This window comes from Vibrio hepatarius, from assembly GCF_011806575.1.
GTDB lineage: Bacteria > Pseudomonadota > Gammaproteobacteria > Enterobacterales > Vibrionaceae > Vibrio > Vibrio hepatarius_A.
This window is the reverse complement of the sequence record NZ_JAATOO010000020.1, coordinates 1-88,150: the sequence shown is the minus strand read 5'-3', so window position 1 is coordinate 88,150 and position 88,150 is coordinate 1. Positions and strand designations below refer to the sequence as shown.

Sequence of the window (88,150 nt, the reverse complement as noted above, 5' to 3'; positions counted from 1 at the left end):
CGCTTGTTCCGTATTGGGCTGCTTGGCCGTTTGAAACCATGTTGCTACCTAAAACACATATTCGTCGCATGAGTGAGCTCAACAATGAACAACGTGATGACCTTGCGTTAGCGATTAAAAAACTCACTAGCCGTTATGACAATTTATTCCAATGTTCCTTCCCGTATTCAATGGGCTGGCACTATGCCCCCTTTTTTGAAGAAAATACAGATATTGACCATTGGCAACTACATGCATTGTTCTACCCGCCGCTACTGCGCAGTGCCACGGTACGTAAGTTCATGGTGGGCTATGAAATGCTAGCAGAGAACCAGAGGGATTTAACGGCTGAACAAGCGGCACAGCGTCTTCGTGTTCTAAGTGATGTTCACTTTAAAGAGCGTTGAGCACTATTCGTCAGCCTGACTTGATGGTTGACAGCAAAACGCTATGCATAGCGAGTCCCATGTGGAATTTGATACATTACAGCCCCAACTATCGGGGCTGAATGGTTTAAGGTTGATGTTCGTTTTGCGGCTGCATGCCAGCGAATTCACCGGCGTTTTCTACATCAAGTTTGATCGTTTGAGTAGGGAAGGCGATTTGAGCTTCACGGCTTTCGATGATCTGCATAATTTTTAGCAGCACGTCTTGCTTCACTTTGTGGTAGCGCACCCAGTTCACCGTTTTGGTAAAGGTGTAGACCATGATATTGAGTGATGAAGGGCCAAAGCCATTGAAGTTAACGATCAGAGTTTGCTTTGCATCGATGTCTGGATGGGATTCTAGCATCGACCTAATATCTTCAACGATCAACGATACTTGTTGCGAATCGTCGTAACGTACTCCAATGGTTTCGTAGATACGGCGGTTAAGCATTCGAGATGGGTTTTCCACCACAATGCTGCTAAATACCGAGTTTGGCACGTACAAAGGTCGTTTATCAAAGGTGCGGATGATCGTCATTCGCCAGCCGATTCTCTCTACTGTGCCTTCGATTTCTCTGTCAGGTGAGCGTACCCAATCACCGACTTTAAAAGGTCGGTCAAAGTAAATCATCAAGCCGCCAAAGAAGTTGGAAAGTAAATCTTTGGCTGCTAAACCGACAATCAAACCACCGACACCACCAAAGGTCAGTAAGCCTGACAGGCTTAAGCCAAACGCCTGCATAATCGTCAGCGCACCGATAACGATAAAGAACAAGCGAGCAACTTTGGCGATCGCTTGCACCGTGGTTTCGTCGCGATTCTTCTGCGTCAGTGCATACTCTTCGATATTGGTGACCAAACGCATGGTGATCCAGACGAAGATACCAATCACCAGCATCAGCTTCAGTGTACTCAGCCAATCCAGTGTCGACTGGGTGTAATCTTCTAGGATAAAGCCTAGTGAGATAGTCGCTGGCCAACACCAGATCAGCGCGCTGATGGGGGCACTCACAGAAGCAAGGATCAAATCATCCCAATGAAAGCGGGTTTTCTCGGTAAGGATTTCCAGACGGTTGTAGATGACTTTCCAGACTAACCAAGCGAAGAAGCTGGCAATAGTGATAAGGAGAACATTGCTGTCCCACTTATCGAGCAGTGCGACAACAGACGGAGGCAATTGTGCGAGTAACTGGTCCATATTTTTGCTTTACGTTGCGAGAATTTGGAACCAGTATAAAGTGTTGATCTTTATCAAACTAGCTTGTTTGTGACACAAAGTGAAAGTTGCTGCGATTACTCTTCGTCGAAGTGATTGCTCAATGCCGCGCGACGGTTGGCCGCACCGCCGCCTTCAAGGTTGATTGTGCTTTCAAAGCCTTCTTTAACAAACTGTTGGCTTGGGCTGTTTGGTTGAATACGTCTTAGTTGTGGAGAATCGAAAGTACCAGTTACCTGATAAATCGACGTGCCATCACCGGTTGTGATGTAAATCTTCTCACCATCGTACTCAAAACTGGTGGCGATCAAACGGCCGTTACGAAATACGCCTTTATCATTCAAAGTCAGTACTTCGGTGTTGTACTTTGGTGAGCCAATTTCAATCCAACGTGAATACACTTGCTCTGGGTTAACGTAGTCTTGATAGCTGAAGTACAGAAGTGACGAGAATCCAATGGCTAGGGCACAAATTAAAGAGATGAACAAGGTTTTGATGAGTTGGGCTCGTGCCATGAGTAAAGCTTAATCCATTAGCTGAGTTCGTATACAGAACGTATTATCGTTTAATCAATAAAGCTTGTTAGATATTGAGTACTGACGCAATTATTACAAACCAAAAATGGAACCTTAGTCCAAAAGTTTGCGGTAATTTTCATTTGTTGTATTTACCCGCTCGAGAAAACGACAGAAGCTTCTGACAGAGCCAAGTCATTCAGAGATTAATCGCAATCAGCTCCAACGTTCAAGCATGATCGCTTGATTTAAGTGATAAGTATCAGTGGGGTAGCAGTAACTAAATCGTTGCAGAACCCGTTTGTTCTATTGCTCGTCACTCTGAATTGAGATAAAAGATTACTCACTTATTCGAGTTGACCCCAGTTGGGGTATTCATGGAGGAATCAATGATTAAAGTAAATAGCTACTTTGAAGATAACGTTAAGTCCCTTGGTTTTACGCAAGGTGAAGAAAACTCAAGTGTGGGCGTAATGCTTGAGGGTGAGTACACGTTTGGCACTGCTGCGCCAGAACGTATGACAGTGGTTAAAGGAGAAATGACCATTAAACGTGTTGGCGATAGCGAGTGGACAACCTATAAAGACGGTGACTCTTTTGAAGTTGCGGGTGATTCATCATTCGACTTGCGTCTGCCTGTGACAACAGCTTATTTGTGCGAATACTTGTAAGCCATTTCAGCGCTGCATCTTCTAGCGGCGCTGTTCTAACCCCTTTATCTCTGCTCACACTGGTAAAAAAATTCGGAAATGCCGAAGATTTAGCCAACAAATATCAAGTTTATCAAAATAAACCTTGGCTATAATTAACATTAAGGAAGCCATATGGTGAGGAGGTGAGTATGGCAGTGTTACCAAAACATCCTGGCCACAACTCCGGCTATGATCCAAGCCAAGATATGACGCCAGAACAATTGCACCGGTTTGGTAAAGTGGCGCGCCAGGCGCAAAAAAGGCGTGATGAAATTGCTCGTAAGGAATCTTTGTTGCGCAGCGCTAGAGAAGCCGCATTAAAACCAATTATTGTGCCGAGAAAGGAAAAACCACATACCGTTCGCTACGTCGTGTGGTTGATCGTGATTATGCTCTGTTCACTTTGGCTGATGTATATGTCAGGCTGATACGAATTGATTTATCTAAACTCAACACCTCTCAAAGTGAGAGGTGTTTTTGCATGTTGAAGCACTAGCCTTACTTGGCTACTAAGCCGTAAGGGATACTGGAAAACACTTTCGGTTGACTGGTGACAGTTGGTGCTGGGTTTACTTTCTGCCAGTCTAATAGCATGATGGCCAATACATTGCGGTGTTCACCGTAAGCCAAATCAAAATCCCCACGCACAGAAGGAATAATACCTTTATCTTTATGCAGCGCTTTTTGGATCGCGGCTCTTGTCTTCTCGACGACCGGGTCATCGTCTAATCCCGCCAATAGGAAGCTAATACCCACTTCTGCGATGATGTCTTCTTTAGCACGCAGCAAAATAGTATCGATGTTTTCGCGGAAGTAATCGTAAATCCATTGGTATTGCTTCTCGTCTACACGATATTGGTAGTAAGCGGAGTCTGCAAAAATGATATGGGTTAAGCCGTACAGTTTGTTGCCGTATTGCTGAGTATTGAGTGTTTTGTCTCTCTCGTCAGGGTACGTTTCTCTGAACGCTTTAATAAAAGGTTCAACCACGTCTTGCTCACCGAGTTGACGCAGCCAGAAGACCTGATTAGCCAATTGTGCGGCCCAAGCTTCAATCATTTCTGGGTTGGTGGCGTATTTGTTGAAATCGTAACGGCGGATCACCTGACGCAGTTTCGCATCGTCTTTGTGTTTTAAGCCGTATTCATTCGCGCGCGCCATTGAACCCAATAAATCGACACCTAAGTATAGGTATTCCGGCATATGTCGAGTGATGTTGTAACGTCGAACACTGCGCTCGTCGGTTTCATCTAAGTAGCCAGCAATGCGTTTTTCAGAATGAAGCAAGATTTGCTCGGGAGTATGAACTTCCGCCGCGAAGCGATTAAGTCGACTCGCGACTCGTGCCATGTCACTCCACACCGCAGCCGCATATTTGTTGTCGAGAGTTTGTCGGTACATTCTTAGCCCGTAATGCCCTGCTTTGAATGCCGAGAGCGTGTATAACTGGGTCTCGTAAGTTTCTTTAATAATGTCAGCAGACTCTTGGTAACTGGTGTCTGCAAAGGCACTTGGCAGTAGCGCAAGACCGAGTAAAAAAGCAAGGATTTGTTGGCGCATATTCAGCTCCATAACGTTTAGCAAACTTGATGTTATCCCTAATAAAAATATCAAGCCGCTGGCTTTAGTGAGTGTAGCAAACAGTGAGATTCGTTCGCTTCGACATTAGCACTCATTATTAGCGTTGATGTAAACTTGCTGTCAGATAGACGCAATAAATCACCACAAGGTTAAGTTAATCAAATCCGAACTCGGTGGCGACTATAATTAGGAACAATCGCTAGACGTTGCTCTGTAAAAACAAGGAGATAGTTGCAGTACAGCATTTATTGAGATGTTTTGTCGTCAAATGGATGTGTTTTCGCCGGTTATTGCGGCATTTAACGTGCCACGACAACGATTTTTAGCCAATTTACGGTGAAAGTTTATTCAGAGTCATGTATTTTACATAAATAATAAAAATATAAATACAATGATCTTGTTCAGTATCTAAAGCAACTCAGTTGGCTTTCGGCATTTGCACCGCATTAGTGGTAGTGGATTTTATTGGGGGAGTGATGCGGGATCGCCTGAGCAGACACTGGTCTGTTACTTTATTTATTTTGCTGCTGACTGTTCTCGCTGTGACATTGGTTGAGTCTTTAGACGCCAGCCAGAAAACATTTTTGCGTGAGAGTATTCGCGCACGCGCTAAAGAAGAGTTATCTATTGTTCGTTCTGAACTGGAGTCGGCGATTGTGTCAGACATCTATGTGGCGAACGGTCTTTCTACGTTAATTGCAGCTAATCCAGACTTTGAATTTTCTGGATGGGATCTTATGGCTTCTAGCATTATGCGCAAGAGTCGCCATATTCGCGTTGTTGGGTTAGCGCCGAACGATGTTATTAAGTATATCTATCCGTTTGAAGGTAATGAGCGTGCGATTGGTCTAGATTACCAACAAATGCCAGAACAATGGCACAGCGTACAAAAAGCGCGAGAAGTGCAAGAGATCTTTATCGCGGGGCCAGTCGACCTAGTGCAGGGTGGCAAAGGCTTGATTGCGCGTGTGCCTATCTTTGAAGATCCACCCTACAATATACGTTACTGGGGTGTATGTAGTGCGGTTATCGACCTAGAATCTTTGTTCCAGGAAGCCAGCGTAGAAGCGTTTGAACATAAGTACACACTGGCCATGCGCGGTACCGATAGTTCTGGTGTGGAAGGTGAGTTATTTTATGGCACACAATCTACATTTGATAACGCTTTCGCCATTGAACACGTTTACTTTCCTTACGGCAGCTGGGTGATTGCGGCGGCAGAGAAAGGTGATTTATTAAGTTACGCCGATTGGTACAGCGTGCACGCGGTGCGATTGATTGGTTACCCGATGATCCTAGCGCTGCTACTTTCGTTTGGGCAGATTTTCCGTTTGTATTCAGTTGCGAACAGACGCTCATTGCAAGACGAATTGACGCTATTGCCAAACCGACGTTATTTTATGTACACCTTACAAAATCATTTTGAATCGGCGAAGAAAAACACCGTTAAAGACTGTTTTGCTATTCTGTCCATTGATTTAGATAAGTTTAAAAGCATTAACGATACACATGGCCATGGTGCTGGTGATAAAGTACTGATCGCGACCTCTGAACGAATCAAGGGCGTGCTGCGTAGCTCTGACGTCGTCGCGCGAATTGGCGGTGATGAGTTCCTAATCCTACTACCACGCATGGCGAATAAGCTTGATGTAGACTCCATCAAAGCGAAACTTGAAAAGGCAATCAGTCACAGTCCGGTAATTTATGACCAGCATTTGATTGACTTACACGTCAGCGTCGGTTGCGCCTTGTATGCTCCAGAATATGAAAGTGTCGAAGAGATGTTACGAGAAGCCGATACGAGTATGTATTTAGTCAAACGTCGCCACGCTCGCAGTATTAATTAAACCGCTTGGGTGTGAGCGGAACCTGAAAAACCATGCTATAGAAAATAAGAAGTAGCCAGTTTTTGAGGTACGCATGCGAAATTTAACACAATGGCTCCACGATTATGGTGAGAGCCATCAGAATCCAATCAATAAAAAGATCCACACCATTGCGGTGCCGGGCATATTCTTATCGGTCGTCGGATTGATTTGGTCGATCCCGCCTCTCAATCTGTACGGCATCTCGCTCAACTGGGTGTGGGTTGCCTTTCTACCTGTGATGTTTTTCTACCTCAAACTGTCTATTAGCGTTTTTCTGATGATGCTCGGCTTTACTTTAGCGTGCATTTCGTTGGTCTGGTCATTGGAACTTCTAGGCGTACCGGTATTTATGTTTTCTCTCATTACTTTTGCTGCTCTTTGGATGCTGCAGTTTATCGGTCACAAAATAGAAGGGAAGAAGCCATCCTTTTTTGATGATTTGATTTATTTGTTAATCGGACCCGTGTGGGTGTTTCGTAAGCACTAACACTTGGTGTCCGCCTTTCTTATTGATGTGATGTCAGTTTCTTAAGGTATTCCGTGCGCACAGTCACAACTTAACTACTACTGCGTTCCTATTTATTAACAAAATTAAAACTTGTGATAAGTGTCATGGAAAACGTTTTCTTGTTACCGGTAACATGTGCCTCAACGTTACCGGTAACATATAACAATTAACCGGATCACCAATCAGCTGGTTTAAGCTAGATTGAAGACATGAAACAAAACAAGGATACCCCCTACTATGAAAGCGTTGACAAAAACTTTGCTTGCAGCCTCTATCACCGGACTGTTTTCAGTGTCTGCACTTGCGGCTGACTTTAAATTAAAGATTCAGTCTTCTGACCCTTCAGGCGACCTAAATTTCCAAGTTCAGCAAAACTGGGCTGATCGCGTGGAGAAAATGTCTAACGGTCGTATCGATATCGACTTACTACCAGTCGGCGCAGTGGTGAAGCACACTGAAACGTTGGGTGCGATCAAAATGGGTATTCTTGATGGTCAAGTCACCGCGACGGGTTACTTTTCTGGTAAAGATCCGGCATTTGGTTTGATTGGTAACATGGTTGGTGCGTGGTCTGATACAACGCAGCTACTGCAATACATGAACTACGGCGGTGGTAACGAGCTGATGACTGAGCTTTATGCTCCTTACGGTGTGAAGTTCGTTGGTGCGTCAACGACAGGCGTAGAATCTTTCATTTCTAAAAAGCCAATTGATGGCGTAGCTGACCTGAAAGGCCTCAAACTGCGTGCACCTGAAGGTCTGGTTCAACAAGTGTTTGCAGCGGCTGGTGCAACACCAGTTAACTTGCCAGGTTCAGAAGTATTTACCGGTTTGAGTAAAGGCGTTATCGATGCAGCGGACTACACTGTATTCTCAACAAACCAAAAAGCAGGCATGAATGACATCGCGACACACCCAGTTCAGCCGGGCTTCCATTCACTACCGCTTATTGACATCTCTATCTCGCAAAAGAAATGGGACAAGATGCCAGCAGACCTGCAGACAATTTTACAAACGTCGGTACGTGATTTCTCGTACGACATGACAACCCAACTAAAAATGGCTGACCAATCGGCGGTAAAAGAAGCACAAGCAAACCCAGATATTACGATCCACAACTGGTCTGACGAAGAACGCAAGAAGTTCCGTGAAATTGCTAAGTCACAATGGAAAGTGTTCGCTGAGCGTTCTCCAAATGCACAGAAAGTGTATGACTCAGTAACAACATTCCTAGAAGAAAACGGCCTTCTATAAGCGAGCTGACTCAGTAAGCTTCTCTCAGGAGGGCCACGGCCCTCCCTATTTTTGGGAAAAGATGGTAATGACTGATAAAACCCCACATGCTCCCCATGAGCAAGAAGAACAGCCAAGAAACGTTCTTGATAAAACGATTATTAAAATCAGTAATGTACTGAGCTGGTTCTTCATTTTTACGGTACTGATTTCTTTTTACGAAGTGCTGATGCGATATGTGTTTGATGCGCCGACAACTTGGGTGCATGAAACGGCTTCATTTATTGGTGGCTCACTATTTATCGTCGGCGGTATCTACGCTTTTGCGGCGAACAAACATGTACGAGTCGTGCTGATTTACGATTCGGTCTCCAACCAGACGCGCAAGTACCTTAACTTGGTCCACCATATTGTCGGTTTAGCGTTTGCAGGCATGTTGGCGTACGCCGCTTACGCGATGGCGATGGAGTCATGGTTTACTCCTTGGGGTGAGTTACGCCTCGAAACGTCAGGCTCGGTGCTGAATGCGCCTTATCCTGCGCTACTTAAAGGTCTGATTTTTGTCGTCCTTTGTATTCTTGTTGTTCAGTACGTATTGCACCTAATCCAAGAGATCATGGGGCTAAGGAAGAAAGACGATGTTTGATTTATCTTCTATTGGCATCGCATGGGGTAGTTTACTCATGCTGGTCATGATGATTGGCCTATTACTTACGGGTATGCAGTTGGCGTTCGTGACAGGTTTTGTCGCGATTTTCTTCACCCTTTGCTGGTTTGGTCCAGACGCACTGCCACTTATCGCGAGCCGTACCTACAGCTTTGCTTCGGGTTACGTATTCTTAGCCGTACCTATGTTCGTTTTGATGGCGGCGCTTTTAGACCGTTCGGGGATTGCAAAAGACCTGTTTGACGCGATGAAGTCAGTCGGACGAAAAGTGCGCGGTGGCGTTGCAGTGCAAACTCTATTGGTTGCGGTACTGTTGGCATCGATGTCGGGCGTAATCGGTGGTGAAACGGTATTGCTGGGTATTCTGGCACTGCCACAAATGCTGCGTTTAGGCTACGACCGCAAACTGGCGATCGGTACGACCTGTGCGGGTGGCGCGTTGGGTACTATGCTGCCACCAAGTATCGTTCTTATCATCTATGGTATGACGGCGAGTGTCTCTATCGGTGACCTGTTTAAAGCGTCATTCTTGCCGGCGTTCATTCTGGCGGGTTGTTACATCGCCTATGTACTAATTCGTTGTAAATTGAACCCTGCTCTTGCGCCAATCCCAAGTGACTCTGGCGAAGAAGAAGAGCCTCAGGTTAGCTACTTTAAAGCGCTGTTTTTCCCGCTGCTTTCTGTCGCTGTAGTACTTGGCAGTATCTACACGGGTGTGGCGTCAGTGACCGAAGCATCGGCGCTAGGCGTAGTCGGTATTATGATCTCTGCCGTTATTCGTGGCGAGATGAATTTCAAAATGCTCAAAGAGAGTGCCATCGCAACCATGCGTACCTGTGGCATGATCATGTGGATTGGTATCGGCGCGAGTGCGTTGGTGGGTATTTACAACCTAATGGGCGGTATCGACTTTGTTGAAGAAGTCATTCTTGGCTTAAGTGGCGGAAGCGCGTTGCTGACTCTACTTATCATGATGGCGATTCTACTGGTGCTTGGTATGTTCCTTGATTGGGTAGGCGTTGCACTACTGACGATGCCAATCTTCGTACCAATCGTGATTAGCTTGGGCTATGACCCAATCTGGTTTGGCGTTGTGTTCTGTCTCAACATGCAGGTGTCTTTCTTGTCGCCACCGTTTGGTCCGGCTGCATTCTACCTGAAATCTGTTGCGCCGAAAGACATCAGCCTTGGCGAAATCTTCCAGTCGCTGCTGCCATTTATCGGCCTACAAATCTTTGTGTTAAGCCTAGTGATCATGTTCCCTGAACTGGCCATGTGGTGGAAATAACCACAACCGAATTTTGAATTAGCAACACACCCATTTGGGTCACTCAGCCTTCAGTGACAGCTGAAGGCTAAGGATAGTATTGTCCAATGAAAGCGAAAAAAATCTTAGTTATGGGCGTATCAGGCTGTGGTAAAAGCCTGATTGGCAGCGAGATTGCCAAAGCGCTGGGCTTACCTTTTCACGATGGTGATGACTACCATCCAAAAGCGAACGTGGAAAAGATGGCGCAAGGCATCCCGCTCAATGATGATGACCGCATTGGCTGGTTGGAAACGCTCAACCGCATTTATGTCGAGAACGAGGCAGCGGTGATCGCGTGCTCGGCGCTTAAGCCTGCATACCGCGATATTTTACGCCGCAACAATGACGAGTTAGTGATCGTCTATCTGCAAGGTGATTTCGAGACGATTTGGTCGCGGCATCAACAGCGCGCTAACCATTACTTCAACGGAGAGGTGATGCTTAAAAGCCAGTTTGAAGCGCTGATCGAACCAGAGCAAGACGAAGCACTGTTTATTGATATTTCGGCCGATGTACCACAAGTACTTGCTGCCGCATTAAAAGCGATAGAGGAGTCAAACAATGGCGCTATCTAATATCGCGATGATTGGCTTAGGTGTGATGGGGAAAAGCCTCGCGTTAAACCTAGTTGATCATGGTTTTTCTGTCACTGGGTTTGATATCAGCGACAAGCACAGACAAGCCGCCCTTAATGATGCCAAGGCGCTGATACAGCAAAGCGACAAAGGGCAGTTAATCACCGTTGACAGTTTGGCAGCGTTATTAGAATCGCTGACTAAACCGCGAGTGATTGCACTGTCTGTTCCGGCGGGTGAGGTTGTCGATAATGTCGTACAAGACTTACTTAACGCAGGCTTAAGCAGCGAAGATATTGTTATCGATACTGGTAATAGCCTATGGACTGACACCGAAGCACGTGAGCTGCACTACCAAGGACAACTGCGCTTTTTCAGTACCGCAGTGTCTGGCGGTGAAGTGGGGGCGCGATTTGGCCCAGCCCTGATGGCAAGCGGAAATCGAGATGCATGGAACTACATTGAACCGATGTGGCATGCAATCGCAGCGAAAGTGGACACGCAAGGTTTACCAGTCGGTCCGTTTGATCAAGGCGAGCCATGCGCCGCCTACTTGGGCCCAGCCGGAGCAGGGCATTATGTGAAGATGGTGCACAACGGAATCGAATACGCTGACATGCAATTGATCTGCGAAGCGTACCATTTTATGTCTGACGTATTGGGCATGAGCGCACATGAAATTGGTGATACATTTGCCAAGTGGAATCAAGGCGTGCTCAATAGTTATTTGATGGAAATCAGCGCGGATATTTTGCAAACGCCAGACCCAATAACAGGAAAGCCTTTTGTTGAGGTAGTACTGGACAAAGCGGGTCAAAAAGGCACTGGTCTTTGGACTGCGGTGAACAGCTTGCAAGAGGGCACGCCCGCACCAACTATCGCTCAAGCGGTGTTTGCGCGTGCGCAAAGTGGACAAAAAGCAGTGCGTGTAAAAGCGAGCGCTGTGTTGAAGACCCAAGTGGTAAAAGACCACAATCTAGATAAGCAGCAAACTCTGGATGATCTGCGAGATGCACTCTACTGCGCCAAGCTCGCGGTGTACGCGCAAGGGTTTGACTTGATGAAGAGCACCTCTGAAAAAGAAGCGTGGCAGTTAGATTTTGCGCAGATCGCTAAGATCTGGCGTGCAGGTTGTATTATCCGTGCGGCATTTTTGCAAGAAATCACCAGCGCATATCAAGCACAGAGTGAATTGGACAATCTGCTGTTCTCGAGCCATTTCGTGCAAGAGGTTGAGCAGCGCTCATTAGGCTGGCGTAGAACCGTCGCGAATTCGGCACTGAGTGGTGTGCCGATGCCGGGCACTAGCTCTGCATTGAGTTACTTCGATGGACTAAGAAGCGAGGTACTACCTGCGAACTTACTGCAAGCTCAACGGGATTTCTTTGGATCCCACACTTATTCAAGAGTTGATGAAACCGAGGAGCATAAGTTCCACATCTCCTGGAGCGAGGAAAAAAGAGCTCAAATCAGCCTATAAATTCAAGCGTTCACCCAAGGTGAGCGCTTTTTTGTTATCCATGCCAACGAAAATGTTTGTCGTGATGGGTACAATGTTACCAGTAACACAACACATAGAATAAAAATTAGACAATGGCAATTAAGAAGAAACGTCCAACGTTGCAAGATATCGCAGACAGGGTAGGAGTGACTAAAATGACAGTCAGCCGTTGCCTGCGCGACCCTGCTCAAGTTTCCGAAGCGATCCGAGAAAAAGTAGAACAAGCCGTCGAAGACCTCGGCTACATCCCTAATCGAGCTCCTGACATTCTCTCCAACGCGAAATCCAACGCGATTGGTGTGTTAGTTCCGTCTTTAACCAACCAAGTATTTGCAGAAGTAATACGTGGTATTGAGTCGGTGACAACCCCAGCAGGCTATCAAACCATGATCGCTCACTATAGCTATAGTGAAGAGCTAGAAGAGCAGAGCATTGCATCACTACTTTCTTACAACGTGGATGCGATCATCCTCTCGGAGAACGTACACACAGAAAAAGCACGTAAGATGCTGCAGACCGCTTCCATCCCAGTGGTTGAAATCATGGATTCTTACTCGCCGCGTATCGAGCAAGCGGTTGGGTTTGACAATACACAAGCCGCCAAAGAGATGACCAAGGCGATGTTAGCGCAAGGGCGTAAACATATCGCGTACTTTGCGGCGCGAATGGATGAACGAACTCGCTTGAAAATGGAAGGTTACCGACAAGCTCTAGCGGAAGTGGGTAAAACTGAGATTACCCTGCAAACTGAAGATGCCTCATCATTTACGCTCGGCTCTAAACTGTTAGGCGAAGTGCTAGATAAGTATCCGTATGTTGATGGGATCTTCTGTACCAACGATGACTTAGCAATCGGTGCGTTGTACGAGTGTCAGCGCCGCGGTATTTCTATTCCTGAGCGAATGGCGATTGCAGGGTTTCACGGTCACGACATCAGCCAAGTGATGATTCCGAAACTGGCAACGGTACTTACGCCTAGAGAAGAAATAGGTAAAGTTGCAGCTCAGCAGTTGATTGAGCGTTTAAAGGGCAGTCAAGATTGGCCTGCCTGTATTGATCTCGGCTATCGAATTGAGCTTGGAGAGAGTGTTTGATATTGCAAAGTGCGAAGTTTTAATTTTGCAAAATGCGACGATTCGCAAAATTGATTTATGCTATGCACCATGTTTTCATGAAACAGGCGATAAATTAGGCTAAAAATAACTCTTTAGAGGTAGATTTAAAGTTGGCACGCTAACTGCATTATCTAGTTTGACCCTTATTAAGCCGAGGGTCACCTAGCCAACTGACGTTGTTAGTGAACTTTTTTGTTCACAATCAAATATAGCCAACCACGCAAATTGTGATTGGCTTTTTTTTTGCCTGCTAATCCTCACCGTCCTGTACATCCTGACACCCGTTATAACAACTCGGCTTTCTTGGACACACAGCACCGCGTGAACAGATCACTCGAGCATCCGACTGAATTCCACGTTCAATCCAATTGATATTGAGAATTTTTGCAATCGTCGTGAACTCTCTTTGGATGTGTCTTGGAATCGCGGCCGTACCGCCGTTACCCACACAGAGCGATTTTAACTCTTCTGCAATCATACGCGAGTCGCCACCTTGCGCATCGATAGCGGGGTTTAAGTCGATACCCGCACATAACACTCGGTTGTTACCCGCAGGGTCGGTCATGTTGACGGATTCACAACAGTAGATTCTTGGTTCGTCGCCAACGTTAAGAATCGAAATCTGGGCAGAGCTGCCGTTTTGCGGCTCTGACAGCCTTCTGAACACTGCCCAGTGTTGGCAAGGGTCGTTCACTTTACGCATGTTACCCCAAGGCAGTGGGATACCATTACCGCGATAAACCGCTTTAAGCTTATTCTGCCCGTAAGCATCAAAGTAGTGCCAATGTGGGTAAGGGGACACAACCGTCATCCTCCGCATCGCCACTGACGGTGACACGCCCGCTTTCTTGTGTACGTCGATCTCGTAACCGCTTCGGTCTAACAGCTGACGAAATGGCACTTTCGGGCAAAGTAGCGCACCGGCGAAAAAGCTCGATTCGAAATCGCGCCACGCTTGCAGTATGTCTTGCGAATTCAGCTCAGAAGTCGGGTTGGCTTGAGAGTTTTCCTCCCAGCTGTTTGCATGACCGACAGAGAGCACGCTCTTTAGCCCTTCTTTGTTGTGCAGCACACAATGCCCTAGGTAGACCGCTAAATCGTATTTTAAGCGCGTAGGGTACTGTTTAAGGATTTCATTTAGGTAGATAAAACCCGGAGGCTCAAAGAAAGACGTGACGACCTGTTTCGCGCTGACACCGAGTTCATCAACGATGTCTTGTGGTGGGCGAGAAATCCAACGAATGGTCAAACCCATGCTGCGGGCGATATCCATCAGATCTTCTGCCGATAGATTGAGGCGCTTTAAACCAACTTCTTCTGCGGCGCGTTCCAAATCAGGGAAGTGGTTTTGGTTGCTTTCTTGGTGGGCGCGAATCAACAAGTGAGCAAATTGACGTCCCGTAATCCCGGTTTGTGACAACATCTCTGGAATCGCGATTTGCAGGATATCGTTAGAGAACAAGAAGCTTGGTTCTAACGCCATACCGCTTATACCACCACGATTGCCTTTATCAGGCGTGATGTCCGCTTGCTCCGGTTCATCATCTAAAAACCACGCAGGATCTTTTTGAAAAACTTCGGCGATCACTTCCAACATATCGATGCTTGGAACGCGTTTTCCGCGCTCGATCATCGATAAGTAAGAAACCGACGGTGCGTACTCAGGGTTGACTCTTATACACCTAGCCGACAGGTCTTCCATCGTTAAGTGATTGCGTTTCCTGAGGTTTCTTATCTTGGTCCCTAAAAAATGGGACTGACGTATGAGACTTTTTGACAGCATAATTTTGTAAAATTCACAGTGTAAAATTTTTGTTGTGAAATTGTAGTAAAAAATTCACTAGTATAGAAAGTAAGCAAGGTCACAAAACGAACATGAATAAAACGTTAAGTGTGAAAAACTTGCTCCAGGACATAAAGTTGTGAAATATCCGCGAGGGAAACGCCATGAACATGCTGACATTCGATAAAACAGAAATCCAAAATAATGACATGCCATTTATCGCTGAAGCAGTCTTCGCGGTAGAGAAAATGGACTCGAAACAAACTTCAGAGAAACAAGTAAAAGCAAAACAGCTGCTAGACCGCTTGTTCCCACTGGAAGAAGGTTCTCACCAAGACGTTACCGCTTACGTAATTGATTACCGCCACGTTATGGCTTACTTCAAAGATGGCCGTCACAGCGGTCTAAAACACCCGAAGCACTTTGTTGCTTTCAGCGGTGAGAAGGAATCACCAGCGTCGATTCTGTTCCGTGACGGTACTGGTAGCCACGTAGAGCTAACGTTTGGCAAACAGAAAGGCACAGGCTGCGTACAACTGGTACAGATTGCCGACATCCAACTAGAAACATGCACTATGTTCCCACAAGGCACGTCAGAAGTTGCTGCAATGCGCCACTGGATTAGCCTAGTACAAGGTGATGAGAAAGGTAAACCAAGAGCGTGTACCGAAGAAAAAGAATACACCGCGAAAAATGGTGATGATTACCAGCTAGAATGCTGCTACACCATGGGTCAGTAATAAGGACCAAAACGAAAAAAGGATACACACTGCGTATCCTTTTTTGTTTACGAATCTGAAATTAGAAGTGCAATTGAATCACTGATGTCACTACCGCACCTGGACGACGAACGCCTTCGATCTCAACTTTAATTTCACGCTCAATCTCTAACCCTTTACGAATAGGAGTTACTTTCGATAGCGTGCTGACGGCGCGAACACGGTTACCTGCTTTTACTGGGTAAGGGAAACGCACCTGATTCAGACCAATATTCACCACCATTTTTGCCGTCGGGAATAGGTTCTGGTCTGGGTCTACGCTGTCTGTCAGCTTAGGTAACAAAGCAAGCGTTAAGAAACCGTGCGCGATTGTCGTCTTAAATGGTGATTCCGTCGATGCGCGCTCTGGATCGGTATGGATCCATTGCATATCTTCGGTCACTTGGCCGAATTGGTTGATACGCTCTTGAGACACGTCCAGCCAATCGCCAACATGGATCACTTCACCTAGCTTAAGTTGCAGTTCATCATAAAGCGCTTGAGCTTCTGGTTTTAACTCAATTGGCTTTGGTTGAACTTGAAGCTCATCATTAACCGCTGGTTGCTGAAGATCACGTAGACGAGTAAACAAATGGCGGTTATTGGTTTTGTTCAGGAACTCTCCCCAATACTCACGCATAGTAGGAGAAACCCATTGCATAAACTCTGAGTGTTGCTTTGAATCTGATTCACCACGATGTTTAAACAAGTCAGCGACTTTCATAAAAACCTCTGAAATTTACCATTTGTGCCGGTTAATTACGTAATTTTGAAACACTTCACAATCTTGTGCAACGATTTTCGGGCGTACAAGTGTTGCATGAAACTGGTATTTTTTATTGTTTTCAGTAGCTTAGCAATAAAACACTATTTTATTGCAATATAAACTTTAGAGTAATTTACCTATAAAATCGTACTTTAACCTTTGATACGAGTATAGAAGCAATTGAATCAAGTGCTTAGTTTATCGCCATTTAAACAACGCAAAGCAAATTAGTGCTTTACAAGGGGTATGGCAAAAACTACTATACCTCCCGCAACGGAGAGATGGCTGAGTGGTTGAAAGCACCGGTCTTGAAAACCGGCATACGTTAATAGCGTATCTAGGGTTCAAATCCCTATCTCTCCGCCACATTCGAAAAGCCCGCTGAGTAATCAGCGGGCTTTTTTCGTTTATCCACCTTAACTTGCTTCATCGTTAATCAGATTGGTTTTGATCCTACCGAGAGCTTTCCGATTAGGTTCTTACTGTTGATTCGAGAGAGCTTGCACTTATCACCCCAAGAAAGAGTATCTTTACTGGAGTAGGTGATTGAGGGCTGAAAAATAAAAAGTGAATGACGATAGATCACTCACTTTTTAATCACTAGCAATGGACGAGTATGGTTATTTGCGAATGGCTTTCTTCAATGTAGGGCCTACAGCGACTGCTATGGTCAAACAGACAAGGACCAAGCTGGTTGTATTCTCGAATAAGATACGCCAATCACCACCACCGATAAGCAACGCGAGTCTCAAGTTCTCTTCTGCAAACGCTCCAAGGATAAGGCCTAGAACTACTGGAGGTAAGGGGAACTTAAACTTATCCATCACATAGCCTATTAAGCCGAAGCCCAACATTAGATATACATCAAACATACGTTCATTTATCGAATATACACCGATAAACATCAATACCATGATGATAGAACCTAGCACTGGTCTCGGTAACTTGAGCAGCTTTGCGAAGCTATTTGTCGCCAAAGTTCCACCCAAGAAAATTAACAATATCGCACCAAAAAGAAACTGCCACATGAAACCGAACACGATATCGGGGTTATCTCTAAATAGCATCGGTCCTGGCTGTAACCCGTGAACCAATAAACCACCTAGCATAACTGCTGCGACTGCTGTACCTGGTATGCCTAATGTTAGCGCAGGAATTAAAGCTGAGGCAGTATCGGCGTTATTGGCCGTTTCAGATGCTGCGATTCCTTCAGGTTCTCCGTGCCCCCAAGTCTCTGGGGTTTTACTGGCGCGCTTCGCTTCATTGTAAGACATGAAAGCCGCCATGGAGCCACCAGCGCCCGGTAAAATGCCGATACAAATACCAATGAATGATGAACGTAACCAAGTAGCCCAAAACCTAAACATTTTTGGTAAAGAACGTAGTAAAGATTCCGTCTGGAGTGATTTGTTTAAGCCTTTTGTTTCAAGAGGTGTTTCCAACAAGTCAATCACTGGTGGCAGTGCATATAGGCCAACCAATAAGATAACAATATTAATTCCATCAACCAGTTCGAGGTAACCAAAGGTGAATCTATCTTCACCAGAGATTGGGTCAACACCAACCATCGAAACTAGAACACCAAAGCAGGCAGCAATTAATCCTTTAAGTGGATCTTCTCCTAATAGAAAGATGATGCTACACAAACCGAACACAGCGACCCAGAATACCTCTGAAGGACCAAATAGGAGCGTTACTTTGGCCAACGGTGGTGCCAAAAGCATTAGAGCTAACGCACTTGCAATCCCCCCTAGCGAAGAAGAAATGACCGCCACTTGCAATGCAAAGCCGCCTTCCCCTTTTTGCGCCATCGGATACCCGTCAAAACTCGTTGCTACGGCTGCAGGTGTACCCGGAATTCTCAAAAGAACCGCTGGAATCGCACCGCCATACATTGCGCCGTTATAAATACCAGCCATTAATCCCAAAGCCACTAAAGGGTCTAAGCCGAAAGTAAATGGGACTAATACGGAGATAGCCATCGTTGCACTTAACCCAGGCATCGCGCCAACCGCGATACCCGCAAGTACACCAATCGTGATGGCTAAAAAGTTACTCATCGATGCAACATTGGATAAGGCAGAGAGTAAATCAAGATACATAGTTAATCATCCTTAAATTATCCAACCGGTCGGAAATTCCTTCGACATAGCGAAACTAAACACTAAATAAATTAACGATACGAAAATAGCTGTTGATATAGCTAAAACTTTTAGGTTTTTACAGCCAAAGAAATAGGATATTAAAGGTACGAACACTATTATTGTTGGATAAAACCCAATAGTATCGATGCATGCTACTAGCATTACCATTGCTAATAATGAAGAAAAAACACGTATCGGTGACTTTAATACTGCTTTTTGATTAAACTCCCCATAATATGCTTGCTTTGTTATCTTGAATAAAGAAAACAATGATAAACATACCAAAAGTACCAACATCAGTTTGGACAACATGCCCGATTCATCACTAATATCAACTGCTGGGATAAGTAAAAATAATGCTGAGAAAACAATCAAAAAATATACTAGTGATATTGGTTTAAGTAATACTTCCCTTACGCTACTCATATATACCTCAGTTCTAAAATTAAGTAATGTGGGTTTAAAAACCCACATGTTGTTTTATTTCCAAGGTGTTTTTTCCCAAACATCTTTTGCTAGTTTGTAAGTTTCATTGTTTAGAGACTTAAAATCTTCGCCTATAGACACTGAGACAGGGTTTGCTGTTGATTTCATTTTTGCAAGGAATTCAGGATCCTTAGCGATTTTTTCAAAAGCATCGAGTAGCTTATTTTTAACCTCTTCAGGCAATCCCTCTGGTGCAACAAATCCACGCATTGAACCATTAACCATATCAACGCCTTGTTCTTTGAACGTCGCTACAGAAGAATCAAATTCGGATCTTTCCTGATCAGAAATACCAATAATATTAAGCTCATCTTTAAACTCTGTAACTTCAGAGATGTTAAGCACCGCTGCTTTCACGTGTCCACCTAATACAGCGGTACGCGCAGCTGAAGAGCCTTTGAATGGAATAATATTAAATTTAGTGTCGGTTAAGCCTTCGAACTTAATTAGCCCCAAGTGGTCATCTCCACCTAGGCTTGACATACCAATAGCCAAAGGACGTGAAGACTCTTTTACTTCGCCAATGAATTGTTGAAGGTTATCGATACCACTTCTTTTTGAGGTAACAATGACGTTAGGGTCATTGACGATATTAGCGAGATACGTGAAACTCTCTGCATTGTATTTTGCCTCGCGATCTAATGTACGCGCCATCATACCAGGCAAATTATATGTCCCTATTGTATAGCCATCTGGGTCTGAGTGTGCGACTTCGGTAATACCGATCTGACCACTTGCTCCTGGCATGTTTTTTACTACGATTGTTGCATCATCACCAAGATATTTTTCTAGATATGGGACAACATTACGAGCCATAACATCAGTGCCCCCACCAGCAGAAAACCCTACAATTAAAGTAATTGGCTTTTCTGGATAATTTGCCATTGCAAATGTCGATGTAAGGCAGCAGGTAACTGTTAATGCAGATTTAAGTATTGAGTTAAACATCCATTTTCTCCGTCTTGTTATATTTGGATAGTTTCTTATTCAATTGATTGATGATACGACTTTAGCTCATGCTCTATAAATGTAGGAAGAGCACGGTATATGCTAAGTGTATCCAAGGCATATGGGGTATATTACCCATGTTGCATAAAATCAATAATTAGAATAGGAAACATTTTCCTTCTTCATATATTCACGCTAGATATCTTTAACAGTGAATTCACGTTATTTTTAAATTAAATTTATAGTTTATTATTAATAATTGTATTTATTTGAAAGTTGTTGCTTATACCTCAAGACAACCTTTCTCTTTTAATGTTCTATCAACCCAAGTTCGATCGTTCAAACCTTCGCTGATCGCCCTCATCTGATTAACCTCTTTGTCTTGCTTGATGAGAGTGCTTTCGAGTATCCATTCTGCGTCATCTAGTGGTACGGCTAACACACCATCTGAGTCACCAATAATGATATCTCCTGGATTAATGAGCATGCCATCAATACTAATTGGAACGTTAATTTCTCCAGGACCGTCTTTAAATGGTCCTCTATGAGTCACACCTGCAGCAAAAGTTGGCAAGTTTACTTCTCGGAATGCATCCAAATCTCGAATTGCACCGTTAATAACAAACCCAACCACACCTTTTTTAATCGCATAAGCAAGCATCAACTCACCCATTAACGCATTCGCGACTTCTCCACCACCATCAACAACAATGACGTCACCTGGTACCGCCATATCAATTGCTTTGTGAAGCATTAAGTTGTCACCAGGGCGGCTTCTTACCGTTATTGCCGATCCTATCAATTGGCCTGAAGTGTGCATAGGGCGAAGCGTGGGACCTGCCGCAAATAAACGATTCATAGAATCTGATACGTTCGCTACAGGTAGTTCTTTATATGCATTCAATAACTCATCAGATGCTTTACGAGTCCTAGTATTTATCTTAAATCCTATTGTCATTCTCTATTCTCCAATCTTTACGAATTTGTCTGCACTCGTCATTAACTTGTGATTGACTACGCGATAGGTAGGTAGTTTTTCATCGGCAATGATCGAAATAATGTCTTGCGCAGCACTTTCGCTCACACGAGTACTTCCTTCATTAGTAACTCCAGCAATGTGTGGCGTTACAACAATATTTCTTTCTTGGAAAAAAGGGTGATCAGGGGAAGGTGGCTCTACTGAGAAAGTATCGAGCCCAGCTCCAGCGAGATAGCCAGATTGAATCGCCTCTAATAATGCCTCTTCATCGATCAATCCTCCTCGTGCGGTATTCACGATGAAGCTGCCTGATGGCATTTTATGAATGGTATCTTTATTGATGATGTGACGAGTTTCTGGAGTCAAAGGAGAGTGCAGACTCAAAATGTTACTTTTAGAGAGCAATTCATCCAAAGTTGCACAGCGCTCAACGCCAAACTTCTCAAATACAGATTCGTCTGCATAGGGATCATAGCCGAATAGGCTTAAGCCTAAACCTTTCGCTATTCTCGCGGTTTCTTGGGCAATAGAGCCCATACCGAGTAAACTTAAACATTTCGTTGCAACTTCGTACCCAGAAAATCCAGGCTTTTCCCAAAGCCCACTGCGTAACCCTTTGTCCAACGGTTGAATTTGCTTAATTACCGTTAACATTAGAGCAATAGTATGCTCTGCAACTGAAACCGAATTAGCACCAGATGCAACAACCACCGGGATGCTACGTTCAGCTGCCGCTTGGATGTCGATGTTATCAACGCCAACACCATGTTTAGCAATCACTTTAAGGTGGGGAAGGCCTGCATCAATGATAGCTGGTGTGATCTTTCCCATACGAGAAATAATCCCTACCGCTTGAGTGTTCTTGACTAAGTCTATCAGCTCTTTCTCTTCGCTATATGGCGCGGTATGCACCAACTTAAACCCCTTTTTATTTAACATCTCGACAGCTGAGCTTGCTAAATCAGGACCTGTAACAATTATTGTTTTTTCCATATTTTATTGTCTTTGTTGTAGTGGTATCAGCAGTACATGAAGGTTTAAGAAACAAAATTGGTGATACGTGAATCATTTCTCTATCTTCTCAACCTTGAAACGTAGACTACAAAACAAAAAAATCTTATGGTAGCTAAAGAAATTTAACATTTAATAAAAGAAAGGTTTACATAATGGACACGAGACAGCTCAAAACCTTAGTATCCATTTGGAAACATGGTACTTTCGCAAAGGCTGCCGATGATGTCTGTTTAACCCCTGCCGCCGTAGGTCAGCAAATCGCTGCTCTGGAACAAGAGCTCGATATCATATTATTTGACCGAACCAGTCGACCTCCCAAACTCACTCCTCAGGGCATGCAGACGGTAGAAATGGCAAGCCAAATACTAAGGTTGGAAGAAGATACAAAACTATCGTTAAAGGGAGATTTAGTTTCGGGGACATTTGTGATTGGGGCTGTGCGCTCAAGTGCTCTAAATTTGCTGCCTTCAGCGATGGTCGAAATGAATAAGGGGTATCCAAACCTTAAAACCAGCTTGAAAGTGGGCCTTTCCAAAGATTTGGTCTCTGACGTAGCTTCAGGGCAATTAGATGCTGCTATTGTTGCTGAACATATCAAAATACCGCCAAACTTAAAGTGGAGTCCCTTTATCAATGAGCCTCTTTGGTTAATCTCCTCGTATGAGGTGAGTGGTATGACATTACGAGAAATCCTCTCGCGATTTCCATTCATCCGCTTTAATAGCAATGTACCTCTTGCAAACCTCATTAATACAGAATTATCCAGAATGGAAATCTCGACCAGCGATGTCGCCGAAGTAGATAACATTGAGTCGATCATCACTTGTGTACATCATGGCCTTGGTGTTTCAGTCGTTCCTCAAATGTCTATCAGACCTGAAATGTCTAACATTTACAGAGTCCCTTTTGGCTCCCCTCAAATTAAAAGGCAAATAGGTATAGTGGAACGTCAATCAAGTCCAAGAAAAGCAGTGATAAAAACTTTACACGATGTGTTAACAGCGAAAATCCGTTGACCTAAGAAGGTTTGAACGTTGCCGATAACATTAAGTGCTAGGTTCTATTCGCAGCAGGTAGGGACGTTCTAGTCGAGTAGCAGCAAAGAGCCATACGCGAATAAACGGCGTATGACTCTTCAAATGTCTCTGAATGAAAAGCAGCGAGCTACCTACGAGAGTTGCGGTTACGTGATGAGCGCTCTTTATGGGCCGATGCCGCTTTCGCTTGCGATTTTAAGATTGAGTCAACGGTCAGTGCCATCGGTTCTTTCGGTTTCAAACCGTGTGGGAAAGTGCGAGCTCGAGGTGGTAAATCATACTCGTCGCTAGATGCGCGTGGCATGCGTTTAAAGCGGTATAGATAGAAGTTCTCTAACTTTTCTCTTGCCCAATCGGTTTTCTTTAAATACTTAACGCTACTCGCAATCGAGGGATTGGTGTGGAAACAGTTAAAACGCATCGCAGTATCTAGGATGTCCCAACCATAAAAATCCACCAGCTCTTGCAGTAAAGTTTCTAACTTAAGACCGTGTAGCGGGTTATTTTTCTGTAATTCAATTCTTTCTTCATCCGTCATCATAACGAGTTCCTAAGTATCTATTTAATCGAGGAGGTGGGTAGTGTGTTTTCCGCTCTATACAAGACAGTGGCGCAAGTGTCATCGAGGTCGGAGGGGAGGCGATTCTAGCAGAGTCGGTCTCTATTCCCTAACCCGAAATTCCTGTGCGTTTGGAAATGGAGTTATAGCCAGTCGAGTATAGCTTCATGCTGAGCAGAAAACAGGTTATCAACTGTGCTAGGCATTAAAAAAGTCCACTGAGTTTGGAGGTAGGGCATTGGCACAAAGAAATGCCGGGGCTGACTCCTGACGCACGAATTATCGCAAGCGGTGACGGTTGCCCACGACAAATCGTCGCTTATAGTGAGCTGGTATTTGGCTTTCAATGCCATATGGAGTTAACCAAAGAGGTTGTTTCGTTACTGATCGAAAATGACGATCTCAGTGATGCAGGACAATGCCGCTTTGCTGAGTCTGCGGAGGTGTTATTGACCCATGACTACGATGAAATGAATCAAACGCTATACGAGTTTCTTGATAAATTGGTTGGCTTCTATCGCTCTAGGACGCCTCAAATGGGTGGTGTTTTTGAGAACGGATGAGTTTTTAGTTCGCATTATATAACTGCATGGTTATCGCATCGGTGTAGCAACTGGTGCGACATTGCCCGCAGCCATTGCAGAGTTCGTTGTTTAGGTGTGGTAGTTCATCATCTTGAACCGAGATAGCGTGCTGCGGACAAGCAAAGGCGCATTGCTGGCATTCCATCTGAAGATAATTGTTGCAGCTTTGCGAGAAGTGCGGGCGCAAGTTGATGTCCAGTGGCACAGATGCATGCAGAGCATCGCTAGGGCAGGCTTTGACGCACTCGCCACATAAACTGCATTGGTTGTAATCGAGATTGAGCTGCGCCAGTTGAGCATCCAGTTCAATGACACTATTTGGGCAAACTTTTAGGCATTCACCGCAGCCGTCACAAAGACGAGCAAACAATGCTTCATCCACCGCGTGAGGCGGACGTGCGACGGGGCGCGGTGTTATCTCTGCTTGCTGAGCCCGTTTTACTGGTTGGCTAAAACGGCTCAGAAAGCCTCGTCGATTATTATCGATGGATTCACTCATCTAAATAGATCTTCTTTTTCACTACTTCAATGTGTTGTTGTCGAATCAACGCGTTTAGCCATTTCGAGACGTCTGCTGCCAATCGCTGATAAAACGGGCTTGGTGCTTTGTCTTTGAGTTGCTCAAGATAGGTTGAGCCCCAAGGCATCAAATGCTCTCCGAATAGCTCACATGCTGCTTGTGTTTGATCTTGTTCAAGAAAGTGTGCGCACGCCAGCAACATTAATCCGAACTGATCTTCTGGCTCACGTTGACCTGAATCTAATTCGATACCGTGCTGTTGTAAGAATAGTCGATATTGTGTGTTCGATTCGCCGAACAATACCTGCTCTTTGTCTAAATACACCGATCCCCAAGGTGGGACTGGCATAGTACCCATTCCTTCAAATAGCATGCTGAAATCATGTTCGAGTTGTTCGTCCGTCAAAGAAGTGAGTGCATTCAATGTTTCTGTTTGAAGAACATTTTCTGTCACTAAAGAGCGTACCAGTTCAACCGATTCTGCTTTACCGCGTTTGTGATAGAACAATGTTCCTAATATTTTAAGCGTATGGATAATCATTTTCATTTCAATAAATTAGCTTAATTAAGGTGTGTTTCTATTCTTTCATATCCACGTCAAATTTAATCACAGAATTGACAATTTAAAATTAAATTAATATTCACTTTGATTTATATCAATAGTGGCTGCTCTCGTCATTTTAATAGTACACGCTTACCCCTAAAGTGGTATGCGCAAGCAATGTTAAGGCATCCAATTATGACGAAGAATAAACAGCAATCTGACTTGATGAACCTGACTCGTCGCGGGTTCATTAAAGCGAGTTCTGCGGTAGGTAGTGCAGCGGCGTTGGCTAGTGGTATTAGCTTACCATTTAAGTCTAGCCCTACGCGCGCGGCAGAATCAGTAACAAGTGACGAGAAAGTTGTTTGGAGCGCATGTACAGTAAACTGTGGTTCACGCTGCCCGCTCCGCATGCATGTACAAAATGGTGAGATCAAATATGTTGAAACCGACAATACCGGTGGAGACGTGTTTGGAGACAGCCCTCAAGTAAGAGCTTGTCTTCGTGGACGCTCAATGCGTCGTCGAGTCTACAACCCAGACCGATTGAAGTACCCAATGAAACGGGTTGGCAAGCGTGGTGAAGGTAAGTTTAAGCGCATCAGTTGGGAAGAAGCTTACGATGAAGTTGCCAAGACGATGCAGCGTTTAATTAAAGACTACGGCAACGACTCAATCTATTTGAACTACGGTACGGGCACGCTTGGCGGCACGGTGACTAAGTCTTGGCCGCCAGCATCCACATTGATTGCTCGTTTAATGAATCTATGCGGTGGCTATTTAAATCACTATGGTGATTACTCCACTGCGCAAATTGCGGAAGGCCTCAGTCATACTTATGGTGGCTGGGCGATGAACAACTCGTTCTCTGATTTAGCCAACGCAAAACTCAACATTCAGTTTGGTAACAACCCGGCTGAGACACGTATGTCTGGTGGTGGTTTGATCCATCACTATGTCGAGAGTAAAAACAAGTCCAACGTTAGAACCATTATTATTGACCCTCGTTACACCGATACCGCTGGCGGGCGTGAAGACCAATGGATTCCAATTCGTCCTTCTACTGATGCGGCATTGGTGGCAGGCCTAGCGCATGTTCTGATCACGGAGAACTATGTCGATCAGGCTTTCCTCGATAAATATTGTATCGGCTATGATGAGAAAACTCTGCCTGCGTCTGCACCCAAAAACAGCGACTACAAGTCATACATTTTAGGCTTGGGTGACGATGGGGTAGAAAAAACACCACAATGGGCTTCTAAGATCACAGGGATTCCTGTCGACACCATTATCAAGCTCGGTCGTGAAATGGGCGCAAACAAACCATGCGCGATTCATCAGGGCTGGGGTTTGCAACGCACTGCGAACGGTGAATTAGCATCGCGCGCTATTGCTATGCTGTCTCTACTGACTGGCTCGGTAGGCGTCTCTGGTGGTTCAACAGGTGCGCGTGAAAGTGATATCAATATTCCGTTTGTGCGTTTCCCAACCGTTCCTAATCCAGTAAAAACCTCGATCTCGATGTTCTTGTGGACGGATGCGATTTATCGCCACCATGAAATGACAGACAAAACCGATGGTGTACGCGGTGCAGAGCGCTTAGCCAATCCGATCAAGATGATTTGGAACTACGCGGGTAACTGCTTGGTTAACCAGCATGCCGAGATCAACAAAACTCATGAAATCTTACAAGACGACAAAGCGTGTGAAATGATCGTAGTGATCGACAATCACATGACGTCTTCCGCTAAGTACGCCGATATTATCCTACCGGATTTAACCACTTCTGAACAAGATGACTGGGCAATGGACGGCAAAGCATCGAATGCGCCTTATTTCATCTATGCGCAGAAAGCGATTGAGCCTCAGTTCGAAGCGAAAAGTATCTATGAGATGTGCTCTGAGATCGCCAAACGCATGGGAGTAGAGAAAGAGTTTACCGAAGGGCGGACGCAGCAAGAGTGGGTTGAACATTTGTATGCAGAAACCCGCAAGCAAGATCCGTCTTTGCCAACCTTTGAAGAGATGAAAGAGTTGGGCATTTATAAGCGTCAATACCAACGTGATTACATCGCTTATCAAGACTTCCGGAATGATCCTGAAGCCAACCCGCTTTCAACACCAAGTGGCAAGATTGAAATCTATTCTGAAACATTAGCAAATATCGCCAAAGAGTGGACGCTAAAAGAAGATGAAGTGATCCACCCATTGCCTATCTATGTGGATTCTTTTGAGGGACACAATGACCCACTAACAGCCAAGTATCCACTGCAGCTGACGGGTTTCCACTTTAAAGCTCGCTGCCACTCTACTTATGGCAATGTGGCGTTGCTTAAAGCGGCAGCACGTCAGGAAGTATGGATTAACCCGATAGATGCCGAGGCTCGTGGCATCAAAAACGGCGATATGGTGAGCATTTTTAATGATCGCGGTGAAGTCCGTATACCTGCCAAAGTGACACCACGTATCTTGCCTCACGTAGTCGCGTTAGGTGAGGGCGCTTGGTATGCCCCCGATGGACAAAAAGTCGATCATGCTGGATCGATTAACGTGTTAACGACCCAACGACCAAGTCCATTGGCGAAGGGGAATCCGCAACACTCCAATCTGGTTGATATCAAATTGGCGAACAAAGCATAAGGTAGGTAAAGATGAAACAATACGGCTTTTACATAGATTCAAGTAAATGCACAGGTTGTAAAACTTGCCAGCTTGCTTGTAAAGATTATCGGGACTTGGACGTGAAGCGCAATTATCGCCGCGTGTATGAATACGCCGGTGGTGGCTTTGTCCAAGATGGGGATACCTGGATTCAAAATGATGTGTTCTCTTACTACTTGTCTATCGCGTGTAACCATTGTTCAAATCCGGCGTGCGTGAAAGTGTGTCCGTCAGGCGCGATGCACAAACGCCAAGAAGATGGTTTGGTGGTGGTCAACGAAGAGGTCTGCATCGGCTGCCAGCACTGTAGCAATGCTTGTCCTTACGGCGCGCCTCAGTTTAGTAAAGAGAAAGGCCACATGACTAAGTGCGATGGGTGTTACGAGCGTGTGGCTGATGGCAAGCAACCAATGTGTGTTGAATCTTGTCCTCTGCGTGCGTTGGAATTTGGGGAAATACAGGTATTACGTGAGAAATACGGCACAACCGCTGACGTTGCGCCACTACCTTCTTCACACCTGACTTTGCCCAATATTGTGATTAAGTTGAACAAGAATGCTAAGCCAACGGGTGATACAACGGGCTACTTAGCAAACCCTCAGGAGGTTTAAGATGATTTTCCATGAGTATTCTTTAATCTTCTTTACGGTGCTGGCGCAAACGGCAGTTGGTGGTTACCTACTCGTTAGCGCACGTGCGTTGGCCATGGGTTTTGACGAAGCAAAAATCAACAGCTACAAAGTGCCGATGTTTGCGCTGTGGGCGATCATGGGATTGGGCTTTCTGTTCTCGATCACCCATTTAGGTTCTCCGTTACGCGCATTTAACTCATTTAACCAGCTAGGTTCAGCGTGGCTGTCGAACGAAGTGTTCTTTGGCGCAGCATTCTTTGCTGTAGGTGGACTACAGTGGTTGCTATCCGTACTGAATAAAGGCGGTGCAGCACTTCAAAAAATCTTAATGATTGGCGCGATGGTTCTGGGTTGTATCTTTATGTATTCCATGGTGAATGTGTACATGATCAATACCGTTCCAACCTGGTTCAATATTTACACTCCGCTCAGCTTTGCGATGACGATGGTGGTGTGTGGCTTATTGCTATCGCAGTTGGTGATCGTATCTGCCAAGGATAGCCGCTTCACTGTGGATCGTAATATCGTGATGTTGGCTGTTGTTGCGGTTGCGATTAGCGTAGTCGTGACGGTGGGCAAAATGAACCTTGTGAGTGAAGTACAAAGTTCAATTGTTAAAGCTTCTGAGCTGGTGGACGGACTTGGTGGCTATCTGAGTGTGCAAGTAGCGCTTTTACTGGTTGGTCTACTCATCTGGGTGTTGCCGATGATCAATAAGTCGAGTGTCAACCCAGTTAACTTAACCGTAGCGCTAGTATTGATCTTAGCGTCTGAGTTGATAGGACGTGGTTTGTTTTACAGCTTACATATGACGGTTGGTTTGTAGCGAATACCACTTTATATACTTAAGACATGCTTTAAATCCCTCGAATGAACTCGAGGGATTTTTTTGTCTTCGTAATTCCATCAAAACTAGTCGCTTAGATGAGAAGTGATCGGTTGCTGCTCTTACCGGTTAAATCTGATTTGTGTTATTTTTGTTAACAATATGTTCTGGCTATTTTTAACCGTAGGTGCAATTATTCTAACCTATTCACTCAGTTTGGTATGAAGACTCGTCATTTGACCATTCTGAAGCTGAATTGATCGGTGAACACCAAAACTCTGTTCAGGGATAAAAATCACAAGGAACTAAAATGAAGAAAATACTATTTGCGCTGTTGGTTGGCTTTGGATTAACAAGTAACGCATTCGCGAAAGAGTGGAACACGATTCGCTTTATGGTTGAAGGCGCTTATCCTCCGTTTAACTGGACCTCAGAAGAAGGGGAACTGGTCGGCTTCGATGTCGACTTGGCCAACGCACTATGTGATGAATTGAACGTGAAATGCGTTATTCGCAAACAAGACTGGGACGGCATTATTCCAGCGTTATTGGCGAGAAAGAGCGACGCAATTATTGCCGCGATGACCATCACCTCAGCTAGAGAAAAGAAAGTTGCGTTTACAACACCATACGCGATGGTGCCGCAACGATTTGTTATGAGCAAAGAGCGCGAAATCGACCCAAGCGAAAAGGGTATGGATGGTATTGTTGTCGGCGTCCAACGAGCAACAGTGGGTGATCAGTACCTAAGCCACGCGTACCCGAACATTGAACTGCGTCGTTACAACACTTTTGATGAGGCGTTTTCAGATTTAATCAGCGGTCGTTTAGATACCGTATTTGGCGGTGCGATTGGCTTACGCAGCGGTTTCTTGGACACCGAAGATGGTCAAGATTTTCACTTTACTGGCCCTTCTTACACTGAGCCAAAATGGTTTGGTAAAGGCGTCGGTATTGCGGTGCGTAAGCAAGATAAAGATCTGCAAGCCCTACTGAATAAAGGTCTTGAAGCCGTGATTGCCAATGGCACGCACAAAAAGATCGCGAGCAAATACTTCTCCTACGACATTTACAATGTCGATGGCGAATAAAACTGTGATTGTTGTGTTTGAGTGTTCAGGTTAACACGTCGACCATGGGCTATATTGAGGGGCACCATTGGTCAACAAAGTGGGGGGGAGACGTCGTCTCCTCCCCACCCACTTTTATGCTGAGCTCGCTAATGTAGCCGGCTCTTATCTACGATGGTGTTCTAAGCCTCAATGCGCTCAATAATGGTCGCAATACCTTGACCCATACCGATACACATCGTCGCTAATCCTTTACTTCCGTCGTGTTGTTCCATCACGTTAAGTAGCGTTGTCACAATACGAGCGCCGGAGCAACCCAGAGGGTGACCAAGTGAAATCGCCCCTCCGTGCAAATTCACTTTGTTTTCACGCTGATCCCATAAACCCAAGTCTTTTAAGCAAGGAATCGCCTGCGCTGCGAACGCCTCGTTAACTTCCGCGTGGTCGATGTCATCAATTGTTAACCCAGCTTTCGCTAATGCTTTACGCGTCGCCGGAACAGGACCATAGCCCATGATTGCAGCGGGTACCCCTGCCGTCGCCATTGATAAGATTTTTGCTCTTGGTGTGATACCAAGTTGTTTGGCTTTATCTTCGCTCATGACCAACACACAAGATGCGCCATCAGACAACGCTGAAGATGTGCCAGCGGTGACGGTACCACTTGGGTCAAACACAGGGCGCAACTCAGCAAGTGACGCTTCGGTCGTTTCAGGTCGGATAACTTCATCGTGTTTAACGAGAACAGGTAAGCCGTTCTCATCGTGTCCCATCGTTGGCACGATTTCGTTATCAAAGTGGCCTTCTATGCTGGCTTTATGCGCCAGACGGTGGGAGCGAGCGCCAAGCTTGTCTTGTTCTTCACGTGAAACACTGTGCAGTTTGCCTAGAGCCTCTGCCGTTAGCCCCATCATTGCTGAAGCTTGGGCCATATGGCGGTTGTATCCATTGATATCGATGCCTTTTGTCATTGGAATATGGCCCATATGCTCAACACCACCGATAAGCACAATCTCCGCGTCTTCGGCTTTAATGGCACGCGCCGCGATATGCAGTGCGTCCATCGAAGAACCACACAATCGGTTAACGGTAGTGGCTGGTACGGTTTCCGGTAAGCCTGCCTGAAGTGATGCTAGGCGGGCAATATTCACACCTTGTTCTTCGGTTTGTTGCACGCATCCCCAGATAATATCGTCAATTTCTTCGGCATTGACGTTTGGCTGTCGTTGGAGCATTGACTGCATTAAGTGGGCAGAGAGATCTTCAGCTCGGACGTTACGGAAAACCCCATTTTTTGAGCGTCCCATCGGGGTACGAATGGCATCAACAATTACTACATTTTTCATATTCTTCTCTCCGGATTATGCATAGAAACGGCGGTTTTGTTCTGCTCTTGTGATTAATCCCTGAGGAATCTGATAAAGCGGACCTAGGTGTTCGTATTTTTTCGCCTTAGCAACAAGCGTGTCGAGGCCATAGCTATCCATGTAGTAGAACAAGCCACCTTTGAAAGGAGGGAAGCCTGTGCCGTACAAAAATGCGGTATCGGCTTCTTGAGGTGAGTTGACGATGCCCTCATCTAGGCAGCGAGTCACTTCAAACAACATTGGCAACATCATACGTAGCTGGATGTCTTCTTCGCTAAAGTCATCAACGTTTTCACATTGTTGCGCCAGCATGTCGAGGGTTTCCCGACACGCTGATGGTTTTAGGCGGCCTTTGCGGTCAGGCGTATGTAAGTAGAAACCTTGCCCCGATTTCTGTCCTAGGTGTCCCTTGTCATTGAGTTGTTCAATAATATTAATCTCTGGCTTAGCCTGGCGCTCTGGGAACGCTTTGCTCATCACATCAATACAATGTGTGGTCGTATCTAAACCGATCACATCGAGCAGGAGAGCAGGACCCATTGGCCAACCAAAGCCCTTACTCATCACCTTATCAATTTGAGAAATACTGCCACCATCTACCAACAGTTGGTTGAAGGCTAAGAAGTATGGTGTCAAGCAACGGTTGACCAAGAATCCGGCACAGTCATTGACGACGATAGGTGTTTTTCTTAATTGAAGAACATAATTCACCGCTTTGGCGACCGTGGCTTCGGAGGTGTGCTCACCACGGATTATTTCCACCAACGGCATGCGATGAACCGGGTTGAAGAAGTGGATACCACAGAAGTTTTCTGGTTTTTTCAGCGCTTTAGCAAGACCAGAGATGTTCAACGTAGAGGTATTAGATGCAATGACTGCGTTTGGAGCGGCAGATTCCAGCTCCGCAAGGACTTTCTCTTTTACCTGAGGATTTTCAACTACCGCTTCTATGATCAGGTCGGTATTTTCCAGTGCTTGGTTGTATAGTGTTGGCACGATACGGTTTAATACATCCCCCATATCATTGGGTTTCATACGACCTTTTTCTACTTGTTTTGTCAGTAACTTGTTGGCTTCTTTCAGCCCCAGATCTAGACCGGCTTTATTGATATCTTTGAGAGTAACATCTAGGTTGCTTTCACTACTCACATAAGCAATGCCACCACCCATGATACCTGCGCCAATCACACCAACATGTTCTGTTTTTGGCGCGTTTTTGACGTAGTTTTTCGAGATGGATTTTACCGCCATATCATTGAGATAGACGGTTACTAGAGCATCGGTCACAGGGCTTTGAGTACATGCGACAAAGCCTTCTGCTTCAATTTCTAGCGCAGCGTCACGTTGCAGGTAAGCACTCTTCCCAATAGTGTCGAGGATGTGAAAAGGAGCAGGGTAATTGGTCCCGACAGACTTCGCCACCATTCCTCTTGCGACATTAAGAGACATGCTCAGTTCATAGTTATTGAGTGGTAGCGGCTGTTGTTTTTCATCATGGCGTTCTTGCCACTTAACTTCGCCACTGATGGCACTGTTAAGAAGTGCAACCGCTTGGTCTACGGCGTTGAGTGAGGCATCAACAATACCGTCTACCATGTGTGCTTTTAAAGCCTCAGGTGCTTTAAAGTTTTTACCCGTGGTGAGCCAGCTAAGAGCCGTATCCAAACCGATAATGCGAGGGAGTCGTGTCACGCCACCCCAACCAGGGAAGATCCCCAGTTTTACTTCGGGCATGCTGATTTTGGCGTCGCTGGTTGCGAGGCGGTAATCCGCTAACAAGGACAGCTCAACACCGCCCCCAGCTGCTACACCATTGATAATCGCGACTTTTGGATATGGCAGATCTTCGATTCGGTTGTAAATACTGTGTACCCACTCTAGATAACTTTGCACCGCGTTTGCCCCGTCAGAAAAAAGCTGACGGAATGATTTAATGTCTGCGCCTGCGCTGAATAAACGTTTATCTGAGCGAATAATAAGACCTGCAATGTTTTCGTTTTCTAGCAACTTGAGAGTTTTTTCTAGATCGATAAGCGCTTCTTTACGCAGGGTGTTTACTGAGTCTTGTTCAGAATCAAATACCAGCTCCACGATGTTATTTTGAGTTGGTAGTTGATTAAGTTTGAAAAATGGTCCGTGATACATCATGTATTCTCCTAATGAACTAAGCCGTTTTCTTTTGCTTCTTCAATTAGAGAAGCTCTGAAGTCGGGGTGGGCAATACTAACTAGCGCGTGGACACGTTCTGCATTGGTCAGCCCGCGAAGGTTAGCGGCACCGTATTCGGTGGCAATGATGTGCACGTCGTTACGTGGCGTCGTCACTGGTGTCCCGACTGGAAGTGCGAGTCGGATATTTGATTCCAAGCCGTTTTTTGTTTGACGGGTGGAGGCGAGAGCCAAGATACTCAAACCGTTCTTCGACATATTGGCACCACGAACAAAATCAAGTTGACCACCCGAGCCAGAAATTTGCGCGAATCCAACACCTTCAGAGGCGACCTGACCGACTAAATCCACCATGATGCAGGTGTTGATTGAGACAAAGTTGTCATTTTTAGCCACTTCAGCACAATTAACGACCTCATCCATTGAGCCCATTTCTACGTCAGGATTATGGTGTAGGAAGTCCATAACCTCTTGAGAGCCCGTAGAAAAAGCCGCGACAATTTTATTCGGCTTGTAGTTCTTTTTCGTGCCATTTACCGCACCCGCTTTACACATTTCCATCAGCGATTCTGTGAACATTTCGGTATGAATACCGAGATCTTTGCAGTCCATTAACGCCATGCCCATCGCATTGGAAATGGTGCCAATCCCTATCTGAACCGTCATTCCGTCTTTGATATAAGGTTTGACATGTCCGGCGATTTTCTGCTCAAGTTCACTCGGCATTCCTGCTTTAGGAAAAGCAATACTATGTTGTCCTTCAACGAGGTAAGTTGCCTCCGAAACATGCACGGTATTTTCCGGGTTGCCGATGAACGGTTGATTATCATTGATAACGAAAATAACTTTAGACGCGTATTGGAGAGCGACTTTATTGGCGATACCGCCACATGCTCCCAAGCTGAGGTAGCCTTCTTCGTTTGGCGGTGTGGTTTCGATCACCACAACATTTGGCTGGATACGTTCGAAAATAGGACCGAAGTTAGAGAAGTGAAAATTAATGATCTCAACATTTCCGCCATGTTGAGCTTTACGCTCCAACGGACCCATGAATAAGCTGATATGTTTGACGTTATCTTTGTACTGAGGCTTGAGGAACTCGAACGGAGTTGTCATCAAGCCCGAATATAATTCGCAGTTTTCAAACTCATTGAGATGCTTGTCTAACTCTTTGAGAAAAGGCACTGGCATGGAGACCAAGCCACCCGCCCATATTTTGTCTCCTGATGCCAATTTGCCAACTGCTGACTCCATTGAAATCAACTTGTCATGGTAGTCTTTTTGCCATTCGACCATAGTAGAGTTCTCTTTCTATTTATTACAGAACTGACTTTATCTCCAGTCTTTATCTATCCTGTTCACTTGGAGCTGTGTGTTCTGTTTGAGTTGAGGGTAAGAGGAATGTCCATTTCTTCATCCACCACAGTAAAACATTTTCATTGAAATAATTTGGCTTTTTAGGACAATCTATTTACTGATTTAGCCAAAGCTGCGTCATGAGAGAACGGTCACAGGCTGCAATGTAAAATAGGGCGTTTTATGCACGATTCATCGTCAAAAAATCCAGTTATGCTACACAAAGGTTGGTCTAACCTGATTAGGGATACGATTGAAGATCTAGGTTTAGAGCGAGAAGCATTTATCCAGCCGTTGAGAGCTGGTGATGCGGTGTCGGTGTATACACTAAGGTCGATTTTGTATCAGTTTTATGAGAAAGCGAATGACGAGTTATTGCTCTTTGATATTGCTAAGCACGTAACGCCACTAACTTTTGGTAGCTTTTCACTTAACTTATGGACCGCGCCTGATGTAAAAACATTGCTGGAAAACATGTGTCGTTATTCAGCCTCCATCAGTGTACCGATCCGCCTCAAGTACCACCAAACAATCCGGGGAGATGTGGAGTTATGGGTACTTAACAGTGAGTCATCAAATAAGGAAAACCACCTGACCTATATGGGGGCGGCTTTATTTATGACAACGATGACGATGTTGATACGACAAATCTGCCGCTTCAACGCGATCCATATAACAGTTCAGACGACGAGCGACTATTTTTCTAACCAGGCCGTTAAGAAGTATGCGAGCACAGTCGGTATATCGATACAATCCGGGTATCCAGTGCGAAAAATATGTATATCAAAGAAAGATCTACACATGAAGCTTCCTTCTTATGACAAAGACATTCATTTCTTATCACTGGGCTTGCTTCGCCAAGAAGTCGGCCGGATTTTAGAAGAAGATATTGTTTTGAAGATATACAACTTACTCAACCAAATGGACAACTTATCGGAAGTAAGCGGAAAGAATCTTGCGGCTGAGCTTAATGTTAATATCCGCACGCTTAACCGTCGCCTGTCTGAATACGGGACCAGCTACAAAGGTATTGTTGATAAATTTAAGATGGAGAAAGCGCTTTATTTGCTAGAGAATCCGCACGGAAGTATGGCAGAAATTGCTTACCAACTTGGTTTTTCGGATCTCAGCACCTTTTCCCGTGCTTTTAAACGCTGGACTGGTAAGTGTCCAACATCGCTTAAGCGGCATTCAAGTTAGGATGGTTTTTAAAAAGTTTAGAGGGTCTCTGAATATAGACATCGTTCTAATTAAGATGTAAGTAGAACGATGTCTTCGTTGAGTCTGGCGTTACGACTTTAGCTTTGCAATCAACTTTAATGCCCTGTCTGCAAATGTACTGTAGGGAGGCATGAAGTATTTCATGCTGGAAAAGCCACCTCGGTAAAACACTGGTCGCAGTTTTGAAAACGTCAAGAATCCTTCGTATCCATGGTAGTGGCCCATGCCGCTGGCCCCGATACCACCAAATGGCATATCGTGCTGCGCGACGTGGAATAGCGCATCGTTCACACAGACGCCACCGGAAAGTAGGCGATTAATGTAATAGTTTGCCAACTGTTTATTATTGGTAAATGGGTACATCGCTAATGGGCGGTCTCTTTCAATTACGTAATCAATAACTTGCTCTTTATCTTGGTAAGTTTTGATCATCAGAATAGGACCGAAGGTTTCTCTTTGGCTGATAATCGCTTCCTCGTTTGGATCAACTGCCAGCATCAATGGGAATTTTCTAGAAAACGCGTCGGGCTCTTGGTCACTTAGGTTAATGATTTCGGCACCATTGTTTTTCGCGTCTTCCACCGTATCTAATAATCGTTGGAACGATTTACTATCAATAATGGATGTGTAGTCGTCACTATGAATATCGGGACAATGTTTTTTAACCCAAGCTTGTGTATTAGATACAAACTCATTGAGCTTATTTTCTGGTACAAATGCGTAGTCAACGTTGACACATATTTGTCCGGCATTGAACTGTTTCACATGCATAATGCGCTCTACCGCTTTTTCCATCGGGTAGTCTGGCGCGATGATTGCAGGCGACTTACCACCTAGTTCTAAGCTGACTGGAGTTAGGTTGGCGGAAGCCGCTGCCATCACTTTACGTCCGGTTGCTCCAGAACCAGTGAAAAATAGATGGTCAAAGGGTAGCTTAGAGAACTCGATCCCTACCGCTCCCGTTTCTTCAAAAAATGCCAGTTTCTCGGTTGAAAAATACTTAGGTGAGATTTGGTTGAGTAAGCGAGTCAAATGGATAGAGTTTTCAGACATTTTTACCATGGCACGATTACCAGCAGCAAAAGCGGCAGAAATAACAGAAAAGCTTAAGTTTAGTGGGAAATTCCAAGGTGTAATAATTCCAACCACGCCAACAGCTTGAGGAATGACTTTATTTTTAGCACCTGTATATAATATTTGGTCGACCTTTCTTGATTGTGGTTGCATCCATTTTTTTAAGTGACTAATATTAAATGTAATATCTTCAGTTACCGGAATAATTTCAGCAATCAATGTTTCATGATAAGAACGGTTACCATAATCTTTGTTAATCGATGCAATTATTTCTTCACGATTTTCATTAATCATTTTCTTTAGATTTAATAAGTGATTTTTCCGCTCTTGATACGATTCTTGGCCTGACTTGTTAAACGCACTTTTCTGAGCATGTAAGCAATGCCCCAACTGATCACTTGTTTCATTCACTAACATACTTGCCTGATTCATAGCTACCTACTTAAATAATACTTATTTTTCATCAACTTGATTTTTAGAAATCGTTATGTAATTAATTTAAAAACACTTTAACTTAAATTAAATATATGAATGATGATTATCAATAAATATAAGCATACATCGATGGAATATAGTTCAGCAAAAGTGACTATTTGAAAGTGTAAAGCTATTCACAAAAATAATATTAAACAAATAAAAGGTAAATATTGTCCCCGTTTTTTTTAGTTGATGTAAATTTTGTCCATTGTAAGAACTAAATATCGAGAATAGTCTTCATCAGGCTTAACTATAAACAGTTACAGGGACAGAAAATATGTATGCAGAGAGTAAAAAAGCGGAAATCGAAGAGTTCGCTAAAAATATCAGAATCGCTACGCTAAATGAGTTTGCGAGCCGAGGCTTTGGTCACTTGGGTGGTTCTATGTCAATGGTCGAAATCATCAGTGTGCTGTACATGGATGAACTGAAACATAACCCGCAAGAGCCGAGATGGGTCAATAGAGATCGCCTTGTATGTTCTAAAGGGCACTGTGGGCCGTCACTATATTCTGCGCTAGCACTACGTGGATTCTTTCCAGTCGAAATGTTGCAAACGCTGAACCAGAACGGAACCAATCTACCTAGCCATTGCGATATGCAAAAAACACCAGGGATTGATTTTACCACTGGCTCACTTGGTCAAGGACTTTCAGTCGCTTCAGGAGCTGCCTACGCGCTTAAGCTAAAAGGTTTAGACAACCGTGTCTTCTGCATTGTTGGCGACGGGGAACTGCAAGAAGGTCAGAACTGGGAAGCCATCATGAATATTGCAAATAAGAAGATTGATAACTTGGTGCTATTTGTCGACTTCAACAAGATGCAATTGGATGGTCCTTTAGAAGCGATTAACGATCTTGCTGGACTAGATAAAAAGTTTGAAGCCTTTAACTGGAATGTTGAGAACATCGACGGTCACAACATCTGCGAAATCAAACGCTCTATCGAGAGTGCGAAAGCCTGTGAAGGAAAACCAACCGTGATTATCTGCAATACCTTAAAAGGTAAGGGAGTCAACTGGGCTGAAAATGAGTGGAACCACCACGTCCCCGTTACTGAAGAACTAGCAGAACAAGCGATTACGGCACTAAATGCATAAGGGATGATAGAACCATGGGTGTAAAACTAGCAAACATTAACGAAAAATACGAAGACACATTAGCTTCGGTTTACAGCGCTTACCTTTACGAAGGTTTGGGCAGAACGGATGATATCGTCCATGTTGAATGTGATTTAGGCTTATCACTGTTTAAATTTGACATGATGAACTTCTTGGAAAATTACCCGACAAGGCTCATCAATGTGGGGATCGCAGAAGCCAATGCGATTGGTTTCGCGGCAGGGCTTTCACAAGAAGGCTTTGTGTCCTACGTGCACTCGTTTGGTCCATTTATGTCTCGCCGCGTGATGGATCAAGTTTTTATCTCCGGAGCATACTCAAAAGCGAACGTTAAGATTCTTGGTACCGATCCTGGTGTCAGCGCAGCGTTTAATGGTGGCACACATATGCCATTTGAAGATATCGCTGTCATGCGCTCGATTCCTGAAATCAAAATTGTTGAGATCACCGACAATGTTGCCGCCAAAGCGCTTTTTCCTCAGATCGAAAAAGATTACGGCATGTATTACATCCGTATGGTTCGTTCGAATGTTGAGAAAGTGTACGAAGAAGGTTCCACATTTGAAATTGGTAAAGGTAACGTACTGCAGGATGGTTCTGACGTTACGATCATCGCTTACGGAGTGACGGTTCCTGAGTCATTAAAAGCGGCGAAATTGTTAGAGGAACAAGGTATCTCTGCTCGTGTTGTTGACATGTTTACAATCCGTCCTCTTGACCGTGATTTGGTCGTTAAGTGTGCCAAAGAAACTGGTGCCATTGTTACCGCAGAAAATCACAGTGTGAATGGTGGTCTAGGTGACGCAGTGACTCAGGTTGTGATGCAAGAACATATTTGTCCGGTTGAGCGAGTTGCTGTTCTTGAGCGCTTTGGTCAAACAGGTGATATGCAATTTTTGAAAGAAGAGTACGGTTTAACAGCCGGCAACATTGCTAAAGCCGCTAAACAGGCTATCAGCAAAAAGCAATAACTAGGAGTATTGTCATGAAAAGAAAATGTGCTGTTCTAACCGAACCTAAAAAATTTCAGATCATCGAAGAAGAATTGCCTCAAGTACAGCCACATGAAGTCCTTGTGGAAGTTGAAGCGATAGGTTTATGTCACTCAGATATGCCAACGTATCTTGGCGATAGTCAGCTTGGTTTTGATAAGCGCGGTCATATGGCAATGATCAAAGACATTCAATATCCTGCCCATATTGGCCATGAATCTGTTGGTATTATCAAAGAAATTGGCAGTGACGTGACAGACTACAAAGTAGGTGACTATGTTGCGTTCATGCCTGCTGTCGCTGGCTTTTCATCGCACTTGGTTGTACCAACTGCTTTCTGTATTCCAATTCCAAGTGAGGTGCCACGCGAAGAGCTAAAATATTGCCTGGCTGAACCATTAATGTGTGTGGGTAATATCGTTAAAGTCGCGAATCCAAGCTTAGGTGAAACGGTTGCCGTTGTTGGCTGTGGCATGATGGGATTATTGACTATCGCGGGTCTAAAACACAGTGCGGCGAGTAAAATCATCGCCGTTGATGTACAGGAAAGTCGCTTAGAGCTTGCGCGCAAATTTGGCGCAACTCATACGATCAACCCAACACAATGTGACTTAACGGATATGGTTGATGAGTTAACCAATAACCTAGGGGCAGATGTCGTCGTAGAAATTACAGGTAGTCTACGTGGCCTCAAAACAGCACTGAAAGTTATTCGATACGGTGACTTGTTAGGGGCGGCTGGACGAGGCAAAGTGCTCATTCCATCGTTGTATTCAAGAGAAGAAACTTGGGATCCAGAAATCGGCTATGAATTAGCATATCGTTCACCAGTGCTGCATTCGGTACACCCGCTGTATGCTGAAGATTACATCAAAGTCGCGAAGGAAAGTATCGAAGCTTGTACAAAAGGTATCTTGCCTATCAAGGATCTGATTACCCATGAGTTTGCGCTTGAAGATATTCAGGATGGGTTTGATCTGATGGAGAGCGGTGATCCTAGCTATATCAAAGGTATCATCAAACCATAATGCGCTAACTTTGACCGATAAAAAGCAGCCCGATAGCGGAACTTCGCCGCTAACGGGCTTTATCTCGTCCGATGCGAGTTGCCTATAATGACCGTCTAAGAGTCAATCTATGATCAAATATTTAACTACACCTCAGCACGCAACATGTCAATGTGGAGCCTGTTCATTCGAATTGGCGGAGTCTACGGCTGTTGCTAGATTTATATGTCACTGCACCATTTGCCAGCAATTTAACAATAATCGCTTTGCAGACGTGACGTTATTCAAAGCCAAAGCATTACAATCAAGCTCTTATGATAATGTTGAGTTTAAAAAATACAGATTGCCGCCAAATATCAACCGTGGGGTGTGTAAGCTGTGCGGTGAACCAGCGCTTGAAATCGGTGGGGTAGGGCCAGTAAAAATCGCTTTTATACCGACAAATAATTTTAAGGACTCTGGCGAACTACCACCTCCAGCGATCCATATGTTTTACCATCGACGTATTGAAGACATCGTGGATGACTTGCCGAAATACGAAGGCTACGTAAGCAGTGAGCTTGCCGTCATGAAATTAATGTATGGAGTACTTAAAGCTTAGCGATAAGGCAGCAAAACGGATTGGTTGCTGTCATGCTATCTATGTACTGTTTTGGTATTAGGCTTGCTCATACTCTAGCTGCATACTATATAAGGGAATATGCGACTGAATCATTCACATGGCTTATCCAATCTTTTTATTTTATTTGCCTTTTATAGGAGTGTTCATTCATTGGTAATCTTGGTTACTCTCGACAAAGGTGAACACGCTGCACGTAAGCGCACTTCAGTTGTTGATAGTATGTAACATTTTGGGTAATGTGAAATTCATATAAATAATCGTAACATTGTATTAACTTAGTGCTATGTGCTGCTAGGTTGTAATTTTTGAGATGTTCGTGTTGTAGAGTGGATTTTATGCCGGAAGTAATGGTTATTTCTGAAAACAGAATGTTGCTAAAAAGCCTTAGTCATTTACTCAAAACAGAGCATCAGATAAAACCACGATTGGTCTATTACAGTGCAGATGCTTTAGATAGTTTTGTTGCGTATAAACCGCACTTTGTCATCATCGACGCCCATGTGATGGTACCTCTCAACACCTTAATTCATGACTTTTCTCAAAGCGGGAAAGACTTCAAGGTTATTGTTATTGACGATGGAGAAGAGCGAAAAACGCGAAACAATGTCGTGTTTGTTTCTAAGGATGAGTTAGCGCATGTTAGTCGCTACATAGACAATCGAGTAGTCGATAGTGGCGAGTCAATCTCGGAGCAACGTGATCGAGATGCAGAACGAGAAACGAGGAAGGTTTCATTTATTGATCACTATGAATTGTTTAAGAGTGTATTCGTTAGCGCTATAAATAATGATGCTAACTTACTTAACGAACAACTGAGATTCGTTTACTTTGAGACGGTTTCAACTCATCACGATAGAGATGTGGTTCCACAACTAAGAGAATTTTCTGCTTTCACCTGTGAACTATTTAAGTTCGTATTAGACCCAAATCTCAAACCCAGTCATCACAGCTTTATCTCTATTGAACACGAGTTTAACGAGATGAATCGTTTCTTTACGCAAGTATCGACAGGGCTGAAATCGCGAAACTTATCTGACAATGTCAAAAAATCAATAACTTATGTCTTTGACCATTACGATAAGGAGCTCTCTCTTGATGGAATGGCCGAGCATCTGAACATCTCTAAGCCCTACCTCAGCCGAGTATTTAAAGCTGAGTTGGGGATGACATTCTTAGAGTTACTGCAGTGCTTGAGAGTGTTTATCGCTAAGCAATATCTCTTTGAATACCAGCACAATATCAGTGAGATCTCAGAAAAAGTTGGCTATCTAGATCCTCATTACTTTTCGCGGTTATTCAAAAAGCATACGGGCCTATCTCCTAAAGAGTACCGCGAACAGATGAGAAAATAAGATGAAAGCACTGGTAAGAACGAAATTTGAAACGCTCGACATCGTTGAGGTTGAAACGCCTCAGCTCAAAGAGAAAGACGATATAAAGATCAGGATGGTGTATTCAAGTTTTTGTCGTGACGATATGCGTTTTGAAGATAAGTCTGACATCTTTGCCCATACCGGAATTATGGGACATGAAGCGGTAGGCATCATTGAAGAGTTGGGCGAGTATGCCCAGTATTCGGGGTTTTCTGTTGGTGATTTGGTGATGGTATTACCGTGGAGCTTTTGTGGACATTGCCATTACTGTCTTGCACAAAAACCACAACATTGTAATCAATCACATATACATCAGGGGACAATTTGCCAATTTATCGTCCGTAGTTGTCGGCAAGTGATCAAAGTGCCCAATAAACTCAACTACAAACACGCGATTATGATGGAGCCTGTTGGAGCGATAGTTGAAGCGCTATCGACACTCAATATCAGCTACAGCACTAGAGTTGCGATTATTGGTGGAGGGTTCATTGGCCAGAGTTTTGTTAAGTTTATTAAACTGCGTGGCGCGCGTGAGATTACTGTCATTGAGCCAGTGGCGGAAAGGCGCGAGCAAGCCTTGAAATATGGGGCTGACTTTGTCATTGACCCAAACTCTTCTGATTTTCATTTTGACCTTTCTGATTGTTGTGACCACGAGGGTTACAACGTAATTATAGAAACGTCTTCGGATATCAATATGATAGAAACCACGCTGCCGTACTTGTCTAAAGGTGGAGCGATGAAAATCTTTACTTACTACGGCAGTAAAGAAAAAGTCACGTTGCCTCTTCTCAACTTGTACGCATCCAATATCACCATTAGCTGGACCAGTTTATGTGGTATTGAAAGTGTTCTGACCGCTGCGCACATGATCGAGAAGTTGTCATTGGATGACTTGATTACGGCAGAGTTTGATTTTGATGATGCGATCACTGCCTTTGAGGCGTACAAAACGCTTGAACATTTTAAAATCGGTATAAAGAATTTTTAAATATCAGCAGAGTGAACGAATTTCCTACGTTGATTCTTCTTGTGGGTGTATCAGTGTTTTCAGCGGTTTCTTCAGACAATTCAACAGTATGACCAAAGAACCATATCCCTTGTAAGAAACACACTTGTACTTCCAATAATATTTTCATCATGATTTTTCTAGACGACTGGTCTAATTGGATCTATTATGCCCGCCATGAACGCAAAAACAAACGACACACGTCAACACATCTTACAAGTCGGTTACGACCTTATCGTGACCAAAGGCTTTACCAGTGTTGGTCTATCTGAACTACTGAAAACAGCCAATGTGCCGAAGGGTTCTTTTTATCACTATTTTAAGTCGAAAGAACACTTTGGTGAGTCGCTGATTCAAGACTATTTCACCAATTATCTGAGCGATATTGCGCAGCTGTTTGAGAATCCGGCAAAGACAGGCTATCAGTCTTTGACCGAGTATTTTGAACGTTGGCTGGAGTTGGATAATGGTTGCTGCAACGCGAATAAGTGTTTGATTGTAAAACTCAGTGCGGAAGTGTCTGATTTATCAGAGCCTATGCGCTTAGCGTTGAGATGTGGTGCGGATAAGATTATTGCTGCAATCGCTCAATGTATAGAAAAAGGCATTGTAGATGGCTCTATCGACGTCAAAGATAGCGAAAAAGCCGCACACCAAATCTATTATGTTTGGGTTGGTGCCAGCCTATTGAATAAGTTGTACCAAGACCAATCAGGGCTGAAACAGTGCCTAGAAAACACCAAATTGTTGCTCAAAGGGCAGTAAAAACTGCCTGAAAATCACCGCTGATCTGTTTGGCGGTTTTTTTGAAATAATTACTAGACGACTGGTCTAATTGATTAGTCCAAATCAGGAGAACTTCCTATGTCACCTATGCAAAAGTCACCTTCGCAAAACAACCGCCGTATTGTACTCGCGTCACGCCCTCATGGTGCACCAGAGTCTGACAACTTTCGACTCGAAACCGTAGACAAACCAGTACCGCAAGACGGTGAAATGCTGCTGCGCAGTGTGTACCTTTCTTTAGACCCATACATGCGTGGCCGCATGAGCGATGCGAAATCTTACGCTGAACCTGTAGCGATCGACGAAGTGATGGTCGGCGGTACGGTATGTCAGGTTGAAGTGTCTCGTCATCCCGACTTTGAAGAGGGCGATTGGGTGTTGGCTTACACGGGTTGGCAAGACTATGGCATCTCGAACGGTGAAGGTTTGATCAACTTAGGTAAGAACCCAGCACAACCTTCTTATGCGCTAGGCATTATGGGTATGCCAGGTTTTACTGCGTACATGGGCTTACTTGATATCGGTCAGCCAAGAGCTGGCGAAACGCTCGTCGTAGCGGCAGCAACTGGGCCGGTAGGTGCTACCGTTGGTCAGATTGGTAAAATCAAAGGCTGCCGCGTAATCGGTGTAGCGGGTGGTGAAGAAAAATGCCGTTACGCGAAAGAGGTTCTAGGCTTTGATGAGTGTCTTGACCACTACGCAAATGATTTCGCTCAGCAATTGGAAGCGGTATGTGACAAGGGTATCGACGTCTATTTTGAAAACGTAGGCGGCAAAGTGTTTGATGCGGTTCTACCATTGCTTAACACTGGTGCTCGAGTGCCACTGTGTGGTCTTGTCTCTCAATACAATGCGACGTCGTTGCCTGAAGGACCAGACCGTTTAGCGCTATTGATGGGTCAGTTATTGGTAAAACGCATTAAGATGCAAGGCTTCATCATCTTTGACGACTATGCTCACCGCTACAATGAATTCGCTGAAGACATGACCAAATGGTTGGCGGAAGGCCGAATTCAATACAAAGAGCAAGTGGTTGAAGGACTAGAAAATGCGCCAGAAGCATTCAAAGGTCTGCTAGAAGGGAAGAACTTCGGCAAACTTGTGATTAAAACTAACGAACCACTATAAGCGTTAAACGGGAAAGTAAAATGATTAAACTTCACCACTTAAATCAGTCTCGCTCAAAGCGAATCATCTGGTTACTTGAAGAGCTAGGGCTAGAATATGAAGTCGTTGCTTACCAGCGTGATAGCGTCACTTTTCTCGCCCCGCCAGAGCTTAAAAGTGTTCATCCATTAGGTAAGTCTCCGGTGATTGAGGAAGACGGTATCGTCATCACTGAGTCAGGTGCGATTACCGAGTATCTGATTGAAAAATACGGTGCTGACAAGTTAGCGCCAAAGCGTGGCACTCAAGCGTATACCGAATATCTGCAGTGGCTTCACTTTGCAGAAAGCTCGGCGATTTTGCCGCTTCTGCTTAAAGTGTTTGTCGCGAAAGATGGTGCAGAAATGAACTTTCTTGATGGCTACGCAGAGGTAGAAACTCAAAAAGTGATGAGCTACTTTGATGCGAGCTTAGAAGGTAAGACTTACTTAGTTGAAGAGCGTCTAACAGGTGCTGATATCATGATGTCGTTTATTGCTGAGATGCTTTATAAGTTTGGTATGCTGGAGCAATTTAGCAATATTAAGCGTTACGCCGCACGACTGGAAGAGCATCCTGCTTACCAAAAAGCGAATGCTATCGAAGCGGATTACGATGTGACTGTAAGCCACTAAGTCTGACGTTTTAGATTCAAATTTACGCCCATACATAACAAAAGCCGCTGTGTTTCAGCGGCTTTTTTGATCTTAAGGTTCGGTTCAGACGTTTATAAACATTCCAGATACAGCGCTTCGATCTCGCTGGCGGTCGGCTGGCGAGGGTTGCCACCTATACATGGATCGGCAAGAGCTTTGTCAATCCAACTCTGGAAATCTTGTTGCTTGATGCCGAGACTCGAAAATCCAGCAGGAATACCGACGCGCTTCGAAAGTTGGCGAATCAAATCTACCGCCAATTCCGCTGCTTGTTGGTCATCAAGCGGATCGGTTTTTCCACCCATCACATTGGCAATATCGCGGAAACGTTCCGGGCATTGCTTCGCGTTGAACGCACAGACCTTAGGCAGTAGTATCGCGTTACACACACCATGCGGAAGGTTGTGCGTTGCGCCCGGCTGGTGAGCCATCGCGTGAACCAGGCCTAACCCTGCACTATTAAATGCCATGCCCGCAAGGAACTGGGCGTTAGCGAGTTCTTCACGCGCTTTGAGGTTTTGACCATCTTCCACAGCGATAGGTAACCACTGGCTGATCAAACGAATCGCTTCTAACGCGGTTGGCTTGGTTAGCGTGTGCGCACCCGGTGTCACGTAAGCTTCGACGGCGTGTGTCAGCGCATCCATCCCTGTTGCCGCGGTTACATGGCTAGGTAGATTGACCATTAAGGTTGGGTCATTGACGGCGATGTCAGGAATCTGTTTTGAGTCGATGATGACCATTTTGACTTGACGTGTTTCATCGGTGATCACCGAGTTCGAGGTCATTTCCGCCGCCGTTCCGGCTGTGGTGTTGATCGCGATAAAGAAATCACCCGCGTGCTGAACTTTGCCGATTCCGTCGTAGTTGACAATATCACCCGCGTTGGCCGCCACGATGCGAATCGCTTTTGCGCAGTCCACTGGGCTGCCACCACCAACGGCGATGAAGCAGTCGCACTCAGAGTCAATGTAGGTTGAAAGACCTTCACGCACCAGTGTGGCTGTCGGGTTTGGAGTCACTTTGTCAAACAACACATAATCGATTGATGCTTGATCAAGCAACTCAAACAGATGATCCAAAATCCCTAGCTCTACAAGGTTGTTGTCGGTGACGACCAACGCTCGTTTTACGGGTTGCTGGCTTAGCGTTGCGATCGCATCATCAACGGCGCCAACGCCGGAATAGCTGAGCTTTGGAAGGTTTAAAGCAAAAGCCATAACTTACTCCTGATTACTTTTCGACGCGTAGACCGTAAGACTTGAATTTTTCCAGTACCACTTGCATTGAAGCATCGTCCAGCGTTGGGACATCTGGGTTAATCGCAAGTGCTTTCAGGTATAGGTCAGCCAGTACTTCGACTTCATGTGCCAGCCACAGGGCTTTGTCTAGGTTCGCTTCACCAGCAATTAAACCGTGATGCTGGAGTAAAATTGCTTTGCTCTTAGAAATGCCTTCTTCAACATATTTAGCGAGTTGAGAGCTACCGAAAGTTGCGTACGGCACACAAGGGATTTCTGTCGCGCCCGATGCCGCGATCATGTAGTGAATCGCTGGGATCGATTTGTTCAAGATCGAGACCGCCGCACAGTTGATCGCATGGTTGTGTACTACCGCGTTCATGTCTGGGCGGTGCTGGTAACACGTTAGGTGGAACAGCCATTCTGAAGAGGGAAGCTTACCTTCTTCAAAGGTGCCGTCTTCTGCGACATAAACAATTTGCTCAGGAGTTAACTTTTCGTAAGGGATGCCGGTTGGCGTGATCAGCATACCGTTGTCAAAGCGCACGCTGACGTTACCGGCGGTGCCTTGATTAAGACCCAAGCGGGTCATTTCTAAACAGGTATCGATAATTTGTTGAGAGAGTTCAATTCGATTCATTTCATTAATCCTTAAATGCTGGTTACGCCTTTCTTGAGAATGATGTTGCCGTACTTCGCTGTTTCTCCGGTGAGTACCACGGCGTAGCACTGCTTTACGCGCTCGTAGAATGCATAGCGCTCAATACGTTGAATGTGGTTGCGGTTTACTTGTACTGCTGACATAGCTTGGCAATATTTCGCTTCCACACTTGGGTCAAGTTCATCGCCAATCACGGCTTGCATCATTACCAGTGGTTGCGGTACGTATTGGTCCAATTCGAATAACGGAGTGACACCTTCGAGTAAGGTATCGACGCCAACGCCGTCGCAGCGAATCACGTTGTTGCTGAAGGTATGCGCCGGAAAATGGGCATCGGCGAATAGGATTTCATCGCCGTGTCCCATTTCTGACAGTGTGGCCAACAGTGCTGGCGAAATTGCAGGATGGATACCTTTAAGCATGGCTAAATTCCTGATTAACTGGCTTTTCGATAGATGTCGTTTGCGGAGAAACGACGCGAAGTTTGGGCTTCATGTTTTGTTGGGATTCGTTGATGGAACAGTAATAACCAGCGCCGTAAAAGGCGTACATTGCTGCGCCAATCACGGTCGCTTCTGCCTGTTCGACGATATGAAGCGGACGCTGCAACGCATTGGCGCGCAATTGGTTCCAGAGTGGGTTCTTGGTTCCGCCGCCAACCACAACGACTGGTCCTTCGTTGAGCTGGCACAATTGATTGAGATAAGAAAAACGCTGCGCCAGTTGTTGGCTTAAACCTTCGAACACCGCGCGAACGATTTGGCCGCGAGAGGTATGGATAGACAGCCCTTCGATCGAGCCTTGACCGATACCATTTTCGTCAACCGCTAGATTGGGTTTAAACACCACGCCACCAGCTGCTAAGCCAGCCTCTTCTGCTTCTTGAATCATGGTAGCGTATAGCTCGCTAGACCCTTGTTCTGCCCCGTAGAACTGTTTGGCGACCCATTCAACCACAGCGCTGGAGAGCCATTGAATCGCAGGGTTGTATAACCCTTTTTGTGAGTCGAGCTCGACGGTAACACCATTTGTTAATGCTTGTTGATTCAAGGCTGGGCGTTGGCTGCGTGCCATTAGTATTTCCCAAGTTCCCGAACTTAAAAACGCTTGGTTTTCTTCTGCGCCAGAGCCTACTAGGGCAAATTGTGTATCGTGACCCGCAGAAATGACAGGCGTACCAGAGACCAAGCCCAATTCTTGAGCGGCGTCTTGGCTGAGTAATCCCACCTGTTCACCCGCCATAACAAGCGGCGCAAAGTGGCTTGGCGCTAGGCCGAGATAGTCCAATGCCTTTTTATTCCAGTCACACATGCTAAGGTCTGTCAGCATCGATGTACCCGCCATGGTGTAGTCGGTGGTCATGACGCCTGTTAGCTTGTGGGTGATCATAGATGAAATAAAGACAAACTTGTCCATCTTAGCGTAGACGTTTGGCTGATGTTTTTTAAGCCAACGTAGCTTGTAGAGGGTATTGAAGCTGTAATCACCAATGCCGTTATCTTGATACAGGTCTAAACGGTCGAGCTCTTGCTCAACCTTATTCATCATCGGTATCGTTCTTGGGCATTTCCAAGAAATGATGGGGTAAAGTTGTTTTCCGTCACTATCAAAAGGTGCGCCGTCGACACCAAATGTGGTTACCGTTACAGCTAGGATGTTTTGTGCGCCGACTTGATTCACGACGTGCTTACCGCACTCGACCAACTTCTGCCATATGTCGTCAAAATCCCAGATGTGAAAATCTGGATTTTTCGCGTCGCATTTGGTTGCGTTTTTGATGAAGTGAGACGCGACGATTGCCCCTTTGGGATCAATCGCGATAGCACGTAAGTTCGTCGCTCCACAATCTAAAACAATCACTACGGACATAGAGACTCCTAAAAGGGCGGGAGAGTCTCCCGCCGATAGTGGTTACTTGTACAAAGGACCGAAGTTCGCGCAAGCGCGGTAGTCTTGGCCTTCTTTGTCCTGACCAAATGCCGTCCACGTGTGAGGTCGGAAGATCTCTTGTTCTTCAACGTTGTGCATCGCAACTGGGATACGCAACATAGACGCCAGCGTAATCAAGTCAGCACCGACATGGCCGTAAGTGATAACACAGTGGTTCGCGCCCCAATTAGCCATCACTGAGTAAACGTCTTTAAACGCACCCTCTCCGGTGATGCGAGGAGCAAACCAAGTGGTTGGCCAAGTTGGGTTGGTACGCTCGTTCAGCGTTTCATGCACCTCGGCTGGTAAGGTCACTGAGTGACCTTCCGCGATTTGCAGCACAGGGCCGATGCCTTTGATGATGTTGATGCGGTGCATCGTAAATGGCATACCACCGTGAGTGAGGAAGTTGGAAGAGAAACCGCCGCCACGGAAGTATTCAACATCGGCTGGTGGCCACTGCGTTGCGCTTAAACATGCTTCAGCGTCTTGCGCGCTCATTTCCCAGTGAGGTTTGAAGACAGACGAGCCTTGCTCATCGCGCGCTTCACCACAGCCATCCAGTGCCGCCGAACCTGAGTTAATTAAGTGAATCAACCCGGATTCAGGGCGATAGCCACTGACGCGCTCAACCGAGTCTTGCGACCAGTATGTACGAACGTCACAGAATACTTGCGCCTGACCGGTCAGCATTTTGCCAAACAGCATGTTTACGCCATTTAAACAGTCGTTTTCAGTCGCAATCGCGAACGGTTCACGGATACCATTCCAGTCAAACGTAGAGTTAAGCACCGCTTCGCTAAAGTCGCCGTTTGGTAGGTGATCGGTCCAATGACGTTGGCCTTGGAAGCCACCAGCAACTGCGTTATGTCCCATCGCTTCTTCTGCGTAACCCATCTCTGCCAGTTTCGGGTTACCGACCATCAGGTCCCGCATGATCATGGTCATTTTGACCACTGTTTCCCAATCGTCAGTTTTGCGTTCTTCGGTCATCGGTACGCGGTTGTAATCTTTACCTTCTTTGCAATGCTCTTTTGCCCACGATAACGCCAGTTCAAATTCTTCCTTATCGAAGATTTCACGGTCTAAACGGCGCTTGATTTCCGTCATATCGACATACTCATTGCGCATGCCTAAGTAGTGTTGGAAGAACGGTTGGTCCACGATGGAACCCGCGATCCCCATAGATACAGAACCCATTGATAGATAAGACTTACCGCGAATCGTCGCAACAGTCAGACCAGCGCGGCAGAAACGCAGAATCTTATCCTGAACATCAGTTGGGATAGAGGTGTCATCTTTGTCTTGGACTTCTTCACCGTAGATAGAAAACGCGGGCAAACCAAGCTGCGAGTGACCAGCCATTGCTGCGGCTAGATAAACCGCCCCTGGGCGCTCAGTGCCGTTAAAGCCCCAAATCGCTTTTGGTAGATGCGGATCCATATCCAGCGTTTGTGTGCCGTAACACCAACAAGGCGTTACTGTAATGGAGAGACCAACGTTCTTACGTTTGAATTTTTCAGCGCATGCTGCTGCTTCTGCAACACCACCAATGGTTGTATCTGCGATGACACATTCGACTTTTTCACCGCTAACATGGCGTACATTTTCAATGATGAAATTTGCCAGATTGTTAGCCATGTTCATTGTTTGATCTTCAAGAGATTCACGAACACCAAGACGACGACCGTCGATGGTAGGGCGAATACCGATTTTTACTAAGTTACTCATTTTTTGATTCTCTTATTTCACATTAACGTTGGATTATTTTTGGATCTGGTAGCCTTTAAGGCCGAAGTAGACTAGGTAGACGAAACCAATCAGCGGGATGACGAACGCCGCTTGAATGCCCATCGAGTCAGAGAGTTGTCCCATGATGGCGGTCAGTACCGCGCCACCCAGAATCGCCATGATTAAGCAGCTGCCACCGAACTTTGAATCGCTACCAAGGTCGCGTAGAGACAAGCCGAAAATCGTCGGGAACATCAGTGACATACACGCTGAGATACCCACTAGAGCGTAAGCGCCAGTTGTTCCGCCAACAGTCATTAACGTCAGGACAAGCAAGGCGGCGATGAATGCCAGCGCAGCCAGAAGTCTTTCAGGGGCGATGTATTTCATTAGGCCAACACAGATGAAGCGGAACGCGCTAAACACGACAATTGAAGCGAGTAGAAAGTTAGACGCCTCTGCTTCTGAGCCACCGACTTGCGTCATCACGTAGCGAATTGTCCATGACCAACAACCGATCTGCGCGCCGACGTAAAAGAACTGACCGATCACACCGCGTACAAAGTGCTTTTTCTTCATTAGTCGGCCAAACGTTGCGCTCAGTGAGTGGTTTGAACCACCTGTTGGTGCAACTTCGCGAGTATTTGGCATCTTAGTGAAGGCGATCGCTAGCCACACCACGATAATGACAGCGGCAACGGCTAAATAGGGCATCATTACCGCGCTGAGTTCTGCGGTTTGAATTGTGCCAAGTTGCTCAGGTGACATCGCGGCACGCTCTGCATCTGTTGCAGGGTTAAGCTGAGAAAGGATGTAGACTTTACCGATCAGTACACCAGTGATAGAGCCTACTGGGTTAAACGCTTGTGCAATATTGAGTCGACGAGTCGCCGTTGCTTCCGGGCCCATCGCAATGATGTAGGGATTGGCACTGGTTTCTAGAATTGATAGCCCGCCCGCTAATACAAATAGCGCCATCAAGAAGGGTAAGTACTCCATTGCTTGAGCTGCAGGGTAGAAAAGCAATGCACCAGAGGCGAATAAACCTAGCCCGAGTAATACGCCAGCTTTATAGCTATAGCGCTGAATAAATATTGCAGCAGGTAGTGCCAATACAAAATAGGCACCATAAAACGCAGTTTGCACTAGTCCTGATTGCATATCAGTTAAAGTAAATACTTTACGAAATTGTGCGATCAGCACGTCCGTCATATTATTAGCCAGCCCCCAAAGAGCAAAGCAAGAGGTTAGCAAGATAAAAGGAATCAAAATGGATTTAGGGATAACTTCGTTACCACTATTATCCAATCTAATTTCTTTTTCAGGTGATAATGTGTCCGTCATTTTTTATTTCCTTCAGATACAGTTATCCCACTAATAGTTAAATTAGGGATTTTCACGTTATTGGTTTGTGGATTTTATAATGTTAAAAAATAGTATTTATTTATTGTTTATATGTTTGAAATAAGTATGTCTATTTCATCGAAATTGCATATTTTAAGTAGACTCTTTTTCTTGTATTTACTCTTGTCTGCGAGAAGAATAACTTTTCCCGAAACCTCAATGAATGTCCTTTTTATGTCATAGTTGTACTCGTTTGAGTCCCAAACACCATTGAGTTCGTCAAAGCCGTCGCAAGATATGACACATAGGTCAAGCGCCATTTCTGATAGGGTGTTTTTCGCGATCATGCCATAGAACGCTTTGTACTTTTCAGAAAAATGACCACCTAAACTGATGATTGAAATATTCTTTTTACCACACAGTACACTGATATTATTGGTCGAGTTAGTTACCACAGTGCAACGAATATCTGGCATAGATTGCGCGACTAACCAACTGGATGAACTTGCATCCAATCCTATAACCGAACCTTCATAAATATTGGAAATAACTTTATCGACTAAATGTTTTTTATCGACGATGTTGTTATTCGCCCGATTATTAAATGAGGTGCCTTCGTCACGATACTGTTTGCATATTGCGCCGCCATGAACTCGAACAACTTCTCCTTTATTGTCGAGAATTTTTAAATCCCGACGAATAGTTTCGACCGAGACATTAAGTTCTTCGGCTAAGTCGTTGACAGAAACTCGACCAACTTTTCCGATCACTTTTAAAATATGGCTTGCTCGGGTTAATGCTTGCATTAATAAACTACTCATTTATCTCGGATGAACTGAGTATTAATTTAACCCCGTTAAAATACTACGACGGAGATCACAGCAAGTTCTGTTTTGCCCACTTTTGACCGAAATGGTGAATAACTGCGCAAAAAATCGGGCATTTTGTGTGGGAATCGGGCATCAATGTTTGATTTCTTATGAGGTCGGTGCTTGTTAGTCATTTATTAGTGCAAATTGCTTAATGCAACTCATTGCTATTAAGTTTATTGGCGGCCGGATTTAAGGTTGAATTTTAAAGGTATGTGCGTGATGGATTGAACCGAGTAATGAAGTCGGCAGGTCTCTTGTTTGAATTAGGTAGTGGAATATTGCTAAGGAGGATAGATTGACGAAAATACGGAATGATATTGATAGGGTGGTAGGCACCTTTTTAACGCATAACCCCTTTGATATACAAAAGCCGCTGTGAAAACTTTCAGCGGCTTATGTTTACGTTAGATTGAGCTATTTTGTTGCAAATGCTGGCTCTTGAAGCGTCATTTGGTCTTTCTTGAGTTTAAATGGAGCATAGATCAATGCGCCCACTAAGAACAGACCTAAGTAACCAATCAGTGGGTAGAACACCGCAACCAATTGAGTGAAACCTGCAAAGCTCGCAACAAAGCCTACCGCTAGCGTGGCAAAGATAAACTTGTTTGCTTTCGCTGATTTCATCGGTACAAATCGAGCAGCAAATGCGTAGAACATGCTGACCGCAGTATTGAAAATCATACCGAACAAGATGAAGGTCATGAAAGTAGACAACGCAGGCGAAATCATGTCGATGATTTTCAGTAGCGGCATCGGGTAGTTGGCAACCACTTCAATTTGTGAGAACAGCGCAAGGTGGCTCAGTACGATAAGTACGCCAACGCCAGCACCACCTAAAAGACCACCTAATTTTGCCACACGTGGATTAGTCTCAGCGCCGCCCATAACAAGTGCCATCGCCGCTCCCACCGCAAGGTTGAACGAAACGTAGTTCACGGCAGAAATAAACCAATGTGGCAGCGTTGATTCGACGCTTTCAGCGATTGGCGCAAGCGTATCGAAGCTCTTATCCATCGTCGTGATGCTGTATCCGCAAATGACGACCAGCGCTACGATCAGCAGTGGTGTAATGCTACCGATAACGGCAACAACGCGGTCAACATTGAGCATGGCGGTTAAACCAATCAGTACGGTCAACACGATGCTACCCGCGTAGGGTGGCAAGTCGAACTGTTGGTTGAGCAGAGAACCTGCACCAGCGATCATTACCACGCCAACACCGAACAATGTGAAGATAATAACGTAGTCAACGATGATCCCAACCCAGCGTCCGCTGATCTGGTAAATCACTTTCTTATGCGACATGGTTTGAGTTTGTGAACCCAGCATAGTCAGCATCATACCTAGGTAGGCAAAAAGAGCGGTCGCGACGACAGCCGCCGCTGTCCCCCAATGACCAAAACTGGTGAAGTATTGCAGCACCTCTTGTCCGGACGCGAATCCTGCTCCGACGATAATTCCAATAAACGCACTCGCGATTTTAAGAATGTTCCACATGGTAGGCTAATCTCCTTGTCGACTTTTAATCAACTTATGTAGTTATATGTTTTACTTTTTGTAAGGTTTTATAGTTATTGATGTTAAACAATGTCGATATGACGGCAGAATTAGTATCACATCTGTTAATACAAGCGCAGAGAATCTTGATGTATATGTGATCAAAAGTGGCAAGGTTGTTAAAGAAACTTAAAAGTTCTTGAAAATAGAATTTTTACAGGGTATTAACTTCGGCTTTTTTAAATTTACTAAACAACTATTGTTTAGATGATGAATTTATGCCTAATAATTATTATATTTCAATGTCTTACAATTTATTGTGTAGCTGTTCTATATCTAGCATTTAGAAAATTTAAAGGCTTATAAGGTTTGCTCGAAGTGGGGGAAAGGCTTAAAATCGCCGCTCCCAAATCATTTGATCGTAAAGAGGTCGACGAATGAATACCGCTCAAACTGCTGCAATGTCTACAGCAGCGCAGTTGGTTTCACCAAAGCGTGAAGTGTTGGCGAGAGAGATGCTGTCGCTTGCAAAAATGGCATCGACATTAGCCGTGCCATTTTTGTTGGTATCGCTGCTGCTCGTATAGTGCACACCACACAAGGAAGTGTGCCTGTTGTTTAATCGGCTATGCCACCTTTCGCCAGCTGTTCTGGCGCGAGTAAACGTTCCAACTCACTCCTTGTTAGACTGGTTTCTTCTTCGGCGACATCAATAATCGCTCGTCCTTCTTTGTACGCTTTCTTGGCAATGTCTGCGGCTTTCAAGTACCCAATCACCGGATTTAACGCAGTCACCAAAATAGGGTTGCGTGCCAATGTTCGCTCAAGATTATCTTCTCTGACCGTGAAGCTGCTGATCGCCTTATCAGCCATGGCGCGCGCGCTGTTGGCGAGTAATTCGATACTCTCGATAATGTTATGAGCGATCACAGGGAGCATCACGTTAAGTTGGAAGTTACCAGATTGGCCAGCGATGGTAATGGTGGTGTCATTACCAATGACTTGCGCCGCAGCCATCGCGGTGGCCTCTGGGATCACTGGGTTAACTTTACCTGGCATGATAGATGAGCCCGGCTGAAGCCCTTGCAGCTCTATTTCACCAATCCCAGCCAGTGGTCCGGAGTTCATCCAGCGTAGATCGTTGGCGATTTTCATCAAGGCGACTGCGGCGGTCTTTAATTGACCGGAGAGGGCCACAGTGGCGTCTTGGCTGCTCAGGTTGTAAAAGAAGTTCTCGCTGGCGCTGAATTGAATGTTCGTCGCTTGAGAGAGGTTATCCGCAAACAATCGAGCAAACTTTTCATCAGCGTTGATGCCTGTGCCAACTGCAGTGCCACCTTGAGCCAGCGCTTTGACTGCGGGAAGCGTAGCTTGAATACCTTTTTGTGCTTGCTCGATCTGGAATTGCCAACCGCCCAGTTCTTGGTCGAATGTGACTGGCATAGCGTCCATCAGGTGGGTGCGTCCGGTTTTGACAATGTGCCCGATTTGCTGGCGCTTTGAATGCAGGCTAGTGATCAAATGACTTAGCGCGGGCAGTAGCTGGTTTTCTATCGCCATAACCGAACTGATTTGAATCGCGGTCGGGACAACATCGTTGCTGCTTTGCCCCATATTGACGTGATCATTTGGGCTAACGTCACCACCAAGCAATTCACTGGCGAGCGTAGCAATCACTTCATTGGCATTCATGTTAGAACTGGTTCCTGAACCAGTTTGAAACACGTCAATTGGGAACTGATCTCGGTGCTGACCATTGATGATGGCTTGCGCGGCGTCGGCAATCGCGTTGGCAATGTCCCCTTCAAGGTGGCCAAGCTGTGCGTTGGTCAGTGCCGCGGTTTGTTTGATGTAGGCTAGTGCTTGCACAAATCCATCTGGCATGGTGTGACGACTAAAATGGAAGTTGTCGACCGCCCGTTGGGTTTGCGCTTGGTAAAGTGCGTCAGATGGGACTTTGACTTCCCCCATACTGTCTTTTTCAATTCGGTAAGGTTGGTTGGCTGATTGGGTCATGACTGTACCTTTTGCTTAATCTAGCGGCGCTTGAACACGCTGTAATTGTTGTTGTAAAAGTAATAATTTGATGTCGCCGTCTTCCCACTGGTCGTAATGGCGTTTTAAACACAGTAACGGGGTATGAATAGAGTCTAGACACAGACGACGAAAAATTCGGCTGCGTTGCGGGTCTTGGATCGCGTCGAGCAAATGGAAGTAAAGCTGACGGAGAAACAGTTCATAGAGCAGAGGGTTTTCGTCTCTCGCCCCGCGCTCGTAACTGGATGCGAGTGCGAGTGTCCAATGAATGTACTCTTGAATCACATCGGGTTCGAATCCACACGCGGTGGGGGTATCCAAAAACCTATCTCTGGCTTTGAATAAGCCATTGTATAGCGGTTGTGTTCTATCCATGTCGTTCGGTGGTTTATTTGTGGTAATGATAATTATTATCAACTAAATACAAATAAATCAACCTTTACGAATCATGGATAGATTGTTACCCATTAGAGACTTGAGAGTCGATGTTGGTCAGCGCTTTGATGCCCTCAACCAACTCTTCTGGCTCCTTAGGCGTAGAAAAATAGAAACCTTGAATCTTTTTACAGCCCATTGAATAGAGCTTTTGAAGCGCTTCTTCGCTCTCGACACCTTCCGCGATCAAGCTGACATGTAGCTTATTGGCCAGTTGAATAATTAGCCACACGACACTCTCCGAGCTTTCGTTGGAGAGCATATTTCGAACAAAAGTAGCATCAATTTTAATACAATCAATCGGATAGGTATGGATGTAGTTGAGACTCGAGTAGCCTGTCCCAAAGTCATCCAAAGCGATGCTAAAGCCAAGCAGTCTGAGCTTATCCAGTGTGGTTTTGACTTCGTTGATTCGTGACAGCAATACTGTCTCGGTCATTTCGATGGTGAAATCTTCGGCATTAAAACCGTATTTACCCAAGGTATGGAGAAGGTGCTGAACATAGCGATTGGCATTATTAATCTCGTGTGCCGAGCAGTTAATCCCGAGTCTGACACGATAGCCTAACCCATGCTCCAGCTTTATTTTTGCTTGGCAGGCGAGCTCGATAATACGTTCACCGAGTTCGATGATCAGGCCAGATTGTTCTGCCGCTTCAATGAATTCAAGCGGCGAGATAGCGCCCAGCACATCACTGTTCCAACGCGCGAGAATCTCAAAGTAGTCCCACTGTGGTTTTCCTTGAGCAACAATAGGTTGGGCAACCACGTATATCTCACTGTGTTCAATATCTTTGTCCAACTCGCTTCGCAGCGCGTCAATGACGATCGCGCGTCGGTAGTATTGAGCACTTAGATGAGTGTCGTAGCATTGAATCGACGTCTGACGTGACTGCTTACACTCTTTCAACGCCAAACTCGCGTTAAGAATGATTTGATCCGCTGTCAGGCTGTTAGAGTTGTTTCTTGCTAAGCCAATACTGACGGAGACTTTGATGTTACGCGCGGGGTCTTGGTAGCCACTTGATACCTTCTCGACAATCTGGCGGCAGATTTCAAATGGGTCACCTGTGAGTGAAATAAACGCGAACTCATCACCAGCGATGCGAAACGCGAGTTGCCGGTCTTCAATGCATTCTTCGATAGAGCGGGCTACAAACTTGATGATTTGGTCGCCGATATAACTGCCGTATAAGTCGTTGATCGATTTGAAATTATCAATATCAATGTAGGCGAGGGTAAACGGCTGCTTGCTCAATTCGGTGAGAGTTTCCAATTTGTCAGCTAAGAAGCTGCGGTTTAGTAAACCGGTTAGGTTGTCGTGGGAAACTTCAAAACTAAGCTGCTCAACCAAGCTTTCTGACTGAGCTGAAAGCCATTTGGAGCGTAAGCTGTGCACCACCACTTTGGCAAAGAGCTTGTGGTAGTAAATTAAATCTTCGCTATCAGAGAGTTGGCTGGTAAACGAAGAGAGTAAAACACCAAGCACGTTTCCGGATGCGGAGCGCAATGGAATACCAAGGTAAGACTCAACCCCAGCTTGTTTTAAATTGGTGTCATCTGGAAATGTGTCACTCACTCCACCTTTGTAAAGTACATAATCGAGTTGGGATTTGCTTACCGTCGAGCAAGGCGTACCGTATAGCTCGTACTCGGCGGGAGACTGGAGCTGGTTATCACACGCGAAAGAGAGCGTTTTGGCGTTGGAGCGAAAACGGTTAATTTCGACAATGCAGGTGCAGTGTGATCCAAAATGCCTATGCAGCAATAAGGTGGCGTTATCGAGTAACTCACTTCCATCTAAACACAGCGTTTTATAGACGACATCGATATCAATCGGCGACGTTGGTATTGTTTTCCTAGCCATATTGGGAACCTATAGATGGCAAAAAAGCCATATGTTATTAGTCTTGGTTCTTCTTAAATATGGTACAGGACACATAAATAGGCAACTTGAAAATGTTAAATGTTTGTTTAATTCTCTTGCATTGCTTCCCGCTCTAGGCGTTGTTTAAGGTAGTCGAGGAACAATTGTGTGCGCGTGTGTTGGTAGTCCAGTTTCGGATAGTAGGCGTATACCGTCGCTTCATCAGCTGTGATATCGGGCAGTATACGTTTTAATGTCCCAGTTTTGAGTTCATCTTTGATCATCACGTCGGTACTTAGCAAAATACCCATGCCGTTTTTCGCTGCATAAAACAGTGCTTCCGGATTGGTGGTCGCAAAGTTTCCAGAAACCGCGATACGTTGACCTTTTGAAAGTTTGATGTCGCGATGTGGCCTCTCTCCCCATATCAGCATGTTGTGTTGTTTCAATTCGTTGGTATCGCTCGGTTCGCCAAATCTCTTGATGTAACTTGGTGACGCATAAAAACCTGCTTTGTGCTCAAACAGTGGGGACGCTTTAAAACTGAGTGAATTGAGCTGCTCTAACTCTCGGCTGATAAACAGATCTAAGCTGAGTTCAGGCAACTGCCCAGGCGTTGTGGTGGTCAACTGGATACGAATGTCCGGATACATTTGCAGAAAATCATTCAGGTATTGCACCAAAAACTTAGAACCGACCGCCAGAGTCGCCCCGATTTTGAGTAACCCTGCGGGCGTTTCGCTGACCGAGCGAGTCTCATCGACAATCGACTGCCAGCCTTCAATCTGCACTTTGGCACGTTCGTAGAACAGGGCGCCAGCTTCTGTTTGGGTGACGGTTCGCGTAGTACGCTTCAATAACTGCACGCCGATTCGTTCTTCCAGCCAGTGAATACGTTTACTGATCGCAGAGCTGGTGGTATTCATTTTACGCGCGGCACCGTTAAAACTGCCTTCGTCGACGACTCGAATGTAGCTGTGCACACTTTGAAGCCAATCCATAAACCTAACCTTATTCTTTCTTTGTGGGAACTAATCAGTTTCCATCAGTGAGTATTATCTTTCTTCAGTACCTAATTTACACTGGTTTGTAATGTGCTTAAAGAAGGAGATGCAATGAAAAAGACCCCAATGTTGCTTGCGATGATGATCATTGCCACCGGTCAGGTTGGTGTGAGCATTTACTTGCCTTCTTTGCCATTGATCAGCCAATCTCTTAACGCAAGCCAAGCCGACGTTCAACTCTTAGTGACTTTATTTCTGGTCGGCTTTGGTGCGTCGCAGCTGTTTTACGGTCCGCTATCTGATGCGATTGGTCGACGCCCAGTGTTTATTGTCGGTCAGGGCGTTTACTTGCTAGGTACGGTGATGTGTTTGTTACTCTCACACAGCTTAACCGGATTGATTTTAGGACGCTTGCTACAAGGTTTAGGTGCAGGTAGTGCGTCTGTGTTGGGGCGAAGCGTATTGCGTGATAGCTATGACGGCGTGCAACTCACCAAAGCACTGTCGTATATTTCCGTAACAGCGTCGATTATGCCGATATTAGCGCCAGTATTTGGCGGTTGGATGGCGTTTTATCTTGGCTGGCAAGCGGTGTTTATGTTTGTACTGCTTTACCTAGCGGCGATTTTTACCCTTGGGTACTTTGTGTTGCCTGAAACCAACAGCTATGGAAAACGTCGTTTTGAACCCATTGAAGTGGTTAAAAACTACGGTCGGCTGATCACCAACAAACAGGTGTTATCGAGCGCCAGCTACAACTGGATTAGCTATTTAACCAGTTTGGTGTCGTTGTCAGTGATGCCGTTTATTTTGCAACATCGTCTTGGTTTAACCGCAGCTGAATATGGCTCTGTGATGATCATTCCTTCTGCAGGTTTGATGATCGGTAGTGTGTCGCTGAATGTTTTGAATCGGTATATGTCGACGAAGCAGTTGCTGAGGCTAGCGATTTTTCTGATGTCATTTGCTGGTGTATGGCTGTTGGTGACAGAGGTGACGCTGTTTAATCTGATTTGGGCGTTTACCTGTTTGACCATTGCGCAAGGGCTATCTTTTCCACTATCGACCAGCATGTTGTTAGAGCCGCATAAACGCCAAGCTGGGGCCGTATCTGCACTTTCGGGATCGATTCAAATGTGCTTGGCGGGACTTTTCGGTGGCTATCTGGTGGAGCACTGGATACAGAGCCAATTTGCGATTGGTGTGTTTTATTTGATTGCTGCGAGTCTTATGGCATTTGTGCTACTGCTGTCGCGCAGTAAGACAATGATGCAGCGAGAGTTTGCTTGAAAGCCCTTAGGCGACTGATACAATGCACAGAGTAAAACTCTCCATTTATCCATTGAGGTTGTCACCATGGACCAGAAAGAATTCGAACTGCTCGTAAAATCACTATGCGAAAAGCCAAGCCTACCTGAAGCGTTAGAACTATTAAAAGCGAGTGAAGATGAAGACGTTGCCGAAGCGGCGCAGTCTCTGACTGGTCAGTTTGCTTTGGCAGAAGTGGACGGTGAGAAACGCATCTATCACGTGACAGTGCAAGAAAATGAGCAGGGTGAAGAGCAAGAATTCATCGAGCACGTAATGAATGAAGGTGACGATGTGATTCGTTTTGTCGCTTGGTTCTTTGACGCAATGTTCGAAGTAAAGCGCAAGGACACGTATCAAGCGGCTGGTAAGACGTATCAGCAACCGAAACGCGCAAAATAATGTGATTTAGATCTTGTTTTTGTTTTGTTTGTGATTAAAATCACGCTTCCGATATCGACTTATCGAGGAGATAACCATGAATCACGAACTAGGCAATGCATATTTAGGTCAGCTAATCGCGAAACAAGCGATGTATGAAGCGATGAACAAGCCTAAAGCGAAAAAAGCGTCGTTCTTCAAACGTATGATGAAGAAGATGGCGAAGTAAGCGCTGAAATGGAATTTAAAACAAAGCCCCGCAATGCGGGGCTTTGTTCTTATTATATAAAGGGGAGCGTTGTCTTAACTTCCAGTGCTTTGATTCTCACCCAAGTTGACAACATTATCTGGCACTTGGTTAAGTCCCTTATCGGCCAACCACGCTTCCAAGTTATCACACCCACCAATGTACTGACCGTCTAGCCAGATTTGCGGCACAGTGACCGGCGTTTTCTCGCCAATGATCGCTTTGGCTTCAGGGATCATTCTGTACAGTGCTGCGCTCTCTTTCACCACGTCATGGTATCGATAATCGATACCTGCGTCGCTTAACAAGCGCTTGGCTTTAACACAGTAAGGGCAGGTTGCTTTACCAAAAACGATGTTGCCTCTGAGCGTATCGCGCTTAGTCCATTGCTGAATAACAGATTGAACTAACACGCCACGGTTGAGTGCTTCGCCCTGGCTGATCACTTTGCCTTCCACCATGATAATCGGCGCGTGCCACGCACCAACTTTAAGTGGTTCCCACCAGTTTGAAAGCCAGTCTTTTACTTCCAGTTGAATCGGAATACCTGACAACTCAGTGTCGAAGGTATCCTGTAGTATATCTTTAGTCAGCGTACATTCACCGCATGGGATCTTGATGCTAAACGGTCCCCAACTGCCAGCCCAACGGTAAAGTGTAATTTTGATTGGATCTGTCATGGATATCTCTCTTGTCTCTACCTTTCCATAATAGAAAGATATAGGCGATATTTTATTTCAGCTGCCTAGATTTTTTTGTTTCCCATTGGGTAATAAAAGCCACTGAAACGATGATGATCGCTGCACCTAACCACAAACGACCTGGTGGAACCCAACTAAAGACAACCCAACCAGCCAGCACGTTTAGTGGCAGTTTTGCATGGTCAAACGGTTGAACAAACGACGCGTCGGCAACCGAGTAAGCTTTCACTATCGCCCATTGAGCCAGCGCGGTAAACGCGCCTGCTGCAATTAAGACTGTCCAGATGATTGTACCTGACGGCATTTGCCATTCGGGTAGCGCGAGTAAAATGTTGAACGGCGTGATCAAAACTAGCAGGTAAACTACCATGGTTGAAGGTGAATCATCAGAAGACAGTTTCTTTACCATCAATGAGTAACACGCCCAGAAGAACGCAGCACCCACGGGCAGCAGCGACGCCCAACTAAAATCATCCGCCCAGGGCTCAAGAATGATCATCGCTCCAACAAAACCGGTGAGAGTCGCCATCCAACGCGCGACCCCGACGTTTTCTTTGAGGATCAAACCCGAACCAATCGTGGCGAACAGCGGTGATGTCATCAGCAACGCGATGCCTTGCCAAATCGGCACAGGGTAAGCAAGTGCCCAAAGCCAAAGCTGAATACCGATAACCGAGAGAAAAACACGGAATATGTGCATCCCTAAATGTTCAGTGCGCAGTGATTTTCTGATCCCGAGCGTTTTTAAGTACGGCAGAATTACGATCAACGCAATGCCATATTGAATCAGTGCGACTGTTGTTGAGGATAAGCCGAAATTGATGCTTGCGATCTGAGCTAAGCTGTTCACAATCGCGAACGCTAGACCCGCGGTTAGCATCCAGCTCGCGCCTTGAATAGGGTGGTGGGCTTTGGTTGTCATAATATTGGTTAGAGAAAAATCGTAGCCAGAATCATACGTGTTTATGATAAGAACGTCATCTAACTATGTTGTTGTTGATATTCAAAAAACTTGTATTTAATGTCGAAAAATCAGGCTTAATAGCCGAAAGACATAAAAATGGCCACTTATTTGATTAAGCGGCCATTTCTGATTGTGTTTGAAGGATTGTGTTTACTGGCGCGCTAAGCGGTCTTCGACTTGTCTCAATGCTTGCTGGTAAGTAAACCAAGCGCTGACACCCGCCAAGATGTTGCCGCAGAAAGCGCCCCAGAATAGACCTTGTAATCCACCCAATTGAGCACCCAACCACAAACACGGTAAGAAGAATGCAAATAGGCGCAACGCTGAGATGGTTAAAGCGGTATACGCTTTGCCTAGCGCGTTGGAGATCGAGACCATCAGCATACAGATTCCAAGTGGCCCCAAGCTAAATGGCACGATAAGCAAGTGCCAGCTCAGAATGTCAGTCACGTTTTGTTCACTGGTCATCAGAGCCGCAAGCGGTTTGGCTGAGAGCCAAGTGATGGCCGCGATGAGTAGTTGGAAACCGAGAATAAACTTCACTGCGATGATCACCAGCTTGCGAATGTCCTCAAGCCTACTTGCGCCAAGCAGTCGCCCGACCATCGGTGGCATCGACATGGTCAACGCCAATACCGATACAATGGCAAAGAACTCATAACGAGAGCCTACAGCCCAAGCTGCCACTGCTGCAGTACCAAAGCTTGCTAACAGTTTAGTCGCAAGCATGGATGACAACGGCGGAAGCAATTGACTGATCATTGCCGGCCCCATGATATTGGCGATGGAACGAATACTTTTGGCGACGTTGAGATCACTCCAGTCAAAGTTGAGCCAATGTTTGCGAGTCACTTTAGGTGCGACCACCAAAATACCAAAGCCGAATGAGAGAATCGTCGCGATTGCCGCACCGTTGATGCCCAAATCCAAAGTAAAAATGAAAATCGGGTCGAGCACCAAGTTGAGCAGACTGGTCACCATCATCATTGTGCCCGGTAGCATGGTGTTACCGTTTGAGCGGCAAATGCTATAAAAGAAATACAACATTGCGCCTACCCATGCACTGGCAAGCCAGAACATCCAATAGGTATCGATGATAGGCAGCACGCTATCTGGTGCGCTCAGCAGAAGTAAGATTGGCTCGCGAACCAGGTACAGTAACACCGCAATCGCGGCGACACCGACACCGCCCATAGTGACAATTAAGCCACCCAGTTGTTGCGCGTATCGCTCTTGTCCAGCGCCCAGTGCTTTGGAAATTACCGCTGTGGTTGCGATCCCCAAGCCAACCTGAATGCCGATGATTATCATCTGAATCGGCAGGGTAAAGCCTTGTGCCGCCAACGGCAGCACACCTAACTGACCGATAAACGCACTATCTACCAGTTGAAAGCTCATCAGTGACAGTACGCCAAACAGCATTGGCCACGTCATTTGAAACAGCTGTTTCCCCAAAGAGGGCGAAGAATCTTGCGTTGTAGAAGTCATAACCATATAAATGTTGAGACCTTTAGGTCGAATGAGAAGACAAGCCGAGGCATACTAGCCTCGGCCTGAATATGAGTAAACCTTACATCGTTACTCATGTCTGCTTTTTCAAGTCTAAGTGATGTATTAAGTTTGTCTGATGACAGAGCTCTGCTTTTGACATCACCCCTATATGTGCTGAGTCATAATCTCTTCGAGATCATGAAGGTGTTCAACCACCAAAGACGCCTGATTGCTAAACGGAACTTTTTTACCATGCGTGACCAAACAAGAAGGCATGTCGGCGTTGAACGCGGCTTGTAAGTCGTAAAGGAAATCGCCGACATACAGGATCTGATGGTGTTGGAGTTGCCACTCCTGAGCTAACGCCAGTAACGAGTCTGGTGATGGCTTGGGTGGGAAATGTTCACGAGTGATAACTCGTGGGATATTGAGTCGATTATGCGCGATTTTCTGTTGTGTCGCCTCAGCGCAGTTTCTGGTGATGACGGCGGTTAAAAGACGTTTGCGCTGAATAAAATCGAGTAGAGATAGACAACCTGGCATCGGGTGAGAAGTGCGAGCATCATTCAGTTCATGCTCTAATATAACCGAATGCGCTTTCTCGCGCGCTTGTTGGCATTCCAGTTGTTCAACATAAGAGAGCAAATCGCTGCTCAAGGGGCATCCTAGTTGCTCTCTTAACCAAGTGAAGTCCATGTCAGACGTGACCAATGTATTATCCAAATCAAACACAATCGCTTTGAGATGGCTGATATTTAACGGCACGTATGACATAGGCAATCCTTGTTGTTATGCGGTTAGGCGAACTCTTTCTCTAGGTACGCGACGATATCTGAAGACTCGTACATCCATTCAACCTTGCCTTGTTTCTCGATTCTCAGGCACGGTACTTTAACTTTACCGCCGCCCGCTTCCAGCTCACCACGGTGTTGCTGATTGTTCTTCGCATCGCGCAGTTCAAAATTGACCGATTGACGCTTCATTGAGCGACGCACCTTTACGCAAAAAGGGCACGCTTCGAACTGATAAAGGGCGAGCCCTTGTGCTTTCTGATTAACGGCTTGTTGAGCATCTGGTGTGCGTTTCACACCACGTGGTGAAAAGATAAAGTTGAGTAGCAGTATTACGCGACCCAAGAACCAACGAATAAACTTCATAGTGTTCCTTTAGTTAACGATGATTGAAGGCTAAGTAGCTGGGTCAGCACGATTGGCTTCCCAGCTTTATGTGACGCATTGTAACCAAGTTGTAACTCAGAGTGTACTAATCTTATGGCTCTTTGTAACAGTGATCCCTAAGCGTTTGGCGAGTCGAGTGAGGTTAGCTCGGTCTGTTTTGAGCTCTCTAGCAGTTTGAGCCCAATTGAAATCAGATTCGGTCAGCGCCGTGGTGATGAGTGTTCTTTGGTAATCTTCGGTCGCTTCCCTGAGCCCTTTTGACCAGTCTATCGTGGGCATAGAAACGTCAGTGCGGCGAGTTGAAGACGCGTCGTTCATTTCTTCCAGCGGTTGAAGCTCACCAATATCATCGGAAGAGACGGTGATCAGCTTGCCATTGACGCCACGAGCCCGTGCTTTTAATGCGGCACGATTGATCACATGTTCCAGCTCTCGCACGTTACCCGGCCAGTTGTAGCGACTGAGTTTACTGCGAGCTTCTTTGCCAAGCTTGATCTGCAAAATACCAAGTTTACGCCTTGCTTGTTCGAGGAAGTAACCGGCCAATAGCGCCACATCGCCTTCGCGTTGTCTTAGCGGGGGAACGTCAATCGGATAGACACTCAGACGGTGATAAAGGTCTGAACGAAAACGACCTTCTGCCACTTCTTGTTTCAAGTCTCGATTGGTCGCTGCGAGCACACGTACATCAATGTTTTCGACTTTATCTTGCCCGACGGGTTGAATCTCGTTGTTTTGTAATGCGCGTAGGATTTTACTTTGTGCCGCGAGTGGCAATTCACCAATTTCATCAAGAAATAGTGTCCCGCCGTCTGCCAAGGCAAACTTACCCATACGTGTTTTATCCGCGCCAGTGAACGCTCCTTTTACGTGACCAAACAGCTCACTCTCAACCAAGTTCTCTGGGATTGCGGCACAGTTGACGTAAACCAGCGGCTGTTTGCGGCGGTTAGATTGGTGGTGAATACTACGCGCGACCAGCTCTTTACCGACGCCAGTTTCGCCATGAATCAAGATATTGAAATTCGACGGTGCGACCACTTCGATATCGGCTTTGAGCATTTGCATCGAAATACTCGAACCGACAATTTCACCGCCGTCGCGCTCCCAGGCTTCCTCATTGAGTTCTTCAAAGCGCTGTTGGGTCTGTTTTGCCTGCTGCTCCAACTGGCTGACGGTAAACGCAACCTTAAGTGTTGATGCAGCAATAGCCGAAAGCGCGTCGAGACTACGTGTCGGTATATCGCTAAACAAGTCTGGTGTCAGGCTGTCTAACGTCAGCACGCCGAGCAACTTGTCGGCGTATATAAGAGGTAACCCCATGCAAGAATGCATCGGCAGATCGCCATCGTAGTCGAGCAACAAGTTGTCAAACGGATCGGGTAAGTCGCTGTCTGAGTCAAAACGTACCGCGGTCTTTGACTCGCAAATCGCTTTAAATCTTGGGTGCTCATCGACTTTGAATCGACGTCCCATCGTATCTCGGGTGAGCCCCTGCATAGCGAGCGGGACAAGCGTGTCGCCTTGCAATGAGAGTAGGGCAACGCAGTCACATTGAATGGCTTTTCGGATGGCATCGAGCAGTTTGTTAAATCGTTCGTAGTCATTATCACCAGCGGCTAAACCTATCGTCATATCGATTAAGGTTGAGACTGAAATATCTTGCATAACAAAACCAAGTGCTTGTTTTGTGGTTGTTTTCCGCTTGCACAGTCAGTAACCACACAGTGTGAGTAATATCGTTATTCTAGAGTCATTTTGACATAAGTAAAGTGAGTCGAAATGACATAAAGTTTTGGTGAGAGCTCTGGTAAGTGCTGGTTCTATTGGGCGAAGACGAGTTGGCATCAATCGTGCTCTATCAGCAGCGAGAAAAAAATTATTACTACTACAATGATTAAAGCCCAACGAGGAGATTTCCATGCTCAACAATCAACACATCGAAGTTGTTAAAAGTACGATTCCGTTGCTAGAAAGCGCGGGCCCTGCGCTGACGCAACATTTCTACCAGCGTATGTTTACTCACAACCCTGAGTTAAAAGATATCTTTAATATGACGCACCAGAAAACGGGGCGTCAGAGTGTGGCGTTATTTGAAGCGGTGGCGGCGTACGCAAAAAACATCGAGAACTTAGCCGCATTAACCGCTGCGGTTGAGCGTATTGCACATAAGCACACCAGTTTTAACATCAAGGCCGAGCATTACCAAATCGTCGGTCACCATTTAATTGAGACGCTTCGTGAGTTGGCGAGTGACGCATTCACTGCCGAAGTGGAAGAAGCGTGGACAGCTGCATACCTATTCTTGGCGCAAGTCTTTATCGAGCGCGAAGAAACCCTTTACCAAGAGCGCAAGCAAGCCAATGGTGGCTGGGAAAATGGCCGTGCATTTAGAATTGCCGAGAAAAAGCCTGAATCTGAGTATGTCACCAGTTTTGTGCTTGAACCTGTCGACGGCGAGCCTGTGCTTGGTTACAACCCTGGTCAGTACATCGGTATCGAAGTAAAGCCAACCAAGGGTGACCATGTTGAGATTCGCCAATACTCTTTGTCACACAAGCCGAACGGTAAAAACTACCGCATTTCAGTTAAACGCGAAGTTGGCGATCACGATGGCTTGGTGTCTAACTTCCTACACAACGAAATGTCGCAAGGTGACGTGGTGACCTTGTACGCACCAGCCGGTGATTTTTACTATCAAGAAAGCGACAAGCCAGCGGTATTGATCTCTGCGGGTGTCGGCGCAACGCCAATCCAGTCAATGCTTCATACTCTAGCGGATGCGGGTAAGAAAGAGGTGAGTTATCTGTACGCGTGTAACAACGCGCAGCAACACACCTTTAAACAAGAAACCGCGCAATTGATTGAGCAGCAAGGTTGGCAACAGTTTGCGTGGTACCTAGATGAGCAGGCCGATTTTACTGGTCAGATGAATCTGTCACTGATTGCGGACGAGTTGCCGATCACGAATGCAGACTTTTATGTTTGTGGTCCGGTGGCGTTTATGGAGAGCATCGTCAAGCAGTTGGAAAGCCTAGCGGTAGGTCGTGATCGCATTCACTACGAAGTGTTTGGCCCACATACTTATCTTTAATCATCAAAAAGGCTTCCATTTGGAAGCCTTTGTTCTTTTTACCGCTGGCTTATTCGCCGAACAAAGAGCGTATCCATTTGACGATCGGGTGAGCACTTTGAGTGACTGGCGAGAGTTGATTACCCAGATAAAAGCTAGCCATAAACTCGGTTCTCAACATATTGATGTCTTGCTCTGTCAGTGAATGCACCGTTGTCGATGTCTGCTGCGCATGGTCATTAGCGAGGCTGAAATCCATCTTGAGATAACCCTGTAGATAAAGCCAAAGGTGCGTGACAAACACTAACCCAGCCAAACTTTGGTTCTCAAACAGACCCGCTTTCTCTTTGCCCAAGTTTTCTTCAAACACTTGCTCCATCTTCTTCACGGAATTTAGGTGTGTCTGCAACATTGATTGCGAGTCAATGTGGGCCTTAGTCAAAATACCAAGTAAGTGATGAGTGGGTGCGTTTTGCGGTTTGCTGCATGTCACGTGTTTAAACAGCGGCTCGTACTGCTCACAAAACAGGTCCCATTGCGTCTCGAAGGGTTGTGACTCAAGCAACAGGTCGGCTTTGATCGCCTTTAGCGCTAGCTCTAACGCATTACTCATTGGAGTACAGCGTCTCTAACTGAACTTCAAACGAGCCTTGTGCGCAGTCGATAAATAGGCTGTCACCCGTGATCATCACCGACAAGTCCATGCCACGTTCAACCACTTGCGACAGTGCTTCGATAGCGTCCCAGTTAAAGCGATAAATATTGGCGTTGTATTGGTGAGCCTTGTTTTTTGTCTGCTCCCACCATACATCCGCTTTAGTGTTGAAACAGAAGACATCCACACTTGGGGACAATCGGGTCGATTTTTTTATGCGGTCTAAGGTAGGTTCACCGATTTCAATCCAATGCAGGATTTGATCGTCAAGAGATTTGACCCACAGGTCAGGTTCTTCGATGGTCGACAGACCTTTAGTAAACACTAAGTCAGGTTGGTATTTAACGCAAAAAGCTAAAATACGTGCCATCATTCGAGGCACCGTTTCAGAAGGGTGTTGGGCAATGGTTAATTGCGCGGAATCGTAAATGTCTCGGTTGGTGTCAGAAATCGAGAGACGAAATTTGTAAATCGTTGGTTTTAGTGCCATATCAGATATAAAAATAGCCAGCAAATGTGCTGGCTATTGTAAATCTTATTTCACTACAAGTTAAACAGCTTTGATGTGTTCAGCTTGTGGGCCTTTTTGGCCTTGAGTGATAACAAACTCAACTTTTTGACCTTCAGCAAGAGTACGGAAACCGTCACCTTCGATTGCTGAGAAGTGAGCGAAAACGTCTGGACCGTTTTCTTGTTTGATGAAACCGAATCCTTTAGTTTCGTTGAACCATTTAACTGTACCAGTAACAGTGTTAGACATAATGTGTATCCTTGATGAATCTTGTAAAAGCCATGACGGCAACTATAGCGTGGAAAAGGAGATTGCTATTGCGCACGACGTTACGGAAGAGATACAAGAAATCCAACGAAACGGCGGAGATAAACAAGTACCGTTTTCTAGCTGCAATCCAGTTTAAAGCTAAGTGATGCTAAGTCAATCAAAATAAGTTGATTTGGAACCCTAGAAGTGAGATTTTTCTGAGAAACTTGCGCTAGGTACAGTTTCTAAAATAATACCTATCAAACTATAAATAGTGTAATATTTGTCACAATGCTCTATTGATAAACGTATCTATATCTTTTCGTTTGCAATTAGCGCATTGTAGAGTCGATCGTAAATATTTGATTTGGAGAATATTCATGCCTAAGCATAAGCGTCATAAAGGCAATCAGGGTTCCTCACTCCAAGCTACGCTGGAAGTCGGGCGAGGTGAAATACAAGACAATGCTCTAAAAGCGGTGGTAACCAGTCCACTGTTCAAAGTGAGAGTCGAAAAAGCGAAAAAAGGTAAAGGCAGCTTCTGCCGTAAAATGAAGCACAAGGGGAAAGAGCCCTATTCAAAAGCCGCTTAGACAGCAAGCGAAGTTTGAATAGGGCTCTTTCTTTGTATAGATAGACGAGAAGACTATTGCTCGACTTTTGGCGAGTAGATCGAGTAAGCCGTAATTTGGCCAGCGACAATCGCTGAAAACATAAATAGCGCAGAGAGACCAATACTCGGGATTGGCAGAATCGACTGTTCAAAAACCGACTGACCTGCACTGACTAACACTCGGCTTCCTGGCACGAGAATGATGATCCCTTGCACGATGTAAATGGCGCCTGTCAGCTCCATCTTTTTCGCCAACCAAGTGCCATAAAGTGTGATTAATACCGTTGTTACCCAAGTGCCAACGACCCAGCCGCTTTCAAAGCCGAGATAGAACGGCCCCCACATACCAAGAATCGCAACAGGTAACCCCAGCAATATGTCTTTTGGACGCGCGTTGAAGATGATCCCGAGCGAAATGGACAGCAGGAACAGTCCAAAGATGTGCAACCATAGAGGTACTTCGTTGACGTATTTGGATGCTTCGGCTTGCCCCCAGATCGACTCGCCAATGTTGAGTCCCATCACGATACCGACGAAGAGCTTAATTAAAGTCAAAGCACTTTGCCCAAACAGGCTTGTTCCGGAAACCAGATCGTTAAACGCTAGACATTCAAGCGAGTTGGCGATCGACAGGCCGGGAACAAACAAGATCACTGCGGCGATACACAACGCCCACACCGGAATATTGGCGGCGGTGCTGGCAAAAAAAGCGACCAAGATGCCCGTCAGCAATGCCGCAATAAATTCGACCGCGATACGGCGTCTGGCGGTGCAAACTTGCTGCGCAAGCCAGACCACAAATCCCATAAACACAGAGATATAGATAGCATCTAAGGTGCTGCCAACCAACATTAGGTAAGCCGGTGGAATGCCCATATTGGCTAAAGCGATGACCCACTTAGGATACCCGACTGGTTCAGGCACTGGTTCCTGACTGGGTTGGTTGATACGGATGATGGTATTGGCCAGCAAACTGAGGTTAATAGAAGGTGGCTGGTGGCGTTTCATCACTACCGCATTGTTGTCATCAGGAAACTGATAATTCACCGTCGTTGGCGTCGCTTGGATCATGACATCGACCCCATGCTTACGAGCATAAAATTGCGTGTATTTCTCTAATTTATACGGGGCGCAACCACTGCGGTGAAGTGTATCGCCGATCTCGACGATCTTTTTAATTCGGTACTCAGAAGGCATGAGAGTTAAGGGCTAAATATTTGTGACGCAAAGGTAGCAGAGGCGTTATCACTAGACGAGCTGAAAAAAAACGAACAGTGGCTAAGCTCACACTAAATTTGCCGATATTTACTGCTCTCATTAGATAAGTGAAAACTATCGTTGCAACTCTCATATGCAACTGTGAATTTTTATCCCTATGGCCAATGATCACAAAAACGTAAAGTTTCCAAATATTTCAAATGTTATTTATCTGTAACATTTAAAAACTGCTATTTGTTCAAAATCGCCTGAGGCTTAAGAGTACAAGAGCCCTTTAAAAATATTTATTTAACAAAAATATTACAACTTAGTCTTTTGTCAGTTTGTTTAAGAAAACAACAAAAAATAGCCCTTGATCTTTGTAATAGATTGGCGAAAATATCCGCAAAATGAGTTTGCAAAAATGAAAGGAAGCTTTTGCCAGTTTTAAGTCGAGGTAAAATATGAAGCTGTTTATATTGTTGTTAATTTCGGTTACTGCGGGTGTTGCGTCAGCTGAACATCTTCATTCCTTTCTGCTAGGCCTTTACATCTCTACCATGGCCGTCGGTGCGTGTTATTGGTTTGCTTTCAGAAGCAGCCGTTTTCCTCAGTTGGCATTGCTCCTGCTGATCTGTGGCCTGTTAGCTAAGATCACCGTAACGATTGCCGGTGTCAGTTGGGGCGTAAGCCAAGGTTTGATTGGCTCACCGTTTGTGTTTGCTCTGTCTTACTTGTTCTTCTCGATTGTCGCAACATACGTTTGGTTCGCTCACAAAGACAAGTTGATGAAAAAGCAGATGGTTGAATCAGCCGCGTAAACTCATTTCTGAACAGATTGTAAAAACCAGCACTTAGATGCTGGTTTTTTTGTTTTCGTCTTAGAAACCGCATGTGAGGCGAGTCAACACGCCCTAGTGTTGAGTGAACACCGAGCTCTAATATTTGCGATAAATCTTCAATAAAAGTAACGATTGTTTACAAAGCCGCTGATTCCTTCTGTGGCTTGATTATACTGAGTAAACGATTTTAACTCGGAAGCCTTTGAACGTGACTATGAGAAACACTACTACTGCTCTATCTCTAATGGTTCTTTCTTTTGCCACAGTTGCAGCTCCGGTCATAGTGCCTGATCCGCCGGCAATTGGTGCCAAAGGTTACATCTTGATGGACTACAACACCGGAACGGTTCTAGTAGAGAAGAACGCTGATAATCAGCTCAACCCTGCGAGTTTAACCAAGTTGATGACAGCGTATGTGGCTGGTCAAGAAGTGAAGCAAGGCAATATTGCACTGGATGACCAAGTGACAATCAGCCAGCGTGCTTGGGCTCGGAATTTCCCAGACTCATCGAAGATGTTTATTGAAGTCGGTACACAAGTCTCTCTCGATGACCTGTATCGCGGGCTCGTCGTTCAGTCTGGTAACGATGCTGCAGTAGCGATTGCAGAGCACGTTGCTGGCAGTGAAGATGCGTTTGTCAGCTTAATGAACAATTGGTCAAGCAAACTGGGTTTAACGAACACGGCATTTTCCAATCCTCACGGCTTAGACAGCGATGAGCTGTATTCGACGCCGCGTGATATTGCCAAGCTCAGCCAAGCCATTATTCGCGATTTACCGCAGATCTACCCGATGTACAGTGAGCTCTCATTTACTTACAACGGCATTACCCAATACAACCGCAATGGCTTGTTGCGTGACCGCAGCCTGAATGTCGACGGAATGAAAACCGGCTATACCAGCGGCGCAGGGTACAGCTTGGCGACTTCGGCGACCAACGGTGATATGCGTTTGATCAGTGTAGTGATGGGGTCGAGCAGTACCAAGAACCGAGAATCTGAAAGTAAGCAGTTACTTAGCTATGGCTTCAGGTTTTTCGATACCATCTCTCCGACCAAAGCAGGGGAGAAGCTGAGCGAGGTACGAGTGTGGATGGGTGAGCAAGATAACCTTGATGTTGGTGTAAGTGAAGATGTGTACCTGACACTGAGTAAAGGCGCGCTTTCCAATCTGAAAGCGGTACTGGAAACGCAAGGTGACCTCACTGCACCCATTCGCAAAGGCGATAAAGTTGGTGACGTAATTTACGTGGTCGATGATAAGGAAGTTGCGCGAACCGACTTGGTTGCCTTAAATAATGTAGAAGAGGGTGGATTCTTCAAGCGAATGCTTGATTGGGTTAAACGTTTGGTCGCCAGCTGGTTCTAAGCGATTCACTTTAATGGAAAAGCAGACGCATAACGTGTCTGCTTTTTTACTTGGCTTGGTATATTTAGGTTCTAGCAAGGGCTGAAGCCACAGCAAATAAGCGCTTTATTCAACCGAACCTTTAATTTGCTCTAACGTTTTGATGACATGATCTTGTCTGAAAAGGCTGACAATCAGCGACACTAACTCATACAAGGAATCATCATGGAATTTACAGAACGCGACAGAGACGCACTTTATCAAACTTGGATGTCACAAAAGTCCAAAATGCGTTTGACCCAGATGGAATTCGCCAAAAAACTCGGTATGAGCCAACTTGCATTTTCTCAAATGCTACGTGGAGAAAAACCGCTGAATATGTCGTTCATCAGCCACTTTTGCCGTCTGTTGCGCTTAGAACCAAATCACGTCTTTCCATCATTAAAAGAGCAGTCAGATACAGGGCCAAAAGTGGTTTACCTGAAAAGTCGTATGAGCGTTGATGGCGAAATACAAAATGCTTACATCGAAGGCAATCAAGTGATTGTGGAATACGCGCATATCATCAACGATGACGACTCTTTGCCAAACTAAGTTGCGGGTTGAAGCGCTCAACTCGCTACAGTGAATCGGGTTTTAATGGTAACCTTTGGCAAAATTGACCATTGAATTTACGTCATGTTGGAAAAAGAAAACCTGCTTAAGTTGGCAAGAATACAGATGCCATTTGGTAAGTATGCTGGCCGAGTATTGATTGATTTACCTGAAGAGTACCTGCTGTGGTTCGACAAGAAAGGTTGGCCAGAAGGGGAGTTAGGTGATTTGCTCAAGTTGTGTTTAGCTCTGAAAATTGAAGGTTTAGATAGTGTCGTGAAGCCTTTGAAGCGGATATAACCTGCCATAGAAACTCCTTCATTTTTAATTAAAAGATTTATTATGAATTTTGATATCGATGCACTGAAACACCACCAATTGGTCGAAGATGGTCAACTAGAGGGGTGTTACATTCATCAGCCTGCTCACGGTAGTCAGCAAGATGACAAAGCTGTTTTAGCAGAACGCCAAGCGTTGGAAAAGATCGGGTATAAAGTAGTACAGGTTAAAGCCAAAGGCGGGACAACGACGTTTGCCGAGGCGATGCAAGAGCTTGCAAAGAAGACGGGTCATCAGACCAAAAAGTAAGCGAGTGTAACCTGCCACAACTCCCTAAATCCTTCCCCGATACCATGAGTTTTCCATTCAAAAGAGTCAGACCGTCAGGCTGACTCTTTTTTGCCCCAAAATGAGTTTAGGCAACAACAAGAACCACTAAAAATGTCTGTATTGGTCAGAATGCTGCATGGCGCGAGGTTACACAAAGCTCTCAGTGGTTCATATCTGATTATCAGGCCGCTAATCTTGTCAATATACATTTGATATAATACTTTTATTTAAGGGTTTATGAGATACAGAAGAAGGATCAATGAAAAATATCAAGTCGAAAATATACCGAAAATATTTTTATTACTTCTTCTCCTTTGGCTTAATTATTGCCTTGCTATCATCTGTTATCAGTTATTTTCAGTTTCATTCATACAACCAACACAATGTGAACAATAAGATAGACTTCCAACTCGATAGAGCAGGCACTGCCGTCAATTTTTTTATTAATGGGCTAAAGAAGAATGTTGAAATTTTAGCCACGAGTGATGCTTTAAGTGAGTATGTTGAACTACCAACATCTAACAATTTACTCAAACTTGAAAAGTTCATGCTCAGCTTGATACAAACTAACTCGTCAATCTACCAACTGCGCTTCTTGGATGCGAGTGGAAATGAGAGGGTTAAAATCAATGCTGATACAAACATAAACGAAAATGTACATTATTCGGTTAAGCCTTATCAAGACTTACAAAACAAAAGCGGACGTTATTACTTTCAAGCGACCAAACCGCTACCGCAAGGCCAATACTATGTCTCAAATTTGGATCTGAATAAAGAATATGGTGTGTACGAGATTCCCTATCGGCCGACATTGCGAGTCTCCAGCGCAATAAAAGGAGAAAAAGGCGAATTTTTGGGTTTGGTGGCTGCCAACTTAGATGCGACTTTTATGCTAAATGTACTTACGTCCTATGAAGGCTTAGATGCCTACCTAATTGACGGAGAGGGGCATATCGTTTTTTCGAATCATCAAGAGTATAGCTGGTCACGCTATTTGAACAAATTTGCTATTTCGCGAGAGGTTTTGAACCTAACGGTGAATGAGATTAAGTCGATGAAACACCTCGATGTTTCTGCGCTTTTGGGCAACAATGAAGAGTTACGGTTGCTGGTATTCCCCTCTGAAAAGCTCACCCAAACAGCAAATCAACAAGCACTTACGTCAAGCTTGTTATTCATTTTTATTGTAAGTCTCGTGGCGTTTCCCATAGGCTTGGCTGTCGCTTATGGCCCGGCTAAAAACTCTGAACAGTTAGCAGAATTAACTACTGAACATGAGCTTTATACCAGCATCGTTGATAAGCATGTTCCGATTGTGGATACTGATTTAACTGGCACGATTACCCGCATAAATGATGCGATGTGTAACTTGAGCGGCTACAGACGAGGAGAAGTTGTAGGACGCCCGAGTTCAATATTTCAACATGATAGTACAGAGCCTAGTGATTTTGTTGAGATGTGGCAAAAAATATCGGATGGACAGACTTGGCAAGGTGAGTTTCACAACCAACATCGGAATGGGGAAAGCTTCTGGTTAAACACTTATATTTCTCCTCGCTACGATAATGAGGGTCAGAAAGTTGGTTATATCTCCGTTTCCTCAGATATTACAGACAAACGTAAGCTTCAAACAATCTCCGATAAGGATGTACTCACAGGCCTTTACAATCGATCAAAGCTAAATCATGTACTGGATTCTGAATATAAAAGATCACAGCGTTATGCCGCACCATTTAGTGTCCTGATCTTGGATATCGACCACTTTAAAACCATCAATGACTCACATGGGCATTTAGTCGGTGATAAAACTCTGGTCGAAGTATCAAACCTATTACGTTATAACGTGAGACAGACAGATTTTATCGGTCGCTGGGGGGGAGAAGAGTTCATCGTTGTTTGTCCCAATACCGAACTTAAAGAAGGGGTATTAGTCGCTGAAAAACTGAGAAAAAGCATCGAGCACTTCCAATTTGAAGAGGTTGAAAAGGTAACCGTTAGTATTGGTGTCACAGCGTTTGATGGCGGCCACGACATTCAGAAAATGCTCGAAGTGGCTGACCAGAACCTATACAAAGCAAAAGCGACAGGCAGGAATAGAGTTGTCAGTAATTTAGAGCGTTATGCGGTGCTTGATTTCCCTATGAAAAAAGAAACCAGCGATACCAAAAGTTGAATATATTCCCTGTCTGAACGGCAAAGTTATTAGATTCTCTAAAAAAGGTTGTAACCACCAGTCTGCGTATCTTCAACGTTAACAAGGATATAGCCACCTACACTCAGGTGGCTATATGCGTTTATGGCGGTTTTATTAAAAACACAAACCCCTATTTTGGGGCGTGATTTTCAAACACAAAAACGATATCTTTTTTACCACCGCCTGATAGGTTGATCAAAATCGAACCTTTCACGCCTTGTTTGGCAAGTTTTAACGCGTACGCAACGGCATGTGATGATTCAATCGCTGGGATAATGCCTTCTTGGCGCGACAACTCAAAGAACGCATCAATGGCTTCGTCATCGCTAATAGAACCGTAGTTGACACGTCCTAAGTCTTTTAGATAGCTGTGCTGTGGACCAACTGATGGGTAGTCTAAGCCACTGGCGACTGAATACACTTCTTGCGGCTCGCCTTGTTCATCTTTCAGCATGTATGACTTAAAGCCATGCATCACGCCAGGTTCACCAAGCGTTAAGGTTGCAGCGTGCTCTCCTGGCGTTTGTAGTGAACGACCCGCTGGCTCAACACCGTGAATAGCCACTTGCTCATCTTCTAAGAATGCGCTGAATAAACCCATCGCGTTTGAACCGCCACCAACACAAGCGACCAAGTTATCCGGTAACTTGCCGGTCATTTCCTGAAATTGCACGCGCGCTTCATTGCCGATGATCGATTGGAAATCTCGCACCATTTTCGGGAAAGGGTGAGGACCAACAACCGAGCCAATCGCGTAGAGCTGAGTAATCGGGTCTTTCAGATAGGCTTCAAACGCTGCGTCAACAGCTTCTTTCAGTGTCTTACGTCCATGAGTGGCAGGAATAACGTTGGCACCAAGAATACGCATACGCACCACATTCGGGTGTTCTTTGGCAATGTCGACTTCACCCATGTAGATATCACACTCTAATCCAACCAACGCGGCTGCAGTCGCCAGTGCCACACCGTGCTGACCCGCGCCAGTTTCGGCGATCAGTTTGGTTTTACCCATCTTCTTCGCCAAAATCGCTTCGCCCAAGCAGTGGTTGATCTTGTGTGCGCCAGTGTGGTTGAGGTCTTCACGCTTTAAGTAGATATCAACGCCGTATTTGTTGGACAGGTTTTCTGCGTGGAAAATCGGGCTAGGGCGACCGACGAAGTGCTTGTACAGGCGAGCTAACTCAGTTTGAAAACCAGGGTCTTTGCAGCATTCTTCATACGCTTCATTTATCTCACGCATGATTTTTTCCAACTCAGGTGGTACGAAGCTGCCACCGTATTCGCCAAAGTATCCTTCGCTGTTAGGCATTGAGTGTTCAAACGAGTTTTTCATTGTTTACGTCCTAGTGAATGAGGGTATTGATACATTTATACCTAAACCAAGCAGGATGTGAGTAATCAGTTGTGTAAAGCGTGATGGTGTTCTCGCGAACTAGTGAGTTGATACAAGGCAACTGCCGAGTACATTCACTTTCAGGTTTGAAAGCGCAAGGGCAAATCAGAGCGAGAGAATGTTTATGCAGTTATATCGTTTGAACAAGCGCTTAGAAGGTGACATAGCGCCAATTTGTGCGTTTTTATTGTGAACAATCTATCAGAACCGAACAAAAACCACAGACTTCCGTAGGGTGACCCTGTGGGTGAATATTCAGGTTTAACGAATCAATAGAATTAAATATTCATCATTTGCTTAATTTAGAACAATAATGCGGATAATTAGTCGCGCACTGATTAATTATCCGAATTTTCCAACCAGTCTAGTGAAATTATATTTTGATTTTTATCACATTTGCACCGGTCCATTTCACTTACTATTCCGTCACTTCATAAATAAAAGAATTTATTCAAATAACGATAAATATAATATTTCTTTACTCTACATAAGGATCAGAATTTCATGAGTGGCGGTATCATTAAAGTTTCAAGAAATACAGAAAATGCACCAGTAAATGCTTTCTCTACACAGACAGTTGCATTCTCTCACTACAATAATATTTCTGCGCAGCTACCGGTTAACCCAGCAACGGGTGAAATTGTTGTTGGTGATGTAAAAGACCAAGTTAAACAATGTTTGAACAACCTTAAAGCGATTGTTGAAAGCATCGACCATGTAATGGAAGACGTCGTAAAAGTGAATGTTTTCCTGAAAAACATCGAAGACATGGCAGCGGTAGACGAAGTGTATGCCACTTTCTTCAACGGCTACGCGCCGACTCGCACGGTTGTTGCGGTGGCGGCATTGCCAATGAGCGACGCACTAGTACAAATTGATGCGGTAATTTCTAACGGTGAAGGTACGCCTTGCCAAGAGCCTTGTGACCTAATCAAGTTAGTTAGAAACACAGAGCTAGCACCAACTCACGCGCTTTCTACACAGACGGTCGCATTCTCACACTACAACAACGTTTCTGCTCAGCTACCTGTTGATCCAACCACAGGCGCGCTGGTTGCGGGCGGCATTAAAGAGCAATCTGCTCAGTGTCTACGTAACATCAAGACTATTCTTGAAAGCATCGACGTACCACTAGACGACATCGTGAAAGTGACTATTTACGTCACTAACCTAGCTGACGTTGAAGCAGTGAACGAAGTGTACATGACCTTCTTCCCTGATTCTGCAATTGCTAGAACGGTGGCTTACGTTCCAGCACGTACGGTTGTTGCGGCTTCAGCATTGCCTATGGGCGCGCTTGTTCAAATGGACGCGGTTGTTTCTCACGGTGACGGTACACCTCCTCAGGAAGTTGAAGATCGCCATGGCATTGTTATTCGTGCAAACAACACAGATCAAGCACCATTGAACCCGCTGTACACGCAAACTGTCGCGTTTTCTCACTACAACCACATTGCTGCTCAACTTCCTCTAGAAGCACAAAGCAATGCACTTGTGGCTAGCGGTGCAAAAGAGCAAGCGGCTCAGTGTCTAAACAACATTAAAGCGATTGTTGAAAGCATCAACCACGTAATGGATGACTTGGTGAAAGTGAACATCCACGTAACCGATATGGCCGATATCGATGCAATCAACGAAGTGTACCCAAGCTTCTTCAGCGGTGACCTACCAGCAAGAACGGTAGTGGGTGTTGCGGCTCTGCCAATGGGCGCATCAGTACAGATCGACGCGGTTGTTTCTAACGGCGAAGGTACTCCACCTCAAGCATAACTTGCATAAATTAAAGTGGCAGGTGATTTAATCTGCCACTTTAAATATTAAGAAGAGCAGATATATCATTTCTTATAGTTTAAGAAATAATATATCTGCTCTTTGTTTTATATGTTAATAAATAAGCCAACTTAAAGTTAATCTCATTATAACTTTATTGGCTTATTATGATATTTAAATGTTAATAAAGATTATTAATTAACTAAGCTTGGCGAAGCGTAAAGCCAATATTGGTCGATTCAAATACTTCTTCTTGATTATTAATTGCTGAAATTAATTGCTCTGCCGCTTCGATACCCATTTTTTCGTAGTTAATATGAATTGCGGTGAGCGGAGGGTGACACTTTTCACACAGTTGCGAGCCATCCAGACAAACAATGGTCAGTTCGTCCGGCAGCTTGATCGCTCGGCGCTGGCATTCAAACATCGCACCAATCGCGATTTCTTCATGGCTACAGATAATCGCGTCTAAATTCTGTTCACGCAGCAGCAACTTAGCCACACCTTCAGCGCCAAACTCAAGGCTAGGACCATCATGCGTTGTGTAGAAATGGTCAGGTGGAAGGTAGCCTTTAAGCATGCCATTTTGCCAGCCGCGCAGCTGTTTACGCAAAATAGAGTGATTGCCGCGAGCGCCGATAAATCCAATGTTCTTAAAGTCGTGATCGATCAGAAAGTCGGTCATGACTTTGCCGATCTCGCCATGATCTACGCCGACATTCAAATAGGTTGAATCTGAATTCAGTTCGGCGATTTCCATCACCGGAACTCTGGCACTTTGTAAGGTTTGCAGTGTTTTGTCTGAGTGCTCGCTGCCGAACAAAACGATAGCCGCTGGACTACTCGCAATCAGGGTTTGCAGTAGCTCTTCTTCTTGGTCGGAAGAGTAGTTGGTGTAACCCAACAGCAGTTGATAGCCTTTTTTGTTCATCTGCTGCTGAAATGAACCCATAAAATCGGTACAGGCTTTCTCTTTCAAAGACGGCAACAACACTGCGACCGAATAGCTTTGCCCGGAAGCTAACGCACCAGCGGCTTTGTTTGGGATATAACCTAATTCATCAACCGCTTTTTGGATCTGTTCTCTTAATTTGTCTGAAACCTGATCGGGTGTTCTCAGTGCTCGAGAAACCGTCATTGTTCCCACGCCAGCAAGCTTTGCGACTTCGGCGAGTGTAACTCGGCCAGTGCTACGACGTTTACGCGGTTCAGACATCAGGACTCCAGATAATTCAGTGGTACAACATTACATAAGGCAATCATGATAACGCTATCATAATTTGCTATCAACGCGAGAGTTAGGCACTTGCAATGTGCTCTATGTAACTGTTTTTTCTCGTTCTAACAGCATCATTCAGCATCTAACACCGTCTGAGTATAACTATGGATAAGTGACTGGTTACTTATCAAAATCAACTCGGCGAGATCTTCGGTTCGCTTGAGTGTCGCTGCAAAGTCATCTTCAAAAATATCTCAACTTATGCGTATTCCAAACGGTTAGATTATCTACTGCTCATAAAAATGATAGCGCTATCACACAAAATCATCAATCCAGCCAATAATAATGATAGCGTTATCACAACTATTGATAGCGCTATCAGGTAGCGCTATCAAATGAGATTTTAATCACAAAAACGTATAACTCGACTGGTTACTATTGCACCAGCTGATAACGAGGTAAACGTAGAAGAGGAGCCAGACATTGCTAAAAGAACTATTAAGCACAGACGTTATTCGTATTCACGAATCTGCCGACGGCTGGCAAAACGCGATTGAACTCGCTTGTGAGCCTCTGATTGCGAATGGCGCAATTGATTCGAGTTATGTTCAAGCGATTTTTCGCTCGCACGCTGAAATGGGGCCGTACTATGTGGTTGGTCCTGGTATCGCCATGCCTCATGCACGACCGGAAGACGGAGTGAATCGATTGGCGTTGAGCCTCACTGTGATCCGTAACGGAGTGAATTTTGACGCGGATGAAAACGACCCGGTTCGTTTGCTGGTGACACTCGCCGCAACTGATAGCAGTAGCCATGTTAACGCAATTGCACAATTGGCCGAGCTGTTTATGAACGAAGAGCATGTGCAGAAAATCTGCGAAGCGACGGATGTAGCGGCGATTCGCAACATTATAGAAAAGTACTAAAACAAGTCAGTTAATACGAACAAGAACGGTAAAAAGGTAGAGCATTATGAAAGTTATGGTTGTCTGTGGTCATGGGCTAGGAACAAGCCTAATGATGGAAATGAGCATTAAAAACATTTTAAAAGAACTCAACGTTGACGCTTCGGTCGATCACTGCGATTTGGGTTCTGCGAAAGGGACCGACTGCGACATTTTTGTCGGCACGAGTGACATTACCGAACAGCTCGTCGCACAAGGTGTAGACGGCAAAATTGTTTCGCTGAAAAACATGGTTGATAAAGCGGCGATGAAAGAGAGCTTAACAGCAGCGCTAAAAGAGTTGGGCGCACTATAAAGGAGGTAGGCAATGGAGTTCTTTAACTTCTTAATGCAGGATGTGTTGTCCGAGCCAGCTGTTTTGGTTGGTTTGATTGCGTTGATCGGTTTGGTTGCGCAGCAAAAGCCTATCACCGAGGTGATTAAAGGCACTGTAAAAACCATAATGGGTTTTGTCATCCTTGGCGCTGGTGCTGGTCTGGTTGTGTCGTCTTTGGGTGATTTCGCGACGATTTTCCAAGAAGCGTTTGGCATCTCTGGTGTCGTTCCAAACAACGAAGCGATCGTTTCTATCGCACAAAAATCGTTTGGTAAAGAGATGGCCATGATCATGTTGTTTGCGATGTTAGTCAATATCGCTATCGCACGACTTACGCCATGGAAATATATCTTCCTGACTGGCCACCACACGCTGTTTATGTCGATGATGGTGGCGGCAATTCTTGCATCAAGCGGCATGTCAGGTGTGTCATTGATTGCGGTAGGCTCTATTACTGTGGGCATTGTTATGGTGCTGTTCCCAGCGATGGCGAACAAGTACATGAAGCAAGTCACAGGTTCGGATGATGTTGCGATTGGTCACTTTTCCACTTTGTCTTATGTTTTAGCGGGTGCAATCGGTAGCAAACTGGGTAACAAAGAGCACTCTACCGAAGATATGGACGTACCAAAGAGCTTGTTGTTCTTGCGTGATACGCCAGTCGCAATTTCGTTTACCATGAGCATCATCTTTATTGTGACTTGCCTGTTCGCTGGTGGTGACTTTGTCCGTGAAGTCAGCGGTGGTAAACACTGGTTTATGTTCGCACTCATGCAATCCATCAGTTTTGCTGCTGGTGTGTACGTCATCTTGCAAGGTGTACGTATGGTTATCGCGGAAATCGTACCTGCATTTAAAGGTATTTCAGATAAGCTGGTTCCAAATGCAAAACCGGCACTAGACTGCCCAGTTGTGTTCCCTTACGCACCAAACGCGGTATTGGTTGGTTTCTTATCGAGCTTTGCGGCAGGCTTAGTAGGTATGGGCTTGCTTTACATGATGGGCTTGACGGTAATTATCCCTGGCGTTGTACCACACTTCTTCGTCGGCGCAGCTGCGGGTGTATTTGGTAACGCGACAGGTGGTCGCCGAGGCGCAATCTTAGGGGCATTTGCTCAAGGTCTTTTGATCACCTTCCTGCCAGTGTTCCTAATGCCAGTACTGGGTGATTTAGGTTACGCGAACACCACCTTCAGTGACGCAGACTTCGGCGCTGTCGGTATCATTCTTGGCCTGATTGTTCGATAAAGCAAAGGCTGTCTGACAAAGCCCTCCGCTGGAGGGCTTTTTGCGTGCTAACGCCTTATTTTTGCTGGGCTCATTGTCACGAATTTACTCAACTTTTCAGTGAGTCTAATATGCATGGGATTGAAGTCACATATTCTTCACAGGTGAAATTTATAATCGAATGATTCACTTGCTTGTCCGTATTAGGAAATTAGACCAATGAAGAAAAATATAATTGCCATCGCTTTGGGTAGTGTTATCGCACTATCTGCCCCTATGTATTCACTAGCTGATAACCATTCAACCATCCAGTCGTCGGTGGAGTACTCGCAATTTGTAACTAAGCGCCAAGTGGTCGATCAACTGTTACAAGACGCGTTGACTGCTTTTAAATCGCCATCACGTATTTCGCACGCGGGTTTTACCGCGAAAATGCCAAGCAATATGGAGATCGTGACCAGTCGTTTGCTGGAGGCTTATGAATTAGAACCTTACCGTACCGATTTGCTGATCTCTGCCGCCAATGCACAGATCTACAACAAGAATGTTGATAAAGCGATTGAACTGTTTAATCAAGCTCTGTCTGTCGCGCCGGATGATGTCGATCTTCATTCTTACCTAGCGGTGTGGACTCGTTTCAAAGGTGACGACGCGAGTTCAGCCAAGCACATGCAAGCGCTGGCGAAACTCAATCCCGGGCGCGAGGCCGACTTGAAAAGGATCTTTGCTACCGTTGACCGCGTAATAGCAACGCCGCTAAAAGATAAGGCAGAAAACACCACCTCAGGCAACCGCGCTATCGTTACGCTAGGTTATGCGCTTAACCCAGACGGTTCAATGCACGATATCTTAGTACAGCGTTTAGAAACCACCTTGAAGATGGCAAAAGCCGACCAAGATGCGGTGATTGTTCTGACTGGGGGGGTGCCGAAGAATCACAAAACTGAAGGCAAACTGATGGCAGACTGGTTGATCGCAAAAGGCGTCAGCGCCGACCGCATCATCGAAGAAAACTACGCAACCAGCACCGTGGGTAATGCGTTATTCAGTAGCTATGCACTGGCGCGACACAATATCGACCACGCCACCATTATCAGTTCCGCCAGTCACGTTCGACGTGGCCAAACTCTGTTTGAAATCGCAAGTTGGCAAACTGGTCCACAAGGCATTACGTTCGATACTGTTGCTTACCCAGATAAGCCTCTTGAAGAGTTAAAAGAAGCGAGCGACAGCGAAGTATTAGGTATCTACCGTGATGCACTGAGAACGTATGGTATGTGGAGTTACCGTTCTTATCCGTTAGAAGCGCGTTAATGTTTCTACGGAAAATGGCGGCACTAAAATAAGAAAGCCAGCACGTTAGAGTGCTGGCTTTTTTGTTAATGTGGGCGTTTTGGGCCGTTGCGCACCAGTTCTTGACCAGTATTGAAGACTTCTTCTGTCACCCAGTGGCCAAGTAGCAGTTGATGTTTGTCGTCAAGCACTGCAACAAAGTGGCGACCAGTTGAGTTTTGCGTTGCCATTGCGACGCCCGCGACGTTTTGTAAACCCAATAAGCCGCTCTCTACGCTGAGTAGAAATGCTTCTAGGTCATCTAGGTTGTCTATTACTTTAT

General features: G+C 45.3%; 86 protein-coding genes, 1 tRNA gene and 1 pseudogene. 46 read left to right on the top strand and 42 right to left on the bottom strand.

Translation table 11 applies throughout. From position 1 onward, the window contains the following. The coding region (gene galT, locus HCZ42_RS15755; protein ID WP_167421595.1) for a galactose-1-phosphate uridylyltransferase at nucleotides 1-386 on the top strand (386 nt) is incomplete at its 5' end. Between the two features lie 106 nt (nucleotides 387-492). Here galT and HCZ42_RS15750 read toward each other — a convergent pair. Together HCZ42_RS15750 and HCZ42_RS15745 are read right to left on the bottom strand one after the other, a co-directional pair. Then, on the bottom strand, nucleotides 493-1,605 hold the full coding sequence (locus HCZ42_RS15750; RefSeq protein ID WP_167421594.1) for a mechanosensitive ion channel family protein: 1,113 nt from the start codon (nucleotides 1,603-1,605) through the stop codon (nucleotides 493-495). 95 nt (nucleotides 1,606-1,700) lie between these two features. Next, nucleotides 1,701-2,138 carry a DUF2850 domain-containing protein gene (locus HCZ42_RS15745; RefSeq protein WP_167421593.1) on the bottom strand — a complete coding sequence of 146 codons (438 nt, stop codon included), beginning with the start codon at nucleotides 2,136-2,138 and terminating at the stop codon, nucleotides 1,701-1,703. A 389-nt stretch (nucleotides 2,139-2,527) separates the two neighbouring features. Here HCZ42_RS15745 and HCZ42_RS15740 point away from each other — a divergent pair, with 389 nt between their 5' ends. Together HCZ42_RS15740 and HCZ42_RS15735 are read left to right on the top strand one after the other, a co-directional pair. Further along, the gene (locus HCZ42_RS15740; protein WP_167421592.1) at nucleotides 2,528-2,809 is read left to right on the top strand and encodes a pyrimidine/purine nucleoside phosphorylase; all 282 of its coding nucleotides are present in this window, start codon (nucleotides 2,528-2,530) and stop codon (nucleotides 2,807-2,809) included. 170 nt (nucleotides 2,810-2,979) lie between these two features. After that, a complete protein-coding gene (locus tag HCZ42_RS15735; RefSeq protein ID WP_167421591.1) occupies nucleotides 2,980-3,258 on the top strand; it encodes a hypothetical protein in 279 nt (92 codons plus the stop codon). A gap of 70 nt (nucleotides 3,259-3,328) precedes the next feature. Here the strand turns inward: HCZ42_RS15735 and HCZ42_RS15730 are convergent, their stop codons facing one another. Continuing rightward, a complete protein-coding gene (locus HCZ42_RS15730) occupies nucleotides 3,329-4,390 on the bottom strand; it encodes a DUF3541 domain-containing protein (protein WP_167421590.1) in 1,062 nt (353 codons plus the stop codon). Nucleotides 4,391-4,887: 497 nt separating this feature from the next. Here HCZ42_RS15730 and HCZ42_RS15725 point away from each other — a divergent pair, with 497 nt between their 5' ends. The 8 genes from HCZ42_RS15725 to gntR all read left to right on the top strand — a co-directional run bounded on the left by HCZ42_RS15725 (nucleotide 4,888) and on the right by gntR (nucleotide 13,166). Further along, a complete protein-coding gene (locus HCZ42_RS15725) occupies nucleotides 4,888-6,258 on the top strand; it encodes a diguanylate cyclase (protein ID WP_167421589.1) in 1,371 nt (456 codons plus the stop codon). Between the two features lie 73 nt (nucleotides 6,259-6,331). Then, complete coding sequence (locus HCZ42_RS15720) at nucleotides 6,332-6,766, top strand: Mpo1 family 2-hydroxy fatty acid dioxygenase (RefSeq protein WP_167421588.1); 435 nt, start codon at nucleotides 6,332-6,334, stop codon at nucleotides 6,764-6,766. Nucleotides 6,767-7,024: 258 nt separating this feature from the next. After that, nucleotides 7,025-8,041 (top strand): TRAP transporter substrate-binding protein, encoded by a 1,017-nt coding sequence (locus HCZ42_RS15715; protein WP_167421587.1) that lies wholly within the window; start codon nucleotides 7,025-7,027, stop codon nucleotides 8,039-8,041. A gap of 67 nt (nucleotides 8,042-8,108) precedes the next feature. Then, entirely contained in the window at nucleotides 8,109-8,666 is a 558-nt protein-coding gene (locus tag HCZ42_RS15710) for a TRAP transporter small permease subunit (protein WP_167421586.1), read from the top strand. Further along, on the top strand, nucleotides 8,659-9,975 hold the full coding sequence (locus HCZ42_RS15705) for a TRAP transporter large permease (protein ID WP_053407238.1): 1,317 nt from the start codon (nucleotides 8,659-8,661) through the stop codon (nucleotides 9,973-9,975). Before HCZ42_RS15710 ends, HCZ42_RS15705 begins: the two co-directional genes overlap by 8 nt. An 86-nt stretch (nucleotides 9,976-10,061) precedes the next feature. Continuing rightward, entirely contained in the window at nucleotides 10,062-10,571 is a 510-nt protein-coding gene (locus tag HCZ42_RS15700) for a gluconokinase (RefSeq protein ID WP_167421585.1), read from the top strand. Beyond that, a complete protein-coding gene (gene gndA, locus HCZ42_RS15695) occupies nucleotides 10,558-12,051 on the top strand; it encodes an NADP-dependent phosphogluconate dehydrogenase (protein ID WP_167421584.1) in 1,494 nt (497 codons plus the stop codon). The genes HCZ42_RS15700 and gndA overlap by 14 nt, the downstream gene beginning before the upstream one ends. A gap of 113 nt (nucleotides 12,052-12,164) precedes the next feature. Further along, nucleotides 12,165-13,166: a gluconate operon transcriptional repressor GntR gene (gene gntR / locus HCZ42_RS15690; protein ID WP_167421583.1), complete on the top strand. Its 1,002-nt coding sequence runs from the start codon at nucleotides 12,165-12,167 to the stop codon at nucleotides 13,164-13,166. A 271-nt stretch (nucleotides 13,167-13,437) separates the two neighbouring features. On the opposite strand, the gene HCZ42_RS15685 is transcribed toward gntR, so the two are convergent. Then, on the bottom strand, nucleotides 13,438-14,973 hold the full coding sequence (locus HCZ42_RS15685) for a DUF3612 domain-containing protein (RefSeq protein WP_167421600.1): 1,536 nt from the start codon (nucleotides 14,971-14,973) through the stop codon (nucleotides 13,438-13,440). A gap of 161 nt (nucleotides 14,974-15,134) precedes the next feature. Here HCZ42_RS15685 and HCZ42_RS15680 point away from each other — a divergent pair, with 161 nt between their 5' ends. After that, on the top strand, nucleotides 15,135-15,710 hold the full coding sequence (locus HCZ42_RS15680) for a malate synthase (protein WP_053407242.1): 576 nt from the start codon (nucleotides 15,135-15,137) through the stop codon (nucleotides 15,708-15,710). A gap of 61 nt (nucleotides 15,711-15,771) precedes the next feature. On the opposite strand, the gene HCZ42_RS15675 is transcribed toward HCZ42_RS15680, so the two are convergent. Further along, nucleotides 15,772-16,452, bottom strand: coding sequence for a MaoC family dehydratase (locus HCZ42_RS15675; protein WP_167421582.1), 681 nt, complete (start codon nucleotides 16,450-16,452; stop codon nucleotides 15,772-15,774). Nucleotides 16,453-16,769: 317 nt separating this feature from the next. On the opposite strand from HCZ42_RS15675, the gene HCZ42_RS15670 reads away from it, so the two are divergent. Further along, nucleotides 16,770-16,860 (top strand) — tRNA-Ser (locus HCZ42_RS15670). Between the two features lie 254 nt (nucleotides 16,861-17,114). On the opposite strand, the gene HCZ42_RS15665 is transcribed toward HCZ42_RS15670, so the two are convergent. The 5 genes from HCZ42_RS15665 to HCZ42_RS15645 all read right to left on the bottom strand — a co-directional run bounded on the left by HCZ42_RS15665 (nucleotide 17,115) and on the right by HCZ42_RS15645 (nucleotide 22,044). Beyond that, nucleotides 17,115-18,596, bottom strand: coding sequence for a tripartite tricarboxylate transporter permease (locus HCZ42_RS15665; protein WP_167421581.1), 1,482 nt, complete (start codon nucleotides 18,594-18,596; stop codon nucleotides 17,115-17,117). A 12-nt stretch (nucleotides 18,597-18,608) separates the two neighbouring features. Further along, complete coding sequence (locus HCZ42_RS22130; RefSeq protein ID WP_167421580.1) at nucleotides 18,609-19,064, bottom strand: tripartite tricarboxylate transporter TctB family protein; 456 nt, start codon at nucleotides 19,062-19,064, stop codon at nucleotides 18,609-18,611. A 54-nt stretch (nucleotides 19,065-19,118) separates the two neighbouring features. Then, on the bottom strand, nucleotides 19,119-20,072 hold the full coding sequence (locus HCZ42_RS15655; protein ID WP_167421579.1) for a Bug family tripartite tricarboxylate transporter substrate binding protein: 954 nt from the start codon (nucleotides 20,070-20,072) through the stop codon (nucleotides 19,119-19,121). Nucleotides 20,073-20,355: 283 nt separating this feature from the next. After that, the gene (locus HCZ42_RS15650; RefSeq protein WP_167421578.1) at nucleotides 20,356-21,030 is read right to left on the bottom strand and encodes an RraA family protein; all 675 of its coding nucleotides are present in this window, start codon (nucleotides 21,028-21,030) and stop codon (nucleotides 20,356-20,358) included. 3 nt (nucleotides 21,031-21,033) lie between these two features. Continuing rightward, on the bottom strand, nucleotides 21,034-22,044 hold the full coding sequence (locus HCZ42_RS15645; RefSeq protein ID WP_167421577.1) for a hydroxyacid dehydrogenase: 1,011 nt from the start codon (nucleotides 22,042-22,044) through the stop codon (nucleotides 21,034-21,036). A 173-nt stretch (nucleotides 22,045-22,217) separates the two neighbouring features. Between HCZ42_RS15645 and HCZ42_RS15640 the strand changes: the two genes are divergently transcribed. Then, nucleotides 22,218-23,081 (top strand): LysR family transcriptional regulator, encoded by an 864-nt coding sequence (locus tag HCZ42_RS15640; protein ID WP_167421576.1) that lies wholly within the window; start codon nucleotides 22,218-22,220, stop codon nucleotides 23,079-23,081. Nucleotides 23,082-23,229: 148 nt separating this feature from the next. Here the strand turns inward: HCZ42_RS15640 and HCZ42_RS15635 are convergent, their stop codons facing one another. Next, nucleotides 23,230-23,640 carry a VF530 family DNA-binding protein gene (locus HCZ42_RS15635; RefSeq protein ID WP_171386659.1) on the bottom strand — a complete coding sequence of 137 codons (411 nt, stop codon included), beginning with the start codon at nucleotides 23,638-23,640 and terminating at the stop codon, nucleotides 23,230-23,232. Nucleotides 23,641-23,885: 245 nt separating this feature from the next. Here HCZ42_RS15635 and HCZ42_RS15630 point away from each other — a divergent pair. Further along, nucleotides 23,886-24,224, top strand: a pseudogene (locus HCZ42_RS15630) (glutamine amidotransferase); the annotation flags it as partial. A 4-nt stretch (nucleotides 24,225-24,228) separates the two neighbouring features. On the opposite strand, the gene napF reads toward HCZ42_RS15630, so the two are convergent. Beyond that, on the bottom strand, nucleotides 24,229-24,744 hold the full coding sequence (gene napF, locus HCZ42_RS15625) for a ferredoxin-type protein NapF (protein ID WP_167421574.1): 516 nt from the start codon (nucleotides 24,742-24,744) through the stop codon (nucleotides 24,229-24,231). Continuing rightward, complete coding sequence (locus HCZ42_RS15620) at nucleotides 24,737-25,306, bottom strand: TorD/DmsD family molecular chaperone (RefSeq protein WP_167421573.1); 570 nt, start codon at nucleotides 25,304-25,306, stop codon at nucleotides 24,737-24,739. The genes napF and HCZ42_RS15620 overlap by 8 nt, the downstream gene beginning before the upstream one ends. A gap of 198 nt (nucleotides 25,307-25,504) precedes the next feature. Here HCZ42_RS15620 and HCZ42_RS15615 point away from each other — a divergent pair, with 198 nt between their 5' ends. From HCZ42_RS15615 to HCZ42_RS15600, 4 genes are all read left to right on the top strand, one after another. After that, complete coding sequence (locus tag HCZ42_RS15615) at nucleotides 25,505-27,949, top strand: DmsA/YnfE/YnfF family dimethyl sulfoxide reductase (protein ID WP_167421572.1); 2,445 nt, start codon at nucleotides 25,505-25,507, stop codon at nucleotides 27,947-27,949. An 11-nt stretch (nucleotides 27,950-27,960) separates the two neighbouring features. Then, nucleotides 27,961-28,581, top strand: coding sequence for a DMSO/selenate family reductase complex B subunit (locus tag HCZ42_RS15610; RefSeq protein WP_053407253.1), 621 nt, complete (start codon nucleotides 27,961-27,963; stop codon nucleotides 28,579-28,581). Nucleotide 28,582: 1 nt separating this feature from the next. Continuing rightward, nucleotides 28,583-29,428 (top strand): dimethyl sulfoxide reductase anchor subunit family protein, encoded by an 846-nt coding sequence (locus HCZ42_RS15605; protein ID WP_167421571.1) that lies wholly within the window; start codon nucleotides 28,583-28,585, stop codon nucleotides 29,426-29,428. Between the two features lie 310 nt (nucleotides 29,429-29,738). Continuing rightward, the gene (locus HCZ42_RS15600) at nucleotides 29,739-30,518 is read left to right on the top strand and encodes a transporter substrate-binding domain-containing protein (protein ID WP_167421570.1); all 780 of its coding nucleotides are present in this window, start codon (nucleotides 29,739-29,741) and stop codon (nucleotides 30,516-30,518) included. A gap of 161 nt (nucleotides 30,519-30,679) precedes the next feature. On the opposite strand, the gene fadA is transcribed toward HCZ42_RS15600, so the two are convergent. From fadA to HCZ42_RS15585, 3 genes are read right to left on the bottom strand one after another with little or no spacing between them, the layout of a single operon-like run. Beyond that, a complete protein-coding gene (fadA, locus tag HCZ42_RS15595) occupies nucleotides 30,680-31,843 on the bottom strand; it encodes an acetyl-CoA C-acyltransferase FadA (RefSeq protein ID WP_167421569.1) in 1,164 nt (387 codons plus the stop codon). 15 nt (nucleotides 31,844-31,858) lie between these two features. Then, nucleotides 31,859-34,012 carry a fatty acid oxidation complex subunit alpha FadB gene (gene fadB / locus HCZ42_RS15590; RefSeq protein WP_254868979.1) on the bottom strand — a complete coding sequence of 718 codons (2,154 nt, stop codon included), beginning with the start codon at nucleotides 34,010-34,012 and terminating at the stop codon, nucleotides 31,859-31,861. An 8-nt stretch (nucleotides 34,013-34,020) separates the two neighbouring features. Next, nucleotides 34,021-35,328: an acetyl-CoA hydrolase/transferase family protein gene (locus tag HCZ42_RS15585; RefSeq protein WP_167421568.1), complete on the bottom strand. Its 1,308-nt coding sequence runs from the start codon at nucleotides 35,326-35,328 to the stop codon at nucleotides 34,021-34,023. 243 nt (nucleotides 35,329-35,571) lie between these two features. Between HCZ42_RS15585 and HCZ42_RS15580 the strand changes: the two genes are divergently transcribed. Continuing rightward, nucleotides 35,572-36,588, top strand: a complete 1,017-nt coding sequence (locus tag HCZ42_RS15580; protein WP_167421567.1) for a helix-turn-helix domain-containing protein — start codon at nucleotides 35,572-35,574, stop codon at nucleotides 36,586-36,588. 90 nt (nucleotides 36,589-36,678) lie between these two features. Here HCZ42_RS15580 and HCZ42_RS15575 read toward each other — a convergent pair whose 3' ends face one another. Then, nucleotides 36,679-38,115, bottom strand: a complete 1,437-nt coding sequence (locus HCZ42_RS15575) for a coniferyl aldehyde dehydrogenase (protein WP_167421566.1) — start codon at nucleotides 38,113-38,115, stop codon at nucleotides 36,679-36,681. Between the two features lie 322 nt (nucleotides 38,116-38,437). Here HCZ42_RS15575 and HCZ42_RS15570 point away from each other — a divergent pair, with 322 nt between their 5' ends. The 9 genes from HCZ42_RS15570 to HCZ42_RS15530 all read left to right on the top strand — a co-directional run bounded on the left by HCZ42_RS15570 (nucleotide 38,438) and on the right by HCZ42_RS15530 (nucleotide 46,850). Continuing rightward, nucleotides 38,438-39,259 (top strand): transketolase, encoded by an 822-nt coding sequence (locus HCZ42_RS15570; protein ID WP_167421565.1) that lies wholly within the window; start codon nucleotides 38,438-38,440, stop codon nucleotides 39,257-39,259. 14 nt (nucleotides 39,260-39,273) lie between these two features. Then, nucleotides 39,274-40,251 (top strand): transketolase family protein, encoded by a 978-nt coding sequence (locus HCZ42_RS15565; protein WP_167421564.1) that lies wholly within the window; start codon nucleotides 39,274-39,276, stop codon nucleotides 40,249-40,251. Between the two features lie 14 nt (nucleotides 40,252-40,265). Next, entirely contained in the window at nucleotides 40,266-41,300 is a 1,035-nt protein-coding gene (locus tag HCZ42_RS15560; protein ID WP_167421563.1) for a zinc-dependent alcohol dehydrogenase, read from the top strand. Between the two features lie 109 nt (nucleotides 41,301-41,409). Beyond that, nucleotides 41,410-41,880: a GFA family protein gene (locus HCZ42_RS15555; protein WP_167421562.1), complete on the top strand. Its 471-nt coding sequence runs from the start codon at nucleotides 41,410-41,412 to the stop codon at nucleotides 41,878-41,880. Between the two features lie 356 nt (nucleotides 41,881-42,236). Further along, nucleotides 42,237-43,253: a helix-turn-helix transcriptional regulator gene (locus HCZ42_RS15550; RefSeq protein WP_167421561.1), complete on the top strand. Its 1,017-nt coding sequence runs from the start codon at nucleotides 42,237-42,239 to the stop codon at nucleotides 43,251-43,253. Nucleotide 43,254: 1 nt separating this feature from the next. Next, on the top strand, nucleotides 43,255-44,265 hold the full coding sequence (locus tag HCZ42_RS15545; protein WP_167421560.1) for a zinc-dependent alcohol dehydrogenase: 1,011 nt from the start codon (nucleotides 43,255-43,257) through the stop codon (nucleotides 44,263-44,265). A gap of 195 nt (nucleotides 44,266-44,460) precedes the next feature. Then, a complete protein-coding gene (locus tag HCZ42_RS15540) occupies nucleotides 44,461-45,048 on the top strand; it encodes a TetR/AcrR family transcriptional regulator (RefSeq protein ID WP_167421598.1) in 588 nt (195 codons plus the stop codon). A 108-nt stretch (nucleotides 45,049-45,156) separates the two neighbouring features. Then, nucleotides 45,157-46,197 carry an NADP-dependent oxidoreductase gene (locus tag HCZ42_RS15535; protein WP_167421597.1) on the top strand — a complete coding sequence of 347 codons (1,041 nt, stop codon included), beginning with the start codon at nucleotides 45,157-45,159 and terminating at the stop codon, nucleotides 46,195-46,197. Between the two features lie 20 nt (nucleotides 46,198-46,217). Beyond that, nucleotides 46,218-46,850: a glutathione S-transferase family protein gene (locus tag HCZ42_RS15530; RefSeq protein ID WP_167421559.1), complete on the top strand. Its 633-nt coding sequence runs from the start codon at nucleotides 46,218-46,220 to the stop codon at nucleotides 46,848-46,850. Nucleotides 46,851-46,942: 92 nt separating this feature from the next. On the opposite strand, the gene fucO is transcribed toward HCZ42_RS15530, so the two are convergent. From fucO to HCZ42_RS15490, 8 genes are all read right to left on the bottom strand, one after another. Beyond that, a complete protein-coding gene (fucO, locus tag HCZ42_RS15525; RefSeq protein ID WP_167421558.1) occupies nucleotides 46,943-48,091 on the bottom strand; it encodes a lactaldehyde reductase in 1,149 nt (382 codons plus the stop codon). A 13-nt stretch (nucleotides 48,092-48,104) separates the two neighbouring features. Next, nucleotides 48,105-48,752: an L-fuculose-phosphate aldolase gene (gene fucA / locus HCZ42_RS15520; RefSeq protein WP_167421557.1), complete on the bottom strand. Its 648-nt coding sequence runs from the start codon at nucleotides 48,750-48,752 to the stop codon at nucleotides 48,105-48,107. A gap of 11 nt (nucleotides 48,753-48,763) precedes the next feature. Next, entirely contained in the window at nucleotides 48,764-49,195 is a 432-nt protein-coding gene (gene fucU / locus HCZ42_RS15515; protein ID WP_167421556.1) for an L-fucose mutarotase, read from the bottom strand. Continuing rightward, nucleotides 49,188-50,642 (bottom strand): L-fuculokinase, encoded by a 1,455-nt coding sequence (gene fucK / locus HCZ42_RS15510; protein ID WP_167421555.1) that lies wholly within the window; start codon nucleotides 50,640-50,642, stop codon nucleotides 49,188-49,190. The genes fucU and fucK overlap by 8 nt, the downstream gene beginning before the upstream one ends. A 42-nt stretch (nucleotides 50,643-50,684) precedes the next feature. Continuing rightward, nucleotides 50,685-52,433 (bottom strand): L-fucose isomerase, encoded by a 1,749-nt coding sequence (fucI, locus tag HCZ42_RS15505; protein ID WP_167421554.1) that lies wholly within the window; start codon nucleotides 52,431-52,433, stop codon nucleotides 50,685-50,687. Nucleotides 52,434-52,466: 33 nt separating this feature from the next. Beyond that, nucleotides 52,467-53,777: an L-fucose:H+ symporter permease gene (gene fucP, locus HCZ42_RS15500; RefSeq protein WP_167421553.1), complete on the bottom strand. Its 1,311-nt coding sequence runs from the start codon at nucleotides 53,775-53,777 to the stop codon at nucleotides 52,467-52,469. Nucleotides 53,778-53,884: 107 nt separating this feature from the next. Then, a complete protein-coding gene (locus tag HCZ42_RS15495; protein ID WP_175579528.1) occupies nucleotides 53,885-54,583 on the bottom strand; it encodes a DeoR/GlpR family DNA-binding transcription regulator in 699 nt (232 codons plus the stop codon). 480 nt (nucleotides 54,584-55,063) lie between these two features. Next, nucleotides 55,064-56,146, bottom strand: coding sequence for a YkvI family membrane protein (locus HCZ42_RS15490; RefSeq protein ID WP_167421551.1), 1,083 nt, complete (start codon nucleotides 56,144-56,146; stop codon nucleotides 55,064-55,066). Between the two features lie 437 nt (nucleotides 56,147-56,583). Between HCZ42_RS15490 and HCZ42_RS15485 the strand changes: the two genes are divergently transcribed. Next, nucleotides 56,584-56,733 carry a hypothetical protein gene (locus tag HCZ42_RS15485; RefSeq protein WP_053407273.1) on the top strand — a complete coding sequence of 50 codons (150 nt, stop codon included), beginning with the start codon at nucleotides 56,584-56,586 and terminating at the stop codon, nucleotides 56,731-56,733. Between the two features lie 31 nt (nucleotides 56,734-56,764). Here the strand turns inward: HCZ42_RS15485 and HCZ42_RS15480 are convergent, their stop codons facing one another. The 4 genes from HCZ42_RS15480 to HCZ42_RS15465 all read right to left on the bottom strand — a co-directional run bounded on the left by HCZ42_RS15480 (nucleotide 56,765) and on the right by HCZ42_RS15465 (nucleotide 61,486). Further along, nucleotides 56,765-58,162, bottom strand: coding sequence for a class II fumarate hydratase (locus tag HCZ42_RS15480; protein WP_167421550.1), 1,398 nt, complete (start codon nucleotides 58,160-58,162; stop codon nucleotides 56,765-56,767). A 15-nt stretch (nucleotides 58,163-58,177) separates the two neighbouring features. After that, nucleotides 58,178-58,558 (bottom strand): hypothetical protein, encoded by a 381-nt coding sequence (locus HCZ42_RS15475; protein ID WP_167421549.1) that lies wholly within the window; start codon nucleotides 58,556-58,558, stop codon nucleotides 58,178-58,180. A gap of 85 nt (nucleotides 58,559-58,643) precedes the next feature. Beyond that, entirely contained in the window at nucleotides 58,644-60,485 is a 1,842-nt protein-coding gene (locus tag HCZ42_RS15470) for a putative bifunctional diguanylate cyclase/phosphodiesterase (RefSeq protein ID WP_167421548.1), read from the bottom strand. 107 nt (nucleotides 60,486-60,592) lie between these two features. Further along, entirely contained in the window at nucleotides 60,593-61,486 is an 894-nt protein-coding gene (locus HCZ42_RS15465; RefSeq protein ID WP_167421547.1) for a LysR family transcriptional regulator, read from the bottom strand. Between the two features lie 114 nt (nucleotides 61,487-61,600). On the opposite strand from HCZ42_RS15465, the gene HCZ42_RS15460 reads away from it, so the two are divergent. The 3 genes from HCZ42_RS15460 (at nucleotide 61,601) to HCZ42_RS22050 (ending at nucleotide 63,407) form a co-directional block, all read left to right on the top strand. After that, complete coding sequence (locus HCZ42_RS15460; RefSeq protein ID WP_167421546.1) at nucleotides 61,601-62,779, top strand: multidrug effflux MFS transporter; 1,179 nt, start codon at nucleotides 61,601-61,603, stop codon at nucleotides 62,777-62,779. A 66-nt stretch (nucleotides 62,780-62,845) separates the two neighbouring features. Next, the gene (locus HCZ42_RS15455; RefSeq protein WP_167421545.1) at nucleotides 62,846-63,199 is read left to right on the top strand and encodes a hypothetical protein; all 354 of its coding nucleotides are present in this window, start codon (nucleotides 62,846-62,848) and stop codon (nucleotides 63,197-63,199) included. Between the two features lie 76 nt (nucleotides 63,200-63,275). Continuing rightward, entirely contained in the window at nucleotides 63,276-63,407 is a 132-nt protein-coding gene (locus tag HCZ42_RS22050; protein WP_281173324.1) for a hypothetical protein, read from the top strand. 74 nt (nucleotides 63,408-63,481) lie between these two features. Here the strand turns inward: HCZ42_RS22050 and HCZ42_RS15450 are convergent, their stop codons facing one another. From HCZ42_RS15450 to norR, 6 genes are all read right to left on the bottom strand, one after another. Beyond that, entirely contained in the window at nucleotides 63,482-64,105 is a 624-nt protein-coding gene (locus tag HCZ42_RS15450; protein ID WP_167421544.1) for a glutaredoxin domain-containing protein, read from the bottom strand. A gap of 52 nt (nucleotides 64,106-64,157) precedes the next feature. After that, the gene (locus HCZ42_RS15445; protein WP_167421543.1) at nucleotides 64,158-65,048 is read right to left on the bottom strand and encodes a DMT family transporter; all 891 of its coding nucleotides are present in this window, start codon (nucleotides 65,046-65,048) and stop codon (nucleotides 64,158-64,160) included. Between the two features lie 192 nt (nucleotides 65,049-65,240). Continuing rightward, a complete protein-coding gene (locus HCZ42_RS15440) occupies nucleotides 65,241-66,578 on the bottom strand; it encodes an MATE family efflux transporter (RefSeq protein WP_167421596.1) in 1,338 nt (445 codons plus the stop codon). 168 nt (nucleotides 66,579-66,746) lie between these two features. Further along, nucleotides 66,747-67,355 (bottom strand): HAD family hydrolase, encoded by a 609-nt coding sequence (locus HCZ42_RS15435; RefSeq protein ID WP_167421542.1) that lies wholly within the window; start codon nucleotides 67,353-67,355, stop codon nucleotides 66,747-66,749. 23 nt (nucleotides 67,356-67,378) lie between these two features. Continuing rightward, nucleotides 67,379-67,738, bottom strand: coding sequence for a glutaredoxin family protein (locus HCZ42_RS15430; RefSeq protein ID WP_167421541.1), 360 nt, complete (start codon nucleotides 67,736-67,738; stop codon nucleotides 67,379-67,381). A gap of 96 nt (nucleotides 67,739-67,834) precedes the next feature. Continuing rightward, on the bottom strand, nucleotides 67,835-69,427 hold the full coding sequence (gene norR / locus HCZ42_RS15425; protein ID WP_167421540.1) for a nitric oxide reductase transcriptional regulator NorR: 1,593 nt from the start codon (nucleotides 69,425-69,427) through the stop codon (nucleotides 67,835-67,837). A 253-nt stretch (nucleotides 69,428-69,680) separates the two neighbouring features. Here norR and hmpA point away from each other — a divergent pair, with 253 nt between their 5' ends. Continuing rightward, on the top strand, nucleotides 69,681-70,853 hold the full coding sequence (gene hmpA, locus HCZ42_RS15420; protein ID WP_167421539.1) for an NO-inducible flavohemoprotein: 1,173 nt from the start codon (nucleotides 69,681-69,683) through the stop codon (nucleotides 70,851-70,853). Nucleotides 70,854-70,902: 49 nt separating this feature from the next. Here hmpA and HCZ42_RS15415 read toward each other — a convergent pair whose 3' ends face one another. Genes HCZ42_RS15415 through HCZ42_RS15405 form a run of 3 tightly spaced genes read right to left on the bottom strand, consistent with a single transcriptional unit; the run spans nucleotide 70,903 to nucleotide 72,247 of the window. Continuing rightward, nucleotides 70,903-71,445, bottom strand: coding sequence for a hypothetical protein (locus tag HCZ42_RS15415; protein ID WP_167421538.1), 543 nt, complete (start codon nucleotides 71,443-71,445; stop codon nucleotides 70,903-70,905). Further along, nucleotides 71,438-71,977 carry a YaeQ family protein gene (locus tag HCZ42_RS15410; RefSeq protein ID WP_167421537.1) on the bottom strand — a complete coding sequence of 180 codons (540 nt, stop codon included), beginning with the start codon at nucleotides 71,975-71,977 and terminating at the stop codon, nucleotides 71,438-71,440. Before HCZ42_RS15410 ends, HCZ42_RS15415 begins: the two co-directional genes overlap by 8 nt. Before the next feature lie 60 nt (nucleotides 71,978-72,037). Next, nucleotides 72,038-72,247 (bottom strand): cold-shock protein, encoded by a 210-nt coding sequence (locus HCZ42_RS15405; protein ID WP_053394505.1) that lies wholly within the window; start codon nucleotides 72,245-72,247, stop codon nucleotides 72,038-72,040. A 380-nt stretch (nucleotides 72,248-72,627) separates the two neighbouring features. Between HCZ42_RS15405 and HCZ42_RS15400 the strand changes: the two genes are divergently transcribed. Next, nucleotides 72,628-72,840, top strand: coding sequence for an alternative ribosome-rescue factor A (locus tag HCZ42_RS15400; RefSeq protein ID WP_053407289.1), 213 nt, complete (start codon nucleotides 72,628-72,630; stop codon nucleotides 72,838-72,840). Nucleotides 72,841-72,893: 53 nt separating this feature from the next. On the opposite strand, the gene HCZ42_RS15395 is transcribed toward HCZ42_RS15400, so the two are convergent. After that, on the bottom strand, nucleotides 72,894-74,057 hold the full coding sequence (locus HCZ42_RS15395) for a threonine/serine exporter family protein (RefSeq protein ID WP_167421536.1): 1,164 nt from the start codon (nucleotides 74,055-74,057) through the stop codon (nucleotides 72,894-72,896). A gap of 464 nt (nucleotides 74,058-74,521) precedes the next feature. On the opposite strand from HCZ42_RS15395, the gene HCZ42_RS15390 reads away from it, so the two are divergent. The 6 genes from HCZ42_RS15390 (at nucleotide 74,522) to HCZ42_RS15365 (ending at nucleotide 79,623) form a co-directional block, all read left to right on the top strand. Further along, nucleotides 74,522-74,878 carry an NADH:ubiquinone oxidoreductase gene (locus HCZ42_RS15390; protein WP_167421535.1) on the top strand — a complete coding sequence of 119 codons (357 nt, stop codon included), beginning with the start codon at nucleotides 74,522-74,524 and terminating at the stop codon, nucleotides 74,876-74,878. Nucleotides 74,879-75,113: 235 nt separating this feature from the next. Further along, nucleotides 75,114-76,268 carry a D-alanyl-D-alanine carboxypeptidase family protein gene (locus HCZ42_RS15385; RefSeq protein WP_167421534.1) on the top strand — a complete coding sequence of 385 codons (1,155 nt, stop codon included), beginning with the start codon at nucleotides 75,114-75,116 and terminating at the stop codon, nucleotides 76,266-76,268. 204 nt (nucleotides 76,269-76,472) lie between these two features. Next, nucleotides 76,473-76,841 carry a helix-turn-helix domain-containing protein gene (locus HCZ42_RS15380; protein ID WP_167421533.1) on the top strand — a complete coding sequence of 123 codons (369 nt, stop codon included), beginning with the start codon at nucleotides 76,473-76,475 and terminating at the stop codon, nucleotides 76,839-76,841. Nucleotides 76,842-76,925: 84 nt separating this feature from the next. Further along, the gene (locus HCZ42_RS15375; protein ID WP_053407293.1) at nucleotides 76,926-77,141 is read left to right on the top strand and encodes a DUF3820 family protein; all 216 of its coding nucleotides are present in this window, start codon (nucleotides 76,926-76,928) and stop codon (nucleotides 77,139-77,141) included. Nucleotides 77,142-77,183: 42 nt separating this feature from the next. Then, nucleotides 77,184-77,429: a hypothetical protein gene (locus HCZ42_RS15370; RefSeq protein ID WP_167421532.1), complete on the top strand. Its 246-nt coding sequence runs from the start codon at nucleotides 77,184-77,186 to the stop codon at nucleotides 77,427-77,429. Between the two features lie 280 nt (nucleotides 77,430-77,709). Then, nucleotides 77,710-79,623: a diguanylate cyclase gene (locus tag HCZ42_RS15365; RefSeq protein WP_167421531.1), complete on the top strand. Its 1,914-nt coding sequence runs from the start codon at nucleotides 77,710-77,712 to the stop codon at nucleotides 79,621-79,623. A 151-nt stretch (nucleotides 79,624-79,774) separates the two neighbouring features. Here the strand turns inward: HCZ42_RS15365 and trpB are convergent, their stop codons facing one another. Further along, entirely contained in the window at nucleotides 79,775-80,977 is a 1,203-nt protein-coding gene (gene trpB, locus HCZ42_RS15360; RefSeq protein ID WP_167421530.1) for a tryptophan synthase subunit beta, read from the bottom strand. Between the two features lie 564 nt (nucleotides 80,978-81,541). Between trpB and HCZ42_RS15355 the strand changes: the two genes are divergently transcribed. Further along, complete coding sequence (locus HCZ42_RS15355) at nucleotides 81,542-82,807, top strand: RidA family protein (protein ID WP_167421529.1); 1,266 nt, start codon at nucleotides 81,542-81,544, stop codon at nucleotides 82,805-82,807. Nucleotides 82,808-83,009: 202 nt separating this feature from the next. On the opposite strand, the gene HCZ42_RS15350 is transcribed toward HCZ42_RS15355, so the two are convergent. Further along, the gene (locus HCZ42_RS15350) at nucleotides 83,010-84,023 is read right to left on the bottom strand and encodes a LacI family DNA-binding transcriptional regulator (protein WP_167421528.1); all 1,014 of its coding nucleotides are present in this window, start codon (nucleotides 84,021-84,023) and stop codon (nucleotides 83,010-83,012) included. A gap of 486 nt (nucleotides 84,024-84,509) precedes the next feature. Between HCZ42_RS15350 and HCZ42_RS15345 the strand changes: the two genes are divergently transcribed. The 4 genes from HCZ42_RS15345 to HCZ42_RS15330 all read left to right on the top strand — a co-directional run bounded on the left by HCZ42_RS15345 (nucleotide 84,510) and on the right by HCZ42_RS15330 (nucleotide 87,849). Next, nucleotides 84,510-84,953, top strand: a complete 444-nt coding sequence (locus HCZ42_RS15345) for a PTS sugar transporter subunit IIA (protein ID WP_167421527.1) — start codon at nucleotides 84,510-84,512, stop codon at nucleotides 84,951-84,953. A 46-nt stretch (nucleotides 84,954-84,999) separates the two neighbouring features. Continuing rightward, the gene (locus HCZ42_RS15340; RefSeq protein WP_167421526.1) at nucleotides 85,000-85,287 is read left to right on the top strand and encodes a PTS sugar transporter subunit IIB; all 288 of its coding nucleotides are present in this window, start codon (nucleotides 85,000-85,002) and stop codon (nucleotides 85,285-85,287) included. A 12-nt stretch (nucleotides 85,288-85,299) separates the two neighbouring features. Continuing rightward, the gene (locus tag HCZ42_RS15335) at nucleotides 85,300-86,556 is read left to right on the top strand and encodes a PTS ascorbate transporter subunit IIC (protein WP_167421525.1); all 1,257 of its coding nucleotides are present in this window, start codon (nucleotides 85,300-85,302) and stop codon (nucleotides 86,554-86,556) included. A 198-nt stretch (nucleotides 86,557-86,754) separates the two neighbouring features. Then, a complete protein-coding gene (locus tag HCZ42_RS15330) occupies nucleotides 86,755-87,849 on the top strand; it encodes a YdcF family protein (protein ID WP_167421524.1) in 1,095 nt (364 codons plus the stop codon). A gap of 65 nt (nucleotides 87,850-87,914) precedes the next feature. Here HCZ42_RS15330 and HCZ42_RS15325 read toward each other — a convergent pair. Then, the coding region (locus HCZ42_RS15325; RefSeq protein ID WP_167421523.1) for a hypothetical protein at nucleotides 87,915-88,150 on the bottom strand (236 nt) is incomplete at its 5' end.

Excerpts from the sequence above, each read along its gene's own strand:
- HCZ42_RS15580 (WP_167421567.1), top strand. The coding sequence starts at position 35,572 with ATGCACGATTCATCGTCAAAAAATCCAGTTATGCTACACAAAGGTTGG.
- HCZ42_RS22050 (WP_281173324.1), top strand. The coding sequence starts at position 63,276 with ATGAATCACGAACTAGGCAATGCATATTTAGGTCAGCTAATCGCGAAA.
- HCZ42_RS15565 (WP_167421564.1), top strand. The coding sequence starts at position 39,274 with ATGGGTGTAAAACTAGCAAACATTAACGAAAAATACGAAGACACATTA.
- HCZ42_RS15475 (WP_167421549.1), bottom strand. The coding sequence starts at position 58,558 with ATGGATAGAACACAACCGCTATACAATGGCTTATTCAAAGCCAGAGAT.
- HCZ42_RS15330 (WP_167421524.1), top strand. The coding sequence starts at position 86,755 with ATGAAGAAAAATATAATTGCCATCGCTTTGGGTAGTGTTATCGCACTA.
- HCZ42_RS15735 (WP_167421591.1), top strand. The coding sequence starts at position 2,980 with ATGGCAGTGTTACCAAAACATCCTGGCCACAACTCCGGCTATGATCCA.
- HCZ42_RS15460 (WP_167421546.1), top strand. The coding sequence starts at position 61,601 with ATGAAAAAGACCCCAATGTTGCTTGCGATGATGATCATTGCCACCGGT.
- HCZ42_RS15585 (WP_167421568.1), bottom strand. The coding sequence starts at position 35,328 with ATGGTCGAATGGCAAAAAGACTACCATGACAAGTTGATTTCAATGGAG.
- HCZ42_RS15350 (WP_167421528.1), bottom strand. The coding sequence starts at position 84,023 with ATGTCTGAACCGCGTAAACGTCGTAGCACTGGCCGAGTTACACTCGCC.
- HCZ42_RS15680 (WP_053407242.1), top strand. The coding sequence starts at position 15,135 with ATGAACATGCTGACATTCGATAAAACAGAAATCCAAAATAATGACATG.
- HCZ42_RS15620 (WP_167421573.1), bottom strand. The coding sequence starts at position 25,306 with ATGATTATCCATACGCTTAAAATATTAGGAACATTGTTCTATCACAAA.
- HCZ42_RS15540 (WP_167421598.1), top strand. The coding sequence starts at position 44,461 with ATGAACGCAAAAACAAACGACACACGTCAACACATCTTACAAGTCGGT.
- HCZ42_RS15385 (WP_167421534.1), top strand. The coding sequence starts at position 75,114 with ATGAGAAACACTACTACTGCTCTATCTCTAATGGTTCTTTCTTTTGCC.
- HCZ42_RS15745 (WP_167421593.1), bottom strand. The coding sequence starts at position 2,138 with ATGGCACGAGCCCAACTCATCAAAACCTTGTTCATCTCTTTAATTTGT.
- HCZ42_RS15405 (WP_053394505.1), bottom strand. The coding sequence starts at position 72,247 with ATGTCTAACACTGTTACTGGTACAGTTAAATGGTTCAACGAAACTAAA.
- HCZ42_RS15560 (WP_167421563.1), top strand. The coding sequence starts at position 40,266 with ATGAAAAGAAAATGTGCTGTTCTAACCGAACCTAAAAAATTTCAGATC.
- HCZ42_RS15730 (WP_167421590.1), bottom strand. The coding sequence starts at position 4,390 with ATGCGCCAACAAATCCTTGCTTTTTTACTCGGTCTTGCGCTACTGCCA.
- HCZ42_RS15570 (WP_167421565.1), top strand. The coding sequence starts at position 38,438 with ATGTATGCAGAGAGTAAAAAAGCGGAAATCGAAGAGTTCGCTAAAAAT.
- HCZ42_RS15395 (WP_167421536.1), bottom strand. The coding sequence starts at position 74,057 with ATGCCTTCTGAGTACCGAATTAAAAAGATCGTCGAGATCGGCGATACA.
- hmpA (WP_167421539.1), top strand. The coding sequence starts at position 69,681 with ATGCTCAACAATCAACACATCGAAGTTGTTAAAAGTACGATTCCGTTG.
- HCZ42_RS22130 (WP_167421580.1), bottom strand. The coding sequence starts at position 19,064 with ATGAGTAGCGTAAGGGAAGTATTACTTAAACCAATATCACTAGTATAT.
- HCZ42_RS15335 (WP_167421525.1), top strand. The coding sequence starts at position 85,300 with ATGGAGTTCTTTAACTTCTTAATGCAGGATGTGTTGTCCGAGCCAGCT.
- HCZ42_RS15465 (WP_167421547.1), bottom strand. The coding sequence starts at position 61,486 with ATGGATTGGCTTCAAAGTGTGCACAGCTACATTCGAGTCGTCGACGAA.
- HCZ42_RS15635 (WP_171386659.1), bottom strand. The coding sequence starts at position 23,640 with ATGACGGATGAAGAAAGAATTGAATTACAGAAAAATAACCCGCTACAC.
- HCZ42_RS15400 (WP_053407289.1), top strand. The coding sequence starts at position 72,628 with ATGCCTAAGCATAAGCGTCATAAAGGCAATCAGGGTTCCTCACTCCAA.
- HCZ42_RS15435 (WP_167421542.1), bottom strand. The coding sequence starts at position 67,355 with ATGTCATACGTGCCGTTAAATATCAGCCATCTCAAAGCGATTGTGTTT.
- HCZ42_RS15700 (WP_167421585.1), top strand. The coding sequence starts at position 10,062 with ATGAAAGCGAAAAAAATCTTAGTTATGGGCGTATCAGGCTGTGGTAAA.
- HCZ42_RS15750 (WP_167421594.1), bottom strand. The coding sequence starts at position 1,605 with ATGGACCAGTTACTCGCACAATTGCCTCCGTCTGTTGTCGCACTGCTC.
- HCZ42_RS15380 (WP_167421533.1), top strand. The coding sequence starts at position 76,473 with ATGGAATTTACAGAACGCGACAGAGACGCACTTTATCAAACTTGGATG.
- fucK (WP_167421555.1), bottom strand. The coding sequence starts at position 50,642 with ATGTCCGTAGTGATTGTTTTAGATTGTGGAGCGACGAACTTACGTGCT.
- HCZ42_RS15415 (WP_167421538.1), bottom strand. The coding sequence starts at position 71,445 with ATGAGTAATGCGTTAGAGCTAGCGCTAAAGGCGATCAAAGCCGACCTG.
- HCZ42_RS15655 (WP_167421579.1), bottom strand. The coding sequence starts at position 20,072 with ATGTTTAACTCAATACTTAAATCTGCATTAACAGTTACCTGCTGCCTT.
- trpB (WP_167421530.1), bottom strand. The coding sequence starts at position 80,977 with ATGAAAAACTCGTTTGAACACTCAATGCCTAACAGCGAAGGATACTTT.
- HCZ42_RS15370 (WP_167421532.1), top strand. The coding sequence starts at position 77,184 with ATGAATTTTGATATCGATGCACTGAAACACCACCAATTGGTCGAAGAT.
- HCZ42_RS15575 (WP_167421566.1), bottom strand. The coding sequence starts at position 38,115 with ATGAATCAGGCAAGTATGTTAGTGAATGAAACAAGTGATCAGTTGGGG.
- HCZ42_RS15440 (WP_167421596.1), bottom strand. The coding sequence starts at position 66,578 with ATGACTTCTACAACGCAAGATTCTTCGCCCTCTTTGGGGAAACAGCTG.
- HCZ42_RS15535 (WP_167421597.1), top strand. The coding sequence starts at position 45,157 with ATGCAAAAGTCACCTTCGCAAAACAACCGCCGTATTGTACTCGCGTCA.
- HCZ42_RS15720 (WP_167421588.1), top strand. The coding sequence starts at position 6,332 with ATGCGAAATTTAACACAATGGCTCCACGATTATGGTGAGAGCCATCAG.
- HCZ42_RS15675 (WP_167421582.1), bottom strand. The coding sequence starts at position 16,452 with ATGAAAGTCGCTGACTTGTTTAAACATCGTGGTGAATCAGATTCAAAG.
- HCZ42_RS15445 (WP_167421543.1), bottom strand. The coding sequence starts at position 65,048 with ATGACAACCAAAGCCCACCACCCTATTCAAGGCGCGAGCTGGATGCTA.
- HCZ42_RS15430 (WP_167421541.1), bottom strand. The coding sequence starts at position 67,738 with ATGAAGTTTATTCGTTGGTTCTTGGGTCGCGTAATACTGCTACTCAAC.
- HCZ42_RS15740 (WP_167421592.1), top strand. The coding sequence starts at position 2,528 with ATGATTAAAGTAAATAGCTACTTTGAAGATAACGTTAAGTCCCTTGGT.
- HCZ42_RS15605 (WP_167421571.1), top strand. The coding sequence starts at position 28,583 with ATGATTTTCCATGAGTATTCTTTAATCTTCTTTACGGTGCTGGCGCAA.
- HCZ42_RS15665 (WP_167421581.1), bottom strand. The coding sequence starts at position 18,596 with ATGTATCTTGATTTACTCTCTGCCTTATCCAATGTTGCATCGATGAGT.
- norR (WP_167421540.1), bottom strand. The coding sequence starts at position 69,427 with ATGCAAGATATTTCAGTCTCAACCTTAATCGATATGACGATAGGTTTA.
- fadB (WP_254868979.1), bottom strand. The coding sequence starts at position 34,012 with ATGATGTATCACGGACCATTTTTCAAACTTAATCAACTACCAACTCAA.
- HCZ42_RS15600 (WP_167421570.1), top strand. The coding sequence starts at position 29,739 with ATGAAGAAAATACTATTTGCGCTGTTGGTTGGCTTTGGATTAACAAGT.
- fucI (WP_167421554.1), bottom strand. The coding sequence starts at position 52,433 with ATGAGTAACTTAGTAAAAATCGGTATTCGCCCTACCATCGACGGTCGT.
- HCZ42_RS15650 (WP_167421578.1), bottom strand. The coding sequence starts at position 21,030 with ATGACAATAGGATTTAAGATAAATACTAGGACTCGTAAAGCATCTGAT.
- HCZ42_RS15710 (WP_167421586.1), top strand. The coding sequence starts at position 8,109 with ATGACTGATAAAACCCCACATGCTCCCCATGAGCAAGAAGAACAGCCA.
- HCZ42_RS15610 (WP_053407253.1), top strand. The coding sequence starts at position 27,961 with ATGAAACAATACGGCTTTTACATAGATTCAAGTAAATGCACAGGTTGT.
- HCZ42_RS15365 (WP_167421531.1), top strand. The coding sequence starts at position 77,710 with ATGAAAAATATCAAGTCGAAAATATACCGAAAATATTTTTATTACTTC.
- HCZ42_RS15390 (WP_167421535.1), top strand. The coding sequence starts at position 74,522 with ATGAAGCTGTTTATATTGTTGTTAATTTCGGTTACTGCGGGTGTTGCG.
- HCZ42_RS15615 (WP_167421572.1), top strand. The coding sequence starts at position 25,505 with ATGACGAAGAATAAACAGCAATCTGACTTGATGAACCTGACTCGTCGC.
- HCZ42_RS15550 (WP_167421561.1), top strand. The coding sequence starts at position 42,237 with ATGCCGGAAGTAATGGTTATTTCTGAAAACAGAATGTTGCTAAAAAGC.
- gndA (WP_167421584.1), top strand. The coding sequence starts at position 10,558 with ATGGCGCTATCTAATATCGCGATGATTGGCTTAGGTGTGATGGGGAAA.
- HCZ42_RS15495 (WP_175579528.1), bottom strand. The coding sequence starts at position 54,583 with ATGCAAGCATTAACCCGAGCAAGCCATATTTTAAAAGTGATCGGAAAA.
- fadA (WP_167421569.1), bottom strand. The coding sequence starts at position 31,843 with ATGAAAAATGTAGTAATTGTTGATGCCATTCGTACCCCGATGGGACGC.
- HCZ42_RS15530 (WP_167421559.1), top strand. The coding sequence starts at position 46,218 with ATGATTAAACTTCACCACTTAAATCAGTCTCGCTCAAAGCGAATCATC.
- HCZ42_RS15490 (WP_167421551.1), bottom strand. The coding sequence starts at position 56,146 with ATGTGGAACATTCTTAAAATCGCGAGTGCGTTTATTGGAATTATCGTC.
- HCZ42_RS15555 (WP_167421562.1), top strand. The coding sequence starts at position 41,410 with ATGATCAAATATTTAACTACACCTCAGCACGCAACATGTCAATGTGGA.
- HCZ42_RS15355 (WP_167421529.1), top strand. The coding sequence starts at position 81,542 with ATGAGTGGCGGTATCATTAAAGTTTCAAGAAATACAGAAAATGCACCA.
- fucA (WP_167421557.1), bottom strand. The coding sequence starts at position 48,752 with ATGAATCGAATTGAACTCTCTCAACAAATTATCGATACCTGTTTAGAA.
- HCZ42_RS15485 (WP_053407273.1), top strand. The coding sequence starts at position 56,584 with ATGAATACCGCTCAAACTGCTGCAATGTCTACAGCAGCGCAGTTGGTT.
- HCZ42_RS15450 (WP_167421544.1), bottom strand. The coding sequence starts at position 64,105 with ATGACAGATCCAATCAAAATTACACTTTACCGTTGGGCTGGCAGTTGG.
- HCZ42_RS15340 (WP_167421526.1), top strand. The coding sequence starts at position 85,000 with ATGAAAGTTATGGTTGTCTGTGGTCATGGGCTAGGAACAAGCCTAATG.
- HCZ42_RS15545 (WP_167421560.1), top strand. The coding sequence starts at position 43,255 with ATGAAAGCACTGGTAAGAACGAAATTTGAAACGCTCGACATCGTTGAG.
- gntR (WP_167421583.1), top strand. The coding sequence starts at position 12,165 with ATGGCAATTAAGAAGAAACGTCCAACGTTGCAAGATATCGCAGACAGG.
- HCZ42_RS15480 (WP_167421550.1), bottom strand. The coding sequence starts at position 58,162 with ATGACCCAATCAGCCAACCAACCTTACCGAATTGAAAAAGACAGTATG.
- napF (WP_167421574.1), bottom strand. The coding sequence starts at position 24,744 with ATGAGTGAATCCATCGATAATAATCGACGAGGCTTTCTGAGCCGTTTT.
- HCZ42_RS15470 (WP_167421548.1), bottom strand. The coding sequence starts at position 60,485 with ATGGCTAGGAAAACAATACCAACGTCGCCGATTGATATCGATGTCGTC.
- HCZ42_RS15725 (WP_167421589.1), top strand. The coding sequence starts at position 4,888 with ATGCGGGATCGCCTGAGCAGACACTGGTCTGTTACTTTATTTATTTTG.
- fucP (WP_167421553.1), bottom strand. The coding sequence starts at position 53,777 with ATGACGGACACATTATCACCTGAAAAAGAAATTAGATTGGATAATAGT.
- HCZ42_RS15410 (WP_167421537.1), bottom strand. The coding sequence starts at position 71,977 with ATGGCACTAAAACCAACGATTTACAAATTTCGTCTCTCGATTTCTGAC.
- fucU (WP_167421556.1), bottom strand. The coding sequence starts at position 49,195 with ATGCTTAAAGGTATCCATCCTGCAATTTCGCCAGCACTGTTGGCCACA.
- HCZ42_RS15705 (WP_053407238.1), top strand. The coding sequence starts at position 8,659 with ATGTTTGATTTATCTTCTATTGGCATCGCATGGGGTAGTTTACTCATG.
- fucO (WP_167421558.1), bottom strand. The coding sequence starts at position 48,091 with ATGGCTTTTGCTTTAAACCTTCCAAAGCTCAGCTATTCCGGCGTTGGC.
- HCZ42_RS15640 (WP_167421576.1), top strand. The coding sequence starts at position 22,218 with ATGGACACGAGACAGCTCAAAACCTTAGTATCCATTTGGAAACATGGT.
- HCZ42_RS15455 (WP_167421545.1), top strand. The coding sequence starts at position 62,846 with ATGGACCAGAAAGAATTCGAACTGCTCGTAAAATCACTATGCGAAAAG.
- HCZ42_RS15375 (WP_053407293.1), top strand. The coding sequence starts at position 76,926 with ATGTTGGAAAAAGAAAACCTGCTTAAGTTGGCAAGAATACAGATGCCA.
- HCZ42_RS15645 (WP_167421577.1), bottom strand. The coding sequence starts at position 22,044 with ATGGAAAAAACAATAATTGTTACAGGTCCTGATTTAGCAAGCTCAGCT.
- HCZ42_RS15715 (WP_167421587.1), top strand. The coding sequence starts at position 7,025 with ATGAAAGCGTTGACAAAAACTTTGCTTGCAGCCTCTATCACCGGACTG.